The organism is Streptomyces hiroshimensis, from assembly GCF_014650335.1.
GTDB lineage: Bacteria > Actinomycetota > Actinomycetes > Streptomycetales > Streptomycetaceae > Streptomyces > Streptomyces hiroshimensis.
Map to the genome: position 1 here is coordinate 1 of NZ_BMUT01000007.1, position 113,975 is coordinate 113,975.

A 113,975-nucleotide genomic window follows, 5' to 3' on the forward strand; every position below is an offset into this window, starting at 1 on the left:
CCGGGGTGAATGGCATCCGCCCCCGACTCGGCCGCCGCGGCAAGCACCTTGGCCACATCGAGGTAACTCGTCGCCGGGGTGTCACCGCCCAGCGCATACGCCTCATCAGCAGCGCGGACATGCAGCGCGTCCCGGTCCGGATCCGCGTAGACCGCCACACTGGCAATCCCGGCATCCCGGCACGCGCGAGCTACGCGGACAGCGATTTCGCCACGGTTGGCGATGAGCACCTTGCGCACGATGGATGTCCTCTTTCAAAGACGATCGGAAGTCAAAAGACGATCGGAAGTCATCGGATGTCGGTAGACCTAATCAGAGAACGGTCGAGTGGTGATCGATGAGGTCATCGTGTGCGGGGCGGCGTCGTCAGGCCGGCGGGAGGGGACGGGCTCAGGCCTGCCCGAAGCGGAAGCCGACGCCGCGGACGGTGATGATCCAGTCGGCGGATCCGAGCTTGCCGCGCAGGCTGCTGACGTGGGTGTCGATCGTCCGGCCGGGGCGGGACCAGGAGTCCTCCCAGACCTGGGCCATGAGCTGTTTGCGGGAGACGACCTTCTCCGGCCGGGAGGCCAGCAGGTGGAGGAGGTCGAATTCCTTGCGGGTGACGTCGATCCGGCGTCCGCCCAGGCGCACTTCGCGCAGGTCGGGGTCGATGGTCAGCGGCCCGCTGGTGATGACCTGCGCCGTGGGGCGCACCGCGGGGCGCGCACGGCGCATGACGGCTTCGATACGGGCCGTCAGCTCGCGGAAGCCGTAGGGCTCGACGACGTAGTCGTCGGCGCCGGCCTGCAGGCCGAGGACCCGGTCGAGCTCACCGGCCACGGCGCTCACCGCGATGATGGGGACCTCGCTGGCGGCCCTGATGGCCCGGCAGACCTCGAGGCCGTCCAGGTCGGGCAGTTCCGGATCCAGCAGGACGAGGTCCGCCGAACGGTACTCGTCGAGGGCCGCCTCCCCGGTGGCGACCGAGAAGGTCTCATAGCCGTGGCGCCGCAGTCTTCGGGTGAGTGTCTCACCGACGTGCGCGTCGCTTTCGATGACGAGGATCCGCAGGGTCTCACCCAGCCGCGCCAGGGCAGGGGATCGGTCCGCGGGGTGTTCCGCCCTCGGCCGCGGCACACGGCCCCCAGGACCCTCGCCCGGGTGCGCGTCGAGGAGAGTGCCGACCTGCTGATTCATCGCTGCTCCTGCACGTCCGCGCGGCGACGGTGCCGCGAACAACCGTTCACTGTGAGAGTACAAACCGGACTGTCGGTTTGTCAACGGGCTATAGGGCAAGGCGATGCCTCCACCCACAGAAGCCTCATATCGGTCATCAACGGATGGCGCCGACCGGGAATCCGGGTCAACTTGCCTCACAAAAAGAGGGTTTATGAGCACTCACAAGAGGGGAACCCGACCGCCACCACCTCGCCGGTCGCCACAGTACGCAACATGAGAGGTACAGGCCGTGCGGGACCTTCGAGCGCCAGATACTCCACATAAGGAGCATCTCGGGCGGCGACAGTAGAAATAAAACCAGTTAGTTGGTTTCATGTTGCTCATGACGTCGTCCTCCAGGAGTTGCCGGTGACGAAGCAAGAACGGGCCATGAACACCCGGCACGCACTGATCCGCTCCGCAGCCCAGGCCTTCGATCAGTTCGGCTACACCCGCGCCAAGCTCGCCGGCATCAGCGCCGGCGCCGGGGTGAGCTCGGGCGCCCTGCACTTCCACTTCGACACCAAGGCCGCCATGGCCGCAGCGGTGGAGTCCGAGGCCGCCCGGACCCTGCACGCCCTGACCCGGCACGCCCACCGCAAGAGCCCCTCCCCCCTGCAGGCGCTCATCGACTCGTCGCACGTCATCGCCCAGCAGCTGCGGTGGGACGTCGTGGTGCGCGCAGGCTTTCACCTCAACTGCCGTACCGCACACCACTCCGAGACGAATCTGCGCCAGGAATGGCTCGAGTGCGTACGACACACGCTGGAGCGGTCGGCGACCCACGGGCAGACGCCGCCGCAGGCCGTGCGCGAGGAGCTGACCGCCGCGGTCGTTGGCGCGACCGCCGGATTCGAGGCCTTGGCGCGTCACGACCGCACCTGGCTCTCACGTCACACCCTGACCGGCCTCTGGCACACTCTGCTGCCGCAGCTGGCCACACCCAAGGCCCTGGCCCAACTGCAGCCCGCCGGCACGGAGTCCGTCATCCACGCAACCGGCCCCACTGCCGACCGGCCCGCCGCGGCCCACGCGCTCCGCGGCTGAGCTCCCGCAGCACCCTCCCGAAAAAGAGACCGGCGGCCACGGCACCGCCACCACAAGGCCCGCAATGTCCGTTGCGGGCCTTTGCCGTGCCCGGAAAGACACAGAGAAACCAACCATGCGGTTTCTCACGCAGACGAGCTCGATCGCCGCCCCGGCCAGACATTCGCCCAGGTCACTCGATACGTATGGGATTCCCGTCGACCCTTGACAAACAGGATGGCCGGTTTGTTAGCGTCCCTGACGTCGGATCACCCGAGGGCCTCACTGTCACGAGCAGCGGCTCCGGGACAGCTTTTCGATGCCGCGCAGGGGTAACGAGGAGGGCTCGTACCCATGGCACCACGCGCCCGCGCCGGCATCGGCCATAGGACACAGGGGGAAAGCGTGGACGTCGTCACCCGTGGCAGGGCGGAGGGCTCGCCACTCCATGCGGCAGCGGTCCTGCACAGCCCGCCGCCCGCACATCTTCTACGCGTTCTACGCGCCCGGCGTCACCGCCGGGCCACTACTTCGGTCGTCAGGAGGCGGCGGATGCCGTTTCCTGACGGCGTTCCTGCTCGCGCTGGGCCTGGTGCGCCTCCCAGACCCTCGTCCCCCGGTCCGGGGCCGTGTCCAGCGCCCGCAGTGCACCCGGCACCGCGACACCCGGCAGCATCGTGTCGTAGAGCAGCGCGACCCGCTCCTCCAGGGAGTCGCCCCCGTCGAGTGCCGTCGACAGGACCTCGACGCCCGTCCAGGCGCTCACGAACAGCGTGGCGATCCGGTCCGCGTCCACGTGGGGCAGCAGCTCCCCCTGCTCCTTCGCCGCGGCCAGCTGTCCCGCGATGAAGGCGATCCACGCCGGCCAGGACGTGCCGAAGAGGTCCCGCGCCTTGCGGTCGGCCGACAGCCGGATCGCAGCGCTCAGCAGCGGCTCGCGCGGCAGCCGGTGCGCCAGCACCATGCCGACGTCCACCCACTCCTGCAGGCGCGACTCCTGGGGCATGACGCCTTCGGTGGTCAGAGCCTCACTGAGGACGCCGCGCGCCAGCTCCTCCTTGGAGGCGAAGTGGAAATACAGCGCCCCCTTGGTCACGCCCGCGCGTCCGAGGATCTCCGCGATCGTCGCCGACTCGTACCCGTATTCGTCGAAGACCTCCCCTGCCGCCTCAAGGATGAGACGGCGCGTATGAATCGCCCGTGCCTGCTTCGCCATTGATTACCTCCCGATCACCGACAGTCAACCGCCACAAGACCGCTCACCCGGCGACATCCACAGTCCGCCCCGGTGCGGCGAATCCGGGGTCTTCCTCACCCGGCCCACCGGGTGACCGGCCCTCATACCCTGCCACCCACCCAAAAGCAAACCGGATAGTACGTATCTTATCACCGAGCCGGCTAACCACCGGGACGCACGAATCCACTCCGAGGAGAGACGTGTCTCAGATCCTGCTCAGCCCCGCTCCCCGTGCCGACGAGAGCACCCCGCAGCCCGCCGACCGGTCCGTTCCGTGCCGGAACATCCGAGTGCAGGCCGATCAGATCGACGCGTCCGGCCGGCTCCACGCCTCAGCCGCAGACCTTAGCGCCGAGACCACGCGGGAGGGCAGCGGCGGCAGCGGCGCCGGCGACGCCTCCGGCGGCCCCGGAGCCGACGGCGGCGGCCGCGTGGCCAAGGAGCTGGTCCACCTGAGCTTCGACGACGCCGTGTACCTCACCGGCTGCGAACAGCAGGATGCCACCCACTACACGGTCTCCGCGCTCTGGCCCGCCCACACGACCCACCGCATACCGGACCACGGCACCCACTACGAGACCCTCGTGGTCGCCCAGACCATTCGCCAGGCGGGCCTCTTCCTCGCCCACACCTCTTACGCGGCACCCCTGGACCACGCCACTCTCCTGCGCACCTTCTCCTACACCCTCAACCCGGATGCCGTCGTCGACACCCACCGGGCGACACCGCTGCACATCAACATCACGGCCACCCCCACCACAACGCGCAACAACCGCACCACCGCCCTCCACCTCCGCATGACCATCACCGCTGCCGGGTCCACCTCCGGGTCCACCGGCGAGCCCGGCGACACCGCCGAAACCGTTCTCGCCACCGGCGAGACGGCCTTCGAGTGGATTCCCCCGGCGGTCTACCGCCGTCTGCGGGGTGCGTACCACCGGCCGCCCACGACTCTGCCGCCCGTCACACCGCCGCTCCCGCCCGCGCAGGCCGGTCGCACCACGGCCGACGAGGTCGTGCTCAGCCCCACCGCGCAGCCCCGCACGTGGCAGCTGCGCCACCCCTTCGACAACACCGTCCTCTACGACCACGCCGTCGACCACGTCCCCGGTCTCGTGCTCATCGAGGCGGCCACCCAGGCCGCGTACACCATCACCGAGCCCGTCGGCAGCACCGGCACGTCCTCAGGTGCCGCCGCCGGCACCGGCTCGTGCGCCTGCGACCCGTCCGCTGTGGACGACGGCGCCTACCGTCCGCAGCCCACCACGACGCACACCACGTTCCACCGGTACGCGGAGTTCGACGCCCCCATCACCATCACGATCGACACCCGCACGGCTTCGCGCACCGTCACCCGCACGACGGTCGGGTACCAGAACGACGAGCCCGTCTTCACCACCACGCACACCGCTCCCGCGCCCGCGCCTGCTCCCGTCGCCTGACGGGCCGGGCGGACCACAGCGCAACACAGCGGAACACGGGCGGAGCCCGGCGGCCGGACCGGGCCGCCGGGCTCCGCGCCGCGTCACACCATCGTGAATCCGCCGTCCACCGGCAGGACCGCGCCTGTCACGAACGACGCCCGGTCGCTGCACAGCCAGGCCGCGGCCTCCGCGATCTCGGCCGGCTCGGCCGTGCGCGCCTGCGGCGTCAGGCGGTGGAGCTCGGGCTCGATGTGCGGGTTCCGCTCGAACCAGCCGGCGATGATCTCGCTCCGCGTCGTCCCGGGCGCGACCGTGTTCACCCGGATGCCGTGCGGCGCGTACTCCGCCGCAGCGGCCTTCGTCAGCCCGATCACCGCGTGCTTCGACGCGATGTACGGGGCGGCGGCGGGTATCGCCAGCATCCCGGCGACGCTGCTGTTGTTGACGATGGAACCGCCCGCCCCGGACTCCACCATCGCCGCGAGCTCGTGCCGCATGACGTTCCAGACACCTCGCACGTTCGTATCCATGATCGCGTCGTAGGCGTCGTCCTTCATCAGGTGCATCGGCTCCTGGTCCCAGCCGATTCCCGCGTTGTTGAACGCGGCGTCGAGACGCCCGTGCCGCTCCACCGCGAACTCCACCGCCCGCCGCGCGTCACCCTCATCTCGTAGGTCGCCCACGACGAATGCGGCGTCACCACCGCCCCCGCGGATCTCCTCGCACAGCGCTTCCAGGCGCTCGCCCCGGCGTGCCGTCAGCACCACCGCGGCCCCCTCACGCGCAAACACCTTCGCCGCGGCGGCGCCGATGCCGCTGCTCGCCCCCGTCACCAGAACACACTTACCGGCAAGAAAACCCTGATGTTCAGTCATGGCCGGAATCCTGCCATCACGCACCGGCCGCTCTCCCCCGGCCCCCGCCCGCCACCCGAGTGGCGCACCGGTGGCTCACAGGCGGGCGGGAAAGGGAAGGGACTCCGGTGTGCCCGGGCTTCGTGACCCCCTGACGATGCTGGTGAGGCGCGGCAGGGAGCCCGCGGTCGTGCAGACCGTCCGGTCCACCGCAGCCGCGGTGATCTCCTATGTCGTGGCGCTGGAGCTGAGCAGCGAACCGGCCCCGCTGACCGCGCCGCTCACCGCGCTGCTGGTCGTCCAGGTCACCCTGTACGCCACGCTCACCACAGGGGTGCGCCGGGTCAATTCCGTCGTGGCCGGCGTCCTGATCGCGATCGGTTTCAGCGTGCTGGTCGGGCTGTCCTGGTGGAGCCTCGGGCTGATCATCCTGGCCTCCCTCGTCATCGGGCGGTTCGTGAAGGCGGGCGAATTCGTCCCCGAGGTCGCGATCAGCGCGATGCTCGTCCTCGGGGTGACGCAGGTCGCGGAAACGGCGTGGGACCGGGTGCTGGAGACCCTGATCGGCGCGGTCGTCGGGATGTTGTTCAACGTCCTGCTCGTCCCCCCGGTATGGGTGCAGCCGGCAGGGGAGGCCATCGAGGATCTCGCCCGCCGGATGCGCCGGCTCCTGCAGGACATCGGCGAGGAGATCAGCGGGCACACCCCCGTGGAGAAGGCCGCGGCCCGGCTGCACGCGGCCCGGCGCCTCGACCACGACATCGTCCAGGTGGACGCCTCGCTGCGCCAGGCCGAGGACAGCCTCCGCCTCAATCCGCGCGTCAAGGAGGGGCTCCTCTACCGGGTCGTGCTGCGCACCGGGCTGGACGCGCTCGAGATCACCGCGGTGGTGCTGCGCGTGACCTGCCGGACCCTCACCGACCTCGCGAGCCACCGCAGGGAGGAATCGCTCTTCCCCGAAGAGACCGCCGCCGCGCTCCGGGAGGTCTTCACGAACATGGCCCTGGCGGTCGAGAACTTCGCCGTCGTCATCACGACACACGTCACCGCCAGCGCCGAACACGCCGAGGAGAACCTCACGCGCGAGCTGGAGGCCGCCCGGACCACCCGTGACCGCGCCGCGGACCTCCTCCTCCACCAGGTGCAGGAGCACCCGCGTCAATGGCAGCTGCACGGGGCGCTCCTCGCGGAGATCGACCGCATCCTCGACGAGCTCGACGTCGAGAAGCGCACCGAGCGGCTGACGGAGGAACTCGACCGCCACTCCCGGGAGCAGCGCGAGCGCTACCCGCGTCTCCACCGCATCGCCCAGCGCCTCCGCAGCAGCCGCTACGGCCGTCGCAGCACGCTCAAGTAGCCGTCGCAGCACGCTCGAACACCCGGTCGCGGCACGCTCGAACAGCCACCCGTCCGCCCCTACCCGGCCGCTTTCGCCGGCAACGTTCCGCAACCCTGGCGTGACGCGGCGCGGCGATCTACGATCACAGGCGGCTTGGGCATATGTGCGAGGGGGGCTCGTGGTGCTGCCATTGACCGCCTTGGGGTATGCAGTGCCGGCCCGCCGGCCCGCCGCCTCCTCCGGGGGGCCGCGGTGACCCGGCGCGGCTACCGGGTCATGTGCCCGCCCGTCCCTACGACCGCGGGAGAAGCGACTGAGATGCACTGGAGGCATCTGCGCCGCCGATGCCAGAAGGTGATCGGCCGGATTCCTGTGCCGGACCCTTTCTCCGCACAGGACCTGTGCGAACGCCTGGCCGCCGAACGTGACCGGCCGCTGCGTCTACTGGCTCTGCCCACACCGACCGTCCCCGGGACGCCGTCGGGAATGCTGCTGTCCGTCGAGACCGAGGACTTCATCCTCTACGACGGGCAGACCAGCCCGCTGCACCAGGAGCACATCATCGTCCATGAGATCGGGCACCTGGTGTGCAACCACCGCTCCGCGCTCGACGACACCCGGCTCCACCGCCATCTCGACATCACCGATCCCCATTCGGTGCGCCGGGTCCTGCCGCGGATCCGCTACGGCGACGAGCAGGAGCAGGAGGCGGAGATGATCGCCACCCTGATCCTGGAGGCGGCCGGGCGGGTGCCCGCGCCCACGCTGCTGTCGGGGATGCTCGGCGGCCTGGAGTCGGCGATGGGCCTGCGGGTGGGCCGTCCGACGGGGGCGTCGTGCTCACCTGGATAGAGAACGCGGGCATCGCCGCCCTGTGGACCGCGGCCGTCGTCAGGGCTCCGCAGGCCGTCCGGCACCGCGAGCAGCGGCCCCTGTGGTTCGCCGTCGTCATGATCGCCCTGGCGATGTCCCTGCACCTCGAACCCGTGACGGCCGTACTGGCGCGCATCGTCCCCGGGGCGCACTGGGTGGATCTGACGACCCATCTGTTCAGCATCGTCGACGCGGCGGCGGTCCTGTGGTTCATCCACGGGGCGGCCGGCCGCCATCGTCACACGCACCTGCTGTTCGGCACGGCGGCCGCCGTCATGACCGCCCTCGTCCTGCTGGACGTGCTGGGGCCGCCGCACGCGCGCAATCAGATCGCGCCGTCGCGGAGCACGGCGAGTGTGCCGGACGCCTACTGGTGGGTCTTCTTCGCCTTCCACCTCACGGCCGACACCTTGTGCGGCTTCGTGTGCTGGAGCCACGGCCGGCACGGCACGCCGCGCCTCCTGCGCTACGGGCTGCGCCTGTTCGGCACCGGCATCCTGCTGGCTTCCGCGCTGTGGTCACTCAAAATCGTCTATCTCCAGACGCGTTCGCCGGTGTTCGCGCCGCTGTTCTCGCCCGTCACCGGGGCCGAGGCGGCGTTCATGGCGCTCGGCGTGGCGCTGCCGGTGTTCGCCCGGCTGCGCACCCACCTGCAGTACCGCAGGTCCTACCGCGGTCTGGAACAGCTGTGGCAGGACCTGACCACGCATACGCCGGACGTCGTCCTGCGGCCTGCCAACCGCATCGGCGCGGCGGCCGTCCCCCTTCAGCTGCGTCTCTACCGGCGGGTCATCGAGATCCGCGACGCCATGATCGTCCTCCGTAACTACATTCCCCCGGCCACCCTCGACTCCATCCGCGTGCGCGTGGGCGGGCAGGCGCTGCCGGAACACCTGGTGGACGCGCACATCACGGCGTGCTGGCTCACGGCGGCGCTGCAGAACAAGCACGACGGGCTCAAGCCCCACGCCCAGACCGCCAACCTCACCGGGCCCGCGGCCGGGGACGACGCCCGGTCCTCGGCACGCAGCCTGACCCATGAGATCGACCACCTGCTGCTCGTCGCGTCCGCCTATCACGCGACCACGGCCGCCTCGCCGCGCGCGGGGAAATGAGAAGAAGAGAAGGGACGGCAGAACACCGTGCTCATCGCCTTCACCCTGACGCCCGTCGGCGTCGGAGAGAGCTTTCGCGACGAAATCGCCGACGCCGTGAAAATCATCCGCGAATCCGGGCTGCCGCACCGCTCGGACTCGATGTACACCATGATCGAGGGCGAGTGGGAGGAGGTCATGGACGTCGTCCGGCGGGCCACGGAGGCCGTCGCCGCGAGGGCGCCGCGGGTCCAGCTCGTCCTGAAAGCCGACCTCTGGCCGGGGATGCCCGGCATGCTGGACGGAAAGATCAGCACGTTCGAGCAGCACGTGGCCGGCCGCGACGCAGCGGCTCCGGCGCCGGACGGCACGGCCTGATCGGTGCGCGCATGGCGTCGAGTGGCCATCCGTGTTGCGATGGAGGGAGCAGACCTGCCACGACGGGAGGAGCGATCATGGCACGGAACAAGCCGCTCAAGGCCCGCGACATCATGACGGCGGGCGCGAAGTGCGTCGGCCAGCACGAATCGCTGCTGGACGCGGCGAAGATGATGCGCGAGCTGCACGTGGGCGCGCTGCCCATATGCGGTGACGACGACAGGCTCCAGGGCCTGGTCACCGACCGGGACATCGTCGTCCAGTGCGTGGCCGACGGCGTGGATCCGGCGAGTGTGGAGGCGGGTTCGCTCGGCGGAGAGCTGCACTGGATCGACGCGGACGCCCCTGCGACGGACGCCCTGTCGTCCATGGAGCAGCACCAGATCAAGCGGCTGCCGGTGATCGACGTGCAGAACGGACACCGCCTGGTCGGCATGATCTCGGAGGCCAACCTCGCACAGAACCTCTCCGACAAGCAGATCGCGGAGTTCGCGACGCGGGTGTACGCGGGCGCCCACTGACCACGCGCGTCAGGGGGCGAGGGCGGGCACCCGCCGGCTCTCGGCCGGCACCCGCTAGCTCTCGGGGCGGGCCAGAGCGAGCGTCCCGAGAGCCGTGGGTGCCACTGCCGCCCTGAGGTGGGTCATGGCTCTCTCGCACAGGCCCGCCGCATCGGGGTCGGTGGAGGTGACGCTGAAGAACATCCGGCCGCCGAAGCCGATCAGGATGACCAGCGGGGCGCCGGAGAGGCTGGTGTGGGCCACGCCGTGGAAGGCGGTCAGGCGCAGGTCGCCGTAGGTGTCCGGGATGGACATGCGGATGTTGCTGAGCGCCACGTCGAAGCGCGCCCCTCTCTTCTCGCTGCGGTGGAGCAGCGCAGTGATCATCTTGTGGGGCAGGGGCATGAGCCGGAAACCGGCCACGAGGGGGCGCAGTTCATCCGGGTGCAGACGGCGGTGCAGACGCTCCTTCACGTCACGGGCCCGGTGCCAGAAGCCGTCGTGTGGTCCCGGTTCGACGGGGAGCACGAAGCTGGCGGCGTAGAGGCCGACGGACTCCTGGGGAGCGGGCACGAGGATGCGGCGCAGGTCTGCCGCGACAGCGAGACGGGAGGGCCTGGAGTCCTGCCGGGCCCGGGCGAAGGCCGTGCAGAGGGCGGCGTGCACGGTGGTTTGCTCGGCGCGGCAGCGGTCGAGCAGCGCGGTCGTCTCAGCCTTGTCCAGCGTCCAGGTGCGGCAGGTCAGCGGTGTGGCGGGGCCGCAGGCCCGGACCGGTCCGGTGGCCTGGCCGGGGATGCGCAGGGACCGGGAGAGCTTGACGAGGTCGGAGGGGCGGACACGAGGTCCGGGCAGGAGACCGTCCGCGGGCGGCGCGGCGACCGCCGGTTGTTCCGTGGCGGGTGCGGCCAGGTGCTCGAGGATGTCGCGGATCACGATGGCGGCGGAATGGCCGTCCGCCACGACGTGGTGGAAGGCGGCGATCAGGTCGAACGACGTCCCGCCGTCGATGAGGACGAACCGCGCCAGGGGGCCGGTGGCGGGGTCGAACGGGCGCTGGAGTTCCTCCTCCATCACGCGGGTGAGGGTCCGTCCGGCGCCGGCGCGCACCACGCGCAGGGGCGTTTCGGGCACGTCTTGTGTGGTGAGCCAGGCCCGCCAGGGGCCGGTGCGCTCCACGCGGGCGCCCAGGAGGGGGTGCCGCGTGCGGACGGCTGCCAGTGCGTGCCGCAGCCGGCCGGGAGTGGTTCGTCCCTCCACGTGGACGGCTGCGACGACGGTGGCGGGCAGTGCTTCGCCCGCCGCCCAGACCACGCGTTCGTACGGGGAGAGACGTCGGCGCACGGTCATGTGCTGCTCCGGATGTCGAGGGGTGCGGGACTCGGCGTGGTGCGGAGTCCGTCGGGCCAGGTGATGCGGGGGGTGAAGGTGGGAAGGGTGCCGGGTGCGGTGGTCCAGGAGGGGTGCCGGGCCTCGCCGACCTTGTCCGGGTTGAGGATGCCGGTGCGGCCCAGGGTGCGGGCGGCGGCCAGGGCCAGGGGGACGGGGAGGTGCACCACCCGGGGCGGGCGGCGGCCCATGGCTGCGGCGACGGCCGCGCCGATGTCGCTCCACAGGTGTTCCATGCCGTCGCCTGCGTGGTAGACCGCGCCCGGCGTGCCGGATTCGGCGGCGGCGAGCAGGGCCCGGCACAGGTCGTCGACGTGCAGGAGGGAGTAGCGGCGGGGCCCGCGCCTGCCGACGGCGGGGAGCAGTCCCGTCCTGGCGGCCGCGGCCAGGCTCGGCAGGAAGTGGCGGTCGCCGGGCCCGTAGACGATGGGGGGCCGCACGGTGAGGGCGGGCAGGCGGGTGTCGGCCTCCTGCAGGGCCTGTTCGCCGCCGAGTTTGCTGCGGCCGTAGGCGGATACGGGGGCGGGCGGGTCGTTCTCGTGGCGCAGCCGTCCGGGACCGCTGGCAGCCAGTGAGGAGCAGTAGACGAGGCGGGGCGGGTGGGGCTGGGCGGCCAGGGCGGCCACCAGGCGCCGTGTGCCTCCGGTGTTGACGGTGGTGAGGGCCTGGGGGTCGGCGGCGTGGGTGAGGGCGGCGAGGTGGACGACGACGTCGGCGTCGGCGGTGGCCTCGCGGAGCCCGGTGCCGGTGACGAGGTCGACGGTCGCGGTGCGCGCGCCGGGGACGGGCCGCCGGGGGTCGCGTACGAGCGCGGTGACGTCGTGGCCGAGCGCGGTCAGGTGCGCGACGAGACGGGTGCCGATGAATCCGGTGGCGCCGGTGACGGCGTATCTCATCGGGCGGTGGCCGGGCGGGAGGCGGGGGTGACGGCGAGGGCGCGGTGGTAGAGGCGGTGGGTGCGGGTGTGGACGGCGCCCATGGCCCGGGCGTAGCGGGCGGCGTCCTGGTTGTCCTCCAGGATCCAGGAGTACTCGTTCTCGGTGTATCCGAGGCGGGCGGCGGCCTCCTGGGCCCGGCAGAAGAGGGCGGCCATCAGGCCGCGTCCGCGGTGTTCCTTGGTGATGCCGGAGGTGGAGGCGCGGGTGCGGGTGATGCGGCGGCGTGCGAGGGTGGCCCGGATCAGTCCCAGGGGCAGGCCCCATGTGGTGAGGCGGCCCCGGGCCGCGGCCAGCGCCTGGTTGGCGTCGGGGAGCCAGAGGGTGAACCCGGCGGGTTCGCCGTCGACTTCGGCGATCTGCAGCAGGTCGGGCTGGATGAGGGGCTTGAGGCGGCGGCTGAGGTGCCTGAACTCGGCGTCGGTGAGGGGCACGGAGGCGTAGTTCTCGGCCCAGGCGTCGTTGTAGATGCGCTGGACGGCCGCGAGGTCGCGGTCGTAGTGGCGGGGGTCGAGGGGCCGGATGCGTACGCCGGGGGCGGCCAGCGCGCGCCGGGCGGCGCGGCGGATGACGGCGGGGGCCTCGCCGTCCTGCGGTACGGGGCCGGTGAAGGTGTGGAGGTCCTTGGCCTTGGTGAAGCCGTGTTCGGTGAACAGCTCGGAGTAGTACGGGGGGTTGTGCGGCATCTGGACGGTGGGCGGCCCGTCGAACCCGTCGACGAGCAGGCCGCATTCGTCGTTGGTGGTGAAGCTCAGGGGTCCGAGCATGCGGTCGGCGCCCTGTTCGGCCAGCCAGCGGCCGGCGGCGGTGAACAGCGCACCGGCGACGGCCGGGTCGTCGACGGACTCGAAGAAGCCGATGTGGCCGGTGCCCGCCCGGTGGCGCTGCTGGAAGCGGGGGTCGATGTGGGCGGCGATCCGGCCCAGGAGGACGGGCCCCCGGTGGGCGATGAAGAGCTGGACGGTGCCGGTGGTGTGGAAGGGGTTGCGGCGGGGGTCGAGGCAGGCGCGCAGGTCGTGCTCGAGAGGGGCGACCCAGTGGGGGTCGTGGCGGTAGAGCTTGTAGGGCAGCCGGATGAAGGCCGTGGTGGCTGCGCGGCCCCGCACGGGGGTGATGGTGGGGTCGGTCATCGTGCGGTCTCCGGGGCGGGGGCCTGGCGGGGGCGGGCCAGGACGGGGACGGCGGGGGCGGGCGTGAGCCGGCGGGCGGCCGCGAAGGCGTCGGCGATGCGGTCCACATGGGTGTCGGTGTGGGTGGCCTGGAGGGTGACGCGGATGATGCAGCACCCTTCGGGTACCGCCGGGGGGCCGACGGGGTTGGTGTAGACGCCTTCGTCGAGCAGGCGCTGCCACAGCCCGACGCAGGCGGCGGCGTCCCCGGCCCGGACGGCGATGACGGGCCCGGCGGGTCCCGCGTCGCTCTCCCCCAGGACTGCTGCGGAGCCCGTGTCGTAGCCCAGGCCCGAGAGTCGTTCGCGGAGGCGGGCGGCGAGGGTCAGGACGCGGTGGCGCCGCCAGGGCTCGGCGATGCTGATCTCCAGGGCGCTCATGGCGGCCGCGAGGGCGGGCGGGGGCATGGAGGCGGAGAAGAGGATGGCCCGGGCCGCGTAGCGCAGATAGGTGATGACGCGGGTGGGCCCGGCGAGGAATCCCCCGGTGGAACCGAAGCACTTGGAGAAGGTGCCGGTGAAGAGGTCGACCCGGTCGTGGACGCCGAAGTGCTCGGCGGCGCCGCGCCCGGCGGGCCCCAGCAGCCCGATGTCGTGGGCGCCGTCGACGATGGTGCGGGCGCCGTGGCGGCGGGCCGCGGCCGTCAGCGCGGGCAGGGGGGCGAGTGCGCCGTCCATGGAGAACATGCCGTCGGTGACGACGGCCTTGGCGGCGGCGGGGTCGGCGTCGGTGAGCAGCCGCTCCAGGTGTACGGGGTCGCGGTGGCGGTAGCGCAGACGGTGGGCGGCGCCCAGCCGGATGCCGTCGATCAGCGAGGCGTGGTTGGCGTTGTCGCTGAGGACGACGTCGCCGGCGCCGAAGAGGGCCGCGAGGGCGAGGTTGGACTGGAAGCCCGTGGTGACCACTGCGGCGTCCTCGGTGCCGAGGAAGTCCGCTACGGCGGCCTCCAGTTCGCCGTGGAGCGGGAGGGTGCCGTTGAGCGTGCGGGCGCCCGAGCAGGAGGCTCCGTAGGTGCGGAGGGCGGCGCCTGCGGCGGCGGTGACCCTGGGGTCGGTGGCCAGGCCGAGGTAGTCGTTGCAGCCGGCCATCACGACCTGGCGTCCGTCCATGACGGCCTCGCCGTCACGGGCGTGGAGGGGGCGGTAGTAGGGGCGGACCGGTGTGGCGTGGACGGCGCGCAGGAAGGGGGACGCCAGGGGCTTGTCGAAGAGGTCGGCGGATCGGTTGCTGTCGGGCATGGGGGCGTGGGGCTCATTCCGTCGGCGGGAGGGAGCGGGGCGTGTGCACGGGGTGGGGCACGGGAGGAGCGGGGTGGTGCGGGGGTGGTGCGCCCTGCAGCCTGCCCTGCGATGACGCGCGGAGCCAGGACGTCGGGGCCGCTTTCACTCACGCGTGGTCGTCATTGGCTTTTCCGCTCGTAGCTCTATACGATCGCGCGCCTCCCGGACCGGGGATGCACCGGCGCCGTCGGCTCATGCCGGGTTGCGGGGTGGTGGGGCCGGGCGCAAGGTGAGCGTAAAGATCACCCGTCTTGCCCGAAGGAGTTCGTTCATGGGTGCTTCCCGCAGAACCGCTCTCATGGTCTCCGGTGTTCTCTGTGGTGCGCTGACCCTGGGTGCGGCCGGTTCCGCCGGCGCGTCGGCCGGCTTCCCGCCCCCGATGCCGCCCACGACGCCCGTGGTGCTCAAGCCGTCGGCCGCGGACCCCGAGGCGCTGCGCGAGGCGGCCGCCGGCGGGGCCCGGGCCATCGATCGCAATGTGATCGGGCAGCGGGCTGCGGAGGCCGTCGAGGAGTGCTCCGCGGCCGCGCCGGAGGCCGGGCCGGCCGGGGACGCGGAACAGGGCGAGACGTGCACGGCACTGAAGGGACACCTGGAGGAACTGCACCGGGCCCGGGCGGCGCTGGCCGAGCAGGCCAAGGCCGCCCGGCCGGACGTGAAGAAGATGACCACGGCCACCACGGACGCCGCCGCGGCCACGGCGTACCTGGCCAAGGACGGCGTCGACGTCTCCGATCTGGCCCGCGGCCCGGGGCGCAAGGGCGACCGGTTCGACCGCCGCGAGTCCTCGGGGCTGCTGTCGGTGGTCACGTGGCTGCTGGGCGGTCTGGTGCACACGGTCGGCGGTGTCGTCGGCGGACTGGCGGGCCTGGTCGGCGGGGTGCTGCAGGGAATCCTGGACTGAGCGCCGGCGGAACCGGAAGGGCGGGCGGCGCGGGCTCCGGCGGGGCCCGCGCCGCCTGCCGCACCGCCGCACCGCCCTGCCGCACCGGCCCCGCCCGGCATCCCTCGCCTCGTGAGTCCCCATGAGTCCCTGTGAGTCCCAGGGCCCCTCTATCTCTTGACACTTCAGAGGTTGTCATGGACATTCTCACCGCTTGGACCGGTCCAATCCCCGGCCGCCGCCCCCGGCGGCGCCGCGCTCCCACCCCCCCCACCGCACTCCCCTGCGCCCTGCCCGGAGGAGCCATGAAGAGATCCCGTTCCCGCCGCTCGCGCACCCGCAGCGCCGCGGCCCTGCTGTCCGCGTTGTCCGCCCTGGCAGCAGTGGCCGCCCTCGGCAGCGCGGCACCCGCGGCCTCCCACCCCCGGCCGGTGCAGCCGGCGGCGTCCGCGGACCCCGCTCCCACCCCCTCCCCCGGCGCCCCGCACCGGGGGACGGTCGCCGGCGCCCGCGCGCCCGGCCACTCCACCGCCCGCGACCGGGCCGTCCGCATCTTCGCGGAGGGCCGCCGGGCCGCCACGTCGGCGGGTTCGCTGAGCAACCACGCGCGCCCAGCCCGCGACGGGACCGCGACCCCCGAGGCCGACCTCACGCACAACTGGTGGGGCGTCTTCCCCCAGCCCGGCACCCACGACGGCATCGTGGCCACCCACAGCGTCGACGCCTCCTACCGCGTCTCGGACAGCGAGAACTTCACCTACTCCCCCACCACCAAGGCGCAGAACTCGTGCATGGAAGTGGTCACGGCCTACTGGAGCAGCGGCAACGAGATCTGGGCCTGGGACTGGTGCTCCAGCCCCGGAGGGCCCGCCAAGGTCCTCGCCGTCGACGCCGCGTTCCTCTCCACGTACACGAACGGCGCGACCGGGCGCCCCGCCTACAGCGTGCAGATGGTCCAGGACGACGCCTCGGCGAACCAGTGGTCCGCGTACCTCTACAACTACCGTACGGCCGGCTGGGACCTGCTCTTCCGTAACGCGGGCAAGGACCGGAGCGGGCTCGCGCACGGCTGGGACATGTTCGAGATCTATGCGAGCGTCAACCCCGCGACGGGCACGGGCTACTACTGCAGCGAGGCCAGGAACACCGTCTTCGACTCCAGCTCCGTCGCGCTGCGCAGCCGCGGGACGTGGAAGCCCGCCCGGCCGGCCGACTCGCCGTGGACCGAGACCAGCCCCCAGGGCCGTGACTTCCTCTGCCCGCCCCTGAAGTTCCTCCAGGCCGGCGCCAACGACCACTGGACGGTCCGCCAGTAGCCGTCCCGCCGGGGCATCCGCCACGGAAATCCCCGCGCAGCTACGCGCCTACGCCGCTACACCGTTACGCCCCTACGTACAGTAATCAACCCGCCAGAACTCCTGAGCGGACAGCGGCGAAAACCGAAGGTGCGCCAGGGGAAGAGGACTACCCGGCCTCGGCCGCTGTCACACGCTGCGTCACCGGAGCGGGGGAGAGATCCGCGGATCCGCCCTCCTCCGCCCGGTGCGTCCCCCGAGAGTTGCACTCATGAGCCTCACCACTGCAGGCAAAACTCCCGGACCCGTCCGCTTCTACCTGGCGTGCGACCACCACGGCTGCACCACGCACACCACCTTCGACCTCGTCATCCCCGACCCCGGCCCCTCGCGCGACGACGACCTGTGGGGACACCTCCTGCACCACACGTACACGGCCACGCCCCACATCAAGGAGCTCGGCTGGAGCTACCTCCACGGAAACGGCTACACCTGCCCCACCCATCAAGTGCCGGCCCTGCCCAGCGCCTCCTGACGTCCTGCCGTCCTGACGTCCCGTCGAGGCGCCTCCCGGCTCCGGCCCCTGCCAGAGGGGCCGGGCCCGGGCCGGCGGAGACTCCCCCGCGACCGCACCCGGCCCCGGCACGGGAGCACGCCCCCGCAAGTGGCATGCTGACGGCGTGAGACCGGAAATCCATGTCACCGTCGCCCCTGAGCTGCAGCTCTTCGTCAACTCCGAGCTTCGGCGGAAGCGGGCGCCCGTCGCGATCGACGCGTCGTCGTCGCTGGGCCACGTCGTCGAGTCGCTGGGCGTTCCGCTCACCGAGGTCGGCCGGCTGCTCGTCGACGGCCGCCCGGCCCGGGCGGCCCACGTCCCCGCGGCCGGGGAATCCGTGGAGGTGCGCCCCGTCGAGCGCCCGCAGCAGGTGCCCGGCGCGCCGCTGCGCTTCCTCCTCGACGTGCATCTCGGGACGCTCGCACGCCGGTTGCGCCTTCTGGGCGTCGATGCGGCCTACGAGAGCGAGGACATCGGCGACCCCGCCCTCGCGGCGCTCTCCGCGGCGGAGCGCAGGGTGCTGCTCAGCCGTGACCGCGGACTGCTGCGTCGGCGCGAGATATGGGCCGGTGCCTACGTCTACAGCGACCGCCCCGACGAACAACTGCGCGACGTCCTGAGCCGCTTCATGCCGGTGCTCGCACCGTGGACGCGGTGCACCGCCTGCAACGGGCGGCTCGCGGAGGCCGAGAAGGACACCGTCGCGGAGCGGCTGGAGCACGGGACGCGGCGGACGTACGACGTCTTCGCGCAGTGCACCGCCTGCGAGCGCGTGTACTGGCGCGGGGCGCACCACGAGCGGCTGGAGACCATCGTCGAGGACGCCGTGCGGGAATTCGGCGGACCGGCGGTCTGAGCCGCCCGCCGGGGCGTGCCGTACCGCTGAGGGCGGCTTGACGGAATGTAGCGTGCTGTCCGGATTCCGCAAGCCGGTTCCGACTCCGGGAGCCGGTCGTGCACGGGAGCCGGTCGCGTCCGGAGGACGGTCATGCTCAAAGGATTCAAGAACTTCGTCATGCGCGGCGACATCGTCGCCATCGCCGTAGGCCTGATCATCGCACTGGCCCTCAGCACGCTCATCAAGGCGTTCACCGACTTCATCGTCAACCCGGTCATCGCCCGGGCCCAGGGAGGGCATTCGATGGGGCTGGGCTGGCAGCTCGGCCGGGCGGGCAACAAGAACACGTACCTGGACCTCGGCTCGTTCCTCTCCGCGGCCGTCTACTTTCTCGTCTTCATGGCCGTGGTGTACTTCTTCATCGTCGTCCCGTACAAGCACGTGCAGGCGCGGCGCGGGGTCGTGGTCTTCGCGGATCCGGGCCCGCTCAAGACCTGCCCGGCCTGCCTGTCGGAGGACCTCCCCGCGGCGGCGCTCAAGTGCCGCTACTGCGGCAGCGAACAGCCGCCGGCGGCGGCGCCGGCCGGGAGCCCAGCGCCCGGGACCCGCTGAGGATCGGCCCTGCGGAAGGCTCCGGCCCGGCGGAGACCCGGCCCGCCGGGGTCAGGGCCAGGTGCGGTTGCGGGCCTCGGCACGGGCGCGGCGCTCCTCCGTCCGGGTGCGGCGCTCCTCCGCGGCGCGCCGCACCCCCTCGGCCCGTCGCTCCGCGTAGCCGTTGGGCTCCACGACATGGAAGCACTGGCCGCAGACGTAGCCGCCCTCGGGGCCCTCGATAACCGGATTCAGACAGTCCTTACACAGCATCACGACAGCATTCGGCCGGGAAACAACGACATCACCCATTATTCCGCCCGCCTCCCGCGACGACAGCACAATCCGTCGCCGTCAGCCACCCGGAGTAACCGGCGCGGTGCGCGGTACCACTCCCCTATATGCGTCCTATAGGGGAGTGGTGAGGCGGGCGGACGGACCGTGAAGGCGGGCGGCAGCCGGTGACGGCGGCTCAGCCCATCGCGGCCCGGGTGGCGGGGGCGTCGTCCAGGGTGCCGCGGTTGACCTCCTTGCACAGCGGGACGGCGCTGACGTTGCCGACGTAGGCCGCCGAGACCCAGGTGGGGCGGTTGCGCAGCAGGTACCAGACGTCGTTGCCGCCGACCGTCTGGGCGTGGACCTTGCAGCGCAGGGTGATTTTGGCGCCGCGGGCGAAGGTTCCGCGCACCGACGAGTCCGTGCTGGGGTACATGCGCTCGTTGACGCCCGTGGGGCTGGTGATCGTACCGGCGGGGCGTTGCGGGACCGGCGGGACGCCGGGGCCCGAGGCCGCCTGGGCCGAGCCGGCGACCAGCAGCGAGCCGGCCAAGGCGGCCGCAGCGATGGCGTCCGTCGAGATCTTCTTGCTGCGGGCTGCGATGGTCCTGGGCATGGGGGCTCCCTGTGTAACGGGGTGGATGAAGCAATGCCGACGTACCACGCCGCAATCTTTGATAAACCAGGGCAATTCACTCTCACCCCTTCGTACCACTGCCGGTCCGCTCCGCTCCATGACGGAACGTCAGGGACCACAGGGGTCAGCAGGGGTGTGGAAGGGATGCGGAAGGGGTGTCAGGGGCTCAGCCGGACGGAGGCGGCTCCTTGCGGGCCCGGCTGGGTTGCACGCGCTTCGGCTCGCCCTTCATCTTCGGGTGCTCCGGCGGATAGGGCAGGTCCCCCAGGCCGTGCTCGCGCTCGTCCCGGTCGGCCAGCTCCAGGGCGGCCTCCAGCCCGCACGGCCGGTCCTCCATGCCCGCGTGCAGGTCGCCCACGGCCTCGAAGCGGGCCGGCATGGTCGCCAGGTCGAAGTCCTCGGGCACCGCGTCGCCGGCCACCTCGTCCCACGTCAGCGGAGCGGAGACGGGGGCGTGCGGGCGGGGCCGCACCGAGTAGGCGCTGGCGATGGTGCGGTCACGGGCGGTCTGGTTGTAGTCGACGAAGACCTTGGCCCCGCGCTCCTCCTTCCACCACGCCGTGGTGATCTCCTTCGGCGAGCGCCGCTCCAGCTCGCGGGCGACGGCGATGGCGGCCCTGCGCACCTGAACGAACGTCCACCGCGGCGCGATGGGCACGAACACGTGCAACCCGCGCCCTCCGGACGTCTTGGGCCAGCCGATCAGGCCCAGGCCGTCGAGCACCTCCCGCAGCCCGAGGGCGGCCCGGACGGCCTCCGCATAGCCGGTGCCCGGCTGGGGGTCGAGGTCGATGCGCAGTTCGTCGGGGTGCTCGGTGTCCGTCCGGCGCACGGGCCAGGGATGGAAGGTCAGGCAGCCCAGGTTCGCGGCCCACAGCACGGCCGCCGCCTCGTTGGGGCAGATCTCGTCGGCGTAGCGGCCGCTGGGAAAGGCGATCCGCCCGGTCGGGATCCACGCGGGCAGGTTCTTCGGCGCCCTCTTCTGGAAGAAGGACTCCCCCTCGACCCCGTCGGGATAGCGCTCCATCGTGGTCGGGCGGTCCTTGAGCGCCCGGACGATGCCGTCGGCCACGGCGAGGTAGTAGCGGGCCAGGTCGTACTTGGTGAATCCGCGCTCGGGGAAGTAGACCTTGTCCGGGTGCGACAGCCGTACCGTGCGCTCCCCGACGGTGAGCTCCAGCGCCTCCTCTGCCATACCCCTCACGCTAGAGGCCCGCGCCGCACGGCGCCTGCGGGCGGCGGTGCGAAGAGCGCGAGGCACGCGAAGAGGCGGCCGGGGCCCGGGGCCCGCACAATCGCGGTCATGGATCTCCCCGTGATGCCCCCGCTGCAGCCGATGCTCGCCAAGTCCGTGGCGAAGATCCCGCCCGGCATGCTGTACGAGGCGAAGTGGGACGGCTTCCGGGCCATCGTCTTCCGCGACGGCGACGACATCGAGCTGGGCAGCCGCTCCAGCAAGCCTCTGACCCGCTACTTCCCCGAGCTCGTCGACGTCTTCCGCGAGCAGCTCCCGCCCCGCTGCGTGCTCGACGGGGAGATCGTCATCACCCGCGGCGGGCGCCTCGACTTCGACGCCCTGCTCGAACGCATCCACCCCGCCGACTCCCGCGTCCGCCATCTGGCCGAGGTCACCCCGGCGAGCTTCATCGCCTTCGACCTGCTCGCCCTCGGGGAGGAGTCCCTGCTGACGACCCCGCAGCGGGACCGGCGGGACGCGCTGACCTCGGCGCTGCAGGGCGTCCGGGCCCCGGTCCACATCGCGCCGGCCACCTACGACCTGGAAACGGCGCACGCGTGGTTCGAGCAGTTCGAGGGGGCCGGCCTCGACGGGGTCGTCGCGAAGCCGCCCGCGTCCCCGTACCGGCCCGGTGAGCGGGCCATGGCCAAGATCAAGCACGAGCGGACCGCCGACTGCGTCGTCGCCGGGCTGCGCCACCACAAGAGCGGGCCCGTCGTCGGCTCCCTGCTGCTCGGCCTCTACGACCCGGCCGGCCGGCTGCAGCACGTGGGGGTCTGCGCCTCCTTCCCCATGCGCCGCCGCCAGGAGCTGATGACCGAGCTCGACCCCTTGCGGATGCCCACGGCGGAGGGACACCCGTGGCAGGAGTGGGCCACCGAGGAGGCGCAGGCCGCGAGCCGGATGCCCGGCGGGCCCAGCCGGTGGACCGGCACCAAGGACCTGTCCTGGGTGCCGCTGCGCCCCGAGCGGGTCTGCGAGGTCGCCTACGACCACCTCCAGGGCGACCGCTTCCGTCACACCACGCAGTTCCGCCGCTGGCGCCCCGACCGCGAGCCGCACCAGTGCACGTACGCCCAGCTGGAGGAGCCGGCGGACTACAAGCTGGCCGACGTCCTGCGGCTGTGAGGGCCGCGCGGGGCGCCTCGCCGGTGTCCCCTGCTCAGAGCGTGCGCAAGGCGGGGAGCAGCTCCCTCTTGGCCCAGTCCAGGTACGGGGCCTGGTGGTCGCCGCCGATCTGGACGAGGGCGACCTCGGTGAACCCCGCCTCGGTGTAGGCCCGCACCGCCTCGACGAAGCGGTCCACGTTCGATCCGCAGGGGATCGCCTTCGCGACCTCGTCCCTGGTGACGGAGGCCGAGGCGGAGGCGAAGGCCCCGTCGTGCGGCAGCTCGGAGTTGACCGGCCAGCCGAGCCCGAACCAGCGGAACTGCTCGTGGGCCCGCTCGACCGCCGCGCCGTGGTCGGTGTCGTAGCAGACGGGCAGCTGTCCGATACGGGGCTTGCCGGCGCCCCCGTGATGGTCGAACGCCTCCAGCAACTCCCTCCGGGGCTCGGTCGCGATGACCACGTCGGCCAGATGGCCGGCCAGGCGGCAGGAGTGCTCCCCCGAGACGGCGATGCCGATGGGCGGGGCGGGCTCGGGCACGTCCCACAGCTTGGCGTGCTCGACGTCGTAGTGGGTGCCGTGGTGGGTGACGAGCTCCCCGTCCAGGAGCGCCCGGATGATGAAAACCGCCTCTTCGAGCATCTCGTGCCGGACGCTGACGCCGGGCCAGCCGCGCCCGACGACATGCTCGTTGAGGTTCTCGCCCGACCCCAGCCCGAGGCGGAACCGCCCCTGCGAGAGCAGCTGCACCGTGGCCGCCTGCTGGGCGACGACCACGGGGTGGTAGCGCGTGGTGGGACAGGTCACGAACGTCATGAGCGGAATCCGGGACGTCGCCTGCGCCGCGGCGCCCAGGACGGCCCAGGCGTTGGGTGAGTGCCCCTGGGCCGCGAGCCAGGGGAAATAGTGGTCGGAGGTGACGGAGAAATCGAATCCCGCTTCCTCCGCGCCCACCACATGCGCGACGAGCTCACGGGGGCCTGCCTGCTCGGTCATCATCGTGTATCCGATGCGCACCATTGCGCCTCTCCTCCGATTTCCCCTTTTTCAGACCCCGTTCGGCGTAATCCGACGTGTCTGACGGGTCGACACCTGTCACTCTGTCTGGAATGGACAGATCGGCCGATATGAAATATTGGGGGATCGATGTCATACACGTCCCGGCGACACACGGCCCGGCCCCGCAGGGCCCGGATGTCCATGACGGGAACGCCGAGAAATACGAGAAAGCCGAGAAGGCCAAGAAAGGGAGCATGGCGCTGCGGTGCGGTCGTCCTGGTGTGCGCAGGTGCGCTGTCGCTGGCCGGGACGGCCTGCGAGGCGCTGACGGAGGACGACGACAACCTCGATGCCACGTCCCCGTTCTGGGTCGAGCCGCGGGGGCCGGCGGCCCGTCAGGTGCGGGTCTGGCAGGAGCAGGGGCGCGAGGACGACGCCGTCGTCCTGCAGCGCATCGCGAAGGAGCCCATGGCGGTCTGGCTGACCGGTGACGACCCGAAGGCGCAGGCCGAGAGCGTCACCCGGCAGTCGGAGCGCAGCGGAGTCATTCCCGTGCTGGTCGCCTACAACATCCCGCAGCGCGACTGCGGTCAGTACTCCTCGGGCGGTGCGCCCGACGCCGCCCACTACCGCGCCTGGGCCGCGCGCGCAGCGGCCGGTATCGGGGCGCGCCGGGCCTGGATCGTCCTCGAGCCGGACGCGCTCGCCCAGTGGGCGTCGGGCTGCGTCCCCCAAGCGGCCGCCAAGCAGCGTCTGGCGCTCATCGCCCAGGCCGTGCGGATTTTCAAGTCCAAGCCCGGTGTCTCCGTCTACATCGACGCCGGCAACCCCGGCTGGATCCGGGACCACAACATGATGGTGACCGCTCTCACCGAGGCGGGGATCGCGGAGGCCGACGGGTTCGCGCTGAACGTCTCCAACTTCCACACGACGGCCGTCACCCGCGCTTACGGCGACCGTCTCTCCGCCCTTCTCGGCGGCGCCCATTACGTCATCGACACGAGCCGCAACGGCAACGGCCCGCTCCCCGTACCGCCGGAGGACGGGAAAAAGAAGAAGGACGAGCACAAGAAGGAGAAAGAAAAGGAGAAGGAGAAGGAGGACGGCAAGGAGGCCGGGAAGGAGCAGCAGCCCGTGCCGCAGGCCGCCGGGGCCAGGAGGGCCGTGGGCACACGGGAACCCGAGGACGTGGAAGAGGCGGAACCGGAGGAGGGAGAGGAGGAACACGAGCCCGAGTCCTGGTGCAACCCGCCCGGGCGGGCCCTCGGCACACCGCCCACCACCGCCACGGGAAACCCGCGCATCGACGCCTTCCTGTGGATCAAACGGCCCGGGGAGTCCGACGGCGCCTGCCGCGGCGCCCCGCCCGCGGGCCGCTGGTGGGCCGAGTACGCGCTCGAACTCGCCCGCGCCACGCCCTCGCACCTGGCGCCGCCGTCCCTGGAGCCCGGGCAGCCGGAAGTCCCCCTCCTGCCGTCCGTGCTCCCCGCCGACCCGCCGAGCGCTGCGCCGGGCGGCGGCGCGGAGTCCCCCGCCGCCCCTGCCCCCGCGCCCGTGCCCGCTCCGGTCCCCGCACCCGCCACGGCGCCGACGGCCGGAACGGCCCAAGGATCCGCTCCCGCCGCGCCGCCGGCGGCCCCGCCGGCCGGGCCGCCCACGGACCCGCCCGCCGAAAAGCCGGTTCCGCCGGTTCCCGGCACGGGCCCGGCAGGGCCGGGGCATCATGGGTGAGTGACTGGCCGGGCTGGTCCGGGGCCGACGCGGAGGGCTGCGATGAACCCTGACGGACGGAGCAACCAAGCGGTGGTGTTCATCGCCGGCGCAGGGCACTCCGGCACGACGCTCCTCGGACTGCTGCTCGGCACGCACCCATCGGTCTTCTACGCGGGAGAAGCCTGGAACAGCACGCGTCTGGGCGCCGTGAAGGACGACGGGCAGAGGGTCCAGTGCACCTATTGCGGCGCCGGCTGCTCCGTGTGGGCCGGCCTGCGCCCGGGCAGTGACGGCCTGGGGCTGCCGGGTTCACCGGACCTCTACGAAACCCTGTCCGTGCGCTCCGGTCGCCCTGTCGTCGTCGACTCGGCCAAGGCGGTCGCCTGGATCGAGATGCAGGCGGCCGCGGTGCGGGATGTCGTCCCGGCCCATCTGTTCCTCCTGGGCCGGGACGGACGGGCTGTCGTGAATGCGCAGCTGCGCAAGTACCCCCACATCCCGGCGCGCGAGCACGCCGGGATGTGGGCGGAACAGATCCGCGCCTCGGAACGGCTCGCCGCCCGCTGGCCGGGCCCCGTGTCCCGCCTCCATTACGAGGACCTGGCCACGAGGACCGAAAGCACGCTGCAGCGGCTGACCGCCTCGCTCGGTCTCGCCTTCGAGCCCGCGATGCTGGATCCGTGGAACAGCGAGCAGCACCCGCTCGGCGGCAACCGCGGCACCCATTCCCTCCTCGCCCGTTCACGCGGCTCCCGCGCGAACGGCGCGGCGCCGGCGGACTTTCCTCTCGACGCGAGCAAGCGCGAGCACTATTCCCGGCATCCGCCCGCCGTGGTGCTCGATCTGCGGTGGCATCAGGAAATGCCGGCGGACGCCTTGGCGGCCTTCGACGAGGTGGCCGGCGAGGCCAACGTCCCCTACGCGAGGTAGTCCGGCGCATTCGGCGATCCGCACCGGTCTGGAATGATGGAGCCGTGGACGAAGAGGTCATCCCGGTGCTTTATGTCGAAGACGCGAGCGCAGCGGTCGCGTGGTACACCCGGCTCGGTTTCACCGAGCAGTGGGAACACCGCTTCGAGCCGGGTCTCCCGGCATTCGTCGAGGTGGCGCGCGGGCCGGTGCGGCTGTTCCTGTCCGAGCACCAAGGGGACGCCCGGCCCGGCACACTGATTTATCTGCGGGTCCGCGATATCGACGCCGTCGCCGCCGAGTTCGGCGTCCCTCCCGTTTCCGCCCCTTGGGCGCGCGAGATCGAGTTGCAGGACCCCGACGGAAACCGGCTGCGCGTGGGCACTCCGGCCCATTGACGGCCGGCGGCCCTCCTCCGTCCAGTTGACCGAATATCGACGTTTCGGTCCGGTGAACCGCGGCTACGCCGCTTCCCGACTTGGAGCTGTTGATCGCTGGCACTACCATCCAAGTGGTTGCCTAAGTCAACTGCTGGCAATCGCATTGCCGCATCAGGAGGAATCACCCATGACCGCCACGGCGCAGCAGTTCCGCACATATGTGGAGCGGAACCTCGACATCCTGGGAGCCGAACCCACCAGGACGGCCGTCGTTCACCACGACCGCCGCGTCACCGCCGGCGAACTCCGCGACCTCGTCCACCGGATGGCACGCGCGCTGCTCGCCCAGGGCGTCGAGCGCGGGGACACCGTCACGCTGCTCAGCGGAAACCTGCCCGAGACGATCGCCGCCCGCTACGCCGCCAACCTGATCGGCTGCTCGGTCAACCACCTCTACAACAAGCTGGCGGCCGACGTTCAGGCCAACATCATGCGCGACGTCGAGACGCGCGCGCTGATAGCCGACCCCGCCTACGCGTCACGCGCCGCCGAACTGGCCGGCCTGACGGAGGTGCGGACCGTCCTCGCGCTGGGCCCGGCCGAGGTGGGCACGGACCTGCTGGAGCTGGCGGCCGGCCAGTCCGCCGAGCCTCTCGGCGGTCTCGCCCGCCCCGGGGACATCTGCATGATCCGCCACACCGGCGGCACCACGGGCCACCCCAAGGCCATCTGCACCGCCTTCGAGAAGCTCACGGGCTTCCAGGACGACGTCGACGAGATCCTGGAGCCGGAGGGCAAGGACGAGGACGAGGACGGGATGCGGCAGCTGGTCTGCACGACGCTCGCCCACGCCGCCGGCCTGCTGGCCGACGTCACCCTGCGCACCAGCGGCGGCACGGTCGTCCTGCTCGACGACTTCGACCCCGCGGAGGTCCTGGCGGCGATCGAGCGCGAGCGCATCACCCACATGTTCCTGCTGCCGCCCCTGCTGTACCAGCTCATGGACCAGCCGGAGGTGGTGCACACCGACACCTCCAGCCTCCGCAACATCACCTACGGCGGCTGCCAGTCCTCCCCCGCCCGGCTCGCCTCCGCCGTCCGGCGCTTCGGCTCCGTACTGACGCAGTTCTACGGGCAGAACGAGGCGGGCGGCATCAGCGTCCTCGGCCCCGAGGACCACGACCCGGAGAACCCGGAGCGGCTGCGGACCGCGGGCAAGGCCATGAAGGGCGTCGAGATAGCGATACGCGACGAGTCCGGCCGCGACCTTCCGGCCGGTGAGCACGGCGAGGTCTGCGTGCGCTCGGAGCACATCATGCAGGGGTACTGGAAGCAGCCCGAGCTGACCGCCGAGGTCCTGCGCGACGGCTGGCTGCACACCGGCGACATCGGATTCCTGGACGACGAGGGCTACCTGACGATCGTCGACCGGCTGAAGGACATGATCGTGGTGGTCGGCGGCCACGTCTACACCACCGAGCTGGAGGACCTGCTCAACACCCACCCGCAGGTCCTGCAGAGCGCCGTCTTCGGCGTCCCGGACGCCAACCGCATGGAGCAGGTGTACGCGGCGGTGGTGGCCGCCCCCGGCAGCGAGCTCGACGAGAAGGAGCTGCGCGAGATGGTGTACCGCGAGCGCGGCGCCATGTACGAGCCGGCTCACATCTCCTTCATCGACGCCCTGCCGCTGACGGACGCGGGCAAGCCGGACAAGAAGCTGCTCCGGCGCGAGGCGGAGACGGAGGCGGCGGAGGCCACGGCCGCCCTCTGACCCGGCGGGCCGGCCGCCGGGCAGCGGTCGGCCTCTTCGGCGAAAACAATTCGGCCGTCACACGCTTCGTGAGCAACAATCACCACGACAACGGAGCACATCCGGCCATCACCCTGAAAGCCACAGATCGCACCCATGCAGTTCCAGCCAGCCGATGTCGTCGCCCGCGCATCGTTCCGCCTTCCGGCAGCGGACTCCGCGGAGGCGGCCGTACGGACGTGCCGCCCCCTGCAGGACGAGCTCCGGCCCCTGGCCGTGGAGGCCCGGGCCGCCGGCCCGGACGAGCCCGGCGAGGGCTTCACCGTCGAATTCCTCCTGAAGCTCCCCGCACCGCAGAGCGACGACGTCGAGGGGGTGCTGCGCACGGCCGCCGCGCCGCTGCTCGCCCGCCTGGGCCTGGACGCCGGAAAGCTCGACGTCGACGTCGAGGACCGGGACGCCATCGTGTGGGCCGGCGACGAAGCCCTGTCCAAGGGCGGGACGGCCTGCGGTGCGTACGTGGTGCATCTCCGCATCGGCCGCGACCCCGACGAGCCCCACGAGCTGCTCCCCGAGGGGTCGCTTACCGACGAGGAAGCCAGGGCGTTGACCGAGACGCTGAATTCCCTCTTCGAGCAGCGACCGGTGGAGGAGCATTGATGTCCACTCCCGCATGGTGGGACGAGCTCATGAGCGTCAGCGACGCCCTGGCCGCGGCCGACCGCGCCGAGGTCGCGTACTGGCGCGGCGGCGCCGAAGACGGTCGCGAGGACAGTCACGAGGACGACGTCCCGCCGGTGACTCTCCGGCTGGCCGCCCTCGGCCGGGAGTTCGCCTCGCATGCCCATGAGCTGACAGCAGAACAGCAGCACCGGTTCCTGGGCGTTCTCGAAGACGTCCTGCGGACCGGGAGCGAGGCGGACGGCACCGCCGTGGCCACGGGGTTCTTCGAGTCGCTGCTCAACGCATGGAACGGCGGCTTCGACCTGCAGGCGGCCTGGGCCGGCGTCGGGGCCGAGTCACAGGCCTGCTGCCTGGACTTGAACCAGTTCTGGGGGATCGAGTCACCCGAGTGGATGCTGCCCCGGGTGGCCTGACGGCCACCCGGATCGCCGGCCTGACCGCTGCGCGTCAGGGTGCGGGGTCGAGGGCCGCCCGCTCCGCCGCCTGCTCGGCGCGCAGCTGGGCGGCCACCGCGTCCGTCCGGGCCCGCAGCGCGAGGACGCGCTCGCCGGTCTTGGTGCCGTGCAGCGGGGGCTCCGCGGGGAGCACGGGGACGCCCTTGGCCTGAGCCGTGACCACCAGGCTGTGCATGACCTCGGGCTGCTGGGCCAGCAGGGCCGTGCTGAACATGTTGGCCCGCAGGGTCTTCTTCATTCCCAGCGCGCCGCGGTAGGTGATCTCACAGGCGACGTTCACGGTCTCCAGCCGCTGCTCGCCCGCCTGCTCCAGCGCGGCGAGCATGACGGACGCGAGCCCCTCGACCACCTTGGTGACGACCCACTTCCGCCCGGGGAGCATCGGCAGGAGGTCCCGGATCCGGTCGATCTCGGCGTCGAGCGCCTCCGTCGTCATGGCGCTGAAGGCGTCGTGCAGCTGGAGGCCGACGACCTTGCCCCACGGGATGTCCTCGCCGTCGAAGCCGACCGACTCGGGCCCGAAGCGCAGCGCGCCGATGCCGTCCAGCGAGCGCAGCGCCTTGGCGGTGACGGCGGGGACCTTGGGGTGGCGGCAGATCAGGGCGCCGAGGGAGAACTCCCACTCCTCGGGGGCGGGAGCGGCGGGGGCGGGCAGTGAGCGCAGGACGGAGAGGACCCAGTCGCCGGAGGCGTTCGTCCCGGCGCGGCCGGCGTCGACGCCGCGCTGCACGGCGTGGGCGACGTCCTTGCCGAAGGAGGTGGCCGCTGTCCCCACCTGGTCGCCCAGGCTCTTCACCCGGTTGAGTATGCCCATGCCCTGACCCCGTTTCACCTGCGATGTTCGTGTGGCGGCGACACTTTACCCAGAGATCGCGACAGGCCGCGTTCACTGCCCCGCGGGGGGCGGGAGGGTCCGGCCGGCCGGGTCGGCGATCAGGTCGTACGTTCACCTGCGGAGCGGCCGTGCTCACCTGCACCAGGGGTCTCGACTAGCCTGAAGGCACAATGAACCGTTTGATGACGCCATGGGGCGAGCTGGGCCTGACGCGTTTCCCCGAGGACCCCCGCGACCAGCTCCGCGCCTGGGACGCCGCCGATGAATATCTCCTCAGCCACCTGGCGGGGAGCGCGGAGACCGCCGACGGCCCCACGGACCTGTCCGGCACGGTGGTCGTGCTGGGCGACCGGTGGGGCGCGCTGACCACCGCCCTCGCCGGGCACGGCCACGGCCCCGTGCAGATCACCGACTCGTTCCTCGCCCAGCAGGCCACCCGCCGCAACCTCGAGCGCAACGGCGTCGCGCCCGGCGCCGTCACCCTCCTGTCGACGCAGGACGCCCCGCCGGAGCGCATCGACGTCCTGCTGGTCCACGTGCCCAAGAGCCTGGCGCTCCTGGAGGACCAGCTGCACCGGCTCGCCCCCCGGCTGCACGCCGGGACCGTCGTCGTCGGCACGGGCAAGGTGACCGAGATCCACACCTCGACGCTGAAGCTGTTCGAGCGGATCGTCGGCCCCACCCGCACCTCGCTGGCCGTGAAGAAGGCCCGGCTCATCTTCTGCTCGCCGGATGAGGCCCTCCCCCGGGCCGCGAGTCCCTGGCCGTACCGCTACTCGCTGCCGCTGGGCATCGGCCCGGCCTCCGGGCTGACGGTCACCAACCACGCCGGCATCTTCTGCGCCGAGCGCCTCGACATCGGCACCCGCTTCTTCCTGCGCAACCTGCCGCAGCGGCACGGCGCCGAGCGCATCGTGGACCTCGGCTGCGGCAACGGCATCGTCGGAACGGCGGCGGCGCTGGCCAATCCCCGGTCCGAGGTGGTCTTCGTCGACGAGTCGTACCAGGCGGTGGCGTCCGCGGAGGCCACCTTCCGGGAGAACGCGGGCGCCCGGGCGGCGGCCGAGTTCCGGGTGGGCGACGGCCTGTCGGGGATGCCCGCCGAGTCCGTGGACCTGGTGCTCAACAACCCGCCCTTCCACTCCCACCAGTCGACCACCGACGCGACGGCCTGGCGCATGTTCACCGGGTCGCGTGCCGCGCTGCGCCCCGGCGGGGAACTGTGGGTCATCGGCAACCGCCACCTCGGGTACCACGTGAAGCTGCGCCGCCTCTTCGGCAACTGCGAGATCGTGGCGAGCGACCCGAAGTTCGTCGTCCTGCGGTCCGTCAAAAACTGAACTTTCCACGCCGGGCGACCCCACTGGCGGGCAGTGATCCAGATCACTGCCCGCCAGTGGTTTAAGACTTCTGGGGGCCCCTGCACCCATGGCATGATCATGCCGTTACCGGCGGGTAGCCGTCCGGTTCACCCGTCCATGCCGTGTGATGCGGGCCGGAGTGCGTACCCCTCCGGTCTGCCCCCACCTCACGCTCCCGAGGATCGAATTTGCGCAAGCCCGCACGATTCATAGCTTTACCCGCCATCACTGCTGCCTCCCTGCTCGCCACCGGGTGCTCCGCGGCCTCCGGGCCGTCCGGCACTGACACCGGCGCCGGCACCGAGCAGGCTGCAGCGGCCCGCCCGCCTGCCGCGGAACCCCAGCTCGCCGTCCGGGCCGCGCCCGAGGGCGCGGGCGCCCCGACCGCCGTGGCCCGCCCGTCCGGCTCCGGCAAGACGGCGCAGAAGTCCTCGCTGAAGGTCGCCTCGTTCGACCGCAGCAGCGGACGCGCCGTCATCTCGAGCGCGGCCAAGCCCCCCAAGGGCCTGGCCCCCGGCCGCACCCCCACGCCCTCCGGCTCGGCAGGGGCCGGGAGCAGCGCCGCTCCCGAGAAGAACAATCAGGTGGCCGTCGGCGACATCATCGCCAGCGCCCCCGCCCCCGGTGCCCCCGAAGGTGTCCTCGCCAAGGTCACCAAGGTGCTCGGCAAGACCGAGAAGGGCACCGAGGTCAACACCACGCCGGCGACGATGGGCGCCCTGCTGGGTGACGCCAAGGCCGGCGGATCGGTGCCCGTGGACCCGTCCACGGTCGGCGTCGAGCCGCTCGTCAAGGGCGTCAAGGTCTCGTGGGCGAAGACCGGGAACGTGCACTTCGGGCCCAAGGGCGCGAAGCTGCCGCTGGGCAACCTGCGGATCGACCTCGGTACGTCCATCGCCACCGCCAAGGACGCTCCCGCGTCCGCCTCCGCGTCGGCCTCGGGCTACGTCCAGCTGGCTCCGGAGGTGAACTTCGCCTACGACGGCGGCGGTTCCGGCTTCGGCGGCGCGCCCGCCAGCGCCGCGGTCTCCCTGTCGGGCGACTGGTCCTCCCAGTGGGAGCTCAAGGGCCAGGCCGCCGCCTCGACGGAGGGCAAGCCGCTGCGGCTGCCGTTCGCCAAGCTCAGCGCCTCGCCGGTCATCCAGGTCGGCGCGGTGCCGGTCGTGGTCAACCTCGGCCTCACCTGCTACCTGCAGGTGGACGCCGACGGCCACGTCAACGTCGACGTCAAGGAGGACCTCAAGGGAGGCTTCCGCGTCGGTGGCGAGTACACCAAGGGCAAGGGCTGGTCTCCGGTCAACACCTCCGACATCACGGCCACTTCGCCGCAGGCGTCGGTGGAAGCGGCCGGCAAGGTGAAGGCCACGCTCGGCGCCGAGGCGTCCGTCGGCCTCTACGGAGCGGTCGGCGTCACGGCCGACGTCGCCCCGTACCTGCGGGCCGAGGTGGACGGGCGGGCGACCGCAGCCGCCAACGGCTCGGCTTCGGCCACCGGCAAGTGGGCCGCGTACGGCGGGCTGGACCTGGCCGGAGTCCTCCAGCTCCAGCTGAAGATCTTCGGCACGCCGATCTTCCAGAAGCCCATTCCGCTGGGCTCGCTCCACAAGGAGTGGAAGCTGGCGGGCGGCGAGGGAACCGTCTCGACGGCGGGCCGCCGCAAGTAGGTCCCGCACAGGCGGCAAGAAGCACCGGTACACGCTCCTGCAGCGCGTACCGGTGCTCTTGTCTTCCTCTCCTGTGCTCCTACTCCTTGGACGCGCGCAGCGAGTAGACCATCGGGACGCGCGGGCGGCCCTCCGGGAGGCGGTAGACCGTGCTCGCACCTCCCCGGCTGCCGCTGGTGTCCTGCGCACGGACCATGTCGTCGAGGAACTCGAACAGCGTGAAGTCGTGCTCGTGCAGGAACTCCAGCCGCAGCCCCGCGGCGCTGACCGCGCTGACCACGTCGCCCATCGTGTGCAGCCACTCCACCGAGCGGTTGTGCCGCGTCGGAGCGCTCATGTCGGCGTACGAGCCCGGCTCGTCGTAGGTGAGCGGTCCGCGGGTGAAGTAGTCCTCGGCGAAGGCCCTGCCGTCCTCGCCCAGGCACATGGCCACGGGGTGGAACTCCGCCAGGTACAGGAAGCCGCCCGGCGCGACGAGTGCGGCGGCCGTACGGGCCCAGCGCGCCAGGTCGGGCAGCCAGCACAGGGCCCCGAAGCCCGTGTAGACGATGTCGAAGGTCTCGCCGTGCAGCGCATCCGGTGCGTCGTACACGTCCGCCTCGACGAACCGGGCCCGCTCCTGGCCCACTTCCGTCGCCAGCTTGCGCGCCGCCTCCACCGCCGGGCCGGAGAAGTCCAGACCGGTCACGTCCGCGCCCGCGCGCGCCCAGGACAGGGTGTCGGTGCCGATGTGGCACTGCAGGTGCAGCAGGCGCTTGCCGGTGACGTCCCCGACCTCGTCCGGCTCGAAGCCGCGCAGGTCGCTGCGGCCCGCCTTGAACCCCGCCAGGTCGTAGAAGGCGCTGTCCGTGTGAAGAGGCACCCGTTCGTCCCACAGCGCGCGGTTGGTCTCGCGCCAGTCCTCCGCGCGGGCCGTCCGCCCGCTCTCCGTCTGTCCGCTGGTCGTCGTCACCGGCGTGACGCTAGCGGGGCCGCTCGCGGGCACGCCAACGGTTTTCCCGGACGGGCCGCCGGCCCCGGGCGCGGGCGCACCCCCCAGTGCGTGCGCCCGGAGGCCGTGCGGTGGCACGGCCCGGGCCCGGCCCCCGTGTCCACGCCCGCGTGCGGATCAGGCGGGCGTGGACAGGCTCGCCGGGCCGTCGGGCCGGCGGCACCGTTCCCCCGTGAACCGGCGCGGTGCAGCGCCGGTCAGAACACGTTATGTCCCGGCGGGCGGGCGCGGACACGTCATGGATGCACGGTTGTGCGCCGCTTTCTGTCACGGGTGCACGGTTTCCGTCACGGGTACACGGCTACACAGCGCGGAGCTTCACCTCTCCCGGCTTGCCGCCTCACGCGGCGCACAGAACGCAGCCGGGCCGTGAGCCGAGGTCCACTTCCGCCAAGGCGGCGCACGCGAGGACCACTTCGTAGAGGTCCCCGCCGCCCGGGACGAGCCGGCGGCCCAGCAGCTCCTCGGCGCCGCGCAGGTGGTCACGCACGGTGCGCGGGTGGACGCCCAGACGGGCCGCAGCCCCCTCGACCGCCGTGTTCTCGGCGATCCACGCGCGCAAGGTCCGGCGCAGGTCGCGGTCGGCGGCCGCGAGGCGCCCGAGGAGCTCCTGCGCCCAGTCGCGCACGGCACCGGTCGCCAGCAGGCGTTCCAGGCCGGCCGGCGGCACGCCGTCCTGCACCACCGCGCCCGGGGCGGGGAGCGGCATCTGCAGCGCCAGGTGGAGTGCGGCACGGGCGCGTACGTCCGCGAGGTCGGCGCCGAGCAGGGCGGCCGTCCTGTCCATCCGGGCACGGACGGTGTTGCGGCTGATGCCGAGGATCCCGGCCGCGTTGACCGCCGTGAACTCCAGCCCCAGGCCGACCGTGGCGAGCAGCGGGCCGCGCCCGTGGTGCGGCAGCGAGTCCAGCGGCTGCAGGACGCGGGCCGCCCAGGCGCCCGCCGCGGCCGGGTCGAGGAGGGCGGTCAGCCGGGTCTGGGGCAGGTGTTCGGCCACCCGGCCGGGCCGGAAGCGGGCCACGGCCAGGGCGCGCGCGGCTTCGCCGTAGGCGTCGGCAAGCTGTGCGAGGGGGTGGAGGTCACTGGCGCCGAGGAAGACGCCGGGCCGGGCTTCGACGATGCGGTGCAGCGCAGCCGCGACGCCGCGCTGGCCCGTGTCCTGGGCACCGTCGTCATGCGTCGTGGGGGCGACGACGATGAGCTGGCTGTCGTACGCGGCGCAGCGCACGGCCAGGACGCGTCCTCCGGTGGCCTCCTCGCACTCGCGGAGCAGGAGGTCGCGCCGGTGCCCGGGAAGTTCGAGGACGAAGACGCGGGCCGTCTCGGCGTCGAGCAGGCCGGGACCGAGGCCTGCGGCGGTGCGCTGGGCGAGGGCGACGTCACCGCCCATGAGGAGCTGGAATACGGCGAGCCGCAGGCACGCCATGGCGTGCTCGGCGCTGCGGCGGTGGTCGTCGGCCTCGTGGGCGCGGAGCAGCAGGGCGAGGACTCCGGCGGCCTGGGCGAGGAGGGAGGCGGCCTGTTCGTCGAACGGCCGGGGCAGGGCGGCGGCGAGGACGGGGTGAGGAGCGTGGCGCCCGAGGGCGACGAGCCGCAGGTGTCCGTGGCGGTCGTCCACGGCTGCCGCATGGAGCCGGCCGCCGGCCACCTGGCCGAGCAGTTCGCCGGCGCGCTCCTCGACGGCTGTACGGGCGTCGGTGCCGGCGAGGGGTTCGCCGTTCCGGCCGGTCAGGGTGACGGGTCCGCCGAGGCCGTCGGCGAGCCAGGCGACGAGGCGCCGCACGGCCGTCTCGTCGTCGCTCTCGCCCGCCCGGGCGAAGTCCAGCAGCCGGGTCAGCCGCGCCGTGTGTTCCCGTGCCTGCCGCAGCCGTTCGCCGCTGCCGTCGTCCGTGGCCACCGCGCCCACCTCTTTTCCAGCTTTTTCTCCCTTTTCCGCAAGGCTACTTGAGGGGGCGCGAGGGGCTCGCGCCGCTGCAGGGAAGTGCGTTGGCCGCGTGCGCGCCGGGGGGTGCGTGCCGTGGCGCGGCCGCCCGCGCGCACTGCGGGAGAGGCGTACGGAGCGGCGGTTCGCGCGTTGTGCTGGGTAGGCAGGAGCAGGACGTCACGGATGACACGGACGTGACTGCCGGTGAGCTCCGTATCCATATCTGACGGCGGTCCGGCTCCGGACCGCCGGGCTCCGGCAGGGGAAGGAAGACACGTTGATCCGTCTGGCGCGGGGGGCTACGGGATTCCGGGCGCCGCACGAGGCCCCACTGCCGCGGACCGAGGCGGCGCTGTTCCGGGCCGCCTGTTTCACCGCGGCCATGGAGGCCCGGGGGCGGGCCGGCGAGATGATCCCCAGTGAGATGCAGACCTTCCGCCACGCGACCCTCACCGACGGGTACGGCCGTGCGTTCACCGCCCTGGGCCACGCCCATCTGCCCGTGGTCGCCTTCACCACCGACGCGGTCAGCGAGGGCAAGCCGGTGCCCGGCTTCGCGGACCCGCCGCTGTGGGCGCAGGCCTTCGAGACGGCGGGACTGCGGGTGATGGGCGTCAAGGAGCTGATGACGCCCTTGGAGGAGGTCGACGTCACGGACCTGTCGCCGGCCGAGCTGACCGAGATCCGCTACTGGAAGCCCTCGTGCCTGGGAGATGTCCTGTTCAACTGGTGGGACTGACCGGTCGGGCCGGCTCGGCCGACCGGCCGCCGGGGCCCGGTCCCCGCTCGTCCCGGCGCGGGGACCGCGGTGTACGGTCTGGTGTCCGTCGGCCGGAGGACGGTGAAGGCCGCAGAACCAGAAAGGCGGAGGTGGCGTCGCGATGACCCCTCGCCGCAGTGCCGGTCCCGGCGCGCCGACCTTCACGGAGCAGGCGCGCCGGCAGCAGATCATCGAGAGCACCATCGACCTGATCTCCACCCGGGGCTACCCGGCGACGTCGCTGTCGGCGATCGCCGAGCGGGCCGGGATCTCCAAGGCCGCGGTCCTCTACCACTTCTCCTCCAAGGACAACCTCACGCGCGCGACGCTCGCGCAGGTGCTGGAGCACTTCACGGCGTACGTCGCCGAGCGCGTGGAGCGGGAGGCGGATCCGCTGGACGCGCTCGTCGCCTACGTCCGGGCGATGGTCGGCTACCAGCAGGCCAACCGGCGCCATGTGCGGGTCATCACCGAGATGCTCCTCGACGACGAGGGCGGCACGCAGCTGAAGACGCCGGGCCGGCACGACACCGGCGGCCGCTGGCAGGCCCTGGCGGAGCTGCTGGCGGCCGGGCAGGCGACGGGCCGGCTGCGGGCTTTCGACACGCAGGCGGTGGCGCTCGCGATCGGCGGGGCGATCGACGGGGTGGTCTCGCACTGGCTCGCCCACCCGGACGTCGACCTCGGCGCGGCGGCCGAGGAGCTGGTGACGTTCACGCTCCACGCGGTCCGGGCCCCGGAGTAGGCCGGGCGCCCGCCGCGCGTGTGCCTCCGCCCCGGGGAAGGTGTGCGCCTACGCCCTGGCGAAGTCCGGCGCGCGCTCGGGCCGTATCCCCACGCCGCCCAGGTAGGCGGTGACCGTGCGCAAGGGTGCCGCCCGGCGCAGGAGGCGCATCGGCAGGGGCAGGGTGGCGGCGTTCAGGGTGCCGTCGAGGGCGCTGCGGATCAGCTGGTGCTCGCCCAGCTGTGACTGCTGCACCACGGCCGTCGGCAGCCTTCGCCGCTTCTGCACCCGTGCCAGGTCGTGGAGGCGGACCGAGCCCTCACGCAGCGGGCGGGCGAGGATGCGGGCGGCCGCCACGGCGTCCTGGACCGCGAGGTTGACGCCGACTCCGCCGACGGGCGACATGGTGTGGGCCGCGTCGCCGATGCAGAGCAGGCCGCCCGCGTACCAGCGCGGCAGGCGTCCCATGCTCACGTCGAGCAGCTTGACGTCGTCCCAGGAGCGGATCGCGCCGGTCACGCCGGCGTCCCAGCCGAAGAGGCCGCCGAGCCGGTCGCGGAACCACTGGATGTCGTGGGTGCTGCGCAGGTGCGCGTCGCGGCCCTTGGCGATGAGGTAGGAGGTCTGGAAGTAGGCGCCCCGGTCCATGGTGACCGCGGCCTGCCCGCCGCCGAAGCGGGCGAAGACGCGGCCGTCCTTGATGCCGCCGCGGGGTGCGTCCACGCGGACCTGCCAGACGTCCATGGGGACGTCGAACTCGTCCTGGACGAGGCCGGCCTCCCTGCGGACGACGGAGCGGCGGCCGTCGCAGCCGACGGTCAGGGCGGCCGCGATCTCGCCGGGCGTGCCGTCCTCGGCCGTGTAGTGCACGCCGGTGACGCGGCCTCCTTCCTTGCGCAGGCCCGTGACCTCGGCGCACATGCGCAGGGTGAAGGAGGGCTCGGCGGCGGCCGCGCTCGCCAGCAGGTCGAGGAAGTCCCACTGCGGGACCATGGCGATGTACTTGTGGCGGCCGGGGATGCGGCGGAAGTCGGCTGCAACGACGGTGGTGCCGGCGATCTCCATCCGCATCTCCTCCAGCTTGGGGAAGGGCAGCTCCGCGAACCGCTCCCCGAGGCCGAGCTCGTCGAGCAGCCGCAGGGTGGAGGGGTGGACGGTGTCGCCGCGGAAGTCGCGCAGGAAGTCGCGGTGCTTCTCCAGGACGGTCACCCGGACCCCGGCCCGGGCCAGCAGCAGCCCCAGCATCATGCCTGCAGGTCCGCCGCCCACCACGCAGCACGTCGTGCTTTCCATGCTTCCCGCCTCTCGTCGCGCATGACTCTGCGCGTCACTCCGCGCATGACTCTGACCGATCGGTCAGCAATCTAACCGATCGGTCAGTCGATGCCTCCGGGAGGGTCCGAGAAGCCGTCAGAAACGCGGTCCGGCCGCCGCCTTCACGCCGTCAGCGCCTCGCCCTCCGCCGCGTCGGCGCGCGCCGCGGCCGCGGCCGCCAGCTGCTCCATGGACAGGTTCAGTACGGAGGCCAGCGCCACGATCGTGAAGAAGGCGGGCGTCGGCGCGCGACCGGTCTCGATCTTGCGGAGCGTCTCCGCGGACAGCCCCGAGGCAGCGGCGATCTCCACCATGCTGCGCTCGCCGCGCGCTTCGCGGAGCAGGGCGCCGAGCATCTCGCCGCGCTGCCGCTCCCAGGGGGTCAAAGGGGTCCTCACCATGAACCCGATACTAGACCGTGATACTAATACCGGTATAAGAATTGCCGGTATGGGAACCGGCAGTACGCCGAGGGGGTTCGGAAACCATGGTGGAGATCAAGACCGACGGTGAGCTGGAGGCCATGCGCGCGGCGGGCCGGGTCGTCGCCCATGCGCTGGCCGCGGCCCGTGACGCCGCGAAGGCGGGCGTACGGCTGCGGGAGCTGGACGAGGCGGCGCGGGCCGTGCTGAGCGAGGCCGGGGCGAGCTCCCCCTTCCTGGGCTACCGGCCCTCCTTCGCCCCCACCCCCTTCCCCGCGGTGATCTGCGCCTCGGTCAACGACGCCGTCGTGCACGGCATCCCGGACGACTACGCGCTGCGCGACGGCGACCTGGTCAGCATCGACTGCGGCGCCCGGCTCGACGGGTGGACGGGCGACTCCGCGGTGAGCTTCATCGTCGGCACGCCCCGGCCCGCCGACACCGCCCTCGTCGACGCCACTCAGCGGGCCCTGGACGCCGCCATCGCCGCGGCGGTCGTCGGCAACCGCATCGGGGACATCTCCCACGCCGTCTCCGCCGTCGCCCGCGCCGGGCGCTACGGCATGCCCGAGGATTTCGGCGGCCACGGCATCGGCCGGCAGATGCACGAGGACCCGCACGTCCCCAACTGGGGCCGCCCCCGCAGGGGTCTGCCGCTGCGGCACGGCCTGGTCCTCGCGATAGAGCCGATGCTCATGGCGGGCGGGCGCAACGACTACCGCGCGGACCCCGACGGGTGGACGCTGCGCACCACCGACGGCAGCCGCGCCGCGCACATCGAGCACACCGTCGCCATCACGGAGGACGGCCCGCGGGTGCTCACGCTGCCGTGAGGCTGCCGTGAGCCGGTCGTAAGTCCGCCGCCGCCCGCTCAGGCGGAGAACTGCCGCATCAGCCGCACTCCTTGGGCCGCCGTCATGTGCGGCAGGTACGCCTTGCCGATGGCACGGGTGATGGCGGGGAGCGCGGCCGGGTCCGGATAGGCCATGTACATGGGGCGGTACTGCGGCTGGAACTTGGACTTGAAGGTCAGCAGCGACCGGAAGCCGTAGACCGGTTCGAGGACCTTGCCCCCGTAGTCCAGGATCCGCTGCAGCGCCGCCGGCGGCTCCTCCGTGGCCTTGCGGGCGAGCGGGGCGCCCGAGAGGCTGAGGAAGCGGGCGCCCTCCTCCTGGAAGCCCAGCGCGGCCGAGGCGATGAGGAATTCCATCGAGCCGCGGAAACCGGCGGCCCGGCGGCGCATGAAGTCCAGCGTCCAGCCGACCGGCCGGCCCTCTTCGTACACCGGCATCCAGCTGGTGATCCCGTGCACCGTGCGGTCGCCGTCCACGGCGATCAGGCAGCGCACCGACCGGTCGTCGAGCTCGTCCAGGCCGCCGAGGGTGAAGCCCATCTCCGGCAGTCCCTTGTCGGCGACCCACTCCTCGGAGATCGAGCGCACCTGGTCGGTGAGGGCGACCGGGGCGTCGGGGTAGGACCACCACTCGGCGGTGATGCCCTCCTTCTTGGCCTTGTTGAGGGCGGTGCGCACGTCCTGCCACTTCTTGCCGGTGAAGGCGAGGTCGGGCAGGGGCACGACGGTGTCCTCGGCGACCTGCACCGAGCGCCAGCCCAGGGCCTCCGCCGCGGTGCGGCACTCCTCGCCGACGCTGTAGAAGCACGGCGTCCAGCCGCGCTCGTCGCAGTGGCGCGAGAAGCCCGCGACGGCGGCGGCCCGCGCGTCCGGCGCGCCGAAGGGTTCGCCGGTGGTCAGGGCCACGGTGGCGATCACGCGGTAGGCCACGGCGGCCCGGCCCTTCGCGTCGAACCAGTAGTAGTTGCCGTCCCAGGTGGTGAGGTAGCTCAGCGTCGAGCCGCCGTGCGCGACGAGGAGTTCGCGGGCGCGCACGGCGGCGTCGGCGTCGGTGTGCAGGCGCGGGCGGCGGAAGGTGACCAGCAGCGCGATCAGGGTGACGAGCCAGAAGAGGAGGCCGCAGTAGTGGAACAGGGCCTGCGCGGTCCTGCCGACCGGGACCGGCCAGTCGGTGAAGGTGGCGAGCAGCGTCGGCGGCAGGAACTCCGACGCCAGACCGGAGAAGAGCACCGAGGGCGTGGCCTCGGGGTCGTACTGGTCGCGCACCGCGTAGCCGATGCCGACGTACACGGCGCAGGCCAGCACGAGCGCGCCGCCGGTCACGGCCGCGAGTCCGCGCGTCGCGGAGCGCGGCAGCCGCAGGTCGAAGCGGGCGCGGGTGACGATCAGGAGGACGACGATCAGGACGGGCAGCAGCATCTGCTCCGCGAAGGCCTGGGCGTAGGTGGAGCGTTCGGCGGGCTCGGCCCATCCGGCGGGGTGGCTGAGGAAGTCGTGCAGCCACCAGGAGAAGAGGGCGATCCAGGCGAGGTGGACGAGCACGGCCAGCGCCCAGGCGAGCCTCAGCCCGCGGCGCAGTCCCTCGGCGAGGACGAGCATCAGTGCGGGGACGAGCACGGCCATGACGGTGGCCGGGGAGTCGTAGAAGTTCCGCAGGGCGTGGACGAAGTGGCAGTCCTCCTTGGAGGCGGCGCAGGCGTCGGCGACCTCCTGGCCGGTGGGCTGCACGGAGACGTAGATCTGGAAGGAGTTGAGGGGCCCGTAGGCATCGCGGTAGAGGATCGCGACCATCGGGCCGATGGCCGCGGCGGCCACGACGAGCGCGACGAGGACGCGGGCCTCGGTGTGGGAGGAGTGCCGCAGGCGCCAGGGCCCGGTCCGGTGGTACAGCAGGGCGCCGATGACGAGGCCGACGACGGCACCGCCGAGGCGCAGGACGCCTTGGAGGTGGCCGACGTAGAGGGCCATGACGAGGGCGAAGGCGACGATGCCGAGGCGGGTGCGGCGCCGCCACAGGGCGGTGAGCCGGTAGCTGAGGACGCCGCCGACGGCGAGGGCGCCGACGGTCGGGGAGACCGCGAGGTAGCCGGCGAGCTCCTCCAGCCACCACTCCCCCGCGAGGTTGCCGGCCTGGACGATGCCGACGCCGAGGAGCGTGCCGAGGATCTGGCCGCCGAGGAGGACGGCTGCGGTGCGGGCGACGCCCAGGCGCCGCTCGGAGGGGGTGACGAGCAGCAGGATGATGACGGTGGCGCCGATGTAGCCGCCGAGCCCGGGGCACCACAGCAGGGAGCTCGCGGGGGTCCACCAGCGTCCTTCGGCGAGTGCGGGGACGCCGGCGCCGACGTGTTCCATGCGGTGCCGGCCCGGCCCGCTGCCGAGGCTTCCGGTGACCGCCCCGACGATCCACAGCACCGCGAGGAAGGCGAGGGTGAAGGGGGCGTGCCGGACGGGGACCAGCAGCCGGTCGAGGGTGACGCGCCAGGGGTGGGTGCTGTCGCCGGTGGTGGGCGCGGGCGGCGGGGCGGTGGTCTCGCTCATCGGGTCAGCCCCGTCTCCCGGGAGATCCACGGCAGTTGCCTCTCCAGGCCGGGCCGCCAGACCTGCCAGCTGTGCCCGCCGGGGAGCAGGACCCACTCGGCCCGCATCCCGGCCTTGACGGCCGCGTCGTAGACCTTCCGCTGCTGCGGCCGGTAGGTGCTGTCGCTGCTGCCGGCGACGAAGGCGGCCTTCGTATCGGGGAAGCGCTGCCGTGCCATGACGTCGAGGGGGTTGACCGCGGTGAAGGCGGCCTCGTCGCCGCCGAAGGCCTTGTCGACGGTCTTCTGCCGGCTGCCGAGCGTGGGCGCCTCCTGGCCGGAGATGTCGTTGACGACCCCGTAGACCTGGGGGGCGTTGACGCCGAGCTGGATCGAGCAGGTGCCGCCGAAGGAGATGCCGGAGATCACCCAGGAGGTGCGGGCGGCGGCGACCTGGAGGTGGGAGCGGATCCAGTCGGGGACGTCGGCGGCGAGGTAGGTCTGGACGTTGCCCAGCCGGGAGTCGAGGCAGAGGGTGTTGGCGAACTGGGAGCCGAGCGGGTCGACGACGACGACCACGGGCGCGAGGCCGCGGTGCTCGCGGGCGAAGGCGTTCATCATGTCGACGAGCCGCCCGGAGTTGATCCAGTCGTCGGGAGATCCGGGCTGGCCGGCCATGAGGACGACGACGGGGAGCAGGGGGCGCGGGATGGCCCGGTAGGCGGGCGGCAGGTAGACGTAGGCGCTGCGGGCGTCGAAGCCGGACCGGGTGCCGGGGACGGACGACTTGGACAGGGTGCCGTTCTCCGGCATGCCGGGAGGCGGGCGCCAGACGTCGGCGACGGTCTTGCCCGCGGGGACGCGCAGGGCGGGTTCGGTGCGGCCGGTGGCTTCGGTGATGCTCGTGGTCTTCGTCAGCCAGGAGTTGAGGGCGGAGCGCGCGGTGGGGTACTGGTCGAAGTGCCGGTTGACCTCGGAGGCCCCCAGGAGCACGACCAGGAGGCCGGCGAGGGCGGCGCCGGCCCGGTACCGGGGGCGCAGCAGCGGGATGCGGAAGGCGGCGAGGCAGACCCCGAGGACGGCGATCCCCGCCCAGATCACCACGCTGAGGGGCAGGGGGTCGGGGAAGGGCTGCCACCAGTCGTCGACGGCGGTCCGCAGGAGCCAGGTGAGGACGGCGGCCAGCAGGACGGCGAGCGGGGCCCACCGGGTCCACCAGGTGCGGCGGCGGGAGAAGAGGAGCACCGCGAGGGCGCACAGACCCACGGCCAGCAGGGTGACCGGAATCCATCCGCTCACCAGGGACCAGTCCAGCGGGCCTGCCGCGATCCGCATCCGACGCATCTCCCTGAAAATGCTACATATCTCCATAAAGGCAGCAACTCGGGAACGCACGCCGGCAGCAGCTCGGCAACGCACGCCGCGGCTCTTGCCAGTGGCCGGGCCCGGTGGGAGATTCTCGGTGGCCCCGTCCGGCCGTTCAGCCGAATGCGTTCTCCTTCACAAGAGATGCCTCCATAGGAGATGCCTCGTGTCCACGACGTCGAAAGGGAGCGGCAGAGCCGGCGCACTCGCCCTGCCCCAGGCCCCCGACGGATTCCGTAAGGTCCTCAAGGCGTTGCACGCCCGGGCTCCCCTGCGCAGCGCCCGGCTGCCCGCGGAGCCGCCGTGGCGGAGCCGGTTCGTCTCGACCGGCGCCGCCGGGCCGGTGACCTCCCTGCAGGAGTTCGGCTATCGCGAGGAAGAGCTGTGGCACTGGAAGGGGCGGGCCGACGCCGCCGCCCTCGCAGGACCGTGGCGCGTCCTGACGGACGAGGGCCTGGACTGCCTCGCCACGGTGTGCGGGCAGCTCGAAGTGGCGGCGCAGGACGCCGGGTTCACCGCGACGCGGCGGCTGCGCGCCGCCGACCTGCTCTCGCCGTTCATCGCCCGCATGATCCGCGACCGGGACTTCCTCCTCGTCTGCTCCAGGCTGGTCGGCATTCCGCTGATCCCCCATCCGCTCCGGTTGCCCACGGCCCAGATCAATTACGGCGAGGGCCGCGGGCGGCAGGGCGGCGTCCGCTGGCACCGCGACGGCATGGACTACGTCTTCACCATTCAGCTGAGCGGCTACGAGGACTACGAGGGCGGCCGGTTCACCTACTTCCGGGGACGCGCGGACGAATTCCCCGGCCCGGGGCGGGAGGATTCCCGGTTCCGCGAGGCGGACTGCGGGGAGCGCGGCGCGACGCTGTTCCTCCACGGCAGCCGTATCTTCCACGCGGTCACACCCGTGACGAAGGGCCGCCGGGTCACCCTGGTGATCTCGCTCTTCTGCCCTTATTTCGCGCGCCAGGATTCGAATACGTTCTGGCATCTGGCGGCCGACGACGGGATTGCCGCCACCGTTCCCGGCTGGCTGCGCCTGAAGTGGCCGGTGCGGAATCCCGCCGTGGATTACGGCCTGCGCGCGGGCAGCCCGGTCATCACGTGGGACGACCTGCGCTAGGCCCGGGGCGTGCACGAAGGCGCGTCCGGCGGGCGCCGGGCGCGCGCGGGCCATCCGGCGCGCTCCCCCGCGTACGCGCACGGCCGCAATGCCGCGGGCAGGGAAGAGCGCCGGGCGGCGCAGGAAAAGAGTGGGCCACAGATCAACTTCCCTCCCGGCGCCGTTCCCCTCCCGGACCGTAACGGCCCGTAAAGCGCTGGCATTTGATCCATGCCATGCACATGCATATCCGGCAAGGGGAGCGGAAGGGCCGCTTTTCGCATGATGCCTGGTGAGGCCGGAATCCCGCACTCACCACACGGCCGCCCGCACCCTTTTCGAACAGGAATCCATGTCATCCGTATGGTCATCACATCGCCCTCGATCAAGTAATACGCTCCGAAAAAAGTGGCCGGAACAAATATCCCTCGGCCCAACCCGGCCATGATTCGCTGACCGCGTATGTACGCATACCGCCCGACCACGGCGAGGAGAGACTGATGGCCGAAGTCAAGAAGATGATCACTCCGACACCCACGGCGTCGTCGCGTCCCTGCGGGTTCGTCTCGCCCGACAAGGGCAACGCACCGACGATCACGCCGGTACCGAAGGCGGAGTCGGTCTGTACGGACGCCTCCGGGACGAAGGCGCCGGCCACGCCCGCCTAGCCGTCCCGGCGCACCGGTTCCGACGGGCCCGCCGCGATCCACGCCCGCGGCGGGCCCGTTCCACGAGCGCGCTCCCCGGCCCGGAGCCCGCGGCACGGATGACCTGCCGCGCCCCCGGCCACGTTCGATCCCGCACCGTTTCCAGGAGGAAGTCCACCGATGTCGGCTCCGGTTTACCAGTCCTCCCGCTACGTCCGTACGATGCGCACCGCCCAGGACCGTGACTTCGCCCGGTTCGGCGGCCGGCTCGACGCCTACGACGGCACCGAGCGCACGGTGGCCTTCCACTCCCTCTTCGGCAACGCCCGCCTGGTGGACCGCGATACGGTCGAGCTGCTCCGCGAGGCCGCCGGCGGCATCCCCCTGGACCTGCTGCGCGAGCGGGCGGGCCGCGAGGCCGTGGACAGCCTGATCGAGGCGCAGTACCTCGTGGAGGCCGGGCACGACGAGGCGGTGCAGATCGACGAACTCCTCGCCGCCCGGGGCGAGGCGCTCGGCAGCGGCGTCTTCCACTCCTCGATCCAGCTGGTGCTGACCAACGCGTGCAACTTCTCCTGTCAGGGCTGTTTCGCCTACAACTTCGACGGCGGCGTGGAGGAGCGCAACACCTCCGGGGAGTCCGTCAAGCCCGGCCCGGTCCTGGTCCAGCTGCGCACCGCGCGCGGCGACAGCGCACCGACGCTCGCCCGCGGCGACTGGAACGAGGGCACCGACGGCGCCCGCAACCCCTCGATGCACATGTCCCCGCAGGTGGCGGAGAAGACGCTGCGGGAGGCGGTGGCGCTGCGCAAGGCCAACGGCGGCGGCGAGCTCACCGTGTCGTTCTTCGGCGGCGAGCCGACGCTCGCGCGGGGCACCATCCTGCACATCCTGCGCACCTTCGGGCACTTCCACGACGGCGTCTCGCTCTCCTACGACATGACGAGCAACGGCTCGCGCATCGACGCCGAGCTGCTGCAGGCGCTCGCGGAGTACCGGGTCTCCACCACCGTCTCGATCGACTATCTCGTCCCCGAGACCGGCGAGTTCCGCGGCGGGCAGCAGCAGCGCACGCCCTGGCCGGTGGTGCGCAAGGCCATCCTCGACATGAAGGCCGCGGGCGTGCCCGTCAGCATCACCACCGTCCTGTCGCAGTACACGTGGGACAAGTGGGGCACCCCGCTGATCGACTTCGTCGCCGAGGCCGGGCTGGACTCCCTGGACGTGATCGTCTCCTTCCAGGCCCGCGAGTTCTTCGAGCGGCACAGCCCGCACGACGTGGCGCAGAGGCTGCTGTCGGCCGTCGACTACGGGCGCGAGCGCGGAGTGCAGCTCAGCGGCTACTGGTACCAGACGTTCCAGATGATCGCGGACGAGGCGAAGTGGGCCGCCCAGGCGGACTACAAGACGTGCCCGGCCGTGGGCCGGCAGCTGTCCATCGAACCCAACGGCAGCGTGTTCGCCTGCAAGGCGACGGCGCGCAAGCTGGGCACCATCGACGACTGGCGGGGCGTGTTCAACTCCTCGGCCTACCGGGACTACGGCATGCGCGCCTACACCAACGGGCCCGGCTGCCAGGGATGCGAGCTCCAGGGCACGTGCTCGGGCGGCTCTGCGGGCGCCCTGGAGGAGGAGAACGGATCCATCCAGATCATGTCGCCGGGCTACTGCGCGTACATGCGCGAAGTCGTGCAGGGCCTGCTGGAGCGCCACCACGCCCAGTTCTGCGCGGGCGTCTGAGGAGCCCGGCCGATGCCGACGATCGGTCTCAACTTCGGGCACGACGGGGGCGCGGCGCTCGCCCAGGCACGGGGGCTCCACGTCATCGAGGGCGAGCGGCAGGTGGGGCTGCGCCACGTGTGCGGCGGCAACGCCCGCTTCGCCGGGGAGATCGGCGACTGGGTGAACCGGCTGCACGCGCTCGCGCGCGGCCCGGTCACCGCGGTCGCCGTCGCCGACTGGTACACCCCCGCCTGCCGGATCCTGCCCACCGGGCTCGTCGAGCTCGTCTCCGAGGACATCACCTGGAGCCGCCCGGGCGACGCCCTGGCCACCTCCGTGCTGCGCCCGGTCAAGTCCGTGGACTGGCCGCTCGCCGACGGACCCGCAGGCCCCCTGCCCGTGGTCGCCGTGCGCCACCACTATGCGCACGCGGCCCTGGCGTACCACACCTCCGGGGCGGCCAAGGCCCTCACGCTCGTCCTGGACGGCACCGGCAACTACGCCGAGTGCGGCATGGTGTGCCTGGGTGACGGCCCGTCGCTCACCCCCGTCCTGTCCTTCAACAACCGCACCGGCCCCCGCTTCGGGCTGGTCTACGAGGCGCTGGCCCGCAGGGTGCACGGCGGGCAGTTCGACACGGGCAAGCTGCTGGGCCTGGCGGCCACCGGCGCGACCGATCCGGAGCTGCTGCCCGTACTGCGCACGATGCTCGCCGGGGAGCGCGCCCGGCGTACCGCACCCGGCCTCCTCGCGCCCCTCGGCGGCGAGGCGCCCGCGGGCAGCGCCCTGCGCTACGAGGACACCTGGTATCCGTACGACGAGGACGCGGGCGGCTACCTCGACGGGCTGCTGGCCGACGCCACCGACGACGACGTGGTGCACTCCTACGGCGGGGTGTTCCCCGACGAGATCCGCACCCCGCGCGGGCACCGGTACCTCGTGGGCCACAGCCCGGGCGACCCCGTCTGCCGCACCCTGGCCGCGACGCTCCAGACCGCCGTGGAGGTGGATCTCGCCCACCTCGTCACCGGGCTGCACGAGCGCTGGCCGGACTATCCGGCGCTCTGCTACGCCGGGGGCTGTGCCCTGAACATCACGGCGAACACCTGCATCGCGGAGAGCGGCCTGTTCACCCGGGTCTCCATCCCCACCTGCTGCGACGACTCCGGGATCGCGCTGGGCGCGGCGCTGGCCGTGGCCGCGCCGGAGGACCGGCCGGCGGCCGGCGGCGCCCCGCCGGGGGCGGCGCTGGCCTACTGCGGCCCCGGGCTCACCGTGCGCGACCCGCTGCGCACCGGGCGGACCCGTCTGACGCTCGCGAGCGACGCCGCCCTCGTCGACCACGTGGCCGGGATGCTTGCCGGGCGCAAGTGCGTGGCCTGGCTGGGCGGCGGGATGGAGACCGGGCCGCGCGCCCTCGGGCACCGTTCGCTGCTCGTCTCGCCGCACTGGACCGGCGCCCGGCGCCACGTCTCGCAGACCATCAAACGGCGCGAGTGGTTCCGCCCGGTGGCCCCGCTGTGCCCCGCCGAGGTGGCCGGCGCGTACTTCACCGGCCCGCTCGACCACACCGACAGCATGCTGTTCGCGGTGCGCGTCCGCGAGGAGGCCGCGGAGCAGCTCGCCGAGGTGCGGCACATCGACGGCACCGCGCGGCTGCAGACCCTGCACGCCGCCGAGCACCCGCTGCTGCACCGCCTGTGCCACGCGGTGGCCGGTCACACCGGGCTGCCGATCCTCATCAACACCAGTGCCAACGGCGGCGGACGGCCCATCCTCAACGACCTCGGGGACGCACTGGAGCTGCTGGACACCACGGCGCTGGACGCCGTCGTCCTGCCCGACGAGCGGGCCGTCATCACCTGACGGCCCCGGTGCCCGCCCCGCCCCGCCCGCAGAGCACGAACACGAACACGAGTCACAAGGAGCACCGGACATGGCGAGGACCCAGCTCAGGGACATCCGCAAGGAGCTGCCCCTGCGTGTGCTGTCCCCCGAGGACTGGGAGCACTGGACCACCCGCGGCTACGTCGTCGTCCGCGAGGCCGTGCCCGCCGGCAACGTGGAGCGGCTGGCGACGGCGCTGTGGGAGTTCGAGGACATGGCTCCCGGCGACCCCTCCACCTGGTACGCGGGCCGCACGGACAACCAGCGGCTGCCCGGCCACAGCGGGCTGGTGGAGATCTACAACCACCAGGCCATGTGGGACAACCGGCAGACGCAGCGGGTGTACGACGCCTTCGTCGACATCTGGGACACCACCGGTCTGTGGGTCGTGATCGACTTCGCCAACGTCAACCCGCCGAACCGCGGCAGCCGTGCGTTCGGCGGGTTCGTCCACTGGGACGTCGACACCTCCCGGCGGCCGCTGCCCATCAGCTGCCAGGGCGTGCTCTCGGTCAGCGAGGGCGACGAGGAGATCGGCGGCTTCCAGTGCGTGCCCGGCATCTTCGAGAAGCTGGACGGCTGGCTGGAGGAGCAGCCGCCGGACCGCGACCCGATGACGCCGGACATCACCGGATACGAGATCGAGACGCTGCGCGTGGACCCCGGCGACCTGATCATCTTCAACAGTCTGCTGCCGCACGGAGTGCGCCCGAACAGCTCCGCGGACCGGGTGCGTATGGCACAGTACATCTCCATGGCGCCCGCCCTGGAGGACGACGCCGCGCTCCGGGACAGCCGCGTACGGTTCTGGCGGGACCGGATCCCGCCGCATGAGCACGAGCACCACGGAAGCCCTCGCAAGAAGGAGCGCGAGCTCTACGGGCGCGCCGAGCTCACTCCGCTGGGCGAGCGGCTCCTGGGGCTCACGAGTTGGTCGTGACCGCGCCGGGCGGCGGGGCGGCGGTGCGCGGCCTGACGCGGAGTGAGATCCCTTGACCGAGACCGGGGCACCGGCCCGCAAGCCCGTGCTGGGCAGCCGCTTCCGCTGGCTGTGGTCGTCGTCCGTGGCGTCCAACGCCGGGGACGGCGTCACCCGCACCCTGCTGCCGCTGCTGGTGGTCGCGAGCCACCCGCAGCCGATGGTGGTGGCCGGGCTCACGGCCGTCAACATGCTGCCGTGGCTGCTGTTCGCGCTGCCCGCGGGCGTCCTGGCGGACCGTCACGACCGGCGGCACATCCTGCTGGTCAGCAACGTCACGCGCGCGACCGCGCTGCTGGCGGCCGTCGCGGCGTTCGCGGCGGGCACGTCGCTGGCCGTGCTCTACGTGCTGTCGTTCGTCCTCGGGATCGCCGAGACCCTGGCGGAGACCGCGGCGCCCGCGATGCTGCCCGACATCGTGGAATCGGAGCACCTGGAGCACGCCAACGGCAGGCTGTTCGCCCCCCAGATCATCCTCAACGAGATGGCGGGCCCGCCGCTGGCCGGCCTCCTGGTCGGGGTCGGCGCGACGCTGGCGCTGGCGACGGGCGGTGCGCTCTACGGGCTCGCCGCGGTCCTGCTGCTGGGCCTGGCCGGCGTCAAGGCGGCCCCACGCACCGCTGCCCCGCCCGGCACGTCCGCGGCCCGGTCCCTGTGGCAGGACCTGCGCACGGGGGTCGCCTTCGTGCTCACACGGGCGGCGCTCACGCGCACGCTGGCCGCCAGCGCGCTCTACGGCCTGGTGTACTCCGCGACGTTCTCGATGCTGGTGCTGCTCGCCTACCGCACCCTCGGCCTGCACGCCACCGGCTACGGCCTGCTGCTGACCGCCGGCTCCGTCGGCTCGATCGCCGGGACGTGGCTCGCGCCGCGGCTGGCGCGGAGGCTGCCCACGCTCGTCCTGGCGCAGTGGTCGCTGATCCTGTCGGGCGCGGCCTACGCGGGGCTGGGCCTGGCGGGAAACGTGGTCCTCGCGGGGGCCGCGATCTTCTGCAACGGCATCTTCATGATGAGCTGGAACATCCCGGTCCTGTCCCTGCGCCAGCGGTTCGCGCCGCCGGAACTGCAGGGCCGCGTGATGAGCGTGTCACGGCTGTGCTCGTGGGGAACGATGCCGATCGGAGCGGCCCTCGGCGGCCTGCTCGCCCGCACCACGTCCGTCACCACCGTCTTCGTCTCGTCCGGGGCCGTCCTGATCCTGGGATCCGTCGCCCTGCTCGCGCCGCTGCGCCAGGACATGCTCACCGGCGAACAGCCGGAGTCCTCCCGCGTACCGCATCGAGATCAGCAGCAGCACACCGACACCGAAAGAGGAGAGCATGACCGCGGAAGCGTATGACACCGTGATCGTCGGCGGCGGCCCGGCGGGCCTGGGCGCCGCGCTGTACCTGGGCAGGTCGCGCAGGCGCGTCGCGCTCGTCGACTCGGGCGACGCCCGGAACATGGCGGCGGGCGTCATGCACAACGTGCTCACCAACGACGGGGTGACCATCGCGGACTTCCGGGCCCGCGCCCGCGCCGAGATCTCCCGCTACGGCGTGGAGTTCCTCGACGACGAGGTGATCACCGTGGCGCCCGAGGGCGACCGCCTGGTGACGACGGCCAAGGAGGCCGGGGCGCTCAGGAGCCGCACGGTGCTCTACGCCGCCGGCGTGCGCTCGAAGCTCCCGGACGTGCCGGGGCTCGCCGCGCTGTGGGGCAAGGGCGTGTTCGAGTGCCCGTACTGTCACGCGTACGAGGTGCGGGACGGGCACTTCGGCGTGTACGGCGGTGCGGTGCCCGGCGAGTGTCTCGCCGCGACCCTGACCGCCTGGACGTCCTCGCTCACCTATCTCTCGGACCGGCGGGAGCTGCCCGAGGAGGAGCAGGGGTTCCTGGCCGCCTCCGGGGTGAAGATCGTGCCCGAAAAGATCGCCGCGGTGGCCGCGCACCCCGACGGCGTCGCCGTCGATCTGACGGACGGCAGCGTCCTCACGTTCACGGCCCTCTTCCTGCACACGGACACCGAGCCGCGCGTGGAGCCGCTGCGCCCCTGGCTGCAGGCCGCCGACCTCACCTCGGTCCAGACCGACGAGCGCGGCCGGACCTCGCTCCCCCGCCTGTACGTGGCCGGTGACCTGGGCAAGAACATGCAGCAGGCGGCCATGGCCGCGGCCAGCGGCGGGCTCGCCGCCATGGCGATCAACGCCGACCTGGTCCGCGAGGACCGGCCCGGCGCGCTCTACGACCTGCCGCCCGCCGCCCACTGACACGCCGGCCCGCCGCCTGCCGCCCGGACACCCGAGGAGAGCCCTGCCCCATGAAGTCCCCGCGCGCCGAACTCGTCCCCCACATGGAGCACTACACCTTCGTCCTGGAGGACCAGCCCTACATCGGCTTCTTCCAGTACGGCAACGAGCGGACCCCGGTGTACTCCACCGACTCCTGCGGATTCCGGGTCACCCACACGGCGGACGGGCCGGCGACGGTGGCCGACGGGCGCCCGCCGGGGCCCGTCCGGCTGCTGGCCGGCAGCTCCGCGGTCTTCGGCGTGGGGGCGAGCGGGGACCACGCGACCGTCTCCTCCCGGCTGGGCAGCCATCACGCCCCCGGGCTGCCGTGGCTCAACTTCTCCGGACAGAGCCTGAATTCCGCGCAGGAGCTGATGCTGCTGACGCTCTTCCAGCACCTGCTGCCCGAGGTGGCGGAGATCGTCCTCTTCTCCGGCGTCAACAACCTCGTGCTCAGCCGCCTGCCCGCGGCGCAGCACGGCCGGCACGGCGCCTTCTTCGAGTGCGGGCCCGCGCCGGACGCGTCCGCGGTGCCGGGCCCGGCCGAGCGGATCGCGCACGCCACCGGGCTGACGGTCCGTCACCTCGGCGGGTGGAAGCTGCTGGCACGGGCGCTCGGGGCGCGGCTGACGTTCGTCCTGCAGCCGCTCGCGCCGTGGGTGCGGGAGGAGCCCGCGCCCCAGGAGAAGGCGCTGTTCGACGAGCTGGACGACGTCTCCAACTGGCGCCGCCTGCACAACGACATCGCCTCGATGGACGTCGGCCGGGCCTACGCGGCGGCCCTGCGCGAGGGCTGTGCGGCGCTGGAGGTGCCGTTCCTCGACATGAACGAGGCCCTCGGGGCGGCGACGGGGCCTGCGGACTGGCTGTTCGTGGACCGGGTGCACTGCGTCGACGCGGGGTACGACGCGATCGCCCGCGTCCTCGCCGACCGCCTCGGCCCGGCCTGAGAACACACAAGAACGCACAGCCTGAGAGGAGGGACCGTATGGCACTGCTCCGCAGGATCCTGGCACGGCTGCTGCGCCGCAAGCGGGCGCTGAAGCCGCAGCCGGCGGACGACGCTTCCATCTATCCCATGTTCTGATCCGGGGGCGCCGCGTGACGCAGCTGGTTCTCGGCCTGTCGGCCTTCTATCACGACAGTGCGGCCGCGCTGGTCGCCGACGGCGTCCCGGTCGCGGCCGCGCAGGAGGAGCGGTTCAGCCGCAGGCGGCACGACCCCTCCTTCCCTCACGAGGCGGTCGGCTACTGCCTGCGGGAGGCCGGGGCGGAGCTCGGTGACGTCGCCGCGGTCGCCTACTACGAGGACCCGGCGCTGAAGTTCCGGCGGGTGCTCGCGACATACGCGGGGGCCGCGCCGCACGGCCTCCCGTCGTTCCTGGACGGGCTGCCGGCGTGGCTCGGCTGGAAGCGGCACGCCACCCGTGCGGTGCGCGAGCACCTCGCGGGGCCGGAGGGCCGGGCGGTGCCGGAGGTCGTGGCGCGGCGCCACCACGAGTCCCACGCCGCGTCCGCCTTCTTCGCGAGCCCCTACCCGTCCGCCGCCGTGCTGTGCGTCGACGGCGTCGGCGAGTGGGCGACGACGACCCTGTGGCAGGGCGTGGGCACCCGTCTGCGGCACCTCGCCGAGCTGCGCTTCCCGCACTCGCTGGGGCTGCTGTACTCGGCGTTCACGTACTTCTGCGGCTTCAAGGTCGACTCGGGCGAGTACAAGCTGATGGGCCTCGCGCCGTACGGGACGCCTCGGTTCGCGCCGCTGATCCGGGAGCGGCTGATCGACGTCAAGCCGGACGGCTCGTTCCGGCTGGACCTGCGCCGGTTCGAGTACCTGCGGGGGCGGGTGATGACCGGCCCCGGTTTCGAGGAGCTGTTCGGCGGTCCGCGGCGGCTGCCGGAAGGGCCGCTGACCGAGCGGGAGTTCGACCTGGCGGCATCGGTGCAGCAGGTCACGGAGGACGTGGTGGTGCGGCTGGCGCGCACCGCGCGGCGGCTGACCGGGGAGCCGCGGCTGTGCCTGGCCGGCGGCGTCGCGCTCAACTGCGTGGCCAACGGCAGGCTGCTGGAGGACGCGGGCCTGACGGAGCTGTGGGTGCAGCCCGCGGCCGGTGACGCCGGGGGTTCCCTCGGGGCGGCGCTCGCCGAGGCCCACGAGCGGGGAGCGCCCCGCCCGCACCTCGGCTCCGGGCACGACGCGATGGCGGGCGCGCTGCTGGGCCCGGCGTACTCGGACGACGAGATCGGCGCGTACCTGGACGCCCACGGCATCCCGTACGAGCGCCCGGGCTTCGACGGCGTGGCGCGGCAGGTGGCCGGTGCGCTGGCGAGCGGTGCGATCGTGGGCTGGTTCCAGGGCCGGATGGAGTTCGGGCCGCGGGCGCTGGGCTCGCGGTCCATCCTCGCCGACCCCCGCGACCCGGGCATGCAGTCGGCGCTCAACCTGCGGACGAAGTTCCGCGAGTCGTTCCGGCCGTTCGCGCCCGCCGTGCTCGCCGAGGACGCGAAGGACTGGTTCGACCTGCGCCAGGAGAGCCCGTACATGCTGATCGTGGGCAGGGTCGCGGCCGCGCAGCGGCTGACCGCCGAGGTGCCGGAGGGGGTGCGCGGCCTGGATCTGCTGCACGTCCCGAGGTCGACCGTCCCGGCGGTGACGCACGTGGACGGCTCGGCGCGGGTGCAGACCGTGGACGGACGCCACCCCCGGCTGCGCGAGCTGCTGCTGGCGTTCAAGGAACGCACCGGCTGCCCGGTGCTGGTGAACACGTCGTTCAACGTGCGCGGCGAGCCGATCGTCCGTACGCCGCGCGAGGCCTACGCCTGTTTCATGCGGACCAACATCGATCTGCTGGCGCTGGGCGGGTTCCTGCTGCGCAAGGAGGAGCAGCCGCCGTGGCACGAGGAGCGGGACTGGCGTGACGGGATCCCGATGGACTGACTGCCGGGGAAGGAGGTGTGACGCCGTGCGGACGGTGCTGCTGACCGTGGTGTACTACCTGGCCGTCACCCCGTGGGGCTGGTGCCGGCGCAGGGTGCGCGATCCGCTGGCGCGGCGGTGGCGGCCGCGCGCGGAGACCTACTGGCACTTCGCGCCCGGGGACGGGGCGGGCACGGAGGCGGGGGCCGCCCGGAAGCGCTGACGGGTTGCGGGCGGGCCGGGTGTGGCTGATGGTGGACATCAATCATGACGCACGTCACCGGCCCGGACGGTCAGCCCCAGGCGCCGCGCCTGCCGCACCGCGCGCGGCTCCTCGTCGTGGCGGCGTACGTCCTGCTGGCCGCCGCCGTCGGGATGGACCTGGCGGAGAGCCCGGAGTGGACGGTGTCCCCCGTCCTGGCCACGGCGCCGGTGCTGGCCAGCATCGGGACGCGGCGGCCGCGGGTGCCGCTGTTCGTCGGCCTGGGCGCGCTGGCCCTCGTCGCCCCGCTGGCGCTCGCCGACGACGAGGTGCCGATGCTCGTCCATCTGACGTCGGGGTTCACGGTGCTGGCCATCACGTCCGTCAGCACTGCGAACGTGGTGCTCGTCGCCACGCGCGAGCGGGAACTGCTGGAGTCGCGATCCGTGGCGGAGGCCGCGCAGCAGACCCTGCTGCGGCCGCCGCCCGAGCGGCTGGACGGGCTGCGGGTGGCGGTGCGCTATCTGGCGGCCGCGGCCGAGGCGCGCGTGGGCGGGGACCTGTACGAGACGCTGGTGACGCCGTTCGGGACGCGGCTGCTGCTGGGGGACGTACGGGGCAAGGGGCTCGCCGCGATCGACACGGCCGCGGCGGTGCTGGGGACGTTCCGGGAGGCGGCGCAGGTCGAGTCCTCCCTCGCTGCCGTGGCGGGGCGTCTGGACGCCGCGATGGGCCGGCGGCGGCCCGGCGAGGAGTTCGTGACCGCGGTCCTGGTGCAGGTGGCCGGGCCGGGCCGGGCGGAGCTGGTGAACTGCGGCCATCTGCCGCCGTTGCTGGTCCGGGCGGGCCGGGTGCGCGAGGTGCCGGCGCCGGTGCCCCAGCCGCCGCTGGCGCTGCTGGGTCTGGTGGACGACGCGTACCGCGGGCAGGCCTTCGTGTTCGAGCGGGGCGACCTCCTGTTGCTGTACACCGACGGGGTGACGGAGGCGCGGGATGCGGCGGGCCGCTTCTACCCGCTGGCGGAGCGCCTGGCAGGCATGCCGGAGACGGCCCCGGCGGCGCTGCTGGACCGCGTCGTCGCCGACCTGCTGGCCTACGCGGGCGGCGAGCTGTCGGACGACGCTGCGCTCCTCGCGGTGCGGCGGGAACAGTAGAGCCGTTCAACGAGTCGTTCGACGAGTCGTTCGACGAGCCGCTCAACACAACGCCGGTATCTGCCTCTTGGCGGTTCCGCCTGCGGTGCCTAGCGTCGTTGGCATGCAGACGATCACCTTGGGCGGAGTGGACATCACCCGCATCGTGGAATGGCACGCGCCGGTCGCACCCACTCCCGCCATCTTTCCTTCCAGCACCCCGCGGATGTGGAAGGAGAACGAGTCGTGGCTGGCGCCGGACTTCTGGCGGCCGGCCACCGACCAGCTGGTGTGCAACGTGCAGACGTGGGTGCTGCGCAGCGAGGGCCGTACGGTCCTCGTGGACACCGGCCTGGGCAACGACAAGGAACGGCCGCACATGCCGGACTGGTCGCATCTGAAGACCGGCTATCTGGAACGGCTGGCCGCCGCCGGGGTCCGCCCCGAGGACGTGGACGTCGTCGTCAACACCCACCTGCACTCGGACCACATCGGCTGGAACACCCGGTTACGGGACGGCGTATGGGTGCCGACGTTCCCGAATGCGACGTATCTCGTCGCCCGGGCCGACTTCGACTACTGGAACCCGGAGGGGCCGCACACTCCCCGGGGCGTCCTCGGCGACCTGAGCCTCGCCGAGGGCGTCGCCGAGGTGTTCGAGGACAGTGTGCTCCCGGTTCAGCGGGCCGGGCAGCTGGTGCTCTGGGAGGGCGGGGGCCACCGCATCGACGCGGGCCTGAGCCTGCAGGCCGCTCCCGGGCACACGCCGGGCTCGGCCGTGGTGCGGCTGGAGTCGGGCACGGAGCGGGCCCTGTTCATCGGCGATCTGGTGCACAGCCCGCTGCAGATCGCCGAGCCCGACTGCGACACGTGCCTGAGCGAGGACCAGGCGCAGGCCACCCGCTCCCGGCGGCGGATCCTGGAGGAGGCCGCCGACACCCGCGCCCTGGTGTTCCCCGCGCACTGGCCGGGCCACGGGGCCGCCGAAGTACGCCGGGAGGGCGGGAAGTTCGCCCTCGCCCGCTGGGCGGCGTTCGACCGGACGGAGGACGGGGACCCGGGTCCGGCCTGACGCGGCCGGCGGTCCCCGGCAAAGCCGGCGGGCCGGCCCTTCCGGAAGGGCCGGCCCGCGGTGTCACAGCGCAGGTGTGTCACTGCGCAGGTGCGCTACTTGCCCGACGTCTTGCCCGCCCGGATCGTGAAGGGCAGGTCCTGGTGGAAGAAGGACGAGTCGCCGTTGCCCACCGTCAGGCCCGCATCGGCCTTGGTCACGTCGCGCGGGGCCGATCCGGCGACGGCGACCCGCAGCCGGTAGGTGGCGCTTGCGCCCGGCGCCAGCGGGCCCTTGGTGACCGGCAGCAGCGCGGCGCTCATGCCGGGGTCGCAGCCGCCCGCGACGAGCTGCACGCGCTCCCAGCCGTGGCCGGGCCGGTACTGCTGCAGGACGAGGTCCTTGGGTGCCAGGGCGTGGCCGGTGCCCGCGCCGTAGGCGAAGTAGGAGGCGTACAGGGAGGGGTAGGGGCGGTCGGTGGTGTTCTTCACCGTGAGGGTGAAGGGGGCGCTCGCCGCGCCGCCGCGGTTCAGCCCGGCGCCGCTCTTCCAGCCGCCGACCGAGACGTCCGGCCGGGTGGCCTTGGCGGTACGGGCCGGGGCGCTGTAGGTGCGGCCCTTGCCGTCCTCGACGGAGGTGGTGACAGTGACGGTGCCCGGGCGGTCGAGGTCCTGGAGGCGCAGGGCCACGCTGTGCGGGCGGGCGGCGCTCGCATCCGTGGTGAGGGGGAAGGTGAAGACGCCGTGCGTACCCGAGCCGGAGGGACGGGTCTTCAGGTCCGTCCAGCTGTGGGTCTTCGGCACGTAGCGCTGGATCACGAGGGAGTCGGTGCTGAAGCCGCGGCTGCGGACGTCGAGCCGGACGGTGCCCTTGGAGACGGGCGTGCGCAGGGTGACACCGGAGCGCGACCACAGGCCGATGGGCAGCTGGGAGGGCAGGCTGAAGGAGATCTTCTCCGCAGCGGTGCCGACCGCGGCCGCCGGCGGCTCCGCCGTGGCGGCACCGGCGGCCGCGGCCTCGGCGGCGGACGGCAGGCGCGCCTCCTGGTCACTGCCGCAGGCCGGTGTCGTCTGCGTGCTGCCGGCGGCCGGTATGGCCGCGGCCGTCCCGGGCGTCCCCGCGACGAGGATCAGCCCGGCCGCGAGCGCGGCCACCGATCCCATGGCGCCCCGCACCGCCGGCGACCGCCGCTGCGCGACTCTTCGTGACATGTACCGCCCCCTGCTTCCGGGTCGTACGCACACTCGTGCGTCTCTGACGTACGAGATTGTCTTCCGTAGCTGATGGTTCCCTGTGCCACCGGAAATACCGCGGAATCTCGTAGTTGTGCCGCGCATCGGTCCCGCGCGACACCCCGGATGCCGCAAGCCCGGGGCGAAAGCATGCCCCGGCGCGGTGCGCCGGGGCAGCTCTGTGCAGTGGTCCGGGGGATGTGAGTGCGGATCAGACGGCGGCCTGCGCCTGCATCTGCGTGAGCGCGGCGGCCAGCTGGTCCACCTCCTCCGCCGTGTTGTACAGGGCCAGCGAGGCCCGGGTCGCGGCCTCCAGCCCGTAGTGCCGCAGCGAGGGCTGGGCGCAGTGGTGGCCGGCGCGGACGGCGATGCCGTCCTGGTCCAGCCGGCGGGCCACCGTCATCGGGTCCTGGCCGGCGAGCGTGAAGGTCAGCACCGCGATCTTCTCGGCCGCGCTGCCCAGGACGGTGAGACCCGGCACCGCGGCGAGGGCCTGCTGGGCGTGGCCGAGCAGCGCGGTCTCGTACGCGGCGACCGCCTCGCGCCCGAAGGAGGTCAGCCAGTCGATGGCGGCCTTGAGCCCGACGACGCCGGAGATGTGCCCGGTGCCGGCCTCGAAGCAGTGCGGCACCGGGGCGTAGGTGACGCGGCCGAACTCCACCTGGTCGATCATGTTGCCGCCGCCCTGCCACGGCGGCATGGCGGCCAGGACCTCCGGCTTGCCGTACATCGCTCCGATGCCCGTGGGGGCGTACAGCTTGTGCCCGGAGAAGACGTAGAAGTCGCTGTCCAGGTCCTGGACGTCCACGGGGAAGTGGGCGACGGCCTGGGCGCCGTCCACGAGCACCTTGGCGTTGTAGCGGTGGGCCAGCGCCGTCATCTCCTTCACCGGCGGCACCGTGCCCAGCACGTTGGAGGCGTGGCTGATGGCGACGAGCTGGGTGCGGAAGGAGAGCAGGTCCGCGTAGGCGTCCTGGTCGATGCTGCCGTCGGGCAGCAGCGGGATCGGCACGACCCGGGCCCGCCGCTCCTTGGCGATCATCTGCCAGGGGACGATGTTGGAGTGGTGCTCCAGGGTGGAGACGAGGATCTCGTCACCGGGGCCGAGGTTGGCGCGTCCCCAGCTCTGGGCGACGAGGTTGACGGCCTCGGTGGTGCCCCGGGTGAAGACGATGGTGTCGGGTGACGGGGCGCCCAGGAAGCCGGCGACGGCGGCCCGTCCGCCCTCGTACATCTCGGTGGCCTCGCGGGCCAGGGTGTGCGCACCGCGGTGGATGTTGGAGTTGGCGGTGGCGTAGTAGGCGGCCAGGGTCTCGATGACCTGGCGGGGCTTCTGGGTGGTCGCGCCGTTGTCGAGCCAGACGACGGGGCGTCCGTTGACGGGCCGCTGCAGGACGGGGATGTCCTGCCGGGCGGCCTCGGGGGTGAAAGCGCCGCTGCGGGTGGCCGCGCTGCCCGCGGTGGGCTGCCGGGGCACGGACGGCGGCGTCATGCCGGGCGCCTGGACGCCCGGTGCCTGCAGGCCCGGCACCTGCCAACCCGGCATCGGGGCCATGCCCGGGGCGTGCGCGCCCCACGACATGTCAGGAGTAGTCATGGTACTTGGACACCTCGACGTTCTGGAGCACGGCGAGGGCGTCCTCGACCAGCACCGCGGCGTTGAAGTAGGCCGTCATCAGGTACTGGGTGATGCCCTTCTGGTCCATGCCCATGTTCCGCATGGACAGGCCCGGCTCCACCTCGTCGGGCACCTTCGAGGGGCGCAGGCCCACCACGCCCTGCTCGGCCTCGCCCATGCGCATCAGCAGGATCTCGGTGGTGCCGGCGCCGTTCGGGCCGGTGATGCGCACCTTGTCGGAGGGCAGCAGCGGGACGCCGCGCCAGGTCAGCAGGGGGCCGCCGAAGCGGTTCTCGATGACCGGGGGCACGCCCCGGCGCGTACATTCGCGGCCGAAGGCGGCGATGGCGCGCGGGTGGGCGAGGAAGTAGGAGGGCTGCTTCCAGACCTTGCTGAGCAGCTCGTCCATGTCGTCGGGGGTCGGGGCGCCGGTGCGGGTCTGCACCCGCTGGCCCGGGGCGACGTTGTTGAACAGGCCGAACTCGGGGTGGTTGAGCATCGACCGCTCCTGGCGCTCGCGCAGCGCCTGGACGGTGAGGTCGGCCTGGGCCCGGGTCTGGTCGATGGGCTCGTTGTACAGGTCGGCGACGCGGGAGTGGACGCGCAGCACGGTCTGGGCGAGCGTCATGTGGTACTCGCGGGGGACGTCCTCGTAGTCGACGAAGGTGCCCGGCAGGTCGGGCTCCCCGACGTGCCCGGCGGTGAGGTCCACCGGTACCTCGGAGCCGGGGGCGGCCCGCTCGCCGGCGTTGAAGGCGGCGAGGGCGGCGCCCAGGGCCTCGTCCCGCTCGGCCAGCCGGGCCAGGTCGGCGCGGTCGGCGCAGAGCGCGGTGCCGGGGGTCAGAGCCTGGACGCGGTAGGGCGCGGGGCGGCCGTGGGACCAGGAGTCGAGGTCGAAGAACTGACCGTCGCCGACGACCTCGAGGAGCGCGTCCTCGCCGTAGCGGCCGGTGGCCCGCTTCTCCGCGCGGCCCTGGACGAGGACCCACAGCCTGCCCGTGGTCTCGCCCTCCTGGACCAGGGTCTGCCCGGCCTCGAAGGCGACCTCGGTGAAGGAGGAGGCCAGTTCGCGCAGGAGGTCCTCGCCCGCCTCGCGCAGGTAGGGGATCTCCCGCAGGTCCTCCGGGACGACGTGGTGGGCGTCGTCGTTCCTGTACGTGGTGATCCGGTCGTCACCGAGTATGAAGGTCCGCCGGCGGTTGACGCGGTAGACGCCGGACTCGACGTCCACCCACGGCAGGGCACGGAGCAGGTAGCGGGGCGTGATGCCGCGCATCTGCGGGGTGGTCTTGGTGGTGGTCGCGAGCTGCCGTGCCGCGTCCGGGCTGAGACTCAGCCGATCGTTCATGAGGACCTCCTCGGTGTGGGTAACGAGGATGATCGTCTTGTTGGAAACATTGCGTTCACAAGACTGCAGCAATGTGTCATGGCTTTAAATCACTGCCGGTTGACGAAGCGACAGATTCGTTCAGGAGTGAACTCGCCCTGTCCGGTGGGTTCCTGATCAGGTTCGTTTTCCGGACGGACTCCGGGACGCGCGGCCGGACGGGGAGCTTCCGAAGTACTGCACCCTCGCGCACAATCGACCGGATCCGATCGTCACGCGCCGCTGTCATGACGGCACTCGCCGCGATCTCCGAGCGAGGCGGCCAGCAGGGCGAGCCATACGCCGACGAGCACCAGATGGGCACGCTGCGGGATGCCGTGCCAGCCCGGCCGGCCGATGAGCGGGCCGACCGTGGCCAGGGCGGTCGTGAGGGCCACGGCCAGGACCCACGGTCCCCAGCGGCGGATCAGCGGCCAGCGGGTGCCGCCCGCCGCGGCCGTCACCATCAGCGCCATCGAGGCGAACAGCGCCGCGTGGGCCAGCGCGCTGGTGGCCGTGTGCCAGGGATTGACCACCTCGCAGGCCCTGTTCACCGAGGGTGCACAGTGCATCGGCACGACGACGTCCGCCACGGAGGAGGAGGCGAAGGCGACCAGTGCCCAGCGCCCGGCAAGCGCCCACCGGCTGCTGCCCGGGGGCCGGGGAAGCGGAGCCGCGCCCACGGCCACGAGCACGGCGGTGGCGATCTCGATCGTGCCGAACAGCACGTGGAAGCGCTGGTCGGCGGCGTAGAGCTCGCTGACATAGGAGTGCCGGGCATCCAGGCCCGTCGGCAGGAGGAACTCCAGCAGCCAGGCGTTGTACGCCACCGCCGCCGCGGCCAGCAGCCACGCCGGGCGCGCTTCGCGCGGGACCGCCCGGGCCCCGGCGGCGGCCGGGGCCGGGCCGGGGCCGGCCTCGTGCAGCCGGGAGGCGGGCGGCGCGTCACGCATCGGAGGCGGTCTCAGGCCCGCCGCCGGACGGCCCGGTTCATGGCGCCCCTCCGGATCCGGCGTTCCGGTTCTGCGGGCCGTACCCGCCGGGACCCGGCTCGGTCGGCTGATTCGGAGAGGGCGGCGGGGCCGTGGGCGACGACGGCGGGGCGGACGACGGCTCCGACGGCTCGCTGCTGCTCGGCTCCGCCGACGTGGGCAGGGCCGGACCGGACGTCACGCCGCCATTGGGGGGCGGGATGCGGCGATCCTGGCTGCCGTCGGTGCCGACCGGCCGTTCGAACCACTCGCCGGTGCGCGGGTCGTAGATGATGATCACGACGATGACGGTGCGGGCCGGGGCGACGGCGACCGTCTGGGACGACTTGTATGTGCTCCAGGTCTGTCCCTTGGTCTTCTGGCTGCCCTTGATCGCGACGGGCGGTCCGAGCGGGTTGCCGCAGGCGCAGCGCACCCGGGGCACTCCCCGGTTGTCGGCCAGGACGGCCGTGCCGGCCTGCAGGACGGACTGGTAGGCGGTGGCCGAGCCGTTCTTGTAGCCGTGGTTGGTGACGCGGGTGTCGGAGCGCAGCTGCACGGGGGTCAGGCGTCGCAGATAGTCGGGGATCTCACCCGGCTGGATGTCCGCCGCGCTCGCGAAGGCGCGGGACTTGGCCTGGTCCTTCGTCAGGTAGCCGATCTGCCGTTCGACGTCGCAGCTCGATTCGTCCTCGCTGCCGCCGTAGAGGCCGGGGCTGGAGCCCTCGACGGTGCGGGTGCCGCCCGGGGACGGGACGACGGGGGCCGCGGTCGCCTCCTTCGCGCCCGTTTGGTTGGCGGTGGAGGGGGTGAAGGGGTCCTTGCCCTCGGCCGAAGCGGGCTGCAGGAAGACCTCGCCGCCGCCCTCCGGCCGGAGGAAGAAGACCGCGAGCGCCGCCACGACCACCACGGCGCCCGCGACGAGGGCGACTCTGGGACCGGAGCGCCACCAGGGGCGGCGGGGCTCGGAAAGCGGTCCGCGGGGCGGGCCGGAATCGCCGGGCGGCGGCGGGCCGGAACCACCGGGTGGCGGCGTGCCCGGGGGGCCGCCCGGGGCGCCGCCGGACGTGGGCAGGTCCGCCCGGGTCGGCTCGGGCGGGGTGGGCGGGCCCGCCCGGCCGGATTCGCTTCCCCCTCCGGAGAGGGGGCCGGACGGCGGACCGGTGGGGCGGTCTGATGACGGTGGTTCGGACGACACGGGCCCTGCTCCTCCGTTTGGTCCTCTGCTTAAGTCCTGTGCTCAAGTCCTGCGCTGGGATTGCGCCGCCCCCGTGATCATTGTGTGCCGCAGACCGGCACGGTCCGCAAGCGGGGTTCGCCCGGGGAGGGGGCACGGGAGGGGTGCACAGGAGGGGTGGCCCGGGAGCGGATTCCCGACAGGTGGAGCGGACCGCCCGGGCGTACGTTGAGCTTCCGGGCCTCCTCCGCCGGAGCCCGGGCACCCGACCCCCGACGAGGCATGCGGAGGCAGTGTGAGCCAGCCGCCCAAGGGCGTGCCCTCCTTCGTCCGCCCCTGGTGGGACGCCTTCGCGGCCGTGGCCGCCGCGGTGGCGGCGATGTTCGCCGTCGCCGCACTGGGCCTGTGGGCCGCAGGCGCCGACGGGCTGCCGGGCGCGTTCCCGGCCGTGACCGCGGCCACGGTCGTCTCGGCCGTGGGCGGAACGGTGGAACTGTCCGGCGGCGCGGGCGTCCTGGGCCGCACGGGGGCCGCTCTCGACGTCGTGCCGCTGTCGGTGACCCTGGCCGGCGCAGTCGTCCTCGCCGTCCTCTTCCTGCACCCCCTGCGGCACCATGCGGTGACGGACGGGCGCGAACTGCTCGCCCGCGTCGCCCGTACGGCCGTACTGTGGCTGATCGCCCTGCTACTGATCGCCCTCGGCGCGCGGCACACCTTCCGGATCGACCTGGGCGACTCGCTCCTCGGCGACATCGGGGAGGCTCTGGACATCTCCCCCAGCGTCGGCTTCCGCGTGGCCGTGGGGCCCACCCTCGGCTACGGGCTGCTGTGGCTGCTCGTGCTGCTCGCCGTGGCGGTCGCGGCCTCCCGCAAGACGCCGCTGCCGTCGCGGCTGCTGCGCTTCCAGGACCCGGTGCGGCCCGCCGCGTTCGCCGTACTGGCGCTGCTGCTCGGCTACGTGCTGCTCGGCCTGGCCGTCGGGCTCGTGGCCGCCGCCACGCGCGGCGACCCGGCGGGGACCATGGCGGCGCTCCTGCTCGGTCTGCCCAACCTGGCCTGGCTGGCCCTGGGCCTCGGCCTGGGAGGTTCCTGGGACGGCCGCGTGCCGGGCACCTCCCTCGGGCTGCCCATGCCCAAGGCGCTGACGGCGGTGCTGCGCGAGGGCGGTGACGGACCGTCCACGGTGAACATCTCCTCACTCGCAGAGCACGACGGGCGGGTGTGGCTGCTGGTGGCCCTCGCCGTGGTCGCCCTGCTCGCGGCGGGGTTCCTGCTGGCCGTACGGTCGCCCGCGGCGATGCGCCCCTGGGAGCATGCGGTGCAGATGGGAGTGGCGCTGGCCGTCACGCTGTTCGTCATCGGCCTCCTCACCCGCATCTCCGCCCGCGTCGGACTGTCGCTGCTGGGCATCGGCGACCTGTCGTCCTTCGGCGGCGAGGTCACCCTGCGGCCGCACCTGCTGACGCTGACGGGCCTGGGCCTGCTGTGGGGGCTGGTGGCGGGCTACCTGGGCAGCCTGCTGTCCCGGAGGGTCGGACGCCGGGGCCTCGCGGAGGAGGCCGGGGGGCCGGAGCGGGGTTAGGCGGTGCGGTGCGGTCCCTCACCGCCACCGCTCCGGGAACACCACCGCCGCCCACCGCGGTGGCTCCGGGACTTCCTTCGGCCTGCGGTCCCTATCGTCAGTCCCCGTGCCCGTACCTGTGCCCGTATCCGTATCCGTATCCGTATCCCGCTTCGCCGTCGCGATTCGCAGGGCCGACACGAACTGCAGGCAGCTCTCGAAGCGTTCGTCCGGCGTCTTCGCCAGGGCTTTGGCCAGGACATCATCGGCCGCGGCCGGCAGCCCGGGCACCCGTTCCGACAGCCGCGGCGGCGCATCGTACTGGTGCGCCCACAGCAGCGCCATGTCGTCCTCGCGCCGGAACGGCGGCGCTCCCGTCAGCATCTCGAAGACCACGCACCCCAGGCTGTACACGTCGCACCGCCCGTCGACGGGCTTGCCCGCGATCTGTTCGGGGGCGACGTAGTCCAGCGTGCCCACGAGTTGACCCACGCTGGTGTACCCGGTCAGGGACAGGGACTTCTTCGTCAGGCCGAAGTCGGTGAGGTACACGTGCTCGGGGTGGTCGCTGTCGGTGCCCTCGGCCACGAGGATGTTCCCCGGCTTGACGTCCCGGTGCACGAGGTCGTGGGCGTGGGCGGCGTCGAGGGCGGAGGCGACCTGGCCCGCGATGCGGCACACGGTTTCCGGCGGCAGCGGCCCCTCACGGTCGAGCAGGGCGCGCAGATCCTGCCCGGCCACGTATCGCATGGCGATGAAAAGCTGCCCATCGGCCTCCCCGGCGTCGAACACCGGGACGATGTGCGGGTGGTCGATGGCCGCGGCAGCCTGCGACTCGTGCACGAAGCGCTTGCGGAAGGTGTCGTTGCGTGCCAGATCGGGGGCGAGCAGCTTGAGCGCGACGTCCCGGCCGAGCTGCAGGTCGCGGGCGCGGTAGACGACGGCCATGCCGCCGCGCCCGATCTCGCTCTCCACCTCGTATCCGGCGATGCGGCGGCCGATCAGCTCGGTGGGGCGCTCGCCTGCCGGGGCCATCAGCCCTCACCGCCGGGCCCGGCCGGGGACGCGACCGCCGCCATGGCCGTGCCGTCGCAGTAGCACCACATGTCCCGTTCGGCGTCGTAGAGCCAGACGGCGTCGCCGTCCACCACGGCCCCGATCCGCAGTCCCCGGGTCGTGCTGCCGAAGGTCTCCCCGTCCATGTGCCCTGCGGCGAGGTCCTCCACCGCCTTGCGGTACTGCTCCAGGGTCTCCTGGACACGGGCGAGGAGGGCCCGCGCGTCATGCGTCCGCTCGGGCAGGCCTCCGGCCCCGGGCGGTCCCTGCGGAAGCGAGACCAGGAGCCGGGCGTCGGTCCACGCACCCCAGCCGTTGGAGCAGCGCACCTGCCCCCATTCCCCCCGGCGCTCCACGAGCCGTACGGGCAGGAGCGGGTCCAGGGGATGGGTGGGGACGGTCCCGTCGGGGGCGGTCCAGGTGGCGAGCCCGCCGGGGGGCACGACGTGGGTCGGCAGGAATCCGGGGATGCCGGAGGCGCTGCCGGGCGAGCGGGGAACCGTGCTCATGACATGACTCCGACTCCGTCACTTCCGCATGACCGCGGGCTCGTGGCGGCGCAGAAGGCGGGCCACCAGGAAGGCGAACACGAGGGACAGGACCACCATCATGCCCATGTCGAGCAGCCAGGTGCCGACGGCGTGCCGGAAGAGCGGGTCGCCTCCCCCGGCCGACGGCGGGAGCTGCCCGGTGGCGGGCGGGATGTGGGTGAAGTCGATGGTGGAGCTCATGGCCGCCATCGCCCAGCGCGAGGGCACCAGCCAAGCGAGCTGCTCCAGCCCCGCCTTGTTGTTGAGCTCGATCATTGCGCCGCAGAAGACGAACTGGACCAGGGTGATGAACACCAGCAGCGGCATGGTGACCTCTTCGCGGCGGACGATCGCCGACACGAGGAGGCCCAGCAGCATGGAGGTGAACGACAGCACCGTCAGGGCCAGGGTCATCTCGGCCAGGGGCGGCATGAGGACTCCCTGCCCGCCGGGCGCGCGGGTGTCCACCCCGCCCAGGCCGACGATGGACAGGACGATCGCCTGCGCCACCGTGATCAGGCCCAGGACGAGGATCTTCGACATCATGTAGGCGGACCTGGACAGGCCCACGGCGCGTTCGCGCCGGTAGATGCCTCGTTCCTTGACGAGTTCGCGCACGGCGTTGGCGGCGCCCGTCAGCACGCCGCCGATGCACAGGGTCAGCAGGACCGTGTTCGCCTTGCCGGCGGAGGCGAAGCGGGTGCCCGAGGACAGCCGGGCCATCGCGCCGGTGACGAACGGCAGCACGATCATGATGATCAGGAAGGTGCGGTCGGTGCTGAGCGCCCTCACGTAGCGGCGCATCAGCGTCCACAGCTGGGCGCCCCAGCTCTGGGGCTTGGCGGGCGCGGGCACCGCCTCCGGCGCCTGCGGTGCGGCGAGCTGCGGCTGTGCGGCGGCGGCGGCCTCGACGTACCGCTGGTACTGGTGCGAGGCGCGGTACTCCCCCGGCCAGTCCCGGTCCTTGTCGTTCTCGAAGGCCTCGAACGCCTCGGGCCACTCCTTGAACCCGAAGAAGCCGGGCGTGTCGCCGGGCGGTCCGTAGAAGGCGGTCCGTCCGCCGGGGGCGAGGACCAGCAGCCGGTCGCAGACGTCGAGGCTGAGCACGCTGTGGGTGACGACGATGACCGTGCGGCCGTCGTCGGCGAGGGTGCGCAGCGTGTTCATCACCGAGCGGTCCATGCCCGGGTCGAGGCCGGACGTCGGCTCGTCGAGGAAGAGCAGCGACGGCTTCGTCAGGAGTTCCAGGGCGACGCTGACGCGCTTGCGCTGGCCGCCGGAGAGGCTGTGGATGGGCTGATCGGCGCGCTGTTCGAGGCCCAGTTCGCGGATGACCTCCTCGACGCGGGCCAGGCGTTCGGCCTTGGCGGTGTCGCCGGGGAAGCGCAGTTCGGCGGCGTAGGACAGGGCGCGGCGCACGGTGAGCTGGACGTGCAGGATGTCGTCCTGGGGGACGAGCCCGATGCGGGCGCGCAGCTCGGCGTAGTCGCGGTAGAGGTCGCGGCCGTCGTAGAGCACCGCGCCCTGGTCGGCGGGGCGCAGCCCGGTGAGGGCGTTGAGGAGGGTGGACTTGCCCGAGCCGCTGGGGCCGACGACGGCGAGCAGGGACTTCTCCCCGACGGGGAAGGAGACGTCGTCGAGGAGCCGCTTGCGGCCTTCGCCGGCGTCGACGTGGACGTACAGGTCCTGGACGTCGAGGGAGATCTCGCCGCTGTCGACGTACTCCTGGAGCTGGTCGCCGACGAGGCAGAAGGCGGAGTGGCCGATGCCGATGATGTCGCCGGGGAGGACCGGGGCGCGGTGCACGGGCCGGCCGTTGAGGTAGGTGCCGTTGTGGCTGCCCAGGTCGACGATCTCGTGGGAGCCGTTCGGCCCGGTGCGCAGTTCGGCGTGGCGGCGGGAGACCACCAGGTCGTCGACGGCCACGTCGTTCTCGGGGCCTCGGCCGATGCGCACGGTGCGGGGCGGCAGGGGCCGTACGGAAGTGGGCTGCCGGAACGTGCCGGTGGCGGCGGGCAGGGCGACGGACGAGGGGCGCTCCGCCGGGGGCGCAGGCGGGGGTGGCGGCGGGACCGGGGCCGGGGCGGTCCTGAGGACCGCGGTGGGCCCGTCGGCGGGGTTGCCGAAGCGCAGGACGGTGCCGGGTCCGATGTCGAGGACCTGCACGCGCCGGCCTTCGGCCCAGGTGCCGTTGGTGCTGCCCGTGTCCTCGACGGTCCAGTGGCCGGCGACCGGGCGCAGCACCGCGTGGTGCCAGGAGACGCGGTCGTCCTGCAGCACGATGTCGCTCTGGGGATCGCGCCCCACGAGGTAGGAGCGGACCGGGGTCATCGTCTGCGAACCGCCATCGCACTCGATGACGAGTCCGGGGGCGGAGGGCGCGACCGGCCGATCTCCCATACCGGTAATTTTACGGCGGGCCGCCCGCCCCCGCCTTTTGGTGACGGGCGCCTGCGGCGGCGGAGGAGGGAGTGGGAGATGGCGGTGGAGCCGGAGCGGCTGCCCGTGTTCGTCTACGGGACGCTGCGTCCCGGGCAGGTCAATCACCGGCACTACCTCGGCGGTCGCACGGTGGCCGCGGAGCCGGCGCGGCTGCGGGGTGCGGTGCTGTACGAGGGGCCCGGCTATCCGTACGCCGTGGCCGAGCCGGACGGCGAGATCCGGGGGGAGCTGGTCTTCGTCGAGCCGGGCGCGTACACGGCGGTGCTCGCGTCCCTGGACGAGCTGGAGGGCTGCGGTCCGGGCGGGGCCGGGGAGATGTACGTACGGGTGAGGCGGCAGGTGCTGCCCGAGGGCGGCGGGGCGGTCGGCGCGTGGGTGTACCTGGCGGCGGACGCCACGGCGCGGCGGCTGCGGGCGGTGGGGACGCGGGTGGCGGGCGGCAGCTGGCCGCACGGCTAGAAGCGGGCCCTGGCTACTCAAGGAGACGCCTGTCTCATATGACGAGACACCGGCCGCCTCCGGCAACCCCTGCGCCGAACACCCCCTCTTCACCTGCAGTTCGACGCCGCGTCACGGTCCGGGCACCTTACGTTGAGGCATTGTTAACAGTTGATCAACTGTCCGGACATCACGCCTATCTGATCTTTTCATGCCCATGCCAGTACGGGCAGAGTCCTCCGCGGGACCACAGGTTCCCGCGGTGCGCGAGTGACGGCACCGCGTGCCTACAGGCGGCCGGCTGACCACCGAACCGCCCTAGACGCAAAGGGCGCTGAACTTGCGTACAACCCCCACAACCCACAAGCGAATACTCACCGCCGCCGTGGCGGTCGTGGCCGCGGCCACCATGGCGGGCACGGCGTCCGCCACGCCCCAGCCCGCGAACAAGAAGGTCGCCGACACCACGCGGGACCGGGCCCGGGAGTCGGCCGCCGACTCGTCCATCAGCGCAGCCACCCTCGCCGCCAACGCGGAGACCGTGAAGGCGGCCACCGCCGCGGCACTCGCCCACGCGGACGCCACGGGCGTCGGCAAGAACGAGACGCTCCGCGTCAAGGACACCCTCGTCGACCCCGAGGGCAAGCGCCACGTCCGTTTCGTCCGGGCCATCCAGGGCGTCCCCGTGGTCGGCGGCGACCTCGTCGTCCACCTCGACGCCAAGAAGAACTACCTCGGCGTCACCCGGGCGATCCAGCACCGGGTCTCCGTGCCGTCGGTCACCCCGAAGCTCACCGCCCCGCAGGCCGCGGCCAAGGCCGCGAAGTCCGTGGACGGCAAGGCCGCCAAGACCGAGCTCGTGGTCGACGCGCGTAGCGCCGAGCCGGTGCTCGCCTACCGCGTGACCGTCACCGGCGGCGGCAAGGCCGAGACCGGCGTCAGCCACAGCGTCGTCGTGGACGCCGGCAGCGGCACGGTCATCAGCAGCACGCCGCTGAGCGACGGCATCATCTCCCCCCGCCTGAAGGCCAAGCTGCGCAGCGAGGGCCAGCAGGCCAAGCCGCGCACCGGCGCCAGGACCACGCCGCCCGCCAAGGCGCAGTCCGGCACGGAGTTCCCGGCCCAGGCGAACGGCACCGGCGCCTCGCTGTTCGCCGGCAGCGTCCCGCTGACGACCACGCAGACGGCCAAGGACTCCTTCACCCTCAAGGACCTCAGCCGCGGCGGCGGCGAGACGCGCGACGCCGGAGCCAAGGAGCTCGACTCCTTCGCGGCCGGCAAGGAGTTCACCGACGCCGACAACCGCTGGGGCAACGGCACCGCCACGGACAACGCCACCGCCGCCGTCGACGCGCAGTTCGGCATCACGAGCACGTACGACTACTACAAGGCGACGTTCGGCCGGAACGGCATCAAGAACGACGGCTCCGGCCCGCGCGCCCTGGTGCACTTCGGCGACAAGGTCGGCAACGCCTTCTGGTCGCCCGAGTGCGGCTGCATGCTCTACGGCGACGGCGATGGAGAAACGTTTAAGCAGCCGCTGGTGGCCCTGGACGTCACCGGCCACGAGCTCAGCCACGGCGTGATCGAGGCGACGGCCGACTTCCAGCCCACGCGGGTGGACGCGCGCCAGAACCAGTTCGGCGAGGCGGGCTCGCTCAACGAGTCGCTCGCGGACATCTTCGGTGCGGGCGTGGAGTTCCGGACGAACAACGCCGGCAACCCCCCGAACTACCTCCTCGGCGAGAAGCTCGGCCTGGAGCAGAAGTTCCTGCGCCGCATGGACAAGCCGTCGCTGGACGTCCTCGAGGGCACCGTCGACTACTGGGACAAGGACTCCTACGACCGTGAGGTGCACGCCGGCTCCGGCGTCTCCTCGCACGCCTTCTACCTGCTGGCCGAGGGCAGCGGCAAGAAGACCATCGGCGGCGTGGAGTACGACTCCCCCACGTACGACGGCTCGGCGGTGACCGGCATCGGCCGCGAGAAGGCGCAGCAGATCTTCTACCGCGCCCTGACCCGCTACATGGTCTCGACGACCGACTTCCACGAGGCCCGCACCGCCACGCTGCAGGCCGCCGCGGACATCCACGGCGAGAAGAGCGCCGAGTACAAGGCGGTCGACGCCGCCTGGGCCGCGGTGAACGTGACCGCCGCCAACACTCCCAAGGAAGGCCCGGCCGTCAAGCGCTGACGGCTGCGAGCGTCCCCGCCCGGCCGGTTCCCCCGGCGCACCGTGCGCCGGGGGAACCGGCCGGGCCTGTGTGATCCACAACCCATGGCCCGGCGAAGTGGATGTTGTTATGGTCGACGCCACCAGAGGGTTGGGTGTTCAAACTCACCCGGCGCGCCACTGGTCGACGACAAGGGGGAGCAAGTGCCGGCATACGCAGAGACCGCGGAGAACGCGGCGACGGTCACGGACGCCGAGGAGCTCAAGGCTCTGAACGCGGAGCTCGCGGCGTCCCTCGAAGGCGGTTTCACCAGCGAGTACGCCGAGGTCAACGGCGTCCGGCTGCACTATGTGACCGGTGGTCAGGGCGAGCCGCTGGTGCTGCTGCCCGGCTGGCCCGAGACGTGGTGGGAGTACCGCAAGGTCATGCCCGCGCTCGCGGCCCGCTTCCGCGTGATCACCGTCGACATCCGCGGCATGGGCGGCTCCAGCAAGCCGCAGTCCGGCTTCGAGAAGAAGTCCATGGCCCGCGACATCCTGGAGCTCGTCCGCCACCTCGGCCACGAGAAGGTCAGCATCGCCGGGCACGGCATCGGCGCCATGGTCGCCTTCGCCTACGCCGCGAACCACCCGGAGGCCACCGAGAAGGTGGCGATCCTCAACACCACGCACGCGGACCAGAGCTACTACAAGTTCCCCATGCTGCCCAACCCCGGCGACAAGGGCCCGCACCGCTGGTGGCTCGCCTTCAATCAGGTGGCCGGATTCCCGGAGGAGATCCTCACCGGCCGCTACCGCCACATCATCGACTACATGTTCGGCCTGAGCCTGGTGAACCCGGAGGCCATCACCGACCGGGACCGGGACATCTACGCCAAGGCGTACTCGTCGGCCGAGGCGATCCGGGCGAGCAAGGGCTGGTTCCAGTCCTACCAGCAGGACATCGCCGACTTCGAGTCGTACGACAAGATCTCCGTGCCGATGCTCGGCCTCGCGTACGGGACGTTCTTCGAGTACATGAGCCAGGTGTTCCCCCAGCAGGGCACCGACGTCCGCATGGCCGAGATCGAGGGAAGCCGCAACTACCTGGTCGAGGAGCAGCCGGAGGCCGTCACGCGCGCCCTCCTGGAGTTCTTCGGCTGAACGACCCGGCCCGCGGCGGACGCCGCGCGCCCGGGCTTCGCGGCCCGGCGCAGCGCCCGCCGCTCCGCCTCGCTCGTTCCGCCCCACACGCCGCTCTCTTGCCCGGACTCCAGCGCCCATCGCAGGCATTCCTCGCGCACCGGGCAGGTGCGGCACACCGATTTGGCGTCCTCGGTCTGAACGACTGCGGGACCCGTCGTTCCGACGGGGAAGAACAGCTCGGGGTCCTCGTCGAGACAAGCGCCGTACTGTCGCCAGTCCATGCGGCGATCCATGAAACCATCCCTTCGGTCGGGTCGGGTGAGTGCATCGGCTGAGCGGGTCCCCCTCTCTCTACTCCGCGTTACCCGAGATCCGTGAGGTATCCGTGCAATCGCCTGTGCAAAGCCGGCAGAGCGGCGACCCGACCTGACAGAGCGGACAGTGCAGAAGGGTGTGACGTCCGGCTGCTCGGTAGGTAGTGGTTCCACGCGTTCCGCGCCCACGCCTCCCTTGAGCCCCAGGACGGTCAGCATGCTCGCGCCACCTCCTGCTCCCACCGGTTCCCGGAAGAGCCCGCCCACGCCCGCCGAAGCCGCCGGCGCCGATGCCGGCGCCGGTGCCGCCCTGCCGCGCGGGCTCAAGCAGCGCCATCTGTCCATGATCGCGCTGGGCGGTGCCATCGGAGCGGGCCTGTTCGTGGGCTCCGGGGTGGGGATCAGGGCCGCGGGCCCCGCGATCGTCGTCGCCTACGTCCTGGCCGGCGGCCTGGTGCTGCTGGTCATGCGGATGCTGGCGGAGATGTCCGCCGCCGATCCGGCGACCGGCTCCTTCTCCGTGCACGCGGCCAAGGCGCTCGGCCCCTGGGCCGGTCTGACGGCAGGCTGGCTGTACTGGTCGCTCCTCGTCGTCAGCGTCGCCGCGGAGGCGATCGGGGCGGCGGACATCATGACCGGCTGGCTGCCCGGCGTGCCCGGCTGGGTGTGGATGACGCTCTTCATGGCCGTGTTCACGGGCAGCAACCTCGCCGCCGTCCGGCGCTTCGGCGACCTCGAATTCTGGTTCGCCGGCCTGAAGGTCACCGCCATCTGCGTCTTCCTCCTGCTGGGGGCGCTCGCCGTCTGCGGGCTGCTGCCCGGCACCGCCGCGCCGGGCACCGCCCACCTCACCGGCCACGGCGGCTTCCTGCCACACGGCCCGCACGGGCTCGCCCTCGGCCTCGTCGCGGCCGTCTTCGCCTACGGAGGGCTGGAGACCGTCACGATCGCGGCCGCCGAATCCGCCGACCCGGTCAGAGCGGTGGGCCGCGCCGCCCGGACCGTCGTCTGGCGCATCTGCCTGTTCTACATCGGCTCCATGGCCGTCATCGTCACCCTGCTGCCCTGGGACAGCGGCACCGCGCACACCAGCCCGTACAGCGGCACCCTCGAGCGCATGGGCGTCCCCGGCGCCGGGCACCTCATGAACGCCGTGGTGCTCGTCGCCCTGCTGTCGGCCATGAACGCCAACGTCTACGGCTCCTCGCGCATGCTGTACGCCCTCGTGCACCGCGGTGACGCACCCCGCGCCCTCGGCCGCGTCACGCCCGGCGGCGTCCCGCGGAACGCCGCCCTCGCCTCCGCCGCCTTCGGCTTCGCGGCCGTCGTCCTCAGCGTCGTGTGGCCGGACACCGTCTTCCGCTTCCTGCTCAACGCCGTGGGGGCCACCATCCTGATCGTCTGGTTCCTGATCGGCCTCTCCCAGCTGCGCCTGCGCCGCCGGCACGCCCGGCGCGGGGATGCGGAACCGCCCGTGCGCATGTGGCTGTTCCCCCATCTCACCCGGCTGACGCTGCTCGCGATCGGCGCCGTCCTGGTGGTCATGGCCTTCGAACCGGACTCCCGTACACAGGTCTTGTGCACGGGAGCGTGGGCGGGGCTGCTGGTCGTGTGCGGTCTGCTGAACGGGCGCCGCCGGAGCCGGGAGCGGCAGACCGCCGCACACGCCGGGGCCGGGCGGCGGGCCGGGTGACGGGCCCGGCTCCCGGCGCCGGGTATCACGCCGGGAGGGCGGCCCCCTCCTTGCGGTACCGGCCCGGCGCCACCCCGTACTCCCGCTTGAAGGCCTTGGCGAAGGCGAACTCCGAGGTGTACCCCGCCCGTTCGGCGACGGCGCGCAGCGGAGCGTCGCCCTCGCGCAGCAGCCGGCCCGCCGTCGTCATGCGCCACCAGGTCAGGTAGGCGAGCGGCGGCTGGCCGACCAGCGCGGTGAAGCGGCGCGCGAAGGCGGCGCGGGACAGCGCCGCCCGGGCGGCGAGTTCCCCGACCGTCCAGGGGCGTGCAGGGTCGTCGTGGATGGCGCGCAGTGCGGCCGTGACGGCCGGGTCGCTCAGGGCCGCCGCCCACCCGGACGGCCCCTCGGGGCGCTCGGTCAGCCACCAGGCGCGCAGCAGGTAGAGCAGCAGGGTGTCGAGGAGCGCGAGCACGACGGCGTCGGAGCCGGGCTGGGGATCGGCCAGTTCGGCGCCGAGCAGGTCGACGGCGGAGCGCAGCCGGTCGTGGGCACCGATGCGGGCCGGGAGGTGGACGAAGGGCGGCAGGTCGGCGAGGAGCGGGTGGGCCCGCGCCTTGTTCAGCCGGTAGGCGCCGCAGAGCATGAGGGTGTCGTCGCCGTGGACGGGCCCTCGGTCACGGAGCGCCGGCCAGGAGCCGTCCGCGTTCAGCCGGGCGTCCTCCAGCGGGGTGTCGGGGTGGTCGGCGAGGCCGTGCCCGTACCCGTGGGCCAGGAAGACGACGTCGCCCGGGCCGAGGCGGACGGGGCCGGCGCCGTCGGGCGGCAGCAGCCAGGCCGAGCCCTGGAGGACCACGTGGAAGCCGGCGCCGTCGGAGGCGGGGAAACGGACGCCCCAGGGCCCGCGCTTGACCGAGCGTGAGGAGTGGGGGTGCCCGGTGCGCATGGCGGCGATCGCATCGCTCAGTACGTCCATGACGGCACCCTACAGCCGTGATCGCACCCTGCCACCATGATCGGGAGACGCTGGGACATAGTCAGGAGGCTTTCGGATATGGATCGTCTCCCGGGCCCTCCGTACGGTCGTTTCCATGACAACTTCTTCCGTACACAAGGCAGTCACCGAGAACGTCACCAAGGACGTCGCCAAGGACATTGCCAAGGACGTCACCAAGGCGGTTCTCTTCCATGAGCTCGGCGGTCCCGAGGTCCTCAGGATCGAGGAGGTGCCGCTGGCGCAGCCCGGGCCCGGCGAGGTCCTCTTCCGCGTCGAGGCGATCGGCCTCAACCGGGGCGAGGCCCTGTTCCGGGCCGGCCGCTACTACTACCAGCCCACACTGCCCGGCTCCCGGCTCGGCTACGAGGCCGCCGGTGTGGTCGAGTCGGTCGGCGAGGGCGTGACCGGGTTCTCTCCCGGCGACGCGGTGATGTCCGTTCCCACCTTCGACTTCGGCGTCCACGGGGTGTACGGCGAGCGCGTCGTCCTGCCCGAGGCGTCACTGGTGCGCCGGCCCGAGGGCGCGGACGCGGTGACGTCCGCGGCGATGTGGCTGACGTACTCGACGGCGTACGGCGGCATGGTGGAGACCGGCGGCCTTGCCCCCGGCGACCATGTGGTGATCACGGCCGCGTCCAGCGGCGTCGGCACGGCCGCGATCCAGACGGCCCTGCGGATCGGCGCGGTCCCGATCGCCGTCACGCGCGGCGACGCCAAGCGGGAGCGGCTGCTGGAGCTCGGCGCCGCCCATGTGATCAGCGCAGGCTCCGAGGACCTCGTGAAGGAGGTCAAGCGGATCACCGGTGGCCGGGGCGCGGACCTGGCCTTCGACGCGGTGGGCGGCCCCGGCTTCGCCGCCCTCGGCGACGCCCTCGTGCCCGGCGGTACGGCGGTGATCTACGGCACGCTGGACCGGCGCCCCGTCCAGCTGTCGCTGAACTGGCCGCTCAGCGTCCACGGGTACTCCAACGGCGACCACTCCCGGGACGCCGACTACCGCCGCCGCTCCGCCGCCTTCATCGGTACGGGCCTGGCGAGCGGCGCGCTGGCGCCCGTGATCGCCGAGACCTTCGACGGCCTGGAGCGCATCACGGACGCGCACCGCCTGATGGACTCCAGCACGTTCACCGGCAAGATCGTGGTGAAGGTGTGACGGTCCCGCAGCCGCGACGGCCCGGGCGCGGCCCGTGAACAGCCGCCGCGCGGTGCTGCAGGCCCCTCTGCAAAGAGAGGCCTTCCGCCGCCCCGCAGCCACGGGGGCAGGGGCGCCGCGTGATCGTTTCCGGCCGCAACGCAACCCCCGGATCGGGTGAGCGGCCACGGTGGAGTGAATCGCACAAACAGCGACCGGCCCGCGGCCCAGAGCCTGCGGGCCGGTTGACGCCTCCTCGAATTCCCGAGCGACGAAACGCCCTTGGAGGGCCGTGACGCCCACGATCAGGGGTCGTTTTCCCGATCGCCCGTCCGATCCGTACGTCAACGAGGAGGCGCAGTGCATCACCATCACGAGGGCCCCACGCGCACCAGCGGGGTGCATCCGCCATTCGAACACCGCCGGCCGGCAAGGCATGCGGGCTCCGGCGCCGCCACCGCCGGGAGGTGGCCGTCATGACGCAGCGGGCGCGCTATACGTGCGTGGTCGACGTGATGGTCCTGCTGCACCGCGACGACGGCCGCGTCCTGCTGCTCCGGCGGGCCGGGGACGTGTACGCCACCGGTCTCCTCGCCCCGCCCGGCGGGCACCTGGAGGACGGCGAGACCCTGGCCGACGGCGCGCTGCGCGAGGTGGCCGAAGAGGTCGGCGTCGCCGTCGACCCGGCCGATCTGGAGTTCTGCCACCTGATCCACCACCGTGATCCCGAGGGGCAGGCGCGGATCGGGGTCGTCTTCACCGCGCAGCGGTGGTCGGGCGAGCCGCGCAACCTGGAGCCCGGGAAGTGCTCCACGCTCGTCTGGGCCGACCCTGCGCGCCCGCCCGCCGACTGCGTGCCCAGCACCGCCGCCGTCCTCGCCAGGTTCGTCTCCGGGGCGCTGCTGTCCACCCACGGCTGGGACGGCGAGCCGGGAGGAGCGGCATGAAGCTGAAGCAGAGGAACCTCAAGCGGGGCGGGCGAAGTACGGGCGTCGCGGCGGACGACGGCGCGCCCGGGAGCCGGTCGGAGTCGGAGCAGCTGCTGTTCGGCGGCCCGTTGCTGTACGACAACGGGTGGACGCAGCACGAGAGGGCGTACTTCGAGATGTCGCTGTGGGCGATGGCCATGCGCCTGCCCGGCCTCGTCCGCTCCACGGTGCACCTGGCCAGGAGGGCCGACCGCCGGTCCTTGACCGTCGTCGGCGTATCCGAGCTGGCCCGCGGTGTGGGACAGGCCGTGGGACTGGTCGCGGTCAACAGCGTCCTGACCGCCGTCCTGGCCTCCGGGACCATCGGGCAGCGCCTGCTGGCGGCCGTCCCGGCGATGGTGGTGGTGACGCTCGCCGGGGTGGTGAGTGCGCTGGCGACGTCGGCTTCGACGTCGGGCACGGGCCGGCTGGAGCCGAAGGTCGAGCGGGTGGCGACCGAGCAGTACCTGGAGCGTGTGGTCCGGGTCGAGCTGGCGGCCATCGAGGACGCGGGCTTCCACCGGCTGCTGGATTCGGCCCAGTACGGGGCCGCCTCGGCCCGCCGCATGATCAGCTACTGCACCGGCGTCATCGGCTCGCTGGTGTCCTTCGCGGCCGCCGCAGGCGTGCTGACCGTGCTGCATCCGGTGCTGCTGCCGCTTCTCGTGCTGATGACCGTGCCCCGCTCCTGGGCCGCCCTGCGGAACTCGCGGTCACGACATGCGAGTTACCTGCGCTGGGTGCAGCACTCGCGGGCCGGGCGGCTGCTGAGCCAGACCCTGATGCGGACGGGGCCCGCCCCCGAGATCCGCGTCCACGGCGTCGGGCCCTTCCTGGTGGATCACTTCCGCAGCATGTCGCAGGACTCCGAGGCCGAGCAGTCACGGCTGGCCGACAGCGCGGCCCGGGTCCGGCTGATCGCGTCCGCGCTCACCGGGGCCGCCATGGCCCTGACCTACCTGGCGCTGATCGGGCTGCTGGCGGCAGGGGTGATGGACCTGTCGGTGGCGGGCACGGCGGTGCTGGCCACACGGACCGGCGGACAGAGTCTGTCCACCCTCGTCCTGCAGGTCAACAACCTCTACGAGGAGGCCTGTTACGTGCAGGACCTGGAGCGCCTCTACCGGGAGGCGGCGGAGCGGGCCATCCCCGACGGCGGGCTGCCCGTACCCGAGCGGCCGGCGCTCATCCGCTTCGAGAACGTCACCTTCCGCTATCCCGCGGACGGCGCCGACGGCTCTGAGGACCCCGAGGGCTCCCGGGGCTCCCGGGGCGCCGAGCGGCCGGCGCTCCGGAACGTGAGCCTGGACATCCCCGCCGGAAGGATCGTGGCACTCGTCGGCGTCAACGGCTCGGGCAAGACGACCGTCGCCAAGCTCGTGGCCGGCCTGTACCAGCCGGACGCGGGAAGCATCCTGTGGGACGGCGTGGACGCCGGCGCGCTGGACCGGGCGCAGCTGTTCTCGCGGATCGCGATGGTCGGCCAGGACTTCCACCGGTGGCCCTTCACGTGCCGCATGAACATCGCCATCGGCCGCACCGACCGGCCGCTGGACCAGAAGGCACTGGAGGAGGCCGCCGCCCACGCGGGCGCCGACAAGGTCGTGGCGGAGCTGCCGAAGGGCTGGGACACGCTGCTGTCCAAGGGTTACAAGGGAGGCCACCAGATCTCCGGCGGCCAGTGGCAGCGGCTGGGCATCGCCCGTGCCCGCTACCGCGACGCCGCCGTCCTCGTCGTCGACGAGCCCACCTCGGCCCTGGACGCCCGCGCCGAGCTGGAGGTCTTCGAGCAGATCCGCAGGCTCGCCGACGGCGGGCAGACCGTCGTCCTGATCACCCACCGTCTCGCGTCCGTGCGGCACGCCGACGTCATCCACGTACTGGAGAAGGGGGAGCTCCGCGAGAGCGGCACGTTCGAAGACCTGCTGAACATCCCCGGGGGCGTCTTCCTCGGCCTGTACGAGATGCAGCGCGCGCAGTTCCGGGACGCGCCCGTGCCGGAGCAGCGGCGGACGGCGTAGGCACGGGCGGTGGGTGCAGGTGCGGGGTCAGCTGCCCGTCCGGTACTGGTGGCCCATGCGGCTGGTCTGCTTGTGCACCACGGGGGCGCCCGCGGCTCCGCCCTGCCCCGCAGCGGCGGCCCACACCTGGATCAGGTACTCCTCCACAGGGGCGTCGTCGTCGCGCGGTTCCGGCTCGTCGCGGTGCCGGCCTGACACGCGGATGCGGTAGTCCCCGGGGCCGGGGAGGGGGAGCGAAGGCTCTTCGTCCAGGGAGCTGTTGCCCCGGCCGATCTCCATCGGCTCGCCGGTCGGCCAGTGCACCTGCACCTCGGCCACGTCCTGCCAGGCGTCGGCGAGCAGCTGCGGCGGGCCGTCCCAGAGCTCGGCCGTCACCGTGACGTCGCCGGTCTCGGTCGCGGTGATGACGGCTGCGGCCGCGCCTTCGGGGCGGGTGTCGACGAGGCCGTTGACGGAGTAGTCGGGTTCGAAGTCGGCCATCGACTGGTCGAGCAGGTCGATGCGGCCGGCGTCGACGAAGAGCAGCGGATCGGTCACGCGGGCTATCAGGGTGGCCACGGCGGGTGGTTCCTTTCAAAGGGCGGGAAAGGGGGCACGGGGAAGAAGGGAAGGGGCAGGCCCCGGACGGGGCCTGCCCCTTCATCTTGACGGAGGGCTTACGGGTTGGGGTCCTGCCCGCAGCCCACCGGGCCCATCAGCGAGGGCTCGGCCACGGTGGCCGGGCGCACGGCGCCGTGCGGCTTGACGACGTCCACCCAGAACGCGTCGTTCTCCAGCACGCGCTGGCCGTTCAGGTACGACTTGCGCAGGCTGCCCTCCTTCGAGTTCTGCCGTGCGTTGAGGAACTGGCACGAGTAGTCCTTGTTCCGCGACGCGCCTTCGAGGGTCTGCGCCATGGGGTACTCGTCGCACGACTGGCCGCCGCTGTTCGGCGGGCGGGGAACGCCGCGCACGCACGCCTCGCGCCGGTTCTCCCGCTGGATGGCCTGGTCCATGGTGCGGTGCAGGGGGTTGCCCGCACCCTTCTTGCCCCAGTGCCCCTTGAGGTTCCGCTGCGCCCAGTCGACGTGCCAGGCCACGGCCGCGACGTCGTTGTCGGTGACGTCCAGCTTCCAGCTCGGCGTGTACTGCGGGTACACACAGCCGCCCGTGCGGGCGTCGGTGACGCGGGCGGTGCTGTCGCAGCGCGGCTTGAACGTCGGTCCCAGCCGCATCGTGCCCCTGTCGTGCCGCGGCGCGGTGATCGTCGCCTCGGGGTAGACGGACTCGATCACCTTGTCGCGGCCGGGGCTGCCCGCCTCCATGTCGAACGTCCACGTCACGCCGGGGAAGAGGATCTTCGTTCCGCCCGGCGTGGACGTACAGCCGTTGCAGCGCAGGCCCACCGTCATCGAGACGGCGGCGGCCTCGGGGATCGTCGGATTGGTGAGCTTGACCGCCACCTTCTGCTTCCACTTGTAGCGGTTGCGCGGCTCCAGCTCGGCGGTGGCCTTGACGCGGACCTTCGCGGTGCCGTTCGGCCTGCCGTTCAGCAGGAACGTGATCGACGTGTCGTAGTGCGCGCACGACTGGGTGCGGTTGAAGTCGTAGTACCCCACCGGGCAGTCGAGCACGGCTGCTGCGGCGGCCTCACCCGTCCCGGTGTCGGCACGCCGGCTGTCGGGTACGCGCTGGAGCTCCGGGGTGTCGGAGACGATCGTCCGGCCGGTGTCCTCGGCCGGGGCCTGGTCGGCACTGGCCGGTATCGACGCCGCCAGCGGCAGCATCAGGGCGGCTGCGCCCACGGCTGTCGCCGCGCGCACCCTGGTCACGATTTTCCTCAACTTGCTTCCTCCCGTTGCGTCCTGACTGATCATCAGTCAGCCAGTTGACATGCTCACGATGTTGGCCACGTGGGCGACGAGAGGTCAACGGCCTTCCGGGTGAGGCGAAAGGTTCGAGACAGAAGCTGTGAGTTCCCTGTGAGCCGGTGTGTCGAGTGGACACACCGGGGGTTCAGTGATTCGATCACCGCCGTCAACGCGCGTAGAGCCGCTGTCACCGAAATGCCCGCCCGTATGACGCCCGCATCCGGCGGCCGACGGCTCATCATTCAGCACCATGGACATGGGCTTCCCGACCGATGCGCCGACTCCCCCGCCCACCGGCGGACCGCCTCCGCCGCCGACCGGCGACCGCAACGGGCCGGCCGTCTCCCGCGAGGAGTTCGACGCGCTCTTCGCGAGAGTCCGCACGTGGGGCCGCTGGGCGCCCGCCGACCGCGGGGCCTGGAACCGGGTGACCGCGGACCACGTCCGGCGGGCCACAGCCCTGGTCCGGACGGGCACCGTCGTGCCGATGGCGCGGCCGTGGGACACCGAACCCGGCCCGGACAACACCAGGCCCGCCCTGCACTACATGTCCGACCTCGGCGACGTCGAGGCGCCCGAGCCCGCCGCCCACAAGGACTTCATCGGCGCCGACTACCACGGCAAGGCCGTCAGCCACCTGGACGCGCTCTCGCACATGGCCTACCGCGGGCGCTTCTACGGCGGCGGCACGGCGCGCGACCTCGTCGGGGCCGCAGGCACCCGCTTCGGCGAGGTCGCGGCCCTCGGTCCCCTGGTGACCAAGGGGGTGCTCCTCGACCTGCCGGCCGTCCTGGGCCGCACTTGGCTGGAACCGGGACAGGCCGTCCACGCCGCGGACATCGTCGCCGCGGAGAGGACGCACGGCGTCACGATCGGCGAGGGCGATGCGGTGCTGCTGCGGGTCGGCCGCTTCCTGCGCCGCCGGGAGCTGGGCGCCTGGGACCCCGACGCCTCCTGCGCGGGCCTCCACGTGGACGCCGTGCCCCTGCTGGCCGAGCGCGGCATCGCCCTGCTCGGCAGCGACGGCGACAGCGACGTACGCCCCTCGCCGGTCGAGGGGCTGCACTCCCCCGTCCACACGCTCGCCATCGCCGCGATGGGGGTGCCCTTGCTGGACAACCTCGACCTCGAAGAGCTCTCCGCGGCCGCCGCCGGGACGGGCCGTTACGAGTTCCTACTCCTCGTAGCACCCCTGAACATCCCGGGCGGCACGGGCTCGCCCGTCAACCCGGTCGCGGTGCTCTGACCGGTCGCGGTGCCGACGGCCCGGTCCGGCTCGGCTCGACCCGCGCGCCGGGCATCACGGACTGTGACCGGCCGGGCGCGCACCCGTGAATCGTTCCGTTATGTCGGCAAAGTTCTAAAATGGAACAACAGTGCAGCCGCTCCCTGGTACGGGCGGCCATCGGCGCACGTACCGATGAGGGAAGTGATCCGGATGGGGCTCGTGGCGGACGACATCGGCCCCGTACTCGCCCGCGAGCAGTTCCTTCGCGGCGGGACGGTCGAGGACGCCGTGCGCAGCCCGATCCTGAACTCGTGGCAGCGTTCCCGGGCGCTGGGGCTCTCGCCCGAGGGGTGCGAGCTCCCCTACACCCAGGATCTCGATCTCGACGGCCGCCTCGTCCGCGCGGCCGCGCCCGTGATGAGCCGGCTGCAGGCCATGTTCGACGGCAGGAGCATGAACATCTCGCTCGCCGACGCGCGCGGGGCGGTGCTCCAGCGCCGCTTCGGCGAAGCCTCCATGGTCAGGCACCTGGCCGCGATCCAGAGCGTCCCGGGCTTCGTGTTCGCCGAGAAGTACGGCGGGACCAACGGCATCGGCCTGGCGCTCGCGGAGCGGCAACTGGTCAACATCTACGGCGCCGAGCACTTCGCCGAACGCTCGCAGGCGAACGCGTGCGTGGCGATCCCCGTACGGGACCTGCTCAGCGGGCGCATCGAGGGAGTTCTCTGCTTCGGCTACCCCTACACCGACGCGGACACGGCGCTGGACGTCGTGATCCGCAGGGCGGCCGACGCCATCGAACGGCGGCTGCTGGGACAGAGTTCGGCGCGGGAGCGCGCCCTGCTCAAGGCCTACCTCGACGCCAGGCGCCGTGCGCCGGCCGACGGCTCGCCCGTCAACGGGCAGCTGAGCGAGCTCGCCGCGAGCGGCCTCGACTGGCGCGACCAGATGATCCTCAAGGAGAAGGCCGGCGAGCTGCTCGCCTCGGCCCAGCGGGCCGCCGTCGAGGTCGTCCTGCCCGGCGACCGGCGCGTCACCCTGCTGAGCCGCCCGGTGACGAGCGCCTCCGGGGTGGAGGGCCTCGCCGTCGAGGCGGTCATCCCCTCGCGGCACCAGCGCCTCGCCGTCTCCCCCGAGGCCGGTGCACCCCCCGGCCTCCTGGCGCAGCAGACCCTCACCGACGTCGCCACGCTGCCCGGGCACCCTCCCGGCCACGTGCCCGGCCGGGCCGCCCCGACGGCCCACAGGCCCGGGACACCCGCTGCATCCGGCGCACCCGCAGCATCCGGTGTACCCGGCGGTGCCGGCCCCGGCCCTCCCGCCGACGGCGGCACGACCAGCGGGCTGGTGCTGGTGGGCGAGCCGGGCGTGGGGAAGTACGCCGTCGCGGCCCGCCGCCGCCTGGAGCTGCTGGCCGAGGCCAGCACCCGTATCGGCACCACGCTGGACGTGGGCCGCACCGCCCTGGAACTCGCCGAGATGGCCGTCCCGCGCCTGGCCGACTACGTCACCATCGACCTTCCCGCGGCGGTGCTGCGCGGCGACGAGCCGGCCGACCCCCTCAAGGACCTCCACCGCACGGTGGTCCACGGCATCCGCGACGACTGCCCCTTCTACCCCGCAGGCGAACGGGTCGACCTCAAGCCGACCACCCCCCAGCTGCGCTGCCTGACCAGCGGGGAGACCATCCTGGAGCCCGATCTGAGAGCCGCCCCGGGCTGGATCTCCCAGCACCCCGTGCGCGCCCAGCGCCTCCTCGCCCACGGCGTCCACTCCCTCATCGCCGTCCCGCTCCTCGCCCGCGGCATCGTCCTGGGCATAGCGAGCTTCTACCGCGCCCAGGACCCCGCCCCCTTCGGCGACGACGACCGTTCGCTGGCGCAGGAGCTCGCCACGCGCGCCGCCATCTGCATCGACAACGCCCGCCGCTACACGCGCGAGCACAGCATGGTCCTCGCCCTGCAGCACAGCCTGCTGCCGCAGGGCTTCCCCGAGCAGAGCGCCGTCGAGGTCGCGCACCGCTACATGCCGGCCGAGTCCGGCGTCGGCGGCGACTGGTTCGACGTCATCCCCCTCTCCGGCACCCGCGTCGCCCTGGTCGTCGGGGACGTCGTCGGCCACGGGCTGCACGCCGCCGCCACCATGGGCAGGCTGCGCACCGCCGCGCGCACCTTCGCCGAGCTGGACCTGGCTCCCGACGAGGTCCTCACCCACCTCGACAACCTCGTCGGGCGCCTGGACCGGGAGGAGTGCGGCGAGGACCCGTCCAACGGCAACACCGGCATCATCGGCGCCACCTGCCTGTACGTCATCTACGACCCCACCACGCAGCAGTGCACCATGGCCCGGGCCGGCCACCCCCCGCCCGCGCTGGTCCGTCCCGACGGCACCGTCACCTTCCCCGAGCTGCCCGCGGGCCCGCCGCTGGGGCTGGGCGGCCTCCCCTTCGAGAGCGCCGGATTCCTCCTTCCCGAGGGCAGCCAGCTCGTCCTCTACACCGACGGGCTCATCGAGGACCGTCACCGCGACTTCGACGTGGCGCTGGAGCAGCTGCGCCGGGCCCTGTCCCACCCGAACCGCCCGCCGGAGGACACGTGCCGGGAGGTCGTCCAGAGCGTGGTCCCCGAGCACCCCGCCGACGACATCGCCCTGCTCGTCGCCCGCACCCACACCCTGGACCCGCACCGGATCGCCGTCTGGGACCTGCCCGCCGACCCCGCCCTCGTCTCCTCCGTCCGCGCCGCCGTCACCGCCCGGCTGACCGAGTGGGGGCTGGAGGAGATCGCCTTCACCACCGAACTGCTGCTCAGCGAGCTGGTCACCAACGCCGTCCGGTACGGCACCGGCCCCATCCAGGTGCGCCTGCTCTACGACCGCGCGCTGACCTGCGAGGTCGCCGACACCAGCAGCACCGCCCCGCACCTGCGCCACGCGGCCACCACCGACGAGGGCGGCCGCGGCCTGTTCCTCGTCGCCCAGCTCTCCCAGTGCTGGGGCACCCGCTACACGGCCGAGGGCAAGGTCATCTGGGCGGAGTGCGCCCTGGAGGTGCCCGGTGGCAAGTCCTTCGCCGCCGGGGCGTTCCTCGACGGACTCGGCGGCCTCGACGGACTCGACGACATTCCGGCGATCTGACGGCCCGTCCGGCAGCGGGACCAGAGATGGCCGTAACATAATGAAATGCGGTAATTGGCCCTGATAGGTCCCGGAGGAGTCCGTGCACGACGCTCCTGACATCCGTCCTCTCCCGGGCCGCGGCCCCGAGCCCCTCGTCCGCATACGCGGCCTGAGCAAACGGCTCGGCGGCACCCCGGCCCTGGACGGGGTCGACCTCGACATCCGCTCCGGCAGCGTGCTGGCCCTGCTCGGTGCCAACGGCGCCGGGAAGTCCACCCTCATCAAGGTGCTCGCGGGCGTCCACCACGCGGACGCGGGCGAGGTGACCGTCGCCGGGCACCCGCTCGGCACCGAAGCGGCCTCCCGGTCCATGTCCTTCATCCATCAGGACCTGGGCCTGGTCGGCTGGATGACCGTCGCCGAGAACATCGCCCTGGGCACCGGATACCCGCGCCGCGCAAAACTGGTGTCCTGGCGGCGGACCCGCCGGCGGTGCGCCGAGGCCCTGGGCATCGTCGCCGCGCACCTCGACCCGGACGCCGTCGTCGCCGACCTCACGCGAGCCGAGCGCTCCCTGGTCGCCATCGCCCGCGCCCTGTGCACCCGGGCCGCACTCATCGTCCTGGACGAGCCGACCGCCAGCCTCCCGGCGGCCGACTGCGACCGGCTCTTCGGCGTCCTGCACGCCCTGCGCGACCACGGCCGCGCCGTCGTCTTCGTCACCCACCGGCTCGACGAGGTGTACAAGGTCGCGGACACGTTCGCCGTTCTGCGCGACGGCCGCCTCGTCAGCCACGGCCCGCTCGCCGGCTACGGCCCCGCCCGGCTGGTGCACGACATCGTGGGCCACGACATCACGGGCCACGGGCCGGGCGGCCACGGCATCGCCGCCCCCGCCCCGGGCCCGGCCGTCCTGAGCCTCGACGGCGTGCGGACCGGGAACACCGGGCCCGTCAGCCTGCGGCTGCGCCCCGGCGAGATCCTCGGCATGGTGGGCCTCACCGGCGCCGGGCACATGGAGCTGGGCCGCGCCCTCGCCGGCTCCCGGCCGGTCCTCGGCGGCCGGATCCTGCTCGGCGGGCGTCCGTACCGGCCGGGCACGACCGCCGACGCCGTCGGCGCCGGCGTCGGCTTCGTGTCCAGCAACCGTCAGGAGGAGGGCTGCGCCGCCGAACTGACCGTGCGGGAGAACTTCCTGGCCAACCCCCGGGCGGCGGGCCTGCAGGGCGCGCACTGGATCAGCCCCGGGCGCGAGCGCGCCAGGGCCGCCGCCCTGATCGAGCGTTTCTCGGTGCACCCCCGGGACAGCGAGAGGCCGATCGCCACCCTCTCCGGCGGCAACCAGCAGAAGGTCATGATCGGCCGCTGGCTGGGGGCGACCCGGAGCCTGCTGATCCTGGAGGAGCCGACCGCCGGCGTGGACGTCGGCGCCAAGGCGGCGATCTACCGCCTGCTCCGGGACGCACTGGCCCGCGGTCTCGCCGTCCTGCTCATCTCCACCGACTTCGAGGAGGTCGCCGACGTGTGCCACCGGGCGCTGGTGTTCGCCCGCGGAACCGTGACGGCGGAGCTGAGCGGCGAAGCGCTCACGGTCACCGCGCTCACCCACGCCGCGTCGGACATGGCCGCCCTCACCGGGGCACCGTGACGATGACCCCGCCCTCCCCTTCCTCTCCCCCGCCCCCTCCTGCGCCGTATCCCTCCCCTCCCCGGCACCCCTGGGGCCGCTTCTTCGGTCACCTCCTCGGCGCCTACGGCCTCCTCGCCCTGACCGCCCTGCTGTTCCTGGCCTTCTCCCTCGCCCTGCCCGGCACCTTCCCCACGCTCGACAACGTCTCCGCCGTCCTGTCCGGCCAGTCGATCCCCGCCATGCTCGCGCTCGGCGCGACGATCCCCATCGCCACCGGCAAGTTCGACCTGTCCATCGGCTACGGCCTCGGCCTCGCGCACGTCATGACGATGCAGCTCGTCGTCGCCGAAGGGTGGCCCTGGCCGCTCGCCTGCCTCGTGGTGGTCCTCGGCGGGGCGGCCGTCGGCGCGGTCAACGGCGTCGTCGTCGAATTCGCGAAGATCGACTCCTTTATCGCCACCCTCGGCACCGGCAGCATCATGTACGCCTTCACCGGCTGGATCACCGACGGCGCCCGGATCGTCCCCGGCCCGCACGGCCTGCCGGACGCCTTCACGGCCCTCTACGACTCCCGCTTCCTCGGCCTGCCGGTCTCCGCCTTCTACGTCCTCGCCCTCACCGCCGTGCTGTGGCTGGTGCTCGAACGCCTGCCGCTGGGCCGGTACCTCTACGTCATCGGGTCCAACGCCCGCGCCGCCGACCTCGTGGGCATCCCCTCCCGGCGCTACGTGATCTACGCCTTCACCGGATCGGGGCTGGTCGTCGGCATCGCCGGTGTGCTGCTCGCCGCGCAGCAGCAGACCGGCAACCCCAGCGTCGGCATGGACTACCTGCTGCCCGCCTTCGTCGGCGCGCTGCTCGGCTCGACCGCGATCAGGCCCGGCCGCGCCAACGCCCTGGGGACCCTCGTCGCCGTCACCGTCCTGGCCGTCGGCCTCGCGGGCATCGGCCAGCTCGGCGCCCGGTTCTGGGTCACCCCGCTGTTCAACGGCAGCACCCTGCTCCTCGCGGTCGGCCTCGCCGGCTACGCCGCGCGGCGGCAGCTGCGCCAACGGCGGACGCAACCCTCCCGGACGCCCCGTCAGCCGCCCGGAGCCACCCCGTGACCACGTCCCCTGACCGCCTCCTCCCCCTCGGCTGACGTCCCGCAAGGAGCGCCCGTGCACGCGAACCGCAAGACCACCCTGGCGGGTGCGGTCGCACTGGCGGTGGCGGTGGCGGCAGGCGCCGCCACCGCCGGCTGCGAACGCGGCGCGTCGACGGGCGCCGCCTCCCCGCCCCCGGAGCCGACGGCGGCCGGCTGCCCCGCCGCCCTGGCGAAGGCCCGGGCGGCCACCCGGCAGGCCGAGAAGACCGACGCGGCATGGGACGGCCCCGCCACCGGCCCCCGGGCGGTCCGCGGCAAGAAGATCGTCTACGTCGCGCAGACCATGACCAACCCCGGTGTCGCAGGCACCGCCCACGGCGTGCAGGAAGCCGCGAAAGCCATCGGCTGGGACGTCCGCGTGATCGACGGCCAGGGCACGCCCGCCGGGATCCAGGCGGCGTTCAGCCAGGCCATCACCCTGCGGCCGGCGGGCATCGTCATCGGCGGCTTCGACCCCCACCTGACGTCCCAGCAGGTCGCGAAGGCCCGTACCGACCGCATCCCGCTCATCGGCTGGCACGCGGTCGGCTCCCCCGGCCCGAGCAGGGACGCCGGTCTCTTCACCAACATCACCACCCGGGTCGAGGACGTCGCGCGGATCAGCGCGGACTGGGTCATCGCCCACTCCCACGGCACCGCCGGAGTCGTCGTGTTCACCGACGCCTCGATCCCCTTCGCCAGGAACAAGTCCGAGCTCATCAAGAAGGAGCTCGCCACCTGCTCCGGAGTGGAGCTCCTCGCGGAGGAGAACATCCCGATCTCCGACACGAGCAGCCGCACGCCCCAGGAAGTCTCCTCCCTCCTCTCCCGCTTCCCGGACGCCTGGACCCACTCCGTCGCCATCAACGACGTCTACTTCGCCGACGCGGCCCCGGCCCTGCGCGCCGCCCGCAGGAAAGGCGGCGGCCCCCCGTACAACATCGGCGCGGGCGACGGCGACCCCTCCGCCTTCCAGCGCATCAACAGCAAGCAATTCCAGACCGCCACCGTCCCCGAAGCCCTCACCGAACAAGGCTGGCAGACCGTCGACGAATTCAACCGCGCCTTCTCCGGCCGCCCCGCCAGCGGCTACGTCGCCCCCGTCCACATCACCACCGCCGCCAACAGCGCCGGAACCACCTCCTGGGACCCGCCCGGCTACCGCGCCGCCTACCGGAAGATCTGGGGCAAGTAGGAGAAGGGGAATGGCCGAACCGAGGGCAGGCTTCCAGACCTGGACGTCAATGGGTGCACCTGCTTTGGGGCAATACCGGTCCGCGAGGGTCACCTGCGCTCTTGGTCGTGCCGGTGGTCCCGACGGTCCTGTCGCGCCCAGCGGCCACGCCGCTGCTGACGGTAGCGGCGGTCCCAACGGTCCAGCCGATCCCTGCGGTCCCGGTACTCCTGATAGTCCCGGCCGTGCCGAAAAAAGCCCGGGCGCCCGGCGTCGCCACGGCCGTACCGGACGACACCGAAGATCAGCACAGCTGCGGCCACCCACAAGAGGGGGTGGAGGAATCCGAAACCGACCAGTGCTACGACGAGGATGAGAAGGACGGACAGCATGATGGCCTCCACGGCTCGGCCGGGTGCCCTGGACCACTTCCCCGGCCTACGGGCCCGGCGCGCCGACGGCCGCGGACCGCGCCGCAGTCTTGACGTCGGGAAAGGCCAGGAGGAACCGGCTCGGCCCGCCGGGCGCCTCCCGCACAAGTCCAGGGAACGGACCGGATCTCAACGCTGCCGGGGGCTGGGGCCTCACTGCACAACGTAGCCCCTTCGGGAGCCCGCCAACACCCCTGCACAGAGCCGGCTTTGACGGCCCGGCCTACGCGCCGGTCTCGCCGACACCCTCGCCCGGCTCCTCACCGGCATGGTCTCCGCGTACCAGGTGGGCTCCCCCACGGGCGTAGCGCCCCGGCAACCGGACGATCAGGCCGGGGTGCCGTTGCCGGCCGAGCAGGCCGGGCGTCGGTGACGCCGTGCGGAGCCTCACTACCGGTGACATGGTGATAGTGATCCATCAGTCCGAGCCTCACGAGGGAAGTGACCATGGAAAACGCCGATCAGTCCCAGGACAAGGAACGTCACCTGGCCGACGAGGCCAAACACCCTCGCCCCGGCGAGAAGGCTCGTACGAAGCACGCGGAGCATGTGGCGCGCGACAGAGTGAAGCAGACCAAGGAGGACGCCGAGGACAGGGCTTCCGAAGCTGACGCGAAGACCCGGGACCCCCGCGAGTAGACCCCGCACCAGGTACGACCCCTGGAAGGAGGGATCAGCGCCGCGGTCCCCCCCCCGGCACATCAGGGACCTTGTGCCGCCGGCCCATGGCGGACGCCCGGTGCGAGCACCAGGACCGGTGGCACAAGGCGGAGGCCACGGGGATCAGCCCTCGCAGAAGGCAGGAGCCCGAGGGCGGTGCGGGAGGTTCCGGCACCTATGCGCATCACGCGCCTCCTCGGAGCGGAAGGGATCTCGCGCTGCCGGGGACCGGGGCCTCACCGCGCAGCGTAGCCCCGCCCTCATCCCAGGAACGTCCCTGAAGCCACCACAATATGACACCTATTCATGTTCGGCGAGCAGGACTAGCTTGCGCGGTGCAGCCCCGGCCCCCGGCAGCAGCGAGCACTCACCTCGCGTCCTCGGGCGCACGCTGCGCATCGGTGCCGGAAGCCTCCTCAGGACGGCCGGGGACGGCCCCGCACTCGCCGTCGCCACGCGATTCCGGCCCGGCACCGGCGCTCTCCTCGCGGGCAGCGCTCCGCCGCCCGTCCGCGTCGCACGCATCTGACGGCAGGCGGTACTCATGTACGCGCTGATCATCCCTGCTCTGACCCCTTTCGTTCTGCTCGCCGGTGTCATGGGCCTGTCCTGGTGGGAGGATCACGTCCTGCCACCGGCCGACCCGACGGAAGCCGCCAACGCCTCATCGCGAGCCCCATCGGCCCCGGCTCACAGGCCGGAACGCGCCACTGCTGCACATCCGTTGACAGGGGAGAGCGCCGGGCGTTGACTGACTCTCACGGCGTAGGGCTACGACGCCCCGGCATTCTCCGGGCGACGCCCCCCGTCCAGCTTCGCCCGGACCTCGCGGAACTCAGGGAATCCTCACCTGTGCCCATCGGAGGTCCGGCCGTGAACATCTGGATTGTCCTCCTCCTGCTGACTCTGCTGTTGTTCGGGCTCGGCTTCGCCATGCACCTGCTGTGGATCGCCGCGGGCGTCGTACTGATCGTCTCGGTCTTCGGCCTCGGCCGCCGCACCCGTAGCCGTGGCGGGTCCCGCTACGGCCGCGCCCGCCGTTAGCCGGCCTCAGGCTTCGGCCCACCCACGAGAACGACGCCTGCACATCCCGATGAACGCGAAAGGGACTGCCATGAGTCTGGGAAAGAAGTTCAAGGACAAGACACAGGTGCTCAGCGGAAAGATCAAACAGAGCATCGGCCGGGCCACCGGGAACAGGCGGCTGGAAACGGAAGGGAAGACGGACCGCGTCGCGGGAAATCTGAAGCAGTCCGGCGAGAAGGCCAAGGACGCCTTCAAACGCTGACCCCGACCGCCCCGGGTGGCGCCCGCGCCGCGTGGGCACCACCCGGCAGGCGCAGATGCGAGGTACGACCGACAGGAGCTGACGGGAATGAAACAGAGCGGCTTACGAGCCGGGTGCCGACGAGGGCAGCCATGTCCACCGTTGTGATCGCTGCCTCGATCATCGTGACCGTCACGGTTGTGGCCGCCGTCCTCTTCACCGGACGCGGCCGGGCAAGTGGCGGGCACAGGCTGAAACGGCGCTTCGGCCCCGAGTACGCCCGTGCCGTCGCCCGCCACGACGGCAACATCAAGGAAGCCGAGCGGGAACTCGATGAGCGCGTGCAGCGGCACGGGGCCCTCAAAAAGCAGCCGCTGCCGCCCGGGGCCCGCGAGCAGTACGTGGTCCTGTGGGCCCGGATCCAGGAGTGGTTCGTCGACTCGCCGTGGGAGGCGGCCGCCGGGGCGGATGTGGTACTGGCGCGGCTGGCGAAGGAGCGGGGCTTCCCCGGCGGTGAGGAGTTCGAGGAACAGCTGGCCGCGCTCTCCGTCCACCACGCCGGGCAGGTCCACGGATACCGCAGGGTGCACATGGCCGTGCACGGCCGGGCCGGCACGGAGGAGATGCGGGAGGCCGTGGTCGAGGCCCGGGACCTCTTCGACGAACTGCTCACGCAACGACCGGACGACTCGGGCCGACGACAGCCGCAGTCCTCCGAAGACCGCCACCACGCGCCGAGGGGCTTGGCCGGCGTCACGCGAAGGGATAGGGGCACGTGATGATGTACGACCAAGAACGCGCACAGCAACCCCCGGCCAGAAGCCGGCCCCCCGCTGAGCCACGCGCCCCCCACACGCCTCCCCCCGAGCCGGCCCGGCCACCGCTCGGACCCGTCACGGATGCCGACGGTCCCGGCCGCGTCCCGGGCTGCGGACGGCTGTTCCCGCAGGACTCCCGGGACAAACTGACCACGCGCCTCCAGCAGGCCGTCAGCACCTTCGTCGACAGGCCGCGCCTGGCGGTGGAGGAAGCCGGGGGCGCCTTCGACGAAGCCGTCGCCTGCCTCACTGACGCCCTCGCGGAACGAAGGCGCACCCTCCGTGCGAACCGGCAGGGCCAGGACACCGAGGCGGAGACGGAGGAACTGCGGCTCGCACTACGGCAGTACCGGGAGATCACAGAGCGGCTGCTGCGTATGTGAGCCGTCACCGCTTCGCCGCGCCCTGAACTGCTGCCGACCGATGAGTCGCCGCAGCAGGACGCGCCCGGCCGCCCCCGCCTCCGTGAGTCGCAGCGGCGGCCGTCCTCCGCCCTGCATACAATCGTTTCTGCAGAACACAGTGCAACGGCCCCTCAGCGCACGGCAACCCCGTCTTCCGGCTCCCGCGCACGGCCGTCACGAACGGAACCCGCGACACAGCCCCCGGTGCACCGCCGCCCCAGGGCCGTTCGGCCCATGGCGGACGGCGCTCGCGGCAGATCATGATCGAGGCAGCGCAGCGGCACACCGGCCGTCGAAGCGGTGCGCCGACCGTCGACGGGAGCCGGTTGTGGACCAGACAGAGGCGTTCTCCCCGGACAGGCCGATCCGGGTCTTCCTCCTGGACGACCACGAGGTCGTCCGGCGGGGCGTCCACGACCTGCTGGACGCCGAGGACGACATCGTGGTTGCCGGCGAGGCGGGCACCATCGACCAGGCCCTCGCCCGGGGGCCCGCCCTCCGCCCCGACGTCGCCGTCCTGGACGTACGGCTGCCGGACGGCGACGGCATCACGGTCTGCCGGGAGCTGCGCTCGCGGATGCCGGGGCTGGCCTGCCTGATGCTCACCTCGTTCGACGACGATGACGCCCTCCTGGACGCGATCATGGCCGGAGCCGCCGGGTACGTCCTCAAGCAGATCAAGGGCTCCGATCTCGTCTCCGCCATCCGTACCGTCGCCTCGGGCCAGTCCATGCTCGACCCGGCCACGACCACGCGCCTGATGAGCAGCCTGCGCGGGGACGGTGAGGACGCCGGACCCGGCGACGGGCGGCTCGCCGGTCTCTCGCCCCGCGAGCGCGACATCCTCGCCCTGATCGGGGACGGGCTCACCAACCGTCAGATCGGCAAGAAGCTGTTCCTGTCCGAGAAGACCGTCAAGAACCACATCTCGCGGCTGCTCGCCAAACTCGGCGTCGAGCGCCGCATCCAGGCGGCCGTCCTCGCCACCCGGGCCGCCGGACCGGGTGGCGCGGGCGGCCCGGGTGAACACGGCGACGGGCCCGGTGGACGGTCGTAAGCCGGCCGGGGGATCGCGTTCCGGGGCGACGGGGACTCTCCCGGCTATTCCGTCGGGAGGGGGACGCGCCAGGTCAGAACCGTGCCGCCGCCGGTGGGAGCGGAGAGCACCAGCCGCCCGCCGTGCCGTTCCGCGCGTTCGGCGAGGTTGCGCAACCCGCTGCGGCGCCCCTCGCCGGGTATGCCGACGCCGTCGTCGGTGACGGTGAGCACCAGGTCCCGGCCGTCGTTGACCACGGCGACGCCGATGGAGGTCGCGTGCGCGTGCCGGACGACGTTCGTCAGGGCCTCCTCCAGGACCGCCACCGCGTCGTCGGTGACGGCGCGCGGCACCCGGGTGTCCAGCAGGCCCTCCATCCGCAGGCTCGGCGCGAAGCCGAGCAGCGTGGCGGCGCCTCCGACGGTCTGCACCACGCGGGTACGCAGCCCGTGCTGGGGCGCGGTCTCCCGCGAGCGCAGGCCGAAGATCGTCGCTCTGATGATCTTGATGGTCTCGTCGAGGTCGTTCACCGCGCGCTGCACCCGCTCCGACGCCTCCGCGTGGTCGATGAAGCGGTCGGCGCTCTGCAGCGTCATCCCGGTGGCGAACAGCCGCTGGATCGCCAGGTCGTGGAGGTCTCGGGCGATCCGGTCGCGGTCCTCCAGCAGGGTGAGCTGTTCGGCGTCCGCCCGCCGCTGCGCCAGCTCCATGGCCATGGCCGCCTGCCCGGCGAAGTTCAGCAGGGGTTCTATCTCCTCCTGCGAGAAGACCGGCCGCCCCGCCCCCCGGGCCAGGAACAGCACACCGATCACCGTCTCGCCGGACTTGATCGGCACCGCCACCGCCGGGCCCAGCCCGGTCAGCGACTTGGGCACGGCGGAGACCCGCGGGTCCTCCTCGACGCTGAGGCTGCAGACCGGCTCGCGCCCGGAGAGCACGAGCCCGACGAGCGAGCCCTCGACGGGGAGGGCGAAGCCGCGGATGGCGTCGGCCAGTTCACCGGTGGCGACCTCGACGGTCAGCGCGGATCCGTCGTCCAGCGGCAGCGAGACGGTCGCCAGCTCGGCCTCGGTGATCTCCTTCGCCAGCTCGGCGATCTGGGCCATCACGTCCTGCCGCGGGCTGCCGGACATCAGGCTGGTGGTCACCCGGGCGCTGGCCCGCAGCCACCGTTCGCGCCGCGTGGACTCCTCGTACAGCCGGGCGTTGTCGATGGCGACGCCGGCGGCGACGGCGAGCGTGGAGAGCACCGCCTCGTCCTCGGCGTCGAAGTCCGCCCCGTCGCGCTTCTCGGTCAGGTACAGGTTCCCGAACACCTGGTCGCGGACGCGGATGGGGACGCCCACGAAGCTGTGCATCGGCGGGTGGCCGGGCGGGAAGCCGTACGAGGCGGCGTGCTCGGAGATCTTCGGCAGCCGCAGCGGCGTGGGATGCCGGATCAGCTCCCCGAGCAGGCCGTGGCCCGAGGGGAACGGCCCGATCGCCTCGATCTGCTCGTCGGTCAGCCCGACCGTGAGGAACTGCGAGAGCGTACGCCCGTCGGGGCCGATGACCCCCAGCGCGCCGTACTGGGCGTCCACCAGCACCACCGCGGCCTCGATGATCCGGCGCAGCACGTGCTCCAGGTCCAGTTCGCGCCCGACGGACAGCACTGCTTCCAGCAGGCTGTGCACCCGGTCCCAGGTACCGCGTGCGGTGTCGAGCCGCGCCTGGAGCTCTCCCAGCAGCTCGTCCAGCCTGAGGTGCGGCAACCGCACCGCCCCGCCCCCGGTGGCCTCCAACGCGCCTCCTCACGATCAGATGAGGTGTGCCTCGTCAGGCCACCGTATCGGTCCCGGGGCGGGGCAGAAACGGAGCGGAACGGACGCCGGTGCCGGAACGGCCCCGGCCGGCTGTGTCTTACGGCGCCATCTCGTACGCCCCGGACAGCGCCTCGACGCGCTCCCAGACGCGGGCCGAGCGGGCGTCGTCGACGACCGGGCGGCGGACCGCGCCGAGGGCCCAGCGCTGCTGCTCCTCGGTGGCGGAGTCCTTGCCGTGCAGTTCGACGGCGTGCGCGGAGAAGTCGCGGACGAGGACGGCGAACAGCTCGTCGAGCACGTCCCGGTCGAGGCCGGTCAGGCGGGCCTGCTCCAGGATCAGCTGGCCGTGCACGACGAGCGCGAACAGCTGGCCGACGGCGAGGAGGAGGTCGAGGTCGCGGCTCTGCTCCTCGTCGGGGGCGGCGGTGGTGACGAACGCGCACAGGGCGTCCGCCTGCTCCCGGAAGCGGCCGACGTTCGGCACGTCGGCGTACGCGTCGTAGGCGGTGCGCCAGTCGTGGAAGCGGATGGCGCCGAGGCCGCGGGCCGGTCCCTGGCGGAAGAGGAAGTCGTCGTCGGCCGCGTCGAGGCGGGTCGGCACGGGCGCGTACTCGGCCGGGTTCAGCAGGTGGTTGCCCATGAACTTGAGGATCAGCGCGAGGTTGACGTGGACCGTGCCCTCCAGCTTCGGCAGGCCCCGGATCTCGGTGGCGGCCTGGGCGAAGTAGGTGTCCTTCTCGAAGCCCTTGGCCGCGATGACGTCCCACATCAGGTCGATGACCTTCTCGCCCTCGGTGGTCACCTTCATCTTCGTCATGGGGTTGAAGAGCAGGTAGCGGCGGTCGTCGGGGCCGGCGGAGCGGAAGTAGTCGACGGCGCGGTCGCTGAACAGCTTCATCCCGACGAGGCGGACATAGGCGTCGGTCAGCTCGCGGCGCACGTGCGGGAAGGCGGTGACGGGGCGGCCGTAGAGGATGCGGTTGTGCGCGTGGGTGACGGCCTCGTACATCGCGTGCTCGCAGATGCCGATCGCGCCGGTGCAGAGGTTGAACTTGCCGACGTTGACGGTGTTGAGCGCGGCGTCGAAGGCGGCGCGGCCGGTGTGCAGGACGTCCTCGGCTGCGACCGGGTAGTTCTCCAGGCGGAACTCGCTGACGTACTTCGAGGAGTCGACGACGTTCTTGACGAGGTGGTACGCCTCGTGGCGGCTGTCGGCGGCGAAGAAGACGTAGCCGTCGGGGCCCTCGACGTCGGTGCGGCGGCCGAAGACGGAGACGAGCCCGGCGGCGTTGCCGTTGCCGATGTAGTACTTGGAGCCGCTCGCCCGGAAGCCGCCGTCGCCGTCCGGCTCCAGGAGCATGTCGGTGGAGTAGATGTCGGCGCCGTGGCTCTTCTCGGACAGGCCGAAGGCGAACACCTCGCCCTGGGAGAGGAGTTCGGCGGCGCGGGCGCGGGCGGCGGTGTTGTCGCTCTGCCAGACCGGGCCGAGGCCGAGGATGGTGACCTGCCACGCGTACCAGTAGTCGAGCCCGTAGAAGCCGAAGATCTCGTTGAGGGCGGCTATGCGGGCGGTGTCCCAGCGCTTGTCCTCGTTCCCGCCGGCGGCGGAGGCCGGCGTCAGGAAGGTGGCGAACAGGCCTTCCTTGGCCGAGAACGCGAGGAAGTCCGCCAGCCAGGTGCGCGAGCGGTAGTCCTCGATCAGCTTGCGCTTGCCGCGCTCCTCGAACCAGTCGACGGTGGCGCGCAGCAGCCTGCGGGTCTCGGGGTCGAAGTGCGCGGGGTCGTAGGTGCGCGGGTTGAAGAGCAGCTGGTCGGCCATGAGGTTCGCCCTTCCGGCGTGGAGGTCGGAGAGTGTCGGGAATTCCGGCGTGGAGGTCGGAGAGTGTCGGAGAGTGTGGTCTGCAGGTCAGTGCCCGGCCCGGAGCCGGTGGAGCGTGGCGAGGACGTCGTCGAGCCAGGCGATCGTCATCCGCTCGTAGGCGATGCCGCCGCGCAGGACGACGTGCTGCAGCTCCTGCCCGGCATCGCCGGGTGCTGCGGGCGCCTCGGGTCCGGTGAAGTCGCGCAGCTCCCCCGCGAGATAGTGCGCGAGCCGGTCGGAGTGCGCCCGGTGGTGCCGCTCGACTTCGCGGATCAGCGCGGCCGGGTCGTCGAAGGCCGCACCGCGGATCTTCACGGCGAGGTCGTGCCGGACGCTCTCGGGTTCGATCGGCTCGTGGAGCCAGCCGGAGAGGGCCGCGCGCCCGGGGCCGGCGACGGAGTACTCCTTCTTGTCCGGCCGGCCCTGCTGCGGCACCTCGCGCACGTCGATCCAGCCGTCGCCCTCCATCCGCTTGAGGACGCGGTAGATCTGCTGGTGGGTGGCGGTCCAGAAGTACCCGATGGACCGCTCGAAGCGCCGGGCCAGCTCATAGCCGGAGCCGGGCTTCTCCAGCAGGGAGACGAGGATCGCGTGCTCGAGCGCCATACCCGGATCCTGCTATGCAACTCGTTTCATATACAAGCACCGCCGCCCGGGTGAGACGCGGCTCACTCGGGCGGCACGCGCCGGGGGGCTGGGTCCCTCAGGGGCGCGGGATGTTACGCAGGTTCGAGCGCGCCATCTGGACCATCCGTCCCACGCCGCCCTCCAGGACCATCCGCCCCGCCGACAGGGCGAAGCCGCTGACCATCTCCGCGGTGATCTTCGGCGGGATCGACAGGGCGCTGGGGTCGGTCACGATGTCCACCAGCGCCGGACCCTTGTGCCGGAAGGCGTCCCGCAGGGCACCCCGCACCTGCTTCGGCTTCTCCACGCGCACGCCGTACGCGCCGGCGGCGGTCGCGATGGCGGCGAAGTCGGGGTTGTGGTTGGTCGTGCCGTACGACGGCAGGCCGCCCACCATCATCTCCAGCTCGACCATGCCCAGCGACGAGTTGTCGAACAGCACCACCTTCACCGGCAGGCCGTACTGGACCAGCGTCAGGAAGTCGCCCATCAGCATGGAGAACCCGCCGTCGCCGGACATCGAGACGACCTGCCGGCCCCGGTCGAGGAACTGCGCCCCGATCGCCTGGGGCAGCGCGTTCGCCATCGAACCGTGGGTGAAGGAGCCGATGACGCGGCGGCGGCCGTTCGGGGTGAGATAGCGCGCGGCCCACACGTTGTTCATCCCCGTGTCGACGGTGAAGACCGCGTCGTCCGCGGCCTCCTCGTCCAGGATCGAGGCCACGTACTCCGGATGGATCGGCGTGTGCTTCTCCACCTTCCGCGTGTACGCCTTCACGACGCCTTCGAGGGCGTCGGCGTGCTTGGCGAGCATCTTGTCGAGGAACTTCCGGCTGCTCTTGACCTGCACGCGCGGCGTCAGGCAGCGCAGCGTCTCGCGGACGTCGCCCCACACCGCGAGGTCGAGGGCGGACCGCCGGCCCAGGTGCTCGGGCCGCACGTCCACCTGCACGATCTTCACGTCGTCCGGCAGGAAGGCGTTGTACGGGAAGTCGGTGCCCAGCAGGATCAGCAGGTCGCACTCGTGGGTGGCCTCGTAGGCGGCCCCGTAGCCGAGCAGGCCGCTCATGCCGACGTCGTAGGGGTTGTCGTACTGGATCCACTCCTTGCCTCGCAACGCGTGCCCGACAGGGGCCTTCACCCGCTCCGCGAACCGCATCACCTCCTCGTGGGCGCCCGCCGTACCGCTGCCGCAGAACAACGTCACCTTCCCCGCCTGGTCGACCATCCGGGCGAACGCGTCGATCTCCGCGTCCCCGGGCCGCACCGACGGCCGGGCCGTGACCAGCGCATGCTCCCCCGAACGGGCCGGGGCCTGCTCGCCCGCGACGTCGCCGGGCAGGACGATGACGCTGACGCCGCCGCGCCCGACGGCGTTCTGGATGCCGGTCCGCAGCACCCGCGGCATCTGCTGCGGGTTGGAGACCAGCTCGCAGTAGTGGCTGCACTCCCGGAACAGCTGGTCCGGATGGGTCTCCTGGAAGAAGCCGGTACCGATCTCGCCGCTCGGGATGTGCGAGGCGAGCGCGAGCACGGGGGCCATGGAGCGGTGGGCGTCGTACAGACCGTTGATGAGGTGCAGGTTTCCCGGGCCGCAGGAGCCCGCGCAGGCGGCCAGCTTTCCGGTCAGCTGGGCTTCGGCCCCCGCGGCGAAGGCGGCCGCCTCCTCGTGGCGGACCTGGACCCAGTCGACGGCGGCGTTGCGGCGCACCGCGTCCACGACCGGGTTGAGGCTGTCGCCGACGACCCCGTAGAGCCGCCGTACCCCGGCACGCGCCAGGATGTCGACGAACTGCTCCGCCACCGTCTCCTTCGGCATGAAACCGTCCTCCCGCATCGCGTCGCGTCGCGTCGCCGCCGCACGGGCCGGTGTGCGGCCGGGTCCCTCCGCCTCTGCCCCCATCAATCCACAGAACACCTGCCTGTGCATCCCTGGCGCGGAAAGCCCGTGCATCACTGGCGCGGGGAGAAAGAAGGCCGGGGAGGCCGGGTTACTGCCGCCGGTACACCGAGCGCTGAAGGAGGTTCTTGGCCGGGCCGGTGGTACGCCACTGCACATGCCATTCACCGGGTGAGACGACCGTGAACGTGCCGTCGTAGAGGTCACGACCGCAAGGGTGGCGGGGAGTCCAGCGGCCTGTGCGCAGGTCCAGGTCGTGGAAGGGACGGCCGTCGGCGAACATCACGTCGGCCGTGCCGTCCGGCCCGGGCACCAGCCTGAGCGTCCGCCCGGCCCGGTTGACCGTACCGCCCCAGCTCAGCTCGCCGTCCTCGACGTGCAGGACGTACGCACCGTCGTCGGACGGCCGGAAGGCGGCCGTGCCGTGGAACGACCCGCCGGCGCCGGTGTCGAGGTCGGCCAGGGAGCGGTCGACCGTCCACCGCCCGGTCAGGTAGGCCACGGCATCGGGGACCGGGTAGCTGCTTTCACCCATCACGCGGCCCGGGCCTCCCGGCGGTAGCCGCCCGGGGCCCGGCCGTATTCGCGTTTGAAGGCCTTGGCGAAGGCGTACTCGGAGCCGTATCCGGTCCGGGCCGCGACGGTCGTGAGCGGGGCGTCGGACTCGCGCAGCAGCTTGGCGGCGGTCGTCATGCGCCAGCGGGTCAGATAGGCCATGGGCGGTTCGCCGACGAGGGCGGTGAAGCGTCGGGCGAAGGCCGCGCGCGACAGGCCCACGCGCTCGGCGAGCGACTCGACCGTCCACTGGGCCGCCGGGTCCGCATGGACGGCGGCCAGCGCCGGGGCGACGGCGCGGTCGCCGAGGGCGGCGGCCCAGCCCTTGGCCGCCGTCGGGGGCTGGTCCTCGAGCCAGGCGCGCAGGATGTAGAGGAGCAGCGAGTCGATCAGGGCGGGGACGATGCCGGCCGATCCGATGCGCGGGTTCTCCAGTTCCGTGCCGAGGAGCTGGACGGCGGCGCTCAGTTCGGGGTGGCGTCCGTGCCGGGTGGGGAGGTGGATGATCTCGGGGAGCTGGTTCACCAGGGGGTGGGGGCGCCCCTGGTCCAGGTGGTAGTTGCCGCACAGCAGACTCGTGCTGGGACCATCGCCGCCGATGGTGACCGTCCCGAGGGGCGAGCCCGGCTGAAACTGCTCGGGCCGCTCCGCCTCGGCCGGCGTGGAGGGGTGGTCGGCGAGGATGTGCCCGCGGCCGTCGCGCAGGAAGATCACGTCGCCGGGGCCGAGGGCGACGGGCTTCAGGTGCGGAGCGTCCCCGAGGGGAACGAGCCAGCAGGTGCCGTGCAGCACCACGTGGAAGCCGGCGCCGGCGACCGGGGGAAGGCGCAGGCCCCAGGGGGCGCGGCCGTGGGTGCGTACGGACCTGGGCTGCCCGGTACGCATCGAGCCCAGCGCCTCGGTCAGGATGTCCAACGCCGTCTCCTCTTTACCCTCGTTCCCGTCACCGGCCGGGCGGCCGCCCGGCCAGCCTACGTCCCGGCCGTGTCAGTCGACGGTCAGGACGATCTTGCCCTGGGTGCGGCCCGATCCGACGAGCTCGTGGGCCTTGGCCGCCTCGGCCAGCGGGAACGTCCCGGAGACGTGGGGACGGATGCGGCCGGCGTCCACGAGGGCGGCGATCGCCTCCAGCGAGGCGTAGTCCGGTTCGACGGAGATCCCGGCGAAGTGCCGGCCCGCGGCCTCGACCTGGGCGGCGAGCTCCTGGTTCCAGTGCTCCATGATGCTGACGAGCGTGCCGCCGGGGCGCAGGACGGCGAGGGAGCGGGCGCCCTCGGAGGAGGAGTCGAAGACGACGTCGGCGTCCTTGACCGCTTCCGTGAAGTCGGTGGTGCGGTAGTCGATGACCTCGTCGGCGCCGAGACCGCGTACGAAGTCGTGCTTGGGGGCGCTCGCCATGGCGATCACATGGGCGCCGCGGGCCTTGGCGATCTGTACGGCGAAGTGGCCGACGCCGCCGGCCGCGCGGTGGATCAGCACCCGCTGCCCTTCGGTGAGCCGGGCCGCGTCCACCAGTCCCTGCCAGGCCGTGAGCGCGGCGAGGGGGATGGCCGCGGCGTGCACGTGGTCGAGGCCGGCGGGCTTGCGGGCCACCTGGCGGGAGGGCACGGCGACGTATTCGGCGTAGCCCGTGGCGGCGCGCGGGAAGAAGGGCATGCCGAAGACCTCGTCGCCCGGCTTGAAGCGGGCGCCGGGGCCGGCCTCCTCGACGACGCCGGAGATGTCCCAGCCGACGCCGAACGGCGGCTCGCCGAGCAGCGGGTAGGCGCCGGAGCGGACGGCCAGGTCCACCGGGTTCACGGCGCTGGCGTGGACGCGGACGAGGACCTCGCCGCCGAGCGGGGTGGGGCGGTCGGTCTCGACGGCCTCCAGGACCTCGGGGCCTCCGAAGGACTTCTGGATGACAGCGCGCATGGTGGTCTCTCCCTGTGAGGGGCCGGGGCGGTGTCCCCGGGCGGTTGATGTGCTCAACATTAGGGAGATCGAATGAGCGGATGAATATCCCCGAGTCTTGGAATGATGTCCCATCGTCTTCACAGCCGGGATCCTGGGCCATCTCCGGGGGCGGCTACTCCAGGGCACACGGCGACCGCACTCCGGAGTGTGGGATTCCCCTCAGCGACACCGCTTGAACAGTCAAAAGAGTGTGGGGTTAGCATATGAGCGCCGCCTAGCTCGATCGAGAGATGGACCTGCACCTGTGACTGTCAACGAAGACTCGTTCACAAGCTGGAAGAACCGCGAGGAGATCGCGGAGTCGATGATCCCGATCATCGGGAAGCTGCACCGGGAGCAGGACGTCACGGTCCTCCTCCACAGCCGCTCCCTGGTGAACAAGTCGGTGGTCAGCATCCTGAAGACCCACCGATTCGCCCGGCAGATAGCCGGTGAGGAGCTCTCGGTCACCGAGACGCTGCCGTTCCTGCAGGCTCTGACCACGCTGGATCTCGGCCCTTCCCAGATCGACATCGGCATGCTCGCCGCGACCTACAAGGCCGACGACCGCGGCCTGTCGGTGGCGGACTTCACCGCCGAGGCCGTCGCCGGCGCCACGGGTGAGAACAAGATCGAGCGGTGCGACGGCCGCGACGTCGTCCTCTACGGCTTCGGCCGCATCGGCCGCCTCGTCGCCCGGCTCCTGATCGAGAAGGCCGGCTCCGGCAACGGCCTGCGGCTGCGCGCCATCGTCGTCCGTCAGGGCGGCGACCAGGACCTCGTCAAGCGCGCCTCGCTGCTGCGGCGCGACTCCATCCACGGCCAGTTCCAGGGCACGATCACCGTCGACGAGGCGAACAGCACGATCGTCGCCAACGGCAACGAGATCAAGGTGATCTACGCGGGCGACCCGTCGGAGGTCGACTACACGGCGTACGGCATCAAGGACGCCATCCTCATCGACAACACCGGCAAGTGGCGCGACCGCGAGGGCCTGTCCAAGCACCTGCGCCCCGGCATCGACAAGGTCGTCCTGACCGCGCCCGGCAAGGGTGACGTGCCCAACATCGTGCACGGCGTCAACCACGACATGATCAAGCCGGACGAGCGGGTCCTGTCCTGCGCGTCCTGCACCACCAACGCGATCGTCCCGCCGCTGAAGGCGATGGACGACGAGTACGGCGTGCTGCGCGGCCACGTGGAGACGGTCCACTCGTTCACGAACGACCAGAACCTGCTGGACAACTACCACAAGGCCGACCGCCGCGGCCGTTCGGCGCCGCTGAACATGGTCATCACCGAGACCGGTGCCGCCTCCGCCGTCGCCAAGGCGCTGCCCGACCTCAAGGCGCCGATCACCGGCAGCTCGATCCGCGTTCCGGTGCCGGACGTCTCGATCGCCATCCTCAGCCTGCGGCTCGGGCGCGAGACCACCCGCGAGGAGGTCCTCGAGTACCTGCGCGACGTCTCGCTGAACTCGCCGCTGAAGCGCCAGATCGACTTCACCACCGCCCCCGACGCCGTGTCCATGGACTTCGTCGGCTCGCGCCACGCCTCGATCGTCGACGCCGGCGCCACCAAGGTCGACGGCGACAACGCGATCCTCTACCTGTGGTACGACAACGAGTTCGGTTACTCCTGCCAGGTCATCCGTGTCGTCCAGCACGTGTCCGGGGTGGAGTACCCGACGTTCCCGGTGCCTCAGGTCTGATGCGTCAGGTCTGATGCCCGAGGCCTGAGGCCTGATACCTCGGGTCTGATCGCGGGACCTCACCGCTCCGGCGTCCCCAGGACGCCAACACCCGGGCGGCCACCTCAACGGCGAGGTGGCCGCCCGAGGCCTGTCCCCGCACCCGGCCCCAGTCGGGCAGGCCACACCAGGTGGGTACGCTACGCGCGCACAATTGCGCGAATCCGAAGGGCGCCGTCATGCCTGGCCCGCACACCACCCCGGCACCGTCCGGTCCGCCCCGCGACCCGGAGGGCGAGCCCCGGCGGCGCACCCCCTGGTCGAAGGCCTGGAAGATCGCGGTGCCGGTCGCCGCAGTGGGCCTGCTGGGTGCGCTCCTGTCCGACCCGCCCGGGGAAGCCACGCAGGACACCGCGGCGGACACGAAAGCAGCCGGCGCGAAGCGGTCCCACGGCATGACGTCCGGCACGACGGGCACCCGGGCGGCGACGAGCACACCGGAGCCGGCAAGGCAGCCGGTCCCCGACTACCGCGGCCAGAACCTGGACGCCGCGTACGGAAAAGCCCGGAAGGCCGGGTTCCTTGTCAAGTCCCACGATGCGTCCGAGAAGGACAAGTTCATCCGGGGCCGCACGCCGTGGACGGTCTGCTTCCAGGAGCCGGGCAGGACCGGTACGCAGGCGACGCTCGACTTCGCCGTCGTGCCGACGGATGCGCCGTGCCCGGAGGAGGACGGCCGGCCCATCCCGTGGCCCACGATGCCCGATCTGGTCGGGAAGACGTGGCGGACGGCTCGCGTGGAGATCACCGCCCTGGGGATACCCGCCGACCATGTCCGGGCGCAGAAGGCGTACCGCAACGACAAGCTGCCCGGCGAAGGCGAGTACGACGACTGGCGGGTGTGCGCGCACGACCCCGCCAAGGGCGAGAAGGCCGTGAGCGGCACACGGGTGACGCTCTACCTGTCGTCCCAGGACAACGGCTGCCCGGAGCCCGACCGGGCGACCGGCGCGGCCCTGGACCTGCCGGACCGGGACGACGACGGCGACCCGGACTACCGCGACCCCTTCCCCGGCGATCGCAACCGCAACACCGCCTTCCCGAAGGGGATCCCCCGCCTGGGCGACTCCGACGGCTCCAACGGTTCGTCCGGCGGCTCCCACGGCGACGGACGGATACTCTGCCGCCACACCCGTTTGTGCTGACGGGGGCGGGGGTGCGGGGCGGGCTCCCAGGCCGCCGTGCCGTGCTGCTACAGCGTGCGCGACAGCAGGTAGGAAGCCTTCGCGTCCCCCAGTTCCATGAAGCGCGCCAGCGTGTACCGCTCCAGCGGACCGCTGGTGAGCCGGCCAGCCAGGTCCTCACCGCCCGGCGGCAGGGCCGCCTTGCGGTCGAAGCCGTCACCCAGCAGCCCCGGGCCGGCGTCCTGCCTGCCGTAGCGGTATCCGGCGCCGCGCGCGAACGTCATCTTCGGCCGGGCGAGGATGTAGTCCGGCAGGTCGTCCTTCATGGCCCTGCGCAGCGCGGCCTTCGACAGGCCGTCGCGGAGCAGGTCCTGCGGGCCGAAGCCCAGCGCCGTGCGGACCACCTCCGGCGCCAGGAACGGCGTGCGTACGTCCGTACCCGTGGCCGCGGCGAGCCGGTCGAGCCGCCGGCAGCTCGTACGGTGCAAGTTGCCCAGCTCCCGCAGCCGGTGGCGCTCCGTCTCCGCCGGGCTCTCGTCGGCACTGCGGTAGCCGCCGAACAACTCGTCGGAGCCTTCGCCCGTGAGCACGGCTCCGTCAGCCGCTGGGCGAAGTCCAGGTCGGGTGCGTCCGGGGTCGCCACCGTCACGGCGCGCACCCGCGGGTTGACCTGGTGGGCCAGGGTCAGCACGGTGGGCTGTCCATGCCGCCGGAGAGCAGGAGGACGTACTCACCGGCCGGCACCCGGGCCCGTACCGCATCGGCAAGCGCCGTGCGCAGCCGGGCGTACGGGTCGGCAGTGGTGGGCAGGCTCGCTGCATCGGCGCCGGGGCCGTCCGGGGAGCCGTCCGGGAGACCGTCCGGCGCAAGAAGCGACGAGTGCCGGCGGATGTCCACCACCTTGCCGTCCTCCAGCACGGCCACGTGGCCCGGCGGCAGCACGTCGATGCGCTCCACGCTCTCCAGCTCAGCCGGGCCGGCGAGCTGTGATGCACCCAGGAGCAGCCCGTCGGTCGTCCTGGCGAGGTGGAACGGGCGTACCCCGAGGGCGTCGCGGGCCACGGTCACCCGGCGCGCCGCGACGTCGGCGCCTCAGGACGACACCGCAGTCCGGAGCCTCGGGATCCTGCGAGGGTCTGCCGGGTTCAGAGTGACGCAGTGTCATAGGACCTCCACCAATGGAGCAGCACATCACCGCTTCGAAATGCTCAAGCGGCGCCGGGCGGTCACTCTGGGTCTCGTACCGTGAAGGAGCCGTAGGAGAGAGCATTCGTGACCCTGCAGTCGTTCTCCAAATGGGCGATCGGCATCATCAGTGCCGTGCTGGCCCTCGGGTTGCTCGCTCTCTTCTTTTGCATCTGCCTCTACATCGTGAGTACGGCGGACACTCCGCCGCGGCTTGCGGATCCCGCCCCGAGTGGCCCGCCGTCTCATGGCCCCGATGGCGCTCTGCCGTCCCAATTCCGGGGCGCCTACGATCCCAGCGCCCGCCTCCTGGGCCTGCTCGCCATCGTGTCGCCGCTGCTGACCACGATCGTCGGCTTCTACTTCGGGCAGCGCGCCGGCGCCGCGAGCGGCGAGGCCGCCAGGTCCGAAGCCGAGAAGAAGCGGGCGAAGATCACCTCCGCACTCCAGGCGGAGCAGCAGAACGGCGCGCTGAAGGTTCTTCGCGACAAGGGGCTCGTCGACCCGCCGAACAGCTGAAAGGTGGCCACCGCCGTCGATTCCGATCTGTCGGCCTCGGCCCCGGCGTCAAGGCTGCAGGCGCCCGTGCGTCCAGGCCTGTGCGTCCTGCGCCGTGCGCTCGTAGGCGAGGCGGCGGTGCAGGCGGTCGGGGCTGCCGTACCAGAACTCGATGGCCTGCGGGACCAGGCGGTAACCCGTCCACTCGGCCGGACGCTGCACCGGCCCGCCGGACTCCGCGAGCTCCCGGGCCCGTTCGCGCAGCGCTGTCTCGTCGTCCAGCGGGCGGCTCTGCCGCGAGACGGCGCTGGTCACCCGGGCGGCGAGCGGACGCTGGGCGAACAGGGCGTCGGATTCCTCGGCGGTGAGCTCCTCGACCGTCCCGGACACGGTGATCTGCTGGAGGGTCTCGCGCCAGTAGAACGTCATCGAGGCCCCGGGGCGGGCCTCCAGGTCCCGGCCCTTGCGGCTTCCCTTGAAGCTGGTGAAGACCAGCCCGCGCGCGTCGAGGTCCTTCACGAGCAGGACCCTCGTGGAAGGCAGCCCGTCCGGGCCGACGGTCGCCAGCACCGCCGCGTAGGGCTCCCGCACCCCGCGGCGCAGGGCGCCGGCCATCCAGTCGCGCAGAAGCGCCACGGGGTCTGCGGGCGGCGCATCGAATTCGCGCAGGTGCAGTGAAGTGTCACCGCTGAGGGCCTGCACGCTTTCGGTCATCTCCTCGTTCTCCTTCAGGCTGCCGCGGGGCACGGGCATGCCGGGATTCTGCGGGCTTATCGGGGCGTTGCGCGCCTATCGGGGTGTTGCGGCTATCTCCGCCAGCAGCTCGGCCAGCTCCTCCGGTGCCGCGAGGAACGGCGAGTGCCCGCCGGGCAGATGACGCACCGTCCCTGCCCGTTCGGCCATCCGCTTCTGGTGCGAGGGCGACAGGCTCCGGTCGTCGTCGCAGACGATGTAGGTGGAGGGCAGGGTGTGCCAGCCCGCCTGCGTCACCGGTTCGGTGAAGGACCGCGCGCTCTGGGGTACCAACCTGGCCAGCGCCTCCTCCCGCGCGGCCTGAGGCAGGTCCCCGTACAGCGCGTCCGAGCCGTTCTCAGGGGCCGGGTAGGTGCCCTCCACCGAGTCCGGATCGGCGTGCGGGACCCCGAGGAAGGAGAAGGCGCTCTCCCCGGTGTCGAGCTGAAAGGCGGTCAAATAGACGATGTGCGCGACGTTCGCGGCGCCGGCGGTCGCCTGCGTGACCGGGACGCCACCGTAGGAATGCGCCACCACGACCACCGGTCCGCCGACGCCGTCGATCGCCTCGCGGACCACGCGTGCATCGTCGGACACTCCCGGCAGCCGCCCGCTCGACCCCTCGGGGACGGCGCTCGGCAGATCGACGGTGCGCGCGCCCCAGCCGCGGGCCGCGAGAGAGACCTGCACCTTCTCCCAGCACCAGGAGCCATGCCAGGCTCCGTGGACCAGGAGCAGTTCGGGACGGCCGGACGCGGCCGCCTCGGAGGACGCTGTCGCCTCGGAGGACACGGAAGGAACGGACGACGCGGAAGGTATCGGCATGATCGTCAACCGTTTCACGCCCGGCCGCCGTTGGCCAGCGGATATCCCCGTCACCGGCCCGATCTCAAGGGGCGTACGGCGCTCTCCACGGCCACGGCTGCATCATGGCCGGCCGGAACCCGGCTGCTCCGGCTTCGCAGAGCGAACACGCAGAGCAGGAACAGCGACAGGGCAGGCAGCGCGATCGCGAAAGCGAGCATGGAGGAATCCGGAGAACCCGGAATCCCGGTCAGAGCGGTGTAGCAAGCGCCCGATGCCATCTGCAGGAAGAAGAACAACCCCGAAGCCGCCCCGGCGTACTCGCCCTCGTATCGCATCATCCCGGCCTGACAGGTGGGGAACAGCGCTCCCACGCCGAGCATGCATACGGCCATCGGCAGAACGATGCTCAGCGTGCTGTGCGGCCACAGGCGCACCGTGACCGTCATCAGCAGGGCGGCGCCCATCGCCACCGCGGCGGCCGTACGCGCGATGAACTCCAGCGACCGTGTCCTGCCCAGTCGTTTCGCCGTCGTACTGCCGGCCACGTAACCCGTGATCACCAGCGTGTACAGCGCTCCGTAGAGGGTGGGCGAGGCGCCCAGCCGCAGCTGGAGGAGATCGCTGGAGTAGGTGGTGAAGGTGAAGTAGGTGCACCAGGCGAGGCTGATGGCACCGGCGAAGACCGTGAAGTCACGGTTGGCGAGAACCGTGCGGTAGGCCCTGCCCAGTCCGGCCAGGCCCCCCGGCGGGCGCACGGGGCCGGCCGGGGTGCCCGCGGCTTCGGCTGCGGCGCCGTGATCCGCCGGAAGGAGCTTGACGACCGCGACGATGATGACTGCTCCGAGTACGGCCATGAAGGCGAACAGCGCGCGCCAGGAGGTGTGTTCCACGGCCAGCCCCGCCAGCGGCGGCGACGCGGCCGGGGTCACCGCGATCACGGTGGAGAGCGCGGTCAGCATGGGCAGTCGCTGCTCGGCAGGCAGCGTCCGCTGCACCCACAGCCGCGAGATCACCGTGCCGGTACCGGCGCCGAGCGCCTGCAGCACCCGGCCCACCACGAAGACCCCGTACCCGGGAGCCAGCAGACAGAGCAGGGACGCACCGGTGAACACGGCGAGCCCGGTCAGCTGAACGCGCCTGGAGCCGTAGCGGTCCGCCAGGTTGCCGGTGAGGATCATGCACACCGCGTACGCGGCCATGTAGCCGACCAGCGATCCACTGGTGCTGCCCGGCCCGACCCCGAACGACCTGCCGATGGCGGGCAGGGCGGGAACATAGGCTGCCAGTGCCAGCTGGGGCACGAAGACCAGTGACATCAGGCAGACGGCCACCCCGCGCGGCAGCCCGGTCTGTTTCATGCGACGGCCCCCACCAGAAGACGGTCCGAGGCCGGTACGAGCTCTTCCGCCACTCTGGCGGCCTGCCGCGCGACCAGCTCCATGGAGCTCGTGTGGAAGTGCTCCCCCGAGGCCAGGTCACCGATCACATAGAGGTGGGGGGACACCGCTCCGGCGGAACCCCGCACCCGGTTGGTCTCGGGATCGACCCGGATGCCGCCCAGCGGGTGGGAGACGAAGGTGCCGTTCCGCAACAGCCGGGACGTCAGCGAGGAGGCGGACGCGGCGGCCGTGTTGTTCGTACGTCCGACCGCGTTGACGATCGCGTCGTAGTGTTCGGTGCGGCCTTCGGCGAACGTCGCCGTGAAGCCGCCGCCTGCAGCCGCCGTGACATGGGTGATGCCCCGGGCGAAGCCGAGCCGGCCTGCGTCGTGGAGACCGAGCAGCCGGTTCGCGTTCGTCACCGGCATCGGGCTGCGCAGGCAGTTGTACGTCCGGTAGTGGTCCCGCAGGAACAGGCGGCGGCTCGCGTCCGGAAGGGAGCGCCACAGCTCCGAATAGAACGGACTGAGGGCAGCGACGCAGCGCTGTGCAAGGCCGCCGGGCAGCGGATTCTCCAGCCGGTGGCGCAGCAGTTCGGGCGCGGACCAGGAATCGGTGTACGGGCGCAGCGCCTCGCGGATACCGGTTCCGCGCGACCGCAGGGTGGTGTCGACGAGTTCGAGGACACTGTGGAGGCTGACGCGGCCGTGAGCGAGCAACCGGCGTGCACCGTCCAGCAGTTCCGGCAGCTCGCCGGTGCCGAGGTCGGTCCGTACGTCCGGGATTCTGCCGGACCGCGAGGCGAGGGTGATCCGGCGCTCGTGCCCGGCGTCCGCCAGGACGACTGCCACGTCGATCGCCGTCAGCCCGGCCCCCAGCACGAGCACCTCCGCACCCGGGTCGACCTGGCTCAGCGAGCTGACGAGGGGGTACGGCTGGGCGACGAACCCGGCGGCCCCGGTGAGCCCGAAGACGTCGGAGGGCGCGATGGTACCGATCGCGAGGATCACCTGGTCGGCGACGAAGCGCTCCCCGTCGTCGGTGGTCAGGATGTGGCTGTCGCTCTCCCCGGTCGCCCCGGCCTCCACGGTCAGGTCGACGACCGCCGACGGCACGAGCGTCACCTGCGCCCCGAGCAGCCGCAAGTCCTCCCGTGACTGAAGGAAGACGCTCTCCAGGTACTGGCCGAACAGCGAGCGGGAGACGAAGTGCGAACGCGGCGTGTGCCGCGCCTCGGGGTTCGTGTGCTGCGCACCGGGGTTGCCGCGCTCGCGGGCGGAGGCCTGCCGGTAGAGCCAGCGGCGGAACTGTCCCGGGTCGCCGTAGTCCACGGACATGGAGGAATAGGGCCGGTTGAGCAAGGCGGTCTCGACGTCCTCGGCATAGGCGATGCCGGGGCCGAAACTCTTCCCTGGTTCGAACACGATGACATCCGCCGCCGCGCCGGCAACGTCGCCGGACAGCCGTCGGGCGTACGCGGCGAGGAACGCGGTGCTGGCGGCACCGCCCCCGACGACAGCGATGGTTCGTTTCTTCAACACTGCGACTCCGGTGTGTGGTGGCCAAGGCCCGCGCTGTGAGAGACCGTTCGGTGTCGACGAGTACGGACGCGAGAGACCACGGCGTTCCTTGTGACGGCGTGGCTCTGCGGCCGCCGGCTCCACGGGAGCCCCGGCCTGCGTATCGAGCCGCCCCCCACCGCTCACCTGGTCCGAAGCGTCGCCGTACCCGGACGGCCGACGATCACCTCACCAGTTCGAGCCGATGTACCGCAGTGACGGAGGCCATAGTTCCTCCATCAGGTTTCCCCACCCTGGCCCTGGCCCCGGCCGCGGCTCCGGATCCGGCTCATGGAAACTGTTCGCTCGCTTCGGAACCGTGTGCCGTCCATACAGCCGTCGATGCATTCATCCATGCATCGTCTGCAGCGCGAAGGCGGACAGACCGGTGCCCGTGCCTGCGGAATCTCTTCCGAGTGCCGCAGGCACGGGCACCGAACCTGATCCGGACAGCCTTTGCTGCAACAAAGGCCATCCTGTGTCCCCTGTTTGTGTCGAGTGGCAACGGCCGGGGAGACCGCGTGGAAGGGCCGTGGCACAGCACACGGCGGAGAGAGGTCAGGTATGCACGGGAGCACCGCGCGGCGAGCAGGATGCCGCTCTGCTGCGAACCGGACGGCCCGACCCGGTGGTTATGGCGCAATAGCCGGTACGCTGGCCGACCGGATCGAGGAGAGCAAGGGGCGGCAGGGCCATGTCTGGCCGCACTGACGTCATGTCAGCCCCCCTTCGCCTTTCGGCTAGCCGTACGTCGGCCGGGAGCGGATGGCCTTGCCCGGCACTGTCCGCTCTCCCGATATGACGTAACCATCCCCCTCGGGACGGTCTCCCGCAACGACGGAGCGCGCCGGGAATAGGGACTGCGACCGCCTCGCCGCGAAACAATCGGACGCCGAAGGCCCGTTGACCGGCGGCGCAGCCCCCGCTAAGCGTTCTCTCAGATCGGGACAGGGTGAAACAACCGCGCGTGCACCGTCTGGACGCCGCGCGTGCGCCGGGAGGAAGGTGAGACCTTGAGGTACTGGTCTGTTCCGGCTCTGCAAGGCCGAACGGACGCTTTCGGTACCTCGTGTCGAGTGG

103 protein-coding genes are annotated in these 113,975 nt (G+C 72.2%); 59 read left to right on the forward strand and 44 right to left on the reverse strand.

Translation table 11 applies throughout. The annotated features are described in order from the left end of the window. Positions 1-239: biotin carboxylase N-terminal domain-containing protein (locus IE241_RS16980; protein ID WP_308433712.1), on the reverse strand; the 239-nt coding region annotated here is incomplete at its 3' end. Positions 240-390: 151 nt separating this feature from the next. Beyond that, the gene (locus tag IE241_RS16985; protein ID WP_190022606.1) at positions 391-1,179 is read right to left on the reverse strand and encodes a response regulator transcription factor; all 789 of its coding nucleotides are present in this window, start codon (positions 1,177-1,179) and stop codon (positions 391-393) included. A gap of 390 nt (positions 1,180-1,569) precedes the next feature. On the opposite strand from IE241_RS16985, the gene IE241_RS16990 reads away from it, so the two are divergent. Next, positions 1,570-2,247 carry a ScbR family autoregulator-binding transcription factor gene (locus tag IE241_RS16990; RefSeq protein WP_190022607.1) on the forward strand — a complete coding sequence of 226 codons (678 nt, stop codon included), beginning with the start codon at positions 1,570-1,572 and terminating at the stop codon, positions 2,245-2,247. Positions 2,248-2,764: 517 nt separating this feature from the next. Here IE241_RS16990 and IE241_RS16995 read toward each other — a convergent pair. Next, the gene (locus tag IE241_RS16995; RefSeq protein WP_190022608.1) at positions 2,765-3,442 is read right to left on the reverse strand and encodes a ScbR family autoregulator-binding transcription factor; all 678 of its coding nucleotides are present in this window, start codon (positions 3,440-3,442) and stop codon (positions 2,765-2,767) included. Between the two features lie 221 nt (positions 3,443-3,663). Between IE241_RS16995 and IE241_RS17000 the strand changes: the two genes are divergently transcribed. Continuing rightward, positions 3,664-4,905 (forward strand): ScbA/BarX family gamma-butyrolactone biosynthesis protein, encoded by a 1,242-nt coding sequence (locus IE241_RS17000; protein WP_190022609.1) that lies wholly within the window; start codon positions 3,664-3,666, stop codon positions 4,903-4,905. 83 nt (positions 4,906-4,988) lie between these two features. Here the strand turns inward: IE241_RS17000 and IE241_RS17005 are convergent, their stop codons facing one another. Further along, positions 4,989-5,762: an SDR family NAD(P)-dependent oxidoreductase gene (locus IE241_RS17005; RefSeq protein WP_190022610.1), complete on the reverse strand. Its 774-nt coding sequence runs from the start codon at positions 5,760-5,762 to the stop codon at positions 4,989-4,991. Between the two features lie 136 nt (positions 5,763-5,898). Between IE241_RS17005 and IE241_RS17010 the strand changes: the two genes are divergently transcribed. The 5 genes from IE241_RS17010 (at position 5,899) to IE241_RS17030 (ending at position 9,946) form a co-directional block, all read left to right on the forward strand. Next, entirely contained in the window at positions 5,899-7,098 is a 1,200-nt protein-coding gene (locus tag IE241_RS17010) for an FUSC family protein (protein ID WP_190022887.1), read from the forward strand. Positions 7,099-7,398: 300 nt separating this feature from the next. After that, positions 7,399-7,932: a M48 family metalloprotease gene (locus IE241_RS17015; protein WP_190022611.1), complete on the forward strand. Its 534-nt coding sequence runs from the start codon at positions 7,399-7,401 to the stop codon at positions 7,930-7,932. Continuing rightward, positions 7,917-9,068 (forward strand): MAB_1171c family putative transporter, encoded by a 1,152-nt coding sequence (locus IE241_RS17020; RefSeq protein ID WP_190022612.1) that lies wholly within the window; start codon positions 7,917-7,919, stop codon positions 9,066-9,068. The genes IE241_RS17015 and IE241_RS17020 overlap by 16 nt, the downstream gene beginning before the upstream one ends. A 27-nt stretch (positions 9,069-9,095) precedes the next feature. Continuing rightward, positions 9,096-9,425, forward strand: a complete 330-nt coding sequence (locus tag IE241_RS17025) for a thiamine-binding protein (RefSeq protein ID WP_190022613.1) — start codon at positions 9,096-9,098, stop codon at positions 9,423-9,425. A gap of 77 nt (positions 9,426-9,502) precedes the next feature. Continuing rightward, on the forward strand, positions 9,503-9,946 hold the full coding sequence (locus tag IE241_RS17030) for a CBS domain-containing protein (RefSeq protein WP_190022614.1): 444 nt from the start codon (positions 9,503-9,505) through the stop codon (positions 9,944-9,946). A 54-nt stretch (positions 9,947-10,000) separates the two neighbouring features. Here IE241_RS17030 and IE241_RS17035 read toward each other — a convergent pair whose 3' ends face one another. The 4 genes from IE241_RS17035 to IE241_RS17050 are packed head-to-tail and all read right to left on the reverse strand — an operon-like array spanning position 10,001 to position 14,653. Further along, complete coding sequence (locus IE241_RS17035; protein ID WP_190022615.1) at positions 10,001-11,272, reverse strand: condensation domain-containing protein; 1,272 nt, start codon at positions 11,270-11,272, stop codon at positions 10,001-10,003. Further along, the gene (locus IE241_RS17040) at positions 11,269-12,207 is read right to left on the reverse strand and encodes an NAD-dependent epimerase/dehydratase family protein (protein ID WP_190022616.1); all 939 of its coding nucleotides are present in this window, start codon (positions 12,205-12,207) and stop codon (positions 11,269-11,271) included. The genes IE241_RS17035 and IE241_RS17040 overlap by 4 nt, the downstream gene beginning before the upstream one ends. After that, complete coding sequence (locus IE241_RS17045) at positions 12,204-13,376, reverse strand: GNAT family N-acetyltransferase (protein WP_190022617.1); 1,173 nt, start codon at positions 13,374-13,376, stop codon at positions 12,204-12,206. Before IE241_RS17045 ends, IE241_RS17040 begins: the two co-directional genes overlap by 4 nt. Beyond that, positions 13,373-14,653, reverse strand: coding sequence for an aminotransferase class I/II-fold pyridoxal phosphate-dependent enzyme (locus IE241_RS17050; protein ID WP_190022618.1), 1,281 nt, complete (start codon positions 14,651-14,653; stop codon positions 13,373-13,375). Before IE241_RS17050 ends, IE241_RS17045 begins: the two co-directional genes overlap by 4 nt. A 313-nt stretch (positions 14,654-14,966) precedes the next feature. Here IE241_RS17050 and IE241_RS17055 point away from each other — a divergent pair, with 313 nt between their 5' ends. From IE241_RS17055 to IE241_RS17075, 5 genes are all read left to right on the forward strand, one after another. Further along, positions 14,967-15,599: a hypothetical protein gene (locus tag IE241_RS17055; protein WP_190022619.1), complete on the forward strand. Its 633-nt coding sequence runs from the start codon at positions 14,967-14,969 to the stop codon at positions 15,597-15,599. A gap of 284 nt (positions 15,600-15,883) precedes the next feature. Then, entirely contained in the window at positions 15,884-16,894 is a 1,011-nt protein-coding gene (locus IE241_RS17060) for a carbohydrate-binding protein (RefSeq protein ID WP_190022620.1), read from the forward strand. 250 nt (positions 16,895-17,144) lie between these two features. Further along, positions 17,145-17,408: a hypothetical protein gene (locus IE241_RS17065; protein WP_190022621.1), complete on the forward strand. Its 264-nt coding sequence runs from the start codon at positions 17,145-17,147 to the stop codon at positions 17,406-17,408. 145 nt (positions 17,409-17,553) lie between these two features. Further along, on the forward strand, positions 17,554-18,285 hold the full coding sequence (locus tag IE241_RS17070) for a Mut7-C RNAse domain-containing protein (protein ID WP_190022622.1): 732 nt from the start codon (positions 17,554-17,556) through the stop codon (positions 18,283-18,285). Positions 18,286-18,417: 132 nt separating this feature from the next. Then, a complete protein-coding gene (locus IE241_RS17075) occupies positions 18,418-18,879 on the forward strand; it encodes a large conductance mechanosensitive channel protein MscL (protein WP_190022623.1) in 462 nt (153 codons plus the stop codon). Positions 18,880-18,930: 51 nt separating this feature from the next. On the opposite strand, the gene IE241_RS17080 is transcribed toward IE241_RS17075, so the two are convergent. From IE241_RS17080 to ligD, 3 genes are all read right to left on the reverse strand, one after another. Then, complete coding sequence (locus IE241_RS17080; RefSeq protein ID WP_190022624.1) at positions 18,931-19,131, reverse strand: hypothetical protein; 201 nt, start codon at positions 19,129-19,131, stop codon at positions 18,931-18,933. A gap of 199 nt (positions 19,132-19,330) precedes the next feature. Continuing rightward, complete coding sequence (locus tag IE241_RS17085; protein WP_190022625.1) at positions 19,331-19,750, reverse strand: SH3 domain-containing protein; 420 nt, start codon at positions 19,748-19,750, stop codon at positions 19,331-19,333. A 187-nt stretch (positions 19,751-19,937) separates the two neighbouring features. Beyond that, the gene (ligD, locus tag IE241_RS17090) at positions 19,938-20,966 is read right to left on the reverse strand and encodes a non-homologous end-joining DNA ligase (protein WP_190022626.1); all 1,029 of its coding nucleotides are present in this window, start codon (positions 20,964-20,966) and stop codon (positions 19,938-19,940) included. A gap of 108 nt (positions 20,967-21,074) precedes the next feature. Between ligD and IE241_RS17095 the strand changes: the two genes are divergently transcribed. Beyond that, positions 21,075-22,136: an ATP-dependent DNA ligase gene (locus IE241_RS17095; RefSeq protein WP_190022627.1), complete on the forward strand. Its 1,062-nt coding sequence runs from the start codon at positions 21,075-21,077 to the stop codon at positions 22,134-22,136. A gap of 34 nt (positions 22,137-22,170) precedes the next feature. Here IE241_RS17095 and IE241_RS17100 read toward each other — a convergent pair whose 3' ends face one another. Continuing rightward, entirely contained in the window at positions 22,171-23,136 is a 966-nt protein-coding gene (locus IE241_RS17100) for a TIGR03557 family F420-dependent LLM class oxidoreductase (RefSeq protein ID WP_190022628.1), read from the reverse strand. Positions 23,137-23,394: 258 nt separating this feature from the next. Here IE241_RS17100 and IE241_RS17105 point away from each other — a divergent pair, with 258 nt between their 5' ends. From IE241_RS17105 to IE241_RS17130, 6 genes are all read left to right on the forward strand, one after another. After that, positions 23,395-24,846, forward strand: a complete 1,452-nt coding sequence (locus IE241_RS17105; protein WP_190022629.1) for a glycoside hydrolase family 6 protein — start codon at positions 23,395-23,397, stop codon at positions 24,844-24,846. 42 nt (positions 24,847-24,888) lie between these two features. Beyond that, positions 24,889-25,758, forward strand: a complete 870-nt coding sequence (locus IE241_RS17110) for a hypothetical protein (protein ID WP_190022630.1) — start codon at positions 24,889-24,891, stop codon at positions 25,756-25,758. A 44-nt stretch (positions 25,759-25,802) separates the two neighbouring features. Next, positions 25,803-26,135, forward strand: coding sequence for a glyoxalase superfamily protein (locus IE241_RS17115; RefSeq protein ID WP_190022631.1), 333 nt, complete (start codon positions 25,803-25,805; stop codon positions 26,133-26,135). Between the two features lie 169 nt (positions 26,136-26,304). Continuing rightward, positions 26,305-27,888, forward strand: a complete 1,584-nt coding sequence (locus IE241_RS17120; RefSeq protein ID WP_190022632.1) for an AMP-binding protein — start codon at positions 26,305-26,307, stop codon at positions 27,886-27,888. Between the two features lie 135 nt (positions 27,889-28,023). Next, positions 28,024-28,527: a hypothetical protein gene (locus IE241_RS17125; protein ID WP_190022633.1), complete on the forward strand. Its 504-nt coding sequence runs from the start codon at positions 28,024-28,026 to the stop codon at positions 28,525-28,527. Then, positions 28,527-28,964 carry a DUF7674 family protein gene (locus IE241_RS17130; RefSeq protein ID WP_190022634.1) on the forward strand — a complete coding sequence of 146 codons (438 nt, stop codon included), beginning with the start codon at positions 28,527-28,529 and terminating at the stop codon, positions 28,962-28,964. Before IE241_RS17125 ends, IE241_RS17130 begins: the two co-directional genes overlap by 1 nt. Before the next feature lie 34 nt (positions 28,965-28,998). On the opposite strand, the gene IE241_RS17135 is transcribed toward IE241_RS17130, so the two are convergent. Then, positions 28,999-29,820, reverse strand: a complete 822-nt coding sequence (locus tag IE241_RS17135) for a hypothetical protein (protein WP_190022635.1) — start codon at positions 29,818-29,820, stop codon at positions 28,999-29,001. 200 nt (positions 29,821-30,020) lie between these two features. Between IE241_RS17135 and IE241_RS17140 the strand changes: the two genes are divergently transcribed. Together IE241_RS17140 and IE241_RS17145 are read left to right on the forward strand one after the other, a co-directional pair. Further along, positions 30,021-31,181: a methyltransferase gene (locus IE241_RS17140; RefSeq protein ID WP_373300703.1), complete on the forward strand. Its 1,161-nt coding sequence runs from the start codon at positions 30,021-30,023 to the stop codon at positions 31,179-31,181. A gap of 209 nt (positions 31,182-31,390) precedes the next feature. Next, a complete protein-coding gene (locus IE241_RS17145) occupies positions 31,391-32,866 on the forward strand; it encodes a hypothetical protein (protein WP_190022637.1) in 1,476 nt (491 codons plus the stop codon). Positions 32,867-32,945: 79 nt separating this feature from the next. Here the strand turns inward: IE241_RS17145 and IE241_RS17150 are convergent, their stop codons facing one another. Then, positions 32,946-33,818 (reverse strand): class I SAM-dependent methyltransferase, encoded by an 873-nt coding sequence (locus tag IE241_RS17150; RefSeq protein ID WP_190022638.1) that lies wholly within the window; start codon positions 33,816-33,818, stop codon positions 32,946-32,948. 379 nt (positions 33,819-34,197) lie between these two features. After that, positions 34,198-35,754 carry a helix-turn-helix domain-containing protein gene (locus tag IE241_RS17155; protein ID WP_229899396.1) on the reverse strand — a complete coding sequence of 519 codons (1,557 nt, stop codon included), beginning with the start codon at positions 35,752-35,754 and terminating at the stop codon, positions 34,198-34,200. 304 nt (positions 35,755-36,058) lie between these two features. On the opposite strand from IE241_RS17155, the gene IE241_RS17160 reads away from it, so the two are divergent. Then, positions 36,059-36,520, forward strand: coding sequence for a hypothetical protein (locus IE241_RS17160; RefSeq protein ID WP_190022640.1), 462 nt, complete (start codon positions 36,059-36,061; stop codon positions 36,518-36,520). Positions 36,521-36,662: 142 nt separating this feature from the next. Next, positions 36,663-37,286 (forward strand): TetR/AcrR family transcriptional regulator, encoded by a 624-nt coding sequence (locus tag IE241_RS17165; RefSeq protein ID WP_190022641.1) that lies wholly within the window; start codon positions 36,663-36,665, stop codon positions 37,284-37,286. Between the two features lie 48 nt (positions 37,287-37,334). Here IE241_RS17165 and IE241_RS17170 read toward each other — a convergent pair whose 3' ends face one another. After that, complete coding sequence (locus IE241_RS17170; RefSeq protein ID WP_190022642.1) at positions 37,335-38,558, reverse strand: FAD-dependent oxidoreductase; 1,224 nt, start codon at positions 38,556-38,558, stop codon at positions 37,335-37,337. 143 nt (positions 38,559-38,701) lie between these two features. Then, positions 38,702-38,980 carry a helix-turn-helix domain-containing protein gene (locus IE241_RS17175; protein ID WP_190022643.1) on the reverse strand — a complete coding sequence of 93 codons (279 nt, stop codon included), beginning with the start codon at positions 38,978-38,980 and terminating at the stop codon, positions 38,702-38,704. Positions 38,981-39,066: 86 nt separating this feature from the next. Here IE241_RS17175 and map point away from each other — a divergent pair, with 86 nt between their 5' ends. Then, positions 39,067-39,834 carry a type I methionyl aminopeptidase gene (gene map, locus IE241_RS17180; protein ID WP_190022644.1) on the forward strand — a complete coding sequence of 256 codons (768 nt, stop codon included), beginning with the start codon at positions 39,067-39,069 and terminating at the stop codon, positions 39,832-39,834. A gap of 38 nt (positions 39,835-39,872) precedes the next feature. Here the strand turns inward: map and IE241_RS17185 are convergent, their stop codons facing one another. Beyond that, the gene (locus IE241_RS17185) at positions 39,873-42,395 is read right to left on the reverse strand and encodes a bifunctional lysylphosphatidylglycerol flippase/synthetase MprF (RefSeq protein WP_190022645.1); all 2,523 of its coding nucleotides are present in this window, start codon (positions 42,393-42,395) and stop codon (positions 39,873-39,875) included. Further along, positions 42,392-43,708: an alpha/beta hydrolase gene (locus IE241_RS17190; RefSeq protein WP_190022646.1), complete on the reverse strand. Its 1,317-nt coding sequence runs from the start codon at positions 43,706-43,708 to the stop codon at positions 42,392-42,394. The genes IE241_RS17185 and IE241_RS17190 overlap by 4 nt, the downstream gene beginning before the upstream one ends. A gap of 196 nt (positions 43,709-43,904) precedes the next feature. Here IE241_RS17190 and IE241_RS17195 point away from each other — a divergent pair, with 196 nt between their 5' ends. The 12 genes from IE241_RS17195 (at position 43,905) to IE241_RS17250 (ending at position 57,668) form a co-directional block, all read left to right on the forward strand. Continuing rightward, on the forward strand, positions 43,905-44,864 hold the full coding sequence (locus tag IE241_RS17195) for a 2OG-Fe(II) oxygenase (RefSeq protein WP_190022647.1): 960 nt from the start codon (positions 43,905-43,907) through the stop codon (positions 44,862-44,864). Positions 44,865-45,343: 479 nt separating this feature from the next. Next, positions 45,344-45,511: a hypothetical protein gene (locus IE241_RS17200; RefSeq protein WP_190022648.1), complete on the forward strand. Its 168-nt coding sequence runs from the start codon at positions 45,344-45,346 to the stop codon at positions 45,509-45,511. 159 nt (positions 45,512-45,670) lie between these two features. Continuing rightward, positions 45,671-47,230 (forward strand): radical SAM/SPASM domain-containing protein, encoded by a 1,560-nt coding sequence (locus IE241_RS17205; protein WP_190022649.1) that lies wholly within the window; start codon positions 45,671-45,673, stop codon positions 47,228-47,230. A 12-nt stretch (positions 47,231-47,242) separates the two neighbouring features. Next, positions 47,243-49,078 (forward strand): carbamoyltransferase C-terminal domain-containing protein, encoded by a 1,836-nt coding sequence (locus IE241_RS17210; protein ID WP_190022650.1) that lies wholly within the window; start codon positions 47,243-47,245, stop codon positions 49,076-49,078. Between the two features lie 70 nt (positions 49,079-49,148). Then, entirely contained in the window at positions 49,149-50,039 is an 891-nt protein-coding gene (locus IE241_RS17215) for a phytanoyl-CoA dioxygenase family protein (protein WP_190022651.1), read from the forward strand. A 52-nt stretch (positions 50,040-50,091) separates the two neighbouring features. Beyond that, positions 50,092-51,417 (forward strand): MFS transporter, encoded by a 1,326-nt coding sequence (locus tag IE241_RS17220; protein WP_190022652.1) that lies wholly within the window; start codon positions 50,092-50,094, stop codon positions 51,415-51,417. Next, positions 51,398-52,327, forward strand: a complete 930-nt coding sequence (locus IE241_RS17225) for an NAD(P)/FAD-dependent oxidoreductase (protein ID WP_190022653.1) — start codon at positions 51,398-51,400, stop codon at positions 52,325-52,327. Before IE241_RS17220 ends, IE241_RS17225 begins: the two co-directional genes overlap by 20 nt. 50 nt (positions 52,328-52,377) lie before the next feature. Then, positions 52,378-53,298 (forward strand): SGNH/GDSL hydrolase family protein, encoded by a 921-nt coding sequence (locus tag IE241_RS17230; RefSeq protein WP_229899398.1) that lies wholly within the window; start codon positions 52,378-52,380, stop codon positions 53,296-53,298. A 151-nt stretch (positions 53,299-53,449) separates the two neighbouring features. Next, positions 53,450-55,282, forward strand: coding sequence for a carbamoyltransferase family protein (locus IE241_RS17235; protein WP_190022654.1), 1,833 nt, complete (start codon positions 53,450-53,452; stop codon positions 55,280-55,282). 25 nt (positions 55,283-55,307) lie between these two features. Next, entirely contained in the window at positions 55,308-55,484 is a 177-nt protein-coding gene (locus tag IE241_RS17240) for a hypothetical protein (RefSeq protein WP_190022655.1), read from the forward strand. A gap of 44 nt (positions 55,485-55,528) precedes the next feature. Further along, positions 55,529-56,617, forward strand: a complete 1,089-nt coding sequence (locus IE241_RS17245; protein WP_190022656.1) for a PP2C family protein-serine/threonine phosphatase — start codon at positions 55,529-55,531, stop codon at positions 56,615-56,617. Between the two features lie 103 nt (positions 56,618-56,720). Beyond that, positions 56,721-57,668 (forward strand): MBL fold metallo-hydrolase, encoded by a 948-nt coding sequence (locus tag IE241_RS17250; RefSeq protein WP_190022657.1) that lies wholly within the window; start codon positions 56,721-56,723, stop codon positions 57,666-57,668. A 95-nt stretch (positions 57,669-57,763) separates the two neighbouring features. On the opposite strand, the gene IE241_RS17255 is transcribed toward IE241_RS17250, so the two are convergent. The 5 genes from IE241_RS17255 to IE241_RS17275 all read right to left on the reverse strand — a co-directional run bounded on the left by IE241_RS17255 (position 57,764) and on the right by IE241_RS17275 (position 64,032). Further along, positions 57,764-58,858 carry a hypothetical protein gene (locus tag IE241_RS17255; RefSeq protein ID WP_229899400.1) on the reverse strand — a complete coding sequence of 365 codons (1,095 nt, stop codon included), beginning with the start codon at positions 58,856-58,858 and terminating at the stop codon, positions 57,764-57,766. Positions 58,859-59,090: 232 nt separating this feature from the next. Beyond that, complete coding sequence (locus IE241_RS17260; RefSeq protein WP_190022658.1) at positions 59,091-60,476, reverse strand: cysteine desulfurase; 1,386 nt, start codon at positions 60,474-60,476, stop codon at positions 59,091-59,093. Beyond that, entirely contained in the window at positions 60,463-61,845 is a 1,383-nt protein-coding gene (locus IE241_RS17265) for a family 2B encapsulin nanocompartment shell protein (protein ID WP_190022659.1), read from the reverse strand. Before IE241_RS17265 ends, IE241_RS17260 begins: the two co-directional genes overlap by 14 nt. A gap of 251 nt (positions 61,846-62,096) precedes the next feature. Next, positions 62,097-62,816 carry a DUF998 domain-containing protein gene (locus tag IE241_RS17270; RefSeq protein ID WP_190022660.1) on the reverse strand — a complete coding sequence of 240 codons (720 nt, stop codon included), beginning with the start codon at positions 62,814-62,816 and terminating at the stop codon, positions 62,097-62,099. 37 nt (positions 62,817-62,853) lie between these two features. Next, entirely contained in the window at positions 62,854-64,032 is a 1,179-nt protein-coding gene (locus tag IE241_RS17275; protein WP_190022661.1) for a DUF6777 domain-containing protein, read from the reverse strand. A gap of 274 nt (positions 64,033-64,306) precedes the next feature. Between IE241_RS17275 and IE241_RS17280 the strand changes: the two genes are divergently transcribed. Next, positions 64,307-65,593, forward strand: a complete 1,287-nt coding sequence (locus IE241_RS17280) for a streptophobe family protein (RefSeq protein ID WP_190022662.1) — start codon at positions 64,307-64,309, stop codon at positions 65,591-65,593. Between the two features lie 18 nt (positions 65,594-65,611). Here IE241_RS17280 and IE241_RS17285 read toward each other — a convergent pair whose 3' ends face one another. Genes IE241_RS17285 through IE241_RS17295 form a run of 3 tightly spaced genes read right to left on the reverse strand, consistent with a single transcriptional unit; the run spans position 65,612 to position 69,558 of the window. Next, the gene (locus tag IE241_RS17285; RefSeq protein ID WP_190022663.1) at positions 65,612-66,607 is read right to left on the reverse strand and encodes a serine/threonine-protein kinase; all 996 of its coding nucleotides are present in this window, start codon (positions 66,605-66,607) and stop codon (positions 65,612-65,614) included. Beyond that, on the reverse strand, positions 66,607-67,137 hold the full coding sequence (locus IE241_RS17290; protein WP_190022664.1) for a hypothetical protein: 531 nt from the start codon (positions 67,135-67,137) through the stop codon (positions 66,607-66,609). Before IE241_RS17290 ends, IE241_RS17285 begins: the two co-directional genes overlap by 1 nt. Positions 67,138-67,155: 18 nt before the next feature. Further along, complete coding sequence (locus tag IE241_RS17295; RefSeq protein ID WP_190022665.1) at positions 67,156-69,558, reverse strand: FHA domain-containing protein; 2,403 nt, start codon at positions 69,556-69,558, stop codon at positions 67,156-67,158. Positions 69,559-69,636: 78 nt separating this feature from the next. On the opposite strand from IE241_RS17295, the gene IE241_RS17300 reads away from it, so the two are divergent. The 3 genes from IE241_RS17300 (at position 69,637) to IE241_RS17310 (ending at position 73,354) form a co-directional block, all read left to right on the forward strand. Continuing rightward, positions 69,637-70,059, forward strand: a complete 423-nt coding sequence (locus IE241_RS17300; RefSeq protein ID WP_190022666.1) for a gamma-glutamylcyclotransferase family protein — start codon at positions 69,637-69,639, stop codon at positions 70,057-70,059. A gap of 388 nt (positions 70,060-70,447) precedes the next feature. Continuing rightward, positions 70,448-72,232, forward strand: a complete 1,785-nt coding sequence (locus tag IE241_RS17305) for a M4 family metallopeptidase (RefSeq protein ID WP_190022890.1) — start codon at positions 70,448-70,450, stop codon at positions 72,230-72,232. 183 nt (positions 72,233-72,415) lie between these two features. Continuing rightward, positions 72,416-73,354: an alpha/beta fold hydrolase gene (locus IE241_RS17310; RefSeq protein ID WP_229899402.1), complete on the forward strand. Its 939-nt coding sequence runs from the start codon at positions 72,416-72,418 to the stop codon at positions 73,352-73,354. Here the strand turns inward: IE241_RS17310 and IE241_RS17315 are convergent. Beyond that, positions 73,294-73,617 carry a WhiB family transcriptional regulator gene (locus tag IE241_RS17315; protein WP_190022668.1) on the reverse strand — a complete coding sequence of 108 codons (324 nt, stop codon included), beginning with the start codon at positions 73,615-73,617 and terminating at the stop codon, positions 73,294-73,296. The two genes, IE241_RS17310 and IE241_RS17315, sit on opposite strands and share 61 nt — an antisense overlap. 250 nt (positions 73,618-73,867) lie before the next feature. Here IE241_RS17315 and IE241_RS17320 point away from each other — a divergent pair, with 250 nt between their 5' ends. Beyond that, positions 73,868-75,343 (forward strand): amino acid permease, encoded by a 1,476-nt coding sequence (locus IE241_RS17320; RefSeq protein WP_190022669.1) that lies wholly within the window; start codon positions 73,868-73,870, stop codon positions 75,341-75,343. 25 nt (positions 75,344-75,368) lie between these two features. On the opposite strand, the gene IE241_RS17325 is transcribed toward IE241_RS17320, so the two are convergent. Then, positions 75,369-76,298, reverse strand: coding sequence for an AraC family transcriptional regulator (locus IE241_RS17325; RefSeq protein ID WP_190022670.1), 930 nt, complete (start codon positions 76,296-76,298; stop codon positions 75,369-75,371). A gap of 115 nt (positions 76,299-76,413) precedes the next feature. On the opposite strand from IE241_RS17325, the gene IE241_RS17330 reads away from it, so the two are divergent. From IE241_RS17330 to IE241_RS17340, 3 genes are all read left to right on the forward strand, one after another. Continuing rightward, positions 76,414-77,472 carry a zinc-dependent alcohol dehydrogenase family protein gene (locus tag IE241_RS17330; RefSeq protein ID WP_190022671.1) on the forward strand — a complete coding sequence of 353 codons (1,059 nt, stop codon included), beginning with the start codon at positions 76,414-76,416 and terminating at the stop codon, positions 77,470-77,472. A gap of 455 nt (positions 77,473-77,927) precedes the next feature. Next, on the forward strand, positions 77,928-78,398 hold the full coding sequence (locus IE241_RS17335; RefSeq protein ID WP_190022672.1) for an NUDIX hydrolase: 471 nt from the start codon (positions 77,928-77,930) through the stop codon (positions 78,396-78,398). Next, the gene (locus IE241_RS17340; RefSeq protein ID WP_190022673.1) at positions 78,395-80,440 is read left to right on the forward strand and encodes an ABC transporter ATP-binding protein; all 2,046 of its coding nucleotides are present in this window, start codon (positions 78,395-78,397) and stop codon (positions 80,438-80,440) included. The genes IE241_RS17335 and IE241_RS17340 overlap by 4 nt, the downstream gene beginning before the upstream one ends. A 27-nt stretch (positions 80,441-80,467) precedes the next feature. On the opposite strand, the gene IE241_RS17345 is transcribed toward IE241_RS17340, so the two are convergent. Together IE241_RS17345 and IE241_RS17350 are read right to left on the reverse strand one after the other, a co-directional pair. Continuing rightward, positions 80,468-80,998: a hypothetical protein gene (locus IE241_RS17345; RefSeq protein ID WP_190022674.1), complete on the reverse strand. Its 531-nt coding sequence runs from the start codon at positions 80,996-80,998 to the stop codon at positions 80,468-80,470. Positions 80,999-81,096: 98 nt separating this feature from the next. Continuing rightward, positions 81,097-82,251: a NucA/NucB deoxyribonuclease domain-containing protein gene (locus IE241_RS17350; RefSeq protein ID WP_190022675.1), complete on the reverse strand. Its 1,155-nt coding sequence runs from the start codon at positions 82,249-82,251 to the stop codon at positions 81,097-81,099. A 295-nt stretch (positions 82,252-82,546) separates the two neighbouring features. Here IE241_RS17350 and IE241_RS17355 point away from each other — a divergent pair, with 295 nt between their 5' ends. The 12 genes from IE241_RS17355 (at position 82,547) to IE241_RS17410 (ending at position 95,202) form a co-directional block, all read left to right on the forward strand. Next, the gene (locus IE241_RS17355) at positions 82,547-83,536 is read left to right on the forward strand and encodes a cyclase family protein (protein WP_190022891.1); all 990 of its coding nucleotides are present in this window, start codon (positions 82,547-82,549) and stop codon (positions 83,534-83,536) included. A 192-nt stretch (positions 83,537-83,728) separates the two neighbouring features. Next, positions 83,729-86,653 carry a SpoIIE family protein phosphatase gene (locus IE241_RS17360; protein WP_229899405.1) on the forward strand — a complete coding sequence of 975 codons (2,925 nt, stop codon included), beginning with the start codon at positions 83,729-83,731 and terminating at the stop codon, positions 86,651-86,653. 82 nt (positions 86,654-86,735) lie between these two features. Then, positions 86,736-88,283, forward strand: a complete 1,548-nt coding sequence (locus IE241_RS17365) for a sugar ABC transporter ATP-binding protein (protein WP_190022677.1) — start codon at positions 86,736-86,738, stop codon at positions 88,281-88,283. Between the two features lie 2 nt (positions 88,284-88,285). After that, complete coding sequence (locus IE241_RS17370; protein WP_190022892.1) at positions 88,286-89,371, forward strand: ABC transporter permease; 1,086 nt, start codon at positions 88,286-88,288, stop codon at positions 89,369-89,371. A gap of 54 nt (positions 89,372-89,425) precedes the next feature. Further along, positions 89,426-90,586, forward strand: coding sequence for a substrate-binding domain-containing protein (locus IE241_RS17375; RefSeq protein WP_190022678.1), 1,161 nt, complete (start codon positions 89,426-89,428; stop codon positions 90,584-90,586). 857 nt (positions 90,587-91,443) lie between these two features. Beyond that, positions 91,444-91,635: a hypothetical protein gene (locus tag IE241_RS17380; protein ID WP_190022679.1), complete on the forward strand. Its 192-nt coding sequence runs from the start codon at positions 91,444-91,446 to the stop codon at positions 91,633-91,635. 349 nt (positions 91,636-91,984) lie between these two features. Continuing rightward, complete coding sequence (locus IE241_RS17385) at positions 91,985-92,185, forward strand: hypothetical protein (RefSeq protein ID WP_190022680.1); 201 nt, start codon at positions 91,985-91,987, stop codon at positions 92,183-92,185. 344 nt (positions 92,186-92,529) lie between these two features. Next, complete coding sequence (locus IE241_RS17390) at positions 92,530-92,700, forward strand: hydrophobic protein (RefSeq protein ID WP_190022681.1); 171 nt, start codon at positions 92,530-92,532, stop codon at positions 92,698-92,700. A gap of 70 nt (positions 92,701-92,770) precedes the next feature. Next, positions 92,771-92,944 carry a CsbD family protein gene (locus IE241_RS17395; RefSeq protein ID WP_190022682.1) on the forward strand — a complete coding sequence of 58 codons (174 nt, stop codon included), beginning with the start codon at positions 92,771-92,773 and terminating at the stop codon, positions 92,942-92,944. A 131-nt stretch (positions 92,945-93,075) separates the two neighbouring features. Beyond that, positions 93,076-93,702 (forward strand): hypothetical protein, encoded by a 627-nt coding sequence (locus IE241_RS17400; RefSeq protein ID WP_190022683.1) that lies wholly within the window; start codon positions 93,076-93,078, stop codon positions 93,700-93,702. After that, complete coding sequence (locus tag IE241_RS17405; protein ID WP_190022684.1) at positions 93,702-94,124, forward strand: hypothetical protein; 423 nt, start codon at positions 93,702-93,704, stop codon at positions 94,122-94,124. The genes IE241_RS17400 and IE241_RS17405 overlap by 1 nt, the downstream gene beginning before the upstream one ends. Positions 94,125-94,473: 349 nt before the next feature. Then, positions 94,474-95,202, forward strand: coding sequence for a response regulator (locus IE241_RS17410; RefSeq protein WP_229899407.1), 729 nt, complete (start codon positions 94,474-94,476; stop codon positions 95,200-95,202). Positions 95,203-95,246: 44 nt separating this feature from the next. Here IE241_RS17410 and IE241_RS17415 read toward each other — a convergent pair whose 3' ends face one another. From IE241_RS17415 to IE241_RS17445, 7 genes are all read right to left on the reverse strand, one after another. Continuing rightward, on the reverse strand, positions 95,247-96,962 hold the full coding sequence (locus IE241_RS17415) for a GAF domain-containing sensor histidine kinase (protein ID WP_190022685.1): 1,716 nt from the start codon (positions 96,960-96,962) through the stop codon (positions 95,247-95,249). A 118-nt stretch (positions 96,963-97,080) separates the two neighbouring features. Then, positions 97,081-98,802, reverse strand: a complete 1,722-nt coding sequence (locus IE241_RS17420; protein ID WP_190022686.1) for an acyl-CoA dehydrogenase family protein — start codon at positions 98,800-98,802, stop codon at positions 97,081-97,083. A gap of 87 nt (positions 98,803-98,889) precedes the next feature. Then, entirely contained in the window at positions 98,890-99,450 is a 561-nt protein-coding gene (locus tag IE241_RS17425; protein WP_190022687.1) for a PadR family transcriptional regulator, read from the reverse strand. A 97-nt stretch (positions 99,451-99,547) separates the two neighbouring features. Beyond that, complete coding sequence (locus IE241_RS17430; protein WP_190022688.1) at positions 99,548-101,290, reverse strand: pyruvate dehydrogenase; 1,743 nt, start codon at positions 101,288-101,290, stop codon at positions 99,548-99,550. Positions 101,291-101,462: 172 nt separating this feature from the next. Continuing rightward, positions 101,463-101,906 (reverse strand): DUF6314 family protein, encoded by a 444-nt coding sequence (locus IE241_RS17435; protein ID WP_190022689.1) that lies wholly within the window; start codon positions 101,904-101,906, stop codon positions 101,463-101,465. Further along, positions 101,906-102,841 carry an AraC family transcriptional regulator gene (locus tag IE241_RS17440; protein ID WP_190022690.1) on the reverse strand — a complete coding sequence of 312 codons (936 nt, stop codon included), beginning with the start codon at positions 102,839-102,841 and terminating at the stop codon, positions 101,906-101,908. The genes IE241_RS17435 and IE241_RS17440 overlap by 1 nt, the downstream gene beginning before the upstream one ends. 72 nt (positions 102,842-102,913) lie before the next feature. Further along, positions 102,914-103,840: an NADP-dependent oxidoreductase gene (locus tag IE241_RS17445; protein WP_190022691.1), complete on the reverse strand. Its 927-nt coding sequence runs from the start codon at positions 103,838-103,840 to the stop codon at positions 102,914-102,916. A 286-nt stretch (positions 103,841-104,126) separates the two neighbouring features. Between IE241_RS17445 and IE241_RS17450 the strand changes: the two genes are divergently transcribed. Continuing rightward, the gene (locus tag IE241_RS17450) at positions 104,127-105,572 is read left to right on the forward strand and encodes a glyceraldehyde-3-phosphate dehydrogenase (protein ID WP_190022692.1); all 1,446 of its coding nucleotides are present in this window, start codon (positions 104,127-104,129) and stop codon (positions 105,570-105,572) included. A 218-nt stretch (positions 105,573-105,790) separates the two neighbouring features. Next, positions 105,791-106,756, forward strand: a complete 966-nt coding sequence (locus tag IE241_RS17455; RefSeq protein ID WP_190022693.1) for a PASTA domain-containing protein — start codon at positions 105,791-105,793, stop codon at positions 106,754-106,756. A 47-nt stretch (positions 106,757-106,803) separates the two neighbouring features. Here IE241_RS17455 and IE241_RS17460 read toward each other — a convergent pair whose 3' ends face one another. Then, on the reverse strand, positions 106,804-107,325 hold the full coding sequence (locus IE241_RS17460; protein WP_190022694.1) for an asparagine synthase-related protein: 522 nt from the start codon (positions 107,323-107,325) through the stop codon (positions 106,804-106,806). Between the two features lie 94 nt (positions 107,326-107,419). Further along, on the reverse strand, positions 107,420-107,803 hold the full coding sequence (locus IE241_RS17465; protein ID WP_190022695.1) for a hypothetical protein: 384 nt from the start codon (positions 107,801-107,803) through the stop codon (positions 107,420-107,422). A 204-nt stretch (positions 107,804-108,007) separates the two neighbouring features. On the opposite strand from IE241_RS17465, the gene IE241_RS17470 reads away from it, so the two are divergent. Continuing rightward, the gene (locus tag IE241_RS17470) at positions 108,008-108,439 is read left to right on the forward strand and encodes a hypothetical protein (RefSeq protein WP_190022696.1); all 432 of its coding nucleotides are present in this window, start codon (positions 108,008-108,010) and stop codon (positions 108,437-108,439) included. Between the two features lie 48 nt (positions 108,440-108,487). On the opposite strand, the gene phzG is transcribed toward IE241_RS17470, so the two are convergent. Genes phzG through IE241_RS17490 form a run of 4 tightly spaced genes read right to left on the reverse strand, consistent with a single transcriptional unit; the run spans position 108,488 to position 112,874 of the window. Then, positions 108,488-109,171, reverse strand: a complete 684-nt coding sequence (gene phzG / locus IE241_RS17475) for a phenazine biosynthesis FMN-dependent oxidase PhzG (RefSeq protein ID WP_229899410.1) — start codon at positions 109,169-109,171, stop codon at positions 108,488-108,490. Between the two features lie 36 nt (positions 109,172-109,207). Then, positions 109,208-109,975, reverse strand: coding sequence for an alpha/beta hydrolase (locus tag IE241_RS17480; RefSeq protein WP_190022697.1), 768 nt, complete (start codon positions 109,973-109,975; stop codon positions 109,208-109,210). A 50-nt stretch (positions 109,976-110,025) separates the two neighbouring features. Further along, the gene (locus IE241_RS17485) at positions 110,026-111,315 is read right to left on the reverse strand and encodes an MFS transporter (RefSeq protein WP_190022698.1); all 1,290 of its coding nucleotides are present in this window, start codon (positions 111,313-111,315) and stop codon (positions 110,026-110,028) included. After that, positions 111,312-112,874, reverse strand: a complete 1,563-nt coding sequence (locus IE241_RS17490) for an FAD/NAD(P)-binding protein (RefSeq protein ID WP_190022699.1) — start codon at positions 112,872-112,874, stop codon at positions 111,312-111,314. The genes IE241_RS17485 and IE241_RS17490 overlap by 4 nt, the downstream gene beginning before the upstream one ends. Positions 112,875-113,975 lie beyond the last annotated feature (1,101 nt).

Excerpts from the sequence above, each read along its gene's own strand:
- IE241_RS16985 (WP_190022606.1), bottom strand. The coding sequence starts at position 1,179 with ATGAATCAGCAGGTCGGCACTCTCCTCGACGCGCACCCGGGCGAGGGT.
- IE241_RS16995 (WP_190022608.1), bottom strand. The coding sequence starts at position 3,442 with ATGGCGAAGCAGGCACGGGCGATTCATACGCGCCGTCTCATCCTTGAG.
- IE241_RS17005 (WP_190022610.1), bottom strand. The coding sequence starts at position 5,762 with ATGACTGAACATCAGGGTTTTCTTGCCGGTAAGTGTGTTCTGGTGACG.
- IE241_RS17010 (WP_190022887.1), top strand. The coding sequence starts at position 5,899 with ATGCTGGTGAGGCGCGGCAGGGAGCCCGCGGTCGTGCAGACCGTCCGG.
- IE241_RS17015 (WP_190022611.1), top strand. The coding sequence starts at position 7,399 with ATGCACTGGAGGCATCTGCGCCGCCGATGCCAGAAGGTGATCGGCCGG.
- IE241_RS17030 (WP_190022614.1), top strand. The coding sequence starts at position 9,503 with ATGGCACGGAACAAGCCGCTCAAGGCCCGCGACATCATGACGGCGGGC.
- IE241_RS17035 (WP_190022615.1), bottom strand. The coding sequence starts at position 11,272 with ATGACCGTGCGCCGACGTCTCTCCCCGTACGAACGCGTGGTCTGGGCG.
- IE241_RS17040 (WP_190022616.1), bottom strand. The coding sequence starts at position 12,207 with ATGAGATACGCCGTCACCGGCGCCACCGGATTCATCGGCACCCGTCTC.
- IE241_RS17045 (WP_190022617.1), bottom strand. The coding sequence starts at position 13,376 with ATGACCGACCCCACCATCACCCCCGTGCGGGGCCGCGCAGCCACCACG.
- IE241_RS17050 (WP_190022618.1), bottom strand. The coding sequence starts at position 14,653 with ATGCCCGACAGCAACCGATCCGCCGACCTCTTCGACAAGCCCCTGGCG.
- IE241_RS17055 (WP_190022619.1), top strand. The coding sequence starts at position 14,967 with ATGGGTGCTTCCCGCAGAACCGCTCTCATGGTCTCCGGTGTTCTCTGT.
- IE241_RS17060 (WP_190022620.1), top strand. The coding sequence starts at position 15,884 with ATGAAGAGATCCCGTTCCCGCCGCTCGCGCACCCGCAGCGCCGCGGCC.
- IE241_RS17065 (WP_190022621.1), top strand. The coding sequence starts at position 17,145 with ATGAGCCTCACCACTGCAGGCAAAACTCCCGGACCCGTCCGCTTCTAC.
- IE241_RS17075 (WP_190022623.1), top strand. The coding sequence starts at position 18,418 with ATGCTCAAAGGATTCAAGAACTTCGTCATGCGCGGCGACATCGTCGCC.
- IE241_RS17080 (WP_190022624.1), bottom strand. The coding sequence starts at position 19,131 with ATGCTGTGTAAGGACTGTCTGAATCCGGTTATCGAGGGCCCCGAGGGC.
- IE241_RS17085 (WP_190022625.1), bottom strand. The coding sequence starts at position 19,750 with ATGCCCAGGACCATCGCAGCCCGCAGCAAGAAGATCTCGACGGACGCC.
- ligD (WP_190022626.1), bottom strand. The coding sequence starts at position 20,966 with ATGGCAGAGGAGGCGCTGGAGCTCACCGTCGGGGAGCGCACGGTACGG.
- IE241_RS17095 (WP_190022627.1), top strand. The coding sequence starts at position 21,075 with ATGGATCTCCCCGTGATGCCCCCGCTGCAGCCGATGCTCGCCAAGTCC.
- IE241_RS17100 (WP_190022628.1), bottom strand. The coding sequence starts at position 23,136 with ATGGTGCGCATCGGATACACGATGATGACCGAGCAGGCAGGCCCCCGT.
- IE241_RS17110 (WP_190022630.1), top strand. The coding sequence starts at position 24,889 with ATGAACCCTGACGGACGGAGCAACCAAGCGGTGGTGTTCATCGCCGGC.
- IE241_RS17120 (WP_190022632.1), top strand. The coding sequence starts at position 26,305 with ATGACCGCCACGGCGCAGCAGTTCCGCACATATGTGGAGCGGAACCTC.
- IE241_RS17125 (WP_190022633.1), top strand. The coding sequence starts at position 28,024 with ATGCAGTTCCAGCCAGCCGATGTCGTCGCCCGCGCATCGTTCCGCCTT.
- IE241_RS17130 (WP_190022634.1), top strand. The coding sequence starts at position 28,527 with ATGTCCACTCCCGCATGGTGGGACGAGCTCATGAGCGTCAGCGACGCC.
- IE241_RS17135 (WP_190022635.1), bottom strand. The coding sequence starts at position 29,820 with ATGGGCATACTCAACCGGGTGAAGAGCCTGGGCGACCAGGTGGGGACA.
- IE241_RS17165 (WP_190022641.1), top strand. The coding sequence starts at position 36,663 with ATGACCCCTCGCCGCAGTGCCGGTCCCGGCGCGCCGACCTTCACGGAG.
- IE241_RS17170 (WP_190022642.1), bottom strand. The coding sequence starts at position 38,558 with ATGGAAAGCACGACGTGCTGCGTGGTGGGCGGCGGACCTGCAGGCATG.
- IE241_RS17175 (WP_190022643.1), bottom strand. The coding sequence starts at position 38,980 with ATGGTGAGGACCCCTTTGACCCCCTGGGAGCGGCAGCGCGGCGAGATG.
- map (WP_190022644.1), top strand. The coding sequence starts at position 39,067 with ATGGTGGAGATCAAGACCGACGGTGAGCTGGAGGCCATGCGCGCGGCG.
- IE241_RS17185 (WP_190022645.1), bottom strand. The coding sequence starts at position 42,395 with ATGAGCGAGACCACCGCCCCGCCGCCCGCGCCCACCACCGGCGACAGC.
- IE241_RS17190 (WP_190022646.1), bottom strand. The coding sequence starts at position 43,708 with ATGCGGATCGCGGCAGGCCCGCTGGACTGGTCCCTGGTGAGCGGATGG.
- IE241_RS17200 (WP_190022648.1), top strand. The coding sequence starts at position 45,344 with ATGGCCGAAGTCAAGAAGATGATCACTCCGACACCCACGGCGTCGTCG.
- IE241_RS17205 (WP_190022649.1), top strand. The coding sequence starts at position 45,671 with ATGTCGGCTCCGGTTTACCAGTCCTCCCGCTACGTCCGTACGATGCGC.
- IE241_RS17210 (WP_190022650.1), top strand. The coding sequence starts at position 47,243 with ATGCCGACGATCGGTCTCAACTTCGGGCACGACGGGGGCGCGGCGCTC.
- IE241_RS17215 (WP_190022651.1), top strand. The coding sequence starts at position 49,149 with ATGGCGAGGACCCAGCTCAGGGACATCCGCAAGGAGCTGCCCCTGCGT.
- IE241_RS17225 (WP_190022653.1), top strand. The coding sequence starts at position 51,398 with ATGACCGCGGAAGCGTATGACACCGTGATCGTCGGCGGCGGCCCGGCG.
- IE241_RS17230 (WP_229899398.1), top strand. The coding sequence starts at position 52,378 with ATGAAGTCCCCGCGCGCCGAACTCGTCCCCCACATGGAGCACTACACC.
- IE241_RS17245 (WP_190022656.1), top strand. The coding sequence starts at position 55,529 with ATGACGCACGTCACCGGCCCGGACGGTCAGCCCCAGGCGCCGCGCCTG.
- IE241_RS17250 (WP_190022657.1), top strand. The coding sequence starts at position 56,721 with ATGCAGACGATCACCTTGGGCGGAGTGGACATCACCCGCATCGTGGAA.
- IE241_RS17255 (WP_229899400.1), bottom strand. The coding sequence starts at position 58,858 with ATGTCACGAAGAGTCGCGCAGCGGCGGTCGCCGGCGGTGCGGGGCGCC.
- IE241_RS17260 (WP_190022658.1), bottom strand. The coding sequence starts at position 60,476 with ATGACTACTCCTGACATGTCGTGGGGCGCGCACGCCCCGGGCATGGCC.
- IE241_RS17265 (WP_190022659.1), bottom strand. The coding sequence starts at position 61,845 with ATGAACGATCGGCTGAGTCTCAGCCCGGACGCGGCACGGCAGCTCGCG.
- IE241_RS17270 (WP_190022660.1), bottom strand. The coding sequence starts at position 62,816 with ATGCGTGACGCGCCGCCCGCCTCCCGGCTGCACGAGGCCGGCCCCGGC.
- IE241_RS17285 (WP_190022663.1), bottom strand. The coding sequence starts at position 66,607 with ATGGCCCCGGCAGGCGAGCGCCCCACCGAGCTGATCGGCCGCCGCATC.
- IE241_RS17290 (WP_190022664.1), bottom strand. The coding sequence starts at position 67,137 with ATGAGCACGGTTCCCCGCTCGCCCGGCAGCGCCTCCGGCATCCCCGGA.
- IE241_RS17295 (WP_190022665.1), bottom strand. The coding sequence starts at position 69,558 with ATGGGAGATCGGCCGGTCGCGCCCTCCGCCCCCGGACTCGTCATCGAG.
- IE241_RS17300 (WP_190022666.1), top strand. The coding sequence starts at position 69,637 with ATGGCGGTGGAGCCGGAGCGGCTGCCCGTGTTCGTCTACGGGACGCTG.
- IE241_RS17305 (WP_190022890.1), top strand. The coding sequence starts at position 70,448 with ATGGCGGGCACGGCGTCCGCCACGCCCCAGCCCGCGAACAAGAAGGTC.
- IE241_RS17315 (WP_190022668.1), bottom strand. The coding sequence starts at position 73,617 with ATGGACTGGCGACAGTACGGCGCTTGTCTCGACGAGGACCCCGAGCTG.
- IE241_RS17320 (WP_190022669.1), top strand. The coding sequence starts at position 73,868 with ATGCTCGCGCCACCTCCTGCTCCCACCGGTTCCCGGAAGAGCCCGCCC.
- IE241_RS17325 (WP_190022670.1), bottom strand. The coding sequence starts at position 76,298 with ATGGACGTACTGAGCGATGCGATCGCCGCCATGCGCACCGGGCACCCC.
- IE241_RS17330 (WP_190022671.1), top strand. The coding sequence starts at position 76,414 with ATGACAACTTCTTCCGTACACAAGGCAGTCACCGAGAACGTCACCAAG.
- IE241_RS17335 (WP_190022672.1), top strand. The coding sequence starts at position 77,928 with ATGACGCAGCGGGCGCGCTATACGTGCGTGGTCGACGTGATGGTCCTG.
- IE241_RS17340 (WP_190022673.1), top strand. The coding sequence starts at position 78,395 with ATGAAGCTGAAGCAGAGGAACCTCAAGCGGGGCGGGCGAAGTACGGGC.
- IE241_RS17355 (WP_190022891.1), top strand. The coding sequence starts at position 82,547 with ATGGGCTTCCCGACCGATGCGCCGACTCCCCCGCCCACCGGCGGACCG.
- IE241_RS17360 (WP_229899405.1), top strand. The coding sequence starts at position 83,729 with ATGGGGCTCGTGGCGGACGACATCGGCCCCGTACTCGCCCGCGAGCAG.
- IE241_RS17370 (WP_190022892.1), top strand. The coding sequence starts at position 88,286 with ATGACCCCGCCCTCCCCTTCCTCTCCCCCGCCCCCTCCTGCGCCGTAT.
- IE241_RS17380 (WP_190022679.1), top strand. The coding sequence starts at position 91,444 with ATGGAAAACGCCGATCAGTCCCAGGACAAGGAACGTCACCTGGCCGAC.
- IE241_RS17395 (WP_190022682.1), top strand. The coding sequence starts at position 92,771 with ATGAGTCTGGGAAAGAAGTTCAAGGACAAGACACAGGTGCTCAGCGGA.
- IE241_RS17400 (WP_190022683.1), top strand. The coding sequence starts at position 93,076 with ATGTCCACCGTTGTGATCGCTGCCTCGATCATCGTGACCGTCACGGTT.
- IE241_RS17405 (WP_190022684.1), top strand. The coding sequence starts at position 93,702 with ATGATGTACGACCAAGAACGCGCACAGCAACCCCCGGCCAGAAGCCGG.
- IE241_RS17420 (WP_190022686.1), bottom strand. The coding sequence starts at position 98,802 with ATGGCCGACCAGCTGCTCTTCAACCCGCGCACCTACGACCCCGCGCAC.
- IE241_RS17425 (WP_190022687.1), bottom strand. The coding sequence starts at position 99,450 with ATGGCGCTCGAGCACGCGATCCTCGTCTCCCTGCTGGAGAAGCCCGGC.
- IE241_RS17430 (WP_190022688.1), bottom strand. The coding sequence starts at position 101,290 with ATGCCGAAGGAGACGGTGGCGGAGCAGTTCGTCGACATCCTGGCGCGT.
- IE241_RS17435 (WP_190022689.1), bottom strand. The coding sequence starts at position 101,906 with ATGGGTGAAAGCAGCTACCCGGTCCCCGATGCCGTGGCCTACCTGACC.
- IE241_RS17445 (WP_190022691.1), bottom strand. The coding sequence starts at position 103,840 with ATGCGCGCTGTCATCCAGAAGTCCTTCGGAGGCCCCGAGGTCCTGGAG.
- IE241_RS17455 (WP_190022693.1), top strand. The coding sequence starts at position 105,791 with ATGCCTGGCCCGCACACCACCCCGGCACCGTCCGGTCCGCCCCGCGAC.
- phzG (WP_229899410.1), bottom strand. The coding sequence starts at position 109,171 with ATGCCCGTGCCCCGCGGCAGCCTGAAGGAGAACGAGGAGATGACCGAA.
- IE241_RS17480 (WP_190022697.1), bottom strand. The coding sequence starts at position 109,975 with ATGCCGATACCTTCCGCGTCGTCCGTTCCTTCCGTGTCCTCCGAGGCG.
- IE241_RS17485 (WP_190022698.1), bottom strand. The coding sequence starts at position 111,315 with ATGAAACAGACCGGGCTGCCGCGCGGGGTGGCCGTCTGCCTGATGTCA.